The following is a 111,346-nucleotide window of genomic DNA, read 5'->3' as shown; positions in this document are numbered from 1 at the left end:
GGGTGAACTCGGCGTCCTTGTCGGTGATGTCCTGACCGGCCGGCGGGTACTGCTCCAGGACCGTGCCCTCGCCGTACGTCGACTCGTCCACCGGCGTCTGGGTCATGATCTTCCACCCGGCCGCCTGGACGCACGCCTTCACCGACTGGAGGTTCTTGTAGGTGAAGTTGGGCGCCTCGAACTTCTCGGGGTCGTCGCTGGACTCCTCCGGCTGCATGCACTTCTTCGTGTCGATGGTCTTGGTCAGGTCGGGGCCCTTGTGGCCGGGGGCCGCCGTCTGGCTCTGCTGGGTGTCGGTGCCGCCGGTGCCGCCCGCCTGCGGGTCCTTCTCCTCGTCGAGGTTGAGCGCCACGAGGAGGCCGCCGACGGCGAGGAGGGCGACGACGACCGCGCCGACGAGCACCGGGGTGTTCCGCCGGGAGCCGCCGGACGCGACGGGCGAGTGGCCGGACGCGTACGGCGCGGGAGCCGGGCCGGGCGCGTACGGCGCGGGCGTCGGAGCGGCGGAGTACGGCGCGGGCGTCTGCGCGTAGGGCGCCGGCGTCGGGGCCTGCTGGGGGTAGCCGTACGAGGGGCCGGGCGCCGGGGTCGCCGGGCCGTACGGGCCGGGCTGCGGGGTCGGCGGCTGGTACGGCTGCTGCACCCCGTGCGGGGTGGGCGGCGGGGTCTGGCCGATCGGCGGGAAGACCGCCGAGCCGACGCCCGCGCCGCTGCTGACCGGACCGCCCTGGACGATGACCGGGGCGCCGGTCCGGCCCGCCGACAGCACCCGCAGGCACTCGTCGCGCATGGCCGCCGCGCTCGGGAACCGCTCGTTCGGGTTCTTCCGCAGCGCGCGGGCGACGAGCGCGTCCATCGCCGGCGTCACCGCACGGTTGACGGTCGACGGGGCGACCGGCTCCTCCTGCACGTGCGCGTAGGCGATGGCGAGGGGGGAGTCGGCGTCGAAGGGCAGACGTCCCGTCAGCAGCTGGAAGAGCATGATGCCGACCGAATAAAGGTCGGAGCGGGCGTCCACCGCGCGCCCGAGGGCCTGCTCGGGGGAGAGGTACTGAGGGGTGCCGACGACCATGCCGGTCTGCGTCATCGAGGTGACACCGGACTGCATGGCCCGCGCGATGCCGAAGTCCATGACCTTGACCACGCCGCGCTTGGTCTGCATCACGTTGCCGGGCTTGATGTCGCGGTGGACCAGGCCCATCTCGTGGCTGACCTCCAGGGCGGCCAGCACGTCGGCCGTGAACTTGAGCGCCTTGTCGGCCGGCATCGCGCCGTACTGCTGGACGTCGGAGGCGAGGACCGAGCCGAGCGGCTGGCCCTCCACGTACTCCATGACGATGTACGGCATGACGGCGCCGTCGAGGGTGTCCTCGCCGGTGTCGAACACCGAGACGATATTGGTGTGCGACAGCTTCGCGACGGCCTGCGCCTCGCGGCGGAAACGCTCGCGGAACGACTGTTCCCGGCCGAGTTCGGTGTGCAGCGTCTTGATGGCGACCTGCCGGTCCAGCGCGCTGTCGTAGGCCAGGTACACCGACGCCATGCCGCCCTCGCCGAGAAGATCGCGCAGCTGGTACCGGCCGCCCGCGACCGAACCGCCCGCATAGCGGCCCTGTGCGCCGTCCTGGCTCATCTGTGCTTCCCCCTACGCGCGCGTGGCGGCGTTGATCCGGATTTTCTCGGCCAAGTCTGCCCGAGGGCAGTGACACGTCAAGCCGGGTGCCCGTTCCGTGACCCTCCGCACAGGAACCCTCTCCGAAGCGTTTCGGCCACGGCCGGACGATGTCATCGAATTTGCACAGGTGTACGGGGGCGGGGTTGGATGGCCGGTCCATCTCGGACCGTGATGTCGTGCGGAGCCTGTAGCGTGACGACTGGACACGGCACGACAGACGACGGCGAGGACTGATGGCACCCGAATCCGGAGCAGGCGGCGGTGTGCCGGACGCGGCAGCGGAGTCCTGGGGCGTCGGCGGGGTCGTCGGCGACGGACGTTACCGGCTGACGCACCGTCTGGGCCGCGGCGGCATGGCGGAGGTCTTCGCCGCGGAGGACGTACGGCTCGGCCGCACGGTCGCGGTGAAGCTGCTCCGCGCCGACCTCGCCGAGGACCCGGTCTCCAAGGCCCGCTTCACACGCGAGGCGCAGTCGGTCGCCGGTCTCAACCACCATGCCATCGTGGCCGTGTACGACTCCGGCGAGGACCTGGTGGCCGGCCGGCCCGTGCCGTACATCGTGATGGAGCTGGTCGAGGGCCGCACCATCCGCGACCTGCTGCTCAGCGCCGAGGCGCCCGGGCCCGAGCAGGCCCTGATCATCGTCTCCGGAGTCCTGGAGGCACTCGCCTACTCGCACCAGCACGGCATCGTGCACCGCGACATCAAGCCGGCGAACGTCATCATCACCCACGCCGGTGCGGTGAAGGTCATGGACTTCGGCATCGCCCGTGCCCTGCACGGCGCGCAGTCGACGATGACCCAGACCGGCATGGTCATGGGCACCCCGCAGTACCTCTCCCCCGAGCAGGCGCTCGGCAAGGCCGTCGACCACCGCTCCGACCTGTACGCGACGGGCTGCCTCCTCTACGAACTCCTCGCGCTGCGGCCCCCCTTCACCGGCGAGACCCCGCTCTCCGTGGTGTACCAGCACGTGCAGGACGCGCCCGTCCCGCCGTCCGAGGTCACCGCGGGGGTGCCGCCGGAGCTCGACGGCCTGGTGATGCGCTCCCTCGCGAAGGACCCGGACGACCGGTTCCAGAGCGCCGAGGAGATGCGCGGGCTCATCCAGTACGGCCTGCAGATGCTCCACCAGCACGGCGGCCACACCGGCACCTGGAACACCGGCCCGGTCGACATGCACGACGGCGGGCGCACCCCGGCCGGCGGCATGGCCGCGACCACCGCGATGGGCCACCCGATGCACGGGGAGACGGCGCAGCGCCCGATCCTCCCGCCGATGAACCCGGACGACGGCGGATACGGCGGTTACGACGGCGGCACGGGCGGCACCGGCGGCTACGGCCAGGACGGGTCGTACGGCTCGCAGGGCGGCGGCAACGGCGGACGCGGCAAGCTGTGGCTGTTCGTCGCGCTCGCGCTGATCGCGGTCGTCGCCGGTGTCGTGTACGCGGTCGACAAGGCGAAGGACAAGGACGGCGACGTGAAGACGCCGACCTCCGTCAGCAACTCGCCGTCGACGGCCTCCGAGGAGCCCACGCCGTCGGAGGAGCCCACCGACGAGCAGACGCAGGACTCGGGCACCTCGGACGGCGGCGCGACCCAGGAGCCGTGGAACCCGCCGACGACGCACACGCCGACGGAGCCCACGGGCACCCCGTCGACCGAGCCGCCCACCGAGCCGACGACGGAGCCGCCGACCGACCCCACGGGCACGCCGACCGGCACGACCACGCCGCCGACCGACCCCACCACGGACCCGGGCACCGATCCGACCGACGACTCGGGCGGCAACCCCGGCGGCCCGCCGACCACCGGCACACCGTGACCGACTGACCCGACGCGGGGCCCGACGCGGGGCCCGACTGAGCCGACGAGGGGCCCGAAGCCCCCCGCGCCCCGGTCAGCCGGCCCCTAGCCGGCGAACGCGTCACGCACCGCCTCGTACTCGCGGGTCCACCAGACCGCCAGGGCCGACACCGCCGGAAACTGCGGGTCGGCCCTTCGGTCGTGCAGCTGGTAGCGCCAGCGCAGCGTCCAGAAGTCGTTGAGCCGCTCCCACCACACCCGGTGGGCCGCGGCCGCGAGCTCGCCGCCGCAGGCCCCCGTGGCCCGCCGGTACGCGCGCGCGTAGGCCCTCACCTTCTCCAGGGCCAGCTCGCCGCCGGGCCGTACGAAGAAGATCGCGGCGGCCCTGACCGCCTCCTCGGCCCTGGGCCGGACCCCGAGCCGGTCCCAGTCGACGATCGCGGCGGGCTCGGCCCCCCGGTACAGCAGGTTCAGGGGGTGGAAGTCGCCGTGCACCCAGCCGGCGGCCGCGGCCGGCGGGGGACGGTGGTGGGCGTGCTGGGCGAGCAGCCGGCGGCGCTCCCTGAGCCGGTGCTCGGCGAGCGCGTCGAAGCTGTCGCGGGGGCGGTGCGCGCGGACCAGGCCGATCAGTTCGTCGATGGCCCGGAAGGTGTCCTGGAGGTCGGCGCTCGCCCGGTCGTCGGCGCCGTGCGGGCCCTCCGGGCCGGTGGGTTCCATCACCCGGTCGAGGGCGGTGTGGACCTGGCCGAGCAGGGTGCCGAGGCGGCGGGAGCAGCCCGCGGTCAGCTGGGTGCCGTCGCGGTGGCGGCCGTCGATCCAGGGGTGCAGGGCGTAGCAGTGGCCGTCGACGACGGCGACCGTGCGGCCCGTGGCGTCGGCGAGCGGCGGGGCGACGGGCAGGCCGAGGGCGTGCAGGCGCTGGGTGGCGCGGTGCTGCCGGACGATGGTGGCGCGGTCGGCGGTGGGGGCGTCGAGGTGCTGTTTCAGGAAGTACGTGCCGCGGGTGGTGGTGAGCCGGAAGCCGCGGTTGAGCAGGCCCTCGGTGACGGGTTCGCAGGCGAGGGGCTCTCCGGCGTGCCGGTGGCGGCGCAGCAGGGCGCCGACGGGCGGGGCCCCGGACGGACGGGGGTGCCGTCCGGCGGGCGTGGGGAGGGGTTCAGATGAGCGCGGCACCCGCCAGATGTTAGATCACGCTACGTGGTGGAGGTGTCGCCGTACGGAGGGCCCGGCGGGCGCGGTCGCCGGGGTCTCGCTCGCGTAGTCGAGCGCGTGCACCGTCACGAACTGCGGTTCGATGCGCATGAAGACCGGGACGAAGGGCTCGCCGTCCACGAGCTCCGGCTCGGGCCCGAAGGCCGCGAGTTCCGCGGCGGTCGGCTCGACGATCTCCGCGGTGCCGGTGAACTGCACGGACCAGAGGCTCTCCGATCCGGAGTTGAAGTTGTCCGCCCCGTAGGCGACGACGCTGCCGTTGCACGCGCGGTGGTAGCCGAGCCCCTGGTGCATCCGGATCAGGACGCGGCCGTCGGCCACGATGTGCCGGGCGGGGGCGACGAACGGCATCGCCCGCATGCTCGTCGCCACTCGGCCGTAGGACACGCGGTGGAGGAGCTCGATGGCGCGGTTCTCGTCGGTGGACATGGTTCCACTCTCCGCCACCGGCCCCGTGTCGGAAAAGGGGCCCCTGCCCCGGTTTCACGGGGACGTAGGTCCCGAAAGCCACCTGGGGCCCCGGGTCTGGTCCGTACGGGTGAGGCACGGACGGGACCGGGGCCCCGGGGCGTTCGGTGCCGCTCGACGGCCGTCGGATCGGTGGCGCTCTGCGACCGGTGGGCCGGTGGCCGGCGCTCCGCGGCCGTCGGTCAGTGGCGCTCGGCCTGGAGCCGGGCCACGTACGCCGCGGCCTGCGAGCGCCGTTCCATGCCCAGCTTGGACAGCAGGCTGGAGACGTAGTTCTTGATGGTCTTCTCCGCGAGGTGGAGCCGCTCGCCGATCACCCGGTTGGTCAGACCCTCGCCGATCAGATCCAGGATCTTGCGCTCCTGGTCCGTCAGGTTGGCGAGCTTGTCGTCACCCTTCGGGTTGTTGCCGTCGCGCAGCCGCTCCAGGACGCGGGCGGTCGCCACCGGGTCGAGCAGCGACTTGCCGGCCGCCACGTCCCGTACGGCGTTCAGCAGCTCGTTGCCCCGGATGGCCTTGAGGACGTAACCCGACGCCCCGGCCATGATCGCGTCGAAGAGCGCCTCGTCATCGGCGTACGAGGTCAGCATCAGGCATGTGATCGACTCGTCGTGGGAGCGGATCTCGCGGCACACCTCCACGCCGCTGCCGTCCGGCAGCCGGACGTCGAGCACCGCGACGTCCGGGCGGGTCGCGGGGATCCTGACCAGGGCGTCCGCCGCCGTTCCGGCCTCGCCGACCACCTCGATGTCGTCCTCCACGGAGAGCAGCTCGTGGACGCCGCGCCGGACGACTTCGTGGTCGTCCAGCAGAAATACCCGGATTTTTCCATCTTCGCGCACGCAGTCAGTCTCACATATTGGCTCTTCCCGCGCCCGGGGTGCGCGGGATAACGTGCCCGTTGTTCCGGCGGCCTCTCAAGCCGCTGCCGACGCGCTGACCAGCCGCGCTTCCCGCTTTTCTCGATTTACTTGGAAATCCAAGCAAAATCGCAGGTCAAGTGGGGTTTCGCGGGATAGCTGCGCTGTGGGTAACGTGCCTATGAGAGGGGCGCTCGCCGGGGCACCTGTCACGCCCGACCCCGGCCGCGTCGCACCCACCCCGTGCGAAGGGTACGGATAAGGCGGAGAGCCGCACTGGCCTTACCGGCGAACCCGGAGGCCGGACCGACGGAGGAGCACGCACGTGACCGTGGAGAGCACTGCCGCGCGCAAGACGACGCGACGCAGCAGCGGCACCAAGCGCACCGCAAGCGCGAGCACGAGCACCACCAAGAAGACGAGCACGCGCGCCGAGGCGGACGCTGTGGAGCCCGAGCTCGTCCAGCTGCTGACGCCCGAGGGAGAGCGCGTCCAGCACCCCGATTACGACATCGACCTGAGCGCCGAGGAACTGCGCGGTCTGTACCGCGACATGGTCCTCACCCGCCGCTTCGACGCCGAGGCCACCGCCCTGCAGCGGCAGGGCGAGCTGGGCCTGTGGGCCTCGCTGCTCGGCCAAGAGGCCGCCCAGATCGGCTCCGGCCGTGCCCTGCGGGACGACGACTACGTCTTCCCGACCTACCGGGAGCACGGCGTCGCCTGGTGCCGTGGGGTCGACCCCACGAATCTGCTGGGAATGTTCCGTGGTGTGAACCACGGCGGCTGGGATCCGAGCAGCAACAATTTCCACCTGTACACGATCGTCCTCGGCTCGCAGACGCTGCACGCCACCGGTTATGCCATGGGCATCGCCAAGGACGGCGCGGATTCCGCCGTGCTCGCGTACTTCGGTGACGGCGCCTCCAGCCAGGGCGACGTGAACGAGTCGTTCGTGTTCTCCGCGGTGTACAACGCCCCGGTCGTGTTCTTCTGCCAGAACAACCAGTGGGCCATTTCCGAGCCCATCGAGAAGCAGACCCGCGTCCCGCTCTACCAGCGCGCCCGCGGCTTCGGCTTCCCCGGCGTCCGCGTCGACGGCAACGACGTCCTCGCCTGCCTGGCCGTGACCCGGTCGGCCCTGGAGCGCGCCCGCCGCGGTGAGGGCCCGACGCTCATCGAGGCGTTCACCTACCGGATGGCCGCCCACACCACCTCCGACGACCCGACCCGCTACCGCCGCGACGCGGAGCGCGAGGAGTGGGAGGCCAAGGACCCGATCCAGCGCCTCAAGACGTACATGGAGAACGAGGGCCACGCCGACGCCGCCTTCTTCGAGGAGCTGGAGGTGGAGAGCGAGGCCCTCGGCAAGCAGGTCCGCGAGGTCGTGCGCGCCATGCCCGTTCCGGAGCACATGGCGATCTTCGACAACGTGTACGCGGACGGGCACGCGCTCGTCGACGAGGAGCGCGCGCAGTTCGCCGCCTACGAGGCGTCCTTCGCGAACGGAGAGGGCGAGTAATCATGGCCGTTCAGAAGCTTCCCCTCGCGAAGGCGCTCAACGAGTCGCTGCGCAAGGCCCTGGAGACCGACCCCAAGGTCGTCATCATGGGTCTGGACGTCGGCAAGCTCGGCGGAGTCTTCCGGATCACCGACGGTCTGCAGAAGGACTTCGGCGAGGACCGCGTCGTCGACACCCCGCTCGCCGAGTCCGGCATCGTGGGCACCGCGATCGGCCTCGCGCTGCGCGGCTACCGGCCGGTCGTGGAGATCCAGTTCGACGGTTTCGTCTTCCCGGCGTACGACCAGATCGTCACCCAGCTGGCGAAGATCCGGGCCCGTTCGCTCGGCACCGTGAAGATGCCGGTCGTCATCCGCATCCCGTACGGCGGCGGCATCGGCGCGGTCGAGCACCACTCCGAGTCCCCCGAGTCGCTCTTCGCGCACGTCGCGGGCCTCAAGGTCGTCACCCCGGCGAACTCCTCCGACGCCTACTGGATGCTCCAGCAGGCGATCCAGAGCGACGACCCGGTCATCTTCTTCGAGCCCAAGCGCCGCTACTGGGACAAGGGCGAGGTCGACACCGAGGCCATCCCCGGCGAGCTGCACAAGGCGCGGGTCGCCCGCGAGGGCACGGACCTCACCCTGGTGGCCTACGGCCCGATGGTGAAGACCTGCCTGGAGGTGGCCGAGGCCGCCGCCGAGGAGGGCAAGTCGATCGAGGTCGTGGACCTGCGTTCGATCTCCCCGCTGGACTTCGACACCATCCAGGCCTCGGTCGAGAAGACCCGCCGCCTGGTCGTCGTCCACGAGGCGCCGGTGTTCTTCGGCTCCGGCGCGGAGATCGCCGCCCGGATCACCGAGCGCTGCTTCTACCACCTGGAGGCCCCCGTCCTGCGGGTCGGTGGCTACCACGCGCCGTACCCGCCGGCGCGCCTGGAGGAGGAGTACCTGCCGGGCCTGGACCGCGTGCTCGACGCCGTCGACCGCTCGCTGGCGTACTGAGGAGAGCACCGTGACGATCCGCGAATTCAAGATGCCCGACGTGGGCGAGGGCCTCACCGAGGCCGAGATCCTCAAGTGGTACGTCCAGCCCGGTGACACCGTCACCGACGGCCAGGTCGTGATCGAGGTCGAGACGGCCAAGGCCGCCGTCGAGCTGCCGATCCCGTTCGACGGCACGGTCCACGAGCTGCTCTTCCCCGAGGGGACGACGGTCGACGTCGGCCAGGTCATCATCTCGGTGAACGTCGGCGGCGGCGCCGCGCCCGTGGCCGAGGCCCCGGTGGCCGAGGCCGCCCCGGTGGTGGCGGCCCCCGCCGCCCCGGCGGCCGAGGACGACGAGCCCAAGGGCCGCCAGCCGGTCCTCGTCGGCTACGGCGTGGCCGCCAGCTCCACCAAGCGCCGGGCGCGCAAGGCGGTGTCGGACCCGGCGGGTGCGAGCGCCCCCGCACCCGTCGCGGCCCCCGCACCCGTCGCCGTCTCCGTACCGGAGCAGCTCAACGGGCACGGTCCGGCCGGTGACCGGCCGCTGGCCAAGCCGCCGGTCCGGAAGCTCGCGAAGGACCTCGGCGTCGACCTGGCGACGGTCACCCCGACCGGCCCGGACGGCATCATCACCCGTGAGGACGTCCACGCGGCGGCCGCTCCGGTGGCCGCTCCGGCGCCCGCGCCGGTCGTCGAGGCCCCGGCACCCGTGGCGGCCCCGGCGGCGGTGCCCGCCGCGGCGACGGCGGGCGCGTCCGACGCCCGCGAGACCCGTGTGCCCATCAAGGGCGTGCGGAAGGCGACGGCGGCGGCGATGGTCGGTTCGGCCTTCACCGCGCCGCACGTCACCGAGTTCGTGACCTTCGACATCACGCGCACGATGAAGCTGGTCGAGGAGCTCAAGTCCGACAAGGACATGGCGGGCCTGCGGGTCAACCCACTCCTCCTCATCGCCAAGGCCGTGCTCGTCGCGGTCAAGCGCAACCCGGAGATCAACGCGGCCTGGGACGAGGCGGCGCAGGAGATCGTCCTCAAGCACTACGTGAACCTGGGCATCGCCGCGGCCACCCCGCGCGGTCTGATCGTGCCGAACATCAAGGACGCGCACGCCCAGACCCTGCCCGAGCTCTCGAAGTCGCTGAGCGAGCTCGTCGCCACCGCCCGCGAGGGCAAGACCACCCCGGCGGCGATGCAGGGCGGCACCTTCACCATCACCAACGTCGGCGTCTTCGGCGTCGACACCGGTACGCCCATCCTGAACCCCGGCGAGTCCGCGATCCTCGCGGTCGGCGCGATCAAGCTCCAGCCGTGGGTCCACAAGGGCAAGGTGAAGCCGCGCCAGGTCACCACGCTGGCCCTCTCCTTCGACCACCGCCTGGTCGACGGCGAGCTCGGCTCCAAGTTCCTGGCGGACATCGCCGCGGTCCTGGAGCAGCCGAAGCGGCTCATCACCTGGTCGTGACCATCAGGGCGTAACGCCCCGATGTGACCGTTTCACGTGAAACAGGCCCGTCCGTATCGCGGACGGGCCTGTTTGTTGCACCTCTGTTGTATCTATGCTGTGCGCATGCCATCAGCGCCAGCCGGTCCCGTCCCGCTGCCCACCAAGCAGCCACCCGCCGCCGACCGTGTCTACATGCACGTCAAGCAGGCCGTACTCGACCGGCGCTACGAGGGGGGCACCCTCCTCACCGAGGGCGAACTCGCCGACGCCGTCGGGGTGTCGAGGACCCCCGTCCGCGAGGCGCTCCTCAAGCTGGAGATGGAAGGGCTGCTCAAGCTCTACCCCAAGAAGGGCGCCCTCGTCCTCGCCGTCTCCGCCCAGGAGATCGCCGACGTCGTCGAGACCCGGCTGCTCGTCGAGGAGTTCGCCGTCCGCCGGGCCGTGCCCGCGCCCGCCGCGCTGATCGCCCGCCTCGAAGAGCTCCTGGAGGAGCAGAAGCGCCGCGCGGAGGCCGGCGACCTCGCCGAAGTCGCCGTCACCGACCGCTGCTTCCACGCCGAGATCGTCCGCCACGCCGGCAACCAGATCCTCTCCCGCCTCTACGACCAGCTCCGCGACCGCCAACTGCGCATGGGCGTCGCCGTCATGCAGTCCCAGCCCGACCGCGTCGCCAAGAACATCACCGAGCACGCCGAGATCCTCGACCGGATCCGCGCGGGCGACGTCGAGGGCGCTGCCCGCTGCGTCCGCCGGCACCTCAGCTGGGTCAAGGTCCTGGTCCGGGGTGAGGACCGGTGAACAGGTCCTCCGCCGTCACCCTCCCCGGCGACCCGCCCGGCGGCCGCCGGGCCGCGCTCGTCTGGGGCGTCGGCGTCGCCGTCTACTTCGTCGCCGTCATCTTCCGGACGTCCCTGGGCGTCGCGGGCCTGGACGCCGCCGACCGCTTCGACGTCAACGCCTCCGCGCTCTCCACCTTCTCCATACTCCAGCTGCTCGTCTACGCGGGCATGCAGATACCCGTCGGCCTCATGGTCGACCGGCTCGGCACCAAGAAGGTCCTGGCCCTCGGCGTCGTCCTCTTCACCGTCGGCCAGCTCGGCTTCGCGCTCTCCCCCTCGTACGGCACCGCGCTCGCCTCCCGCGCCCTCCTCGGCTGCGGCGACGCCATGACGTTCATCAGCGTCCTGCGGCTCGGCTCCCGCTGGTTCCCGGCCCGCCGCGGCCCGCTCATCGGCCAGGTCGCCGCCCTCTTCGGCATGGCGGGCAACCTCGTCTCCACCGTCTTCATCGCCCGCGCCCTGCACGGCCTCGGCTGGACGACCACCTTCGTCGGCAGCTCGCTCGCGGGCGTCGTCGTCCTCGTCCTGCTGCTGCTGTTCCTCAAGGACCACCCCGAGGGATACGAGCCCCAGCCCGCCACGCACGCGGGCGCCGCCTTCGTACGCCGCCAGATCGCCCGGTCGTGGCGGGAACCCGGCACCCGGCTCGGCATGTGGGTCCACTTCACCACCCAGTTCCCCGCGATGGTGTTCCTGCTGCTCTGGGGGCTGCCGTTCCTCGTCGAGGCGCAAGGCCTGTCCCGGTCCACCGCCGGGGGACTGCTCACCCTGGTGGTGCTCTCGAACATGGTCGTCGGCCTCGCGTACGGGCAGATCATCGCCCGCCACCACACGGCCCGCGCCCCGCTCGCCCTCGGCACCGTCGCGGCCACCGCCCTGCTGTGGGGCACCACGCTCGTGTACCCCGGCGACCACGCCCCGATGTGGCTGCTCGTCACCCTCTGCGCGGTCCTGGGCGCCTGCGGGCCCGCGTCGATGATCGGCTTCGACTTCGCCCGGCCCGCCAACCCGCCCGAGCGTCAGGGCACCGCTTCCGGCATCGTCAACATGGGCGGTTTCGTGGCCTCGATGACCACGCTGCTCGCCGTGGGCGTGCTGCTCGACGCGACCGGCGGCAACTACCGGATCGCGTTCTCGTCGGTCTTCGTCCTGGAGGCGGTCGGCGTGGTGCAGATCCTGCGCCTCAAGGCCCGTACCCACCGCAGGGAACGGGAACGGCTCGTGGCCAGCCGCGTGGAGGCCGTCCACGTGCCCGCGTAGCGACCTACCGGGGCGTCACCGCGAAGTTGTCCAGGATGGCCCGCGCCAGGTCCTCGTCGCCCTCCGCCTTGACCCGGTCGGCCACGTCGGACGGCCGGACCCGGCCGCAGGCGAGACGGACGAACGTCTCCCAGTCCGTCGCCAGCGTCACCGCGGGGCCCAGCGACGGCGCGCCGTCGATCGAACCGCGGCCGTCCGCGTCGACCCGCACCGTCCGCAGGAACTCCACCGGACCGGTCACGTCGAGGACCACCGCCGAGGACGGCGGCGCCCCGGCGTCCTTGGCGACCACCTTGGGCAGCGCCTCCAGGAGCAGGTCCCGGGTGACGTGCGCGCCGGGCGAGTCCAGGTTGCCCGGCGCACCGAGCGCCGTCCGCAGGTCCTGCTCGTGCACCCACACGTCGAAGGCGCGCAGCCGGTAGGCCAGTTCGAGGGACTGCTCGGCACCCAGGGGAGCGCGGATCAGGTGCTCGGGGGAGCGGTTCTCGTTGCGCAGCTGCCGCGCCCGGCGGATCAGGATGTACTCCAGCTCCGAGGTCATCTCCGGCGCGGTGTGGTGCCGCCGCACATCGACCTGTACCTCCATGTAGCGCGCGAAGTCACTGCGTACGTGGTACAGATCGCGGGGCAGGGAGTGGATCGGCCGCGGGTCGCCGAGCATCTCCGTCTCCATGCCGATGACATGGGACACGATGTCGCGCACCGACCAGCCGACGCACGGTGTCGGCCGGTTCCATTCGCCCTCCACGAGCGGCTGCACCAGCTCGGCTATCGCCTCGATGGAATGGGTCCAGGCGTCGGCGTAGTTCTGGAGGCTGGGATGGACGGTCACGGGACCCCTCGGCGGTTCTTCGGTGCGCGGGCTGAAAACACGACTGGGTGGGCGGCTCGGACGCTAAGTTACGCTGCCCGAAGGCACCCCGGCAGTGCTTTCGTGTGACGATCGTAGGCCGGTGTTGACGGCTCGAATGCCAGGACGGTGGTAGTGTGCGCGCCTCGCTGATCCAGATCGCGGTAGACCCGGACGAACCGGTCGACACCCGGCGTGCCCGAGCGGCACGTCTCGTACGGGAGGAATCCGGCCGCGCCGACCTCGTGGTCCTGCCGGAACTGTGGACCGTCGGCGCCTTCGCGTCCGACCTCTTCGCCGCCGAGTCCGAGCCCCTGAACGGGCCCACCCACGCGGCGATGGCGGCCGCCGCCCGCGACGCCGGGGTCTGGCTGCACGCCGGCTCCTTCGTCGAGGCGGAGGGCGGCGCCCTCTACAACACCTCGCTCGTCCTCTCCCCCGACGGCGAACTCGCCGCCTCGTACCGGAAGATCCACCGGTTCGGCTTCGACAAGGGCGAGGCCGTGCTGATGGCCGCCGGCGAGGACCTCGTCACCGTCGACCTGCCGCACCTCACCCTCGGCGTCGGCACCTGCTACGACCTGCGCTTCCCCGAGCTGTTCCGCGGCCTGGTCGACGCCGGCGCCCAGGCCTTCGTCGTCCCGGCCGGCTGGCCAGCCCTCCGCCGCGGCCACTGGACGCTCCTGGCCCGCGCCCGCGCCGTCGAGAACCAGGCCTACGTCCTCGCCTGCGGCACCGCCGGCACCCACGCGGGCGTCGAGCAGGCCGGCCACTCGATCGTCGTCGACCCCTGGGGAGAGGTCCTCGCCGAGGCCGGACCCGACGAGGAGATCCTCCGGGTCGTCCTCGACCCCGCGAAGGTCACGACCACCCGCGAGCAGTTCCCGGCCCTCAAGGACCGCGTCCTCGGCATCGCCGCACCACGCCGGGCCTGAGGTCAGTACTGCGACTCGGCCCAGAAGCCGGTGATCCGGGAGAGGCCCGCGCGCACCGCGCCGCCGCGGGTGAGGGCCGCACGGTCCACCCCCGCGAACACCAGCGCCAGGGACAGATCGGCGGCGCCCGCCCGGCCCGACACCGTGACGTCGAGCCGGCGGCGCTTCCCGCGCCCGGCGCCGCGCACGGCCACGGTGACGCCCGGGTCCTCGTCGTCCGCCTCGCGGGTCAGCACCCAGGAACGCCGGTCCCGCGCCCACAGCCGGTAGCGGTCGCCGCCGTACCGCAGGTGCAGCGCCCGCTGACGGGCCGTCGCGCCGAGGCGGTTGCGGGTCATCGACACGAGGGCGTCGCCGACGCGGAGGGTCGCCCGGTTCAGGGTCGGCAGCCGCGCGACGTCCGTGTGGACGCCCCGCGTCTCGTACGAGGCCGGCGGCAGCAGACCGCCCCGCAGCTCCGTCACGGCCAGCTGCGGCACGCTCTGCCGCAGCGGGGCCTCCACGGTGATCCCGCCGAACTCGGCGGAGTCGCCCCGCCAGCCGGCCCGCCGGTCGTACCCCTTCCCCTCCCGCCACGGGCGGAGCGTGAACGGGGTGACGGTGCGGTGCATGCGGTCTCCTTCCTCGGCCTGCGTGTCGAACCAATCTGCGGGGATTGGACCTGGGAAGGCAAACGGCGCGTCCCGACACTGGGAACATGAGCCACGCAGACCGGGATCACGCCGTCAACTCGCCCTCCGCCGCCGCCCCGTACGCCGCCGCGGACCCGACCTCCGCCGCCCCGCACGCCGCGGACTCGTTCTCCTCCGCCGCCCCGCACGCCGCGGACTCGTTCTCCTCCGCCGACCCGCACGCCACCGACTCGTTCTCCTCCGCCGACCCGCACGCCGCGGACTCGTTCTCCTCCGCCGACCCGCACGCCACCGACTCGTTCTCCTCCGCCGACCCGTCGCCGCGCCCCGAGACGCTCGCCGTCCACCCGCCGCACGTGGAGGTCACGGGCAGCAGGCCGCTCGGCGTCCCGCTCCACCAGGGGCACGTCTTCGCCTTCGACTCGGCCGACGACCTCGCGACCGCCTTCACCTCCACCACCGCCTTCCTCTACAACCGCCACGGCAACCCCACCGTCCGCACCCTGGAGAACGCCGTCGCCCGCCTCGAAGGGGGCACCGCGGGCATCTCCTTCGCGTCCGGGATGGGCGCGATCAACTCACCCTGCTCGCCAGCGGCGGCCACGTCATCGCCCAGACCTGCCTGTACGGCGGCACGTACGCGGTGCTCGGCGACCTCGCCACCCGCTGGGGCGTCGACGTCACGTACGTCTCCGGCACCGACCCGGAGGAGGTGCGGGCGGCGCTGCGGCCCGAGACCCGGCTGCTCTACCTGGAGACCATCGCGAACCCGACCACCCGCGTCTCCGACATCCCCGCGCTCGCCGCCGTCGCCGCCGGGGCCGGGATCCCGGTCGCCGTCGACAACACCTTCGCCTCCCCGCTGCTCTGCCGGCCCTTCGACCACGGCGCGGACATCGTCATCCACTCGGCCACCAAGTACCTGGGCGGGCACGCGGACGTCCTCGGCGGCGTCGCCGTCTTCAAGGACCCGGAGCTCTACGGCCGGGTCCGGAGCCACGCCGTCGAACAGGGCGCGTCCACCGACCCGTTCGCCGCCTGGCTCACCCTGCGGGGCATGCAGACGCTGTCCCTGCGCATGGAGCGGCAGTGCGCGAGCGCCGCCGAGCTCGCCGGCCGGCTCGCCGCGCACCCGGCGGTGGCGGCCGCCCGCCACCCCGCCCTCGCGAGCCACCCGGACCGGGAGATCGCGGCCCGCCTGCTGCCCGGCGGAGGCGGCGGCGTGATCTCGGTCGACCTGGCGGGGGCCGGGACGCGGGCCGCACCTTCGTCGAGTCGGTGCGGCTCGCCTCCCTCAGCGTCTCCCTCGGCGACGTGAAGACGCTGGTCATGCACCCGGCCTCCACCTCCCACCACCAGCTCGACGCGGCGGCCCTCGCGGCGGCCGGCATCGGCCCCGGCACGGTCCGCGTCTCGATCGGCATCGAGCACGTCGAGGACCTGTGGGACGACCTGGACCAGGCGCTGACCAAGGCCGCCGCCCAGGCCGGCTAGTCCTCCCGTTCGCGTTCCGCCATGCGGATCACGCAGACGGCGACGGCGACGAGCAGGGCGGCGTCGGCGTCCTCGCGAACCACGTTGACCGCGTAGGTCTCGCGGACGTGGAACCACTGCCGGGAGATGTGGGCGAGGAGTTCGCCGTCGTACTCGACGGTGAACTCCCGGTCCAGGACGCGCCCGCTGACGTCCAGTTCGGTGCCCTCGACCAGGGTCACCCGGTAGTGGTTGCGCAGCAGGGAGAGCCGTTTGCGGCGGACGGTCGCGAGGGGCCGGTCGTCCCGCTCGATCGTCATCGCGTCCCGCAGGCTGAACATCTTCTGCCGCAGGGTGACGAGGACCTGCCCGTCGGGGTCCTTCAGCTCCAGGGTGTCGCGCAGCCGCATGGCCTTGCCGTCGACGAGGAAGGCGTGGCGGCCCCGCTCGTCCTCGATCCAGTAGTCGTCGCCGATCGCGAAGATCTTGTCCCGCACGAGATATTTCACGGCTCCATGCCTGCCCCGTACGGCGCGCGCCTCACCCGAAGCAGCGGGTGAAGCCTGGGCTGTACGCAGCTGTACGCGGCTGTCCCCGCCCCGCCCGGCCCCCGCGATCCCTCCGTACGGCACTCTTGAACCATGAACGACTCCGCGCCCGCACCCGCGCCCCGACGTGCCCGTGTCCGCGCCCCCGAGCTGATCGGCAAGGGCGGCTGGCTGAACACGGGTGGAGACGACCTGACCCTCGCCGACCTGCGAGGAAAGATCGTTCTGCTCGACTTCTGGACCTTCTGCTGTGTGAACTGCCTGCACGTCCTCGACGAGCTGCGCGACCTGGAGGAGAAGCACCGCGACACCCTCGTGATCGTCGGCGTGCACTCGCCGAAGTTCGTGCACGAGGCCGAGCACCAGGCCGTCGTCGACGCCGTCGAGCGCTACGAGGTGCACCACCCCGTCCTGGACGACCCTGAGCTCGCGACCTGGAAGCAGTACGCCGTACGCGCCTGGCCGACGCTCGTGGTGATCGACCCCGAGGGGTACGTCGTCGCCCAGCACGCCGGCGAGGGGCACGCGAACGCGATCCGCACCCTCGTCGAGGAGCTGGAGGCCGAGCACGAGGCCAAGGGCACGCTCCGGCGCGGCGACGGGCCCTACGTGGCGCCGGAGCCGGTCGCGACCGACCTCCGCTTCCCCGGCAAGGCCGTCCTCCTCGCGGGCGGGAACTTCCTGGTCTCCGACACCACCCGGCACCAGCTCGTCGAGCTGGCGGCGGACGGCGAGACCGTCGTGCGGCGCATCGGCGAGGGCGTGTTCCGCGAGCCGCAGGGCCTCGCGACGCTCCCCGACGGCAAGGTCGTCGTCGCCGACACCGTGAACCACTCGCTGCGCGTCCTCGACCCGGAGACCGGGGCGATCGAGCTGGTCGCCGGCACCGGACGGCAGTGGTGGCAGGGGTCCCCCACGTCCGGGCCGGCCCTCGAGGTCGACCTGTCGTCGCCGTGGGACGTGGCCTGGTGGCAGGGCAAGGTGTGGATCGCGATGGCCGGCGTCCACCAGCTGTGGACGTACGACCCGGAGACCCGGACCGTGGAGGTCGCCGCCGGCACCACCAACGAGGGTCTCGTCGACGGACCCGCCGCCGAGGCGTGGTTCGCGCAGCCGTCCGGCCTCGCCGCCACCGAGGACCGGCTGTGGATCGCCGACTCCGAGACGAGCGCCGTGCGCTGGATCGACACGGACGGCGCCGTGCACACCGCCGTCGGCACCGGCCTCTTCGACTTCGGCCACCGCGACGGCGACGCCGGCCAGGCCCTGCTCCAGCACCCGCTGGGCGTGACCGCGCTGCCCGACGGCTCGGTCGCCGTCAGCGACACGTACAACCACGCCCTGCGCCGCTACGACCCCGCCACCGGCGAGGTCACCACGCTCGCCACCGACCTGCGCGAGCCGAGCGACGCGGTCCTCGTCGACGGCGACATCGTGGTCGTCGAGTCCGCCCGCCACCGGCTGACCCGGCTGCGGCTGCCGGAGGAGGCCGTCCAGGTCGACGCGGTCGCCCACCGCACCCGCCGCGAGGCCACCGAGGTCGCCCCGGGCCGGCTCCGTCTTGACGTCGTCTTCCAGGCCCCGACGGGCCAGAAGCTCGACGACCGCTACGGCCCCTCGACCCGGCTCCTCGTCTCCTCGACCCCGCCGGAACTCCTCCTGGCGGGCGACGGCACCGGCACGGACCTCTTCCGGGAGCTCGACCTGAACCCGGAGGTCACCGAGGGCGTCCTGCACGTCTCCGCCATGGCGGCGTCCTGCGACGACGACCCCGCCAACGAGTACCCGGCCTGCCACGTCCACCAGCAGGACTGGGGCGTCCCGGTGAAGGTCACGGCGGAGGGCGTCGCCCGGCTGCCGCTGATCCTCGCGGGCATGGACGGCTGAAGGACCGCCTGACGCGCGACCCCCCTGGTCAGCCTTCCAGGAAGGCGACCAGGGCGTTCGCGAGGAGGTACGGGTCGTCGGCGCCGCAGAGCTCGCGGGCGCTGTGCATCGACAGGCAGGCGATGCCGATGTCGAACGTGGTGATGCCGTGGCGGGCGGCGGTGATCGGGCCGATCGTCGTGCCGCAGGGCATGTCGTTGTTGGACACGAAGGACTGCCACGGCACGCCGGCCTTCTCGCAGGCGGCGGCGAACGCGGCCCGCCCCGCGCCGTCGGTGGCGTAGCGCTGGTTGACGTTGACCTTGAGGATCGGGCCGCCGTTGGGCCGCGGGTGGTGCGTCGGGTCGTGGCGCTCCGTGTAGTTGGGGTGCACGGCGTGGCCGACGTCGGAGGACAGGCAGACCGAGCCGGCGAGCGAGCGGGCGCGGTCCTCGTAGGCGCCGCCGCGGGCGTACACCGAGCGCTCCAGGACGTTGCCGAGGAGCGGGCCCTGGGCGCCGGTGTCGGCCTCGGAGCCGTTCTCCTCGTGGTCGAAGGCGGCGAGGACGGGGATGTACGCGAGGTCGTCGCGGCCCGCGACGGCGACGAGCGCGGCGACGCCCGCGTGCACCGAGATCAGGTTGTCCATCCGCGGACCGGCGAGGAGCTCGCGGTCGCGGCCCAGGTAGGCGGGCGCCTCGATGGCGCTGACCATCAGGTCCCAGCCGGTCACGTCCTCGGCGTCGACGCCCGCCTCCTCGGCGACGAAGGCGATCAGGTCGCCCTCGTGGACGGGGCCCAGGCCCCAGATCGGCTGCATGTGGCGCTGGCGCTCCAGCTTCATGCCGTCGTTGACCCCGCGGTCCAGGTGGACGGCGAGCTGCGGTACGCGCAGCAGCGGCCGGTCGATGTTCACCAGCGTCTGGGAGCCGTCGCGGAGGGTGAGCCGGCCGGCGAGGCCCAGGTCGCGGTCGAGCCAGCTGTTGAGCAGCGGGCCGCCGTAGATCTCGACGGCGACCTGCCGCCACCCCTGGGTGCCCATGTCGGGCTTCGGCTTCACACGCAGGTTGGGCGAGTCGGTGTGCGCGCCGACGATCCGGTACGGGGTGTGCGGGGCGGCGCCCTCCGGCACGAACCAGGCGATGATCGCACCGCCGCGGATCACGTACTTCCCGCCCGTCGTCCCGTCCCACGCGGCCGTCTCCTCGACGCGGCGGAAGCCGGCCTTGTCCAGCCGCTCCGCGGCGGTCGCCACGGCGTGGTACGGCGTCGGCGAGGCCGTCAGAAAGGCCATCAGGTCGTCGGTGTGGCCGCGGTCGAAGGGGCCGGCGGAAGGACGGGAAGCTGCGCTGCTCATGGGGTCACCTTACGCACGGCCCGGAATACGGGGACGGGGCCCCGGAAAAGGAACGGCCCCGGGGGAGCCGTGCCCCCGCCGGGAAAGGGGGTACGGCCCGCCCCCCTCCCCGGGGACGGGCCGTACCGGAAGGACGAGAGGCGTCGGTCAGAACGCGGCCTCGTCCAGGTCCATCACCGAGCCGTCGACGGCCTCGGCGAGCGCGCGCTCGGCGCCGACGCCCGGCAGGACGTTGGCGGCGAAGAACTTCGCGGCCGCGATCTTGCCCTGGTAGAAGGGGACGTCCTTGCCCGTGGCGCCGGCGGCCAGCTTCTCGGCGGCGACGGCCGCGCCCTTGAGGAGCAGGTAGCCGACGACGACGTCGCCGGAGGCGAGCAGCAGGCGGGTGGTGTTCAGGCCGACCTTGTAGATGTTCTTCACGTCCTCGCCGGTGGCGGTGAGGTCGGTGATCATCGTGCCGACGATGGCCTCCAGGTCGACGGCCGCCTTGGCGAGCGCGTCGCGGGCGCCGGCCAGCTCCTCGCCGCCGGTGCCGACCGCGAGGAACTTCTTGATCTCCTCGGACAGCGCGTTCAGGGAGGCGCCCTGGTCGCGGACGATCTTCCGGAAGAAGAAGTCCTGGCCCTGGATGGCGGTGGTGCCCTCGTAGAGGGTGTCGATCTTGGCGTCCCGGATGTACTGCTCGATCGGGTACTCCTGCAGGAAGCCGGAGCCGCCGAAGGTCTGGAGCGACTGCGCGAGCTGCTCGTAGCCCTTCTCGGAGCCGTAGCCCTTGACGATCGGGAGCAGCAGGTCGTTCAGGCCGTGCAGCGCCTTGGCGTCCTCGCCGGCCGCTTCCTTGATCGCGATCTCGTCCTGCACGGAGGCCGTGTAGAGGACGAGGGAGCGCATGCCCTCGGCGTACGCCTTCTGCGTCATCAGTGAGCGGCGGACGTCGGGGTGGTGCGTGATGGTGACCTTGGGGGCGGCCTTGTCCATGAAGTTCGCCAGGTCGGTGCCCTGGACGCGCTCCTTGGCGTACTCCAGGGCGTTGAGGTAGCCCGTGGAGAGGGTGGAGATCGCCTTCGTGCCGACCATCATGCGGGCGAACTCGATGATGAGGAACATCTGGCGGATGCCCTCGTGCTTGTCGCCGACGAGCCAGCCCTTGGCGGGGTGCTGGTCGCCGAAGGTCATCTCGCACGTGTTGGAGGCCTTGAGGCCCATCTTGTGCTCGACGTTGGTGGCGTAGACGCCGTTGCGGGCGCCGAGCTCGCCGGTCTCCCAGTCGAACTCGTACTTCGGGACGAGGAAGAGGGAGAGGCCCTTGGTGCCGGGGCCGGCACCCTCGGGGCGGGCGAGGACGTAGTGGAGGATGTTCTCCTCCATGTCGTGCTCGCCGGACGTGATGAAGCGCTTCACGCCCTCGATGTGCCAGGAGCCGTCCTCCTGCTGCACGGCCTTGGTGCGGCCGGCGCCGACGTCCGAGCCGGCGTCGGGCTCGGTGAGGACCATGGTGGAGCCCCAGCGCTTCTCGACCGCGATCTGGGCGATCTTCTTCTGCGCCTCGTTGCCCTCGTTGTAGAGGACGCCGGCGAACGCCGGGCCGGAGGAGTACATCCAGATGGCCGGGTTCGAGCCGAGCAGCAGCTCCGCGTAGGCCCAGACGAGGGAGCGCGGGGAGACGGTGCCGCCGATGCCCTCGGGGATGCCGAGGCGCCAGTACTCCGAGTCCATGAAGGCCTTGTAGGACTTCTTGAACGAGGCCGGTACGGGGGCGGTGTTCGTCTCCGGGTCGAAGACCGGCGGGTTGCGGTCGGCGTCCGTGAAGGACTCCGCGAGCTCGTTCTCGGCGAGACGGCGGATCTCGTCGAGGATGCTCTTCGCGGTCTCGACGTCCATCTCCTCGAACGGCCCGGTGCCGTACACCTTGTCGCGGCCGAGCACCTCGAAGAGGTTGAACTCGATGTCGCGGAGATTCGACTTGTAGTGCCCCATGGCGACGGCTCCGTAAGGCTCGGGGAGGCAGGTTCCTCGTACACGTACCAGCGAGTAGCAAACACGCTCTCTCCGATGATGCTACCCACCGGTAATAAGAGCAACCCCTATCCGGTCATCTGTGACGCAGTAGGCTCGTGGCCCATGTACGGCTACGAGCAGAATCCGGGTGCCCAGCAGCAGTACGCGCCGCCGCAGCAGGGGCAGTACGCGCCGCAGGGGGGCATGCAGGCCGGCATGCCGGGGGGTGTGTACGGGCAGCAGCAGGCGCCGCTCTATCCGGAGCCGTCGCCGCCCTCGCTCGCGGACGCCGTACGGGCGTTCACCACCGGCACGCTCGCTCCGGAGGACTTCCAGCAGATCTTCGCGACGTCGAAGGTCTACTGCCCGCGCGGCGACAACCCCGGCTTCCTGGCCCTGCACAACACCCAGCAGCCGGTCATCCCGATGTTCACCTCGCTCAAGGAGCTGCGGCGGTACGCGGGCAAGGAGTCGAAGTACTTCGTGATCACCGGCGCGGAGGTGATCGACCTGCTGCCGACCGGCTACGGCTTCGTCCTCGACATGGAGGGCGACCACCGCATGGTCTTCGACGCGAAGGCCGTGGAGCAGATGGTCGACTTCGCGATGCGGCGGATGTACGGCTGACCGACGCTGGAACCTGCGAGGGCGCCCGGGAGGAATTCCTCCCGGGCGTTCCGCGTTCCGGGTGGCAGGAAGTTCATTGTTCAACTAAAGTGGACGTACAAGGTCGCACCTAGGAGGTCCGGTCATGCCCGCTGTGACTGTCGAGAACCCGCTCACCCTGCCGCGCGTCGCCGCCCCGGCCGACGCCGTCTCCCGCCCCGTGCTCGCCGTCACCACGGCCCCCCAGGGGTTCGAGGGAGAGGGCTTCCCGGTCCGCCGCGCGTTCGCCGGGATCAACTACCAGTACCTCGACCCCTTCATCATGATGGACCAGATGGGCGAGGTGGAGTACGCCCCCGGCGAGCCCAAGGGCACGCCCTGGCACCCCCACCGCGGCTTCGAGACCGTCACCTACATCATCGACGGCACCTTCGACCACCAGGACTCCAACGGCGGCGGCGGCACCATCACCAACGGCGACACCCAGTGGATGACCGCCGGCCAGGGCCTCCTCCACATCGAGGCCCCGCCGGAGTCCCTCGTCGTCAGCGGCGGCCTCTTCCACGGCCTCCAGCTCTGGGTCAACCTCCCCGCCGCCGACAAGATGATGGCCCCCCGCTACCAGGACATCCGCGGCCGCCAGGTCCAGCTCCTCACCTCCCCCGACGGCGGCGCGCTGCTCCGCGTCATCGCCGGCGGGCTCGACGGCCACGAGGGCCCCGGCATCACCCACACCCCCATCACGATGATCCACGCCACCCTCCGCCCCGGCGCCGAGATCAACCTGCCCTGGCGCGAGGACTTCAACGGCCTCGCGTACGTCCTCGCCGGCCGCGGCACCGTCGGCGCCGACCGGCGGCCCGTCCACATGGGCCAGACCGCCGTCTTCGGCAAGGGCGGCGTCCTCACCGTCCGCGCCGACGAGAAGCAGGACGGGCACACCCCCGACCTGGAGGTCGTCCTCCTCGGCGGGCAGCCCATCCGCGAACCCATGGCCCACTACGGCCCGTTCGTCATGAACACCCAGGACGAACTCCGCCAGGCCTTCGAGGACTTCCAGGCCGGCCGCCTCGGCACCATCCCGGCGGTCCACGGCATGGGCGAGTAAGGCCCGCGCACCGCGCCGACGGCCGCTGACGGGGTGTCACCCGTACGGCCGTCAGCGCGCGACGACACGCCGACGGGCGTGGTCCGGTGGACGGGTGCAGACGACCAGAGCGCCGCTCCTCCCCGAACCCGCCCGTCGCTTCGCCGCCTGGTGTGTCGTCCTGCTGCTCGGCGCCGGCGTCGCCGCCCTCGGCATCTGGCTCTGCATCGTCTTCAAGACGGCCGTCACCCCCGTCCTGCTCGCCATCCTCGGCACGGCCCTGCTCGGACCGCTCTACCGGCGCCTCCTGAAGATGAAGGTCCGCAAGGGCCTCGCCGCCGCGCTCACCGTCGTCGCCGTCCTGACGGTCGTCGGCGGCGCCACCTACATCGTCGTCGTCGCCCTCATCGAGACCGGCGACGAGATCATCGCCTCGCTGCGGCAGGCCGCCACCGACATCGCCAAGCACCTCGGCGCGGCCGGCACCTCCCTCGACGACCTCGCCAAGAACGCCAGGACCCTCCTGGAGAGGTTCGGCGGCACCGCCGCCTCCGGGGTCATCAGCGGCCTCAGCGTCGTCGGCCAGACGCTCGCCACCGCCGTCCTCGCCCTGCTCCTCATCTTCTTCTTCCTGAAGGACTCCGACCGGGTCGCCGGCGCCCTGCGCTCCCTCGTCCCCCGCGACACCGGCGACCTCGTCGAGTCCATGGCCCGCCGCGCCTTCGAGGCCGTCGAGGGCTTCATGCGCGGCACCACCCTCGTCGCCCTCGTCGACGCCGTCCTCATCGGCGTCGGCCTCGTCGTCCTCGACGTCCCCGGCGCCGTCGGACTCGCCGCGCTCGTCTTCGTCACCGCCTACATCCCGTACCTCGGGGCCTTCCTCTCCGGCGCCGTCGCCGTCCTCGTCGCCCTCGCCGACCGGGGCTTCGTCATCGCGCTGTGGGTGCTCGGCATCGTCCTCGCCGTCCAGGTCATCGAGGGCAACGTCCTCCAGCCGTTCGTCCAGAGCCGGACCGTGCAGATGCACCCCGCCGTCGTCATGCTCGCGATCACCGCGGGCGCGTCCGTCGCCGGCGTCCTCGGCATGCTCCTCGCCGTCCCCCTGACCGCCGCGGCGACCGGCATCCTCGGCGCACTCCGGACGCGGTACGGGGCTCCGCCCGACCCCGCGGACAAGACCTCCTGACGGGCGTACCGCCGATCAGGCCGGGAGGCCGCCCGGCTCGAACGAGGCCAGGAGCTGCTCAAGGGCCGCCTGGTCCGGGCCCACGAACGGGTCGGCGTCCGGCGCCGCCGCGATCGTCTCCAGCATCCGGTCCGTCATCCGCACGGCCGGCGGCAGATGCGTGCACAGCACGATCTCCGGATTCATCTCCCGCAGCGGCGCGATCGTCGCCCGGTACTTCTCCGCGTCCACCACGTGCACCCACGGGCTGTCGATCGTCGCCCACAGCAGCTGCGCCCGCCGCAGGTCCTCCGGCTTCAGGTCGATCGCATGCCCGCTCTCGGCGATCTCCGCGCTCGGCATCGGCCCGCCGAAGCAGTCCGAGCTGAAGCAGATCCGCGTCCGGTCGTCGTAGAAGCCGACCGTCGACGGGTTGTCGAACAGCGGCGGCCGGAAGGCGTGCAGCGTCCGGTCGCCGACGTCGAGCGACTGCCCCGGATTGAGGAAGTACACCCGGTCCATCGGCAGCGGCCGCTCGGTCGACATGATCCCGACCCCCAGGAACGTCGTGACCACGCGCGCCCGCGGCGCCGCGTCGAGCAGGTCGAAGATCCCGCCCGTGTGGTCCCGGTCGGGATGCGTCAGCCAGATCCAGCGCACGTCCTCCGGCTCCATCACCCCGCCGAGCGCCGCGACGAAGTCGCGGTCCTCCAGCGAGAGTCCGGTGTCCACGACGACCGGCTCGGCGGCCTTGAGCACGTACGCGTTGGCCGGTATGTGCCCGATGCCCGGCACTGCGAGACTGTCGGCGATCACCGTGGTGTCACTGCCGACCTTGTGGGTGTCCATGGCAAGCTCCGTGGTCCCCCCGGCGGCCGTACCCATCCAGTCTGCGCCGCACACGAGGGGGACGCGCGCCATACGGCCGACCAGGACGCCTCCCGGACGGCTCCAGGACGGCGGCCGTACGGCCGACCAGGACGCCCCCCGGACACCTCCCGGACGGCACCAGGGACTCCAGGCCGCGTCAGCCGTTCGGCCGCGTCAGCCGTTCAGCCGCAGCAGCCGTTCTCCGACGGGGGTTCGTTCAGCTCGAACCAGATCGCCTTGCCGTCGCCGCGCGGGTCGACGCCCCACGCGTGCGCCAGCATCTCCATGAGCACCAGGCCGCGGCCGCTGGACGCCATCTCGCCCGGGTGGCGCTTGTGCGGCAGCTCGTCGCTGGTGTCGGAGACCTCGACCCGCAGCCGGCGGGACTTCTCGGCGCAGGCGACCTCGGCGACCAGGAGGGCGTCGCCGTCCGTGTGGACGAGGACGTTGGTGACCATCTCGGAGACCATCAGGACCGCCGAGTCGAGCTGGTCCTCGTCCGCCCAGTCGTGCAGCAGCTGCCGCACCTGCTGGCGCGCCTCGGCGATCCGCTCCGGCTCCGCCTGCGCGATCGTCATCAGGGTGCGGCGCGGGGCCTCCACCACCGGGCCCGCGGGCCGGCGGGACAGCAGCAGGACGGCGATGTCGTCCTCGCGGCGGTCGGCGAGCGGGCCCGTCGTGTGGTGCGAGCCGGGCCCGTGGACGGCCTCCACGAGCGTGTCGGCGAGGTGTTCCAGGTCCTGGCCGTCGTGGCTCTCCAGGAGCGCCCTGACCCGCTCCCAGCCGGTGTCCAGGTCGTGGCCGCCGGTCTCCAGGAGACCGTCGGTGCAGATCATCAGGGTCTCGCCGGGGTCCAGGGTGAGCCGGGTCGTCGGGTAGTCGGTGTCGGGGTCGATGCCGAGGGGCAGGCCGCCGGCCGTCGGCCTCAGCAGAACCGTTCCGTCGTTCATCCGTACCGCCGGATCCGGATGCCCCGCCCGCGCGATGTCGACCGTCCCCGTCTCCAGGTCGACCTCCAGGTAGAGACAGGTCGCGAACCGCGGACCCCCGTTCGCCTCCGCGTCGTCCCCGTCCGTGATCCCGTACAGGAAGCGCGAGGCGCGCGACAGGACCGCGTCCGGCCGGTGCCCCTCGGACGCGTACGCCCGCAGCGCGATCCGCAGCTGCCCCATCAGGCCCGCCGCCCGCACGTCGTGCCCCTGCACGTCGCCGATGACGAGGGCGATCCGACCCGCGCCCCGCCCGCCCGTACGGGAGGTGCCGCCGGGCAGCCGGATCATGTCGTACCAGTCACCGCCGACCTGGAGCCCGCCGCCCGTCGGCACGTACCGGGCCGCCACCCGGATGCCCGGGATCCCCGGCCCCAGCACCGGCATCATCGTCCGCTGGAGGCCCAGCGACAGCTCCCGCTCCGACTCCGCCACGCCCGCGCGTGCGAGCGCCTGCGCCAGCATCCGCGCCACCGTCGTCAGCACCGACCGCTCGTCCGGCGTGAACGCCACCGGATGCTTGAAGGCCGCCATCCAGGCGCCCATCGTCCGCCCCGCCACCACCAGCGGCACGAACGCCCAGGAACGCCGCCCGAAGCGCTGCGCCAGCGGCCACGTCATCGGGAAGCGGCGCAGGTACTCGTCCGGCGACGGCAGATAGATCGCCCGCCCCGTCCGCACGACCTCCGCCGCCGGATAGTCCGTGCCCAGCGACATCGACGTGAACGGACCCTCGTCGCCCTCGCTGTGCCCGTGGTGCCCGATCACCGTCAGCCGGTCGCCCGCCACGCCGAACACCGCGAGCCCGTCCGGCGAGAACCCCGGCATCGACAGCGACGCCGCCACCCGCAGCACCTCGGCCGTCGACCGCGCCTCGGCCAGCGCCCGCCCCGCGTCCAGCAGGAACGCCTCCCGCGAACGGCGCCAGTCACCCGTGATGGGCGTCCGCGCGGCCGTGCCCGGCAGCTGCTCGGCGACCTCCTGGATCGTGCCGACCAGCTGGTAGTCGTTCCCCTCGATCAGCGGCTTCGACCTGCTCCGTACGGTACGGATCACCCGCCCGTGCTCGTCCATGATCCGCAGCCGCGCCTCGGCGAGCGTGCCCTCCGCGACCGCGAGGTTCACCACCCCGTCGATCTCGTTCCAGTCGACCGGATGAAAACGCGACCGCACCGCCGCCTCGGTCAACCGCACCGGCTCCGCGGGCAGCCCGAGCAGCCGGGCGGCCTCACCGTCGAGCGAGACGATCCCGGACGCGTTGTCCCAGCGCCACAGGCCCGTCGCGATCGCGGCCAGGACGTCCTCGGTGCGCATTGCCCCACTTTATGAATATCGGACACCAGGTCGCCACCGAGAGTATTCGAAATCCGATCTTGGCCCGGCCGGTACTCTGGGTGGGTCTGCCCTCGTGTCCTGTGACATCCGTGACAGGGGCCACAGGGCGGCCGCCCTCCACCGAGATCCCGAAGACTGGATGAACGACGATGCATCGGTACAGGTCCCACACCTGCGGCGAGCTCCGCGCCTCTGACGTCGGCACCGACGTCCGGCTGAGCGGCTGGCTGCACAATCGGCGCGACCTGGGCGGCATCCTCTTCATCGATCTGCGCGACCACTACGGCATCACGCAGCTCGTCGCCCGCCCCGGTACCGCCGCCGCCGAGGTCCTCGACAAGCTCACCAAGGAGACCGTCGTCCGGGTGGACGGCAAGGTCGTCTCCCGCAGCGCCGACAACGTCAACCCCGAGCTGTCGACCGGCGAGATCGAGATCGAGGCCGCCGAGGTCGAGGTCCTGGGCGCCGCCAAGCAGATCCCCTTCACCATCAACACCGACGACGGTGTCAACGAGGAGCGGCGCCTGGAGTACCGCTTCCTCGACCTGCGCCGCGAGCGCATGCACCGCAACATCATGCTGCGCTCCGCCGTCATCGCCTCCATCCGCTCCAAGATGGTGGCCCTCGGCTTCAACGAGATGGCGACCCCGATCCTCGCCGCGACCTCCCCCGAGGGCGCCCGCGACTTCGTCGTCCCCTCCCGCCTCAACCCGGGCAAGTTCTACGCGCTCCCGCAGGCGCCGCAGCAGTTCAAGCAGCTGCTCATGATCTCCGGCTTCGACCGGTACTTCCAGATCGCGCCCTGCTTCCGCGACGAGGACGCCCGCGCCGACCGCTCGCCGGGCGAGTTCTACCAGCTCGACGTCGAGATGTCGTTCGTCGAGCAGGAGGACGTCTTCCAGCCCATCGAGAAGCTCATGACCGAGCTCTTCGAGGAGTTCGGCGGCGGCCGCCACGTCACCTCCCCCTTCCCGCGGATCCCGTTCCGCGAGTCGATGCTCAAGTACGGCAACGACAAGCCGGACCTGCGCACCGCCCTCGAACTCGTCGACATCTCCGACGTCTTCGAGGCGTCGGAGTTCAAGGCCTTCGCCGGCAAGCACGTCCGCGCGCTCGCCGTCCCGAACACGGGCGACCAGCCCCGCAAGTTCTTCGACCAGCTCGGCGACTTCGCCGTCTCCCTCGGCGCCAAGGGCCTCGCCTGGGTCCGCGTCGGCGAGGAGAACGCCCTCACCGGCCCCATCGCCAAGTTCCTCACCGAGGAGAACGTCAAGGTCCTGACCGAGCGCCTCGGTCTGGCTCCCGGCCACGCGATCTTCTTCGGCGCCGGCGAGTTCGACGAGGTCTCCAAGATCATGGGCCCGGTCCGGGTCGAGGCCGCCAAGCGCGCCGGCCAGTTCGAGGAGAACGTCTTCCGCTTCGCGTGGATCGTCGACTTCCCGATGTACGAGCGGGACGAGGAGACCGGCAAGATCGACTTCTCGCACAACCCGTTCTCCATGCCCCAGGGCGGCCTCCAGGCCCTGGAGACCCAGGACCCGCTGGACGTCCTCGGCTGGCAGTACGACATCGTCTGCAACGGCATCGAGCTCTCCTCCGGCGCCATCCGGAACCACGAGCCCGAGATCATGTTCAAGGCCTTCGAGATCGCCGGCTACTCCCGCGAGACGGTCGAGCACGAGTTCGCCGGCATGCTCCGCGCCTTCGAGTACGGCGCCCCGCCGCACGGCGGCATCGCCCCCGGCGTCGACCGCATCGTCATGCTCCTCGCCGACGAGCCCAACATCCGCGAGATCATCGCCTTCCCGCTCAACGGCAACGGCCAGGACCTCCTCATGGGCGCCCCCACCGAGCTCGACGAGTCCCGCCTCCGCGAGCTCAACATCCAGCTCCGCAAGCCCGTCGAGAAGAAGACCACCGACATCACGGACGCCGTCCACCCGGACGCCGCCCGCTAGTCGGCCCCGCACTCCCGAAAGGGCCCGGAATCCCCACGGATTCCGGGCCCTTTCGATGTGCGTGCCGCGATGGCTACACGTCGTCCGCCGAGGCGCCGCCCGCACCACCGGCCACACCGCCGCCGGCGGCGGGCGAGCGATCGGATGTCCACGGGGGATCCGGCCGGCAGCGACTGGATGTGGGTCGCGAGTCCGATCGCGGTGAGCGAGAGCGCCTCGTGCTGGGCGAGGTGGTTGCCGACGACCGTGAAGTGAGTGGAGTGAGGCGTGTTCTCGTGCACCACTCCGGTCGAAGTCGCCCGGGAAGGGTGGTTCTTGGCCTCGTCGCGGGACGTGGCGGGCGCCTGGGCGCTAGGGTTTTGGGTATCCATTCGGGAAGGTGCTTCTTCCTCAGTGGTCAGGCCCTCGCACTGGGATGGCCGTCCCGGCGAGGGCCGACGCATGTCTGCGTTCGGCTCTGTTGGGCAGAGCGTAGATCAAACAACCCACCACTTAGCCAGCCGAGTTGGCGTTCTTCACTCGTGTGAGTGAGAGCCCGCTTCCGGGAGGGAAAGGGTGGGGCTTGGTGGGGTTTCTTTCTCTCTCGGGTTACTCATGGAGACCGACCACGGCACCGGTGACCAGCGGCTTGGACCCCGGTGGGCCGGTGACGTCGAACTCGGCCCGCACGCTCTTCTGCGGTGCGGGCCCGAGCCTCACATCCCACCGGTGCGGCTCTTGACCCTCACGTGACGTCAGGCCGCATAGTCGGGGCCGTGGAAGATCACTGGACCGTGGGACGCGTGGCCGACCTGGCCGGCGTGAGCGTCCGCACGCTGCATCACTACGACGAGATCGGGCTCGTGCGTCCGTCGGCGCGGACCGCGGGTGGCTACCGGGCCTACGCGGCGGGCGACGTCGAGCGGCTGCGGGAAGTGCCGGCCTACCGGCGGCTGGGCTTCGGTCTGCGGGAGGTCGCGGAACTCACTGGGGGGACCCGATAGCGGGGCTGCGCGAGATGCGGCGCGTGGCCCGCCGCGTGGTGGTGCTGACGTTCGACGCCGACGAGCCCGGATGGCAGGACCGGTTCTGGCTCACCCGCGACTACCTGCCCGAGTTCGCCACCGTCCTCGCGGAATTTCCCTCACTTGCGGGGATGGCCGACGCGATCGGTGCCCGCACTGAGCCGGTGCCCATCCCGTGGGACTGCACTGACGGCCTGTTCGAGGCGTACTGGCGCAGACCGGGGGCGTATCTGGAGGAACACGTCCGCCGTGCGATGTCGGTGTGGACGAGGGTAGGGCCGGACGCCGAGCAGCGGGCGGTGCGAAGCCTCCGCGACGACCTCGACTCCGGCCGGTGGGCCGAGCGCAACAGCGACCTCGCCCACCTCGACACGGCAGACCTCGGCCTCCGCCTGCTCATCGCCTGAAGGAGCACCGGTCCGAATTTTCGCGCGGGTGGTCACACTTCTCGGCCCCGCTCCGTCAGTGGGGTGTCCGGCTCGGTCGAGGCGGACACGGAGAGGCTGAAGGAGCCGTCGCGATGTTCGCCGAGATGTCCACCACCGCTGTAGTCGTCACCGCCGTCGCCGCGTTCATGGCCGGGTTCTCGGGGGCGTCGATCTTCTTCAAGGCGAAGTTCGTCGTCGAGCCGCTCGCCGAGTACGGGGTGCCCCGGTCGTGGTGGAACCTGCTCGGCGCCGCCAAGGCCGCCGGCGCCGTGGGGCTCGTCGTCGGGTTCTGGGTGCCGGTGATCGGCACTCTGGCCGCGATCGGGCTGGTCCTCTACTTCACCGGGGCCGTGATCACCGTGCTCCGCGCCCGCGCCTACGGCCACGCGGCCTTCCCGCTGATCTACATGGCCCCCGCCGCCGCGGCCCTCGCTCTGACCTGGTGACGGCGGGCACGTACGGCGAAGGCCGCCGCCCCCCTGCGGAAGGGGGACGGCGGCCTTCGCCGTGTACGGACGAGCGGGCTCAGTCCTTCTTCTCCTCAAGGCGCGGGAAGAGGACCGCGCCCTTCGTGACCGTGGCGCCGGCGGGGAGCTTGCCCCACGTGGCGGCGTCCTGGACCGGCTGCGCGGCCAGGGCGCCCAGGGAGGCCTCGGCGCCCAGGGAGTCCCAGAGGGCCTGCGAGGTCTCGGGCATGATCGGGTTGAGGAGGACGGCGACGGCGCGGAGGGACTCGGCGGCCGTGTAGAGGATGGTCGCCAGGCGGGCCCGGCCTTCCTCCGACTCGTCCTTCGCGACCTTCCACGGCTCCTGCTCCGTGATGTAGCCGTTGACCTGCTTCACGAAGTCGAAGATCGCCAGGATGCCGGCCTGGAAGTCCAGCTCCTCGCCGATCTTGGCGTCGGCGGTCGCGACGGCCTTGGCCAGGCCCTCGTGGACCGCCTTCTCCGCGTCGCCGTCGGCCGTCGAGGCCGCCAGCTCGCCGCCGAAGTACTTGCCGACCATGGCGGCCACGCGGGAGGCGAGGTTGCCGTAGTCGTTGGCCAGCTCGGAGGTGTAGCGGGCGGAGAAGTCCTCCCACGAGAACGAGCCGTCGCTGCCGAAGGCGATGGCGCGCAGGAAGTACCAGCGGTACGCGTCCACGCCGAAGTGCGAGGTCAGGTCCTGCGGCTTGATGCCGGTCAGGTTCGACTTCGACATCTTCTCGCCGCCGACCATCAGCCAGCCGTTGGCCGCGACCCGGCCGGGGACCGGCAGGCCCTGCGCCATCAGCATCGCCGGCCAGATCACCGCGTGGAACCGCAGGATGTCCTTGCCGACCAGGTGCACGTTCGCCGGGAACGTCTCCTCGAACTTCGCCGGGTTCTCGTTGTAGCCGACGGCCGTGGCGTAGTTCAGGAGCGCGTCGACCCACACGTAGATGACGTGCTTGTCGTCCCACGGGATCGGGATGCCCCAGTCGAACGTCGAGCGCGAGATGGAGAGGTCCTGCAGGCCCTGCTTGACGAAGTTCACGACCTCGTTGCGGGCCGACTCCGGCTGGATGAAGCCCGGGTTCGCCTCGTAGAACTCCAGCAGCTTCGGGCCGTACTCGCTCAGCTTGAAGAAGTAGTTCTCCTCCTTGAGGATCTCCACCGGCTTCTTGTGGATCGGGCACAGCTTGGTGCCGTCCTCCGCCTCGATGAGGTCCCCGGGGAGCTTGTACTCCTCACAGCCCACGCAGTACGGGCCTTCGTAGCCGCCCTTGTAGATCTCGTCCTTGTCGAACAGGTCCTGCACGAACTCCTGGACGCGGTCCGTGTGACGCTTCTGCGTCGTGCGGATGAAGTCGTCGTTCGCGATGTTCAGGTGCTCCCAGAGGGGCTTCCACGCCTCCTCGACGAGCTTGTCGCACCATGCCTGGGGCGTGACGTCGTTCGCCTCGGCCGTGCGCATGATCTTCTGACCGTGCTCGTCCGTGCCGGTGAGGAACCACACCTTCTCGCCGCGCTGACGGTGCCAGCGCGTGAGCACGTCGCCTGCGACGGTCGTGTAGGCGTGGCCCAGGTGAGGAGCGTCGTTGACGTAGTAGATGGGGGTCGTGACGTAGTACGCCTTCGACCCCTGCTTCTCGGTTCCAGTGGCCGCCATGGCCGAAATCCTAACGGGCCGACGAAGCTCCCCCCACATCGATAAACCCCGGGGGCGGCCCGTGGCGGGCGACGGGGGTGGTGGCGACCCTGCCGGTCACCACCACCCCCGTCACCGCCCGAAGCGCGGGCCTCAGAACTCCAGGCCGGTGAGCAGCCCCCGGTAGAACGCGGCGTGCGCCGTCTCCACCGGGGTCGCGCCCGCGAAGTACACGCCGGTACGGGGAGTGCCGTCGAGCTTCCGCAGGAAGTCGAAGGCCTTGTTGTCCTCCTCGCCCCACACCACGAACCGCCACTGCAGCGGACGGTCCGCCGCCTCGGCCAGCGCCTGGGTGGCCGCCGTCTTCGACTCCGGCGCGCCGTCCGTCTGGAACACCACCAGGGCCGGACGCGTCGGGTCGGCCTTCTCGTGGTGGGCCAGGACCTCCTCCACGGCACGGTGGTAGTTCGTCCGGCCCAGACGGCCCAGGGTGCCGTTGACCTCCTCGACGCGGGTCGGCGTCAGGTCGGCCGGAGCCAGGTCGACGGTCCCGTCGATGTCCGTCGAGAAGAACACCGTCGTGACGGTCGCCGCCTCGTCGAGGTGCGCCGCCAGCGCGACCGTCTGCTCCGCCAGCCGCTGCACCGAGCCGTCCTTGAAGTACCCGCGCATCGACCCGGACCGGTCCACCACCAGGTACACCGCCGCGCGCGCCCCCGTCAGCCCCTCCTTCTTCAGGGCCGCCCCCGCCGCCTTGTACGCCTCCGCAAGCTGCGGCGCCCCGGCCTTCACCTTCCCGAGCGCCACCGCGGGCCCCTCCGAGCCCCCGGCACCCTGCGCCTCGGCCTCCGGCTCCACCGGAGCGTCCTCGGCCTCGGCCGTGACGTCCTCGGGAGCGACGTCGACCGTGACCTCCTCGGGAGCGGCCTCGACCTCCGGCTCTGCCGGGGTGGGCTCGGCGTCGGAGGTGACCTCCGCGGGCGTGGGCTCGGCGTCGGCTTCGACCTCGGCCTCCGGCGCCGGCTCCGTCGCGTTCGCGTCGGCCTCCGTCGTGCCGGCTGCCTCGGCCTCCGGCAGCTCCTCGACCGCACTCGCGGTCGCCTCGGCCGGCTCCTCCGCCTCGTCGGCGGCGGGCGTCTCCGGGGCCGCGTCGGCCGCAGCCGCCTCCGGCTCCGCCTCGTCGGTGGTGCCCTCGGGCTCCGCGTCGGCGTCAGCCGTGGTCACCGCGTCGGCGGCACCCTCGGGCTGGGTCTCTGCCTCGGCCTCTGCCTCGGCCTCCGCCTCCGTAGGCGTGTCGGTCGCGGCCACGGGCGCGTCCGTCGCCTCGGCCTGGCTCGTGGCGTCAGCGGCCACCTCGGCCTCGACTGCTTCCGTCTCGACCGTCTCGACCGTCTCGACCGCCTCGGGCGCCTCGACCGCCTCGGCGTCGACCGTCTCCGGCTCGCTCGCCTCGACGGCAGCGACATCCACCGAGTCACCCGCGTCGGCGGCAGCCGCGTCCGCCGGGGCCGCGTCCGCCACGTCCACCGAGGCCGCGTCCGCCGTGTTCACCGGGGCCGCGTCCGCCGTGTCCGCCGTGTCGTCCGCGGTGCGGGCCTTGGGGATCTGGGGGTTGTCGAAGGCCTCGGCGACGAGTTCGTCGGCTTTGCGCTGGGCGGCGGCTTCGGGGGTGTCGGGGGACGGGGAGGGGGTCTCACGCGTCTGGGACGGGACGGAGGTTGCCGGGGATTCCTCGCGGTCCCGGCCGAACACCTTGCGCAGCATGCTCCGAATACCCATGGGCGAACCCTTTCGCATGAGATGGGGTGCGGTGTGAATGTCCGTACTGGGCGTTTCGGGACGATCATCCCTGGCCAGGGCGGACACGTAAGGTTAGCGGCCAGTTCAAGCCTCCTCGATGACCCGGTCGCCCGAGGTTGCCGCGGATTCATTCGGCGTTCACCCGGCAGCCGTCCGGGTGCAGAGGTCCACACATAGCGTCACGGCCGAAGGATTCCCGACAGCTTGTCGGCGCGGTGTGCGCCGGAGGAGGACGACGTGCGCAAACTGCTGCCGCTGCTGAGCATGAACAACCACGGAGGCGGGCGTTCCGCTCTCACCTGCCGGTACCGCTGTGGGGACGCCTGCTTCCACGAGGTGCCGAACACGAGCGACAACGAGTACGTCGGCGACGTCATAGCCGGGGTGCTGTCGCGGCGTTCGGCGCTGCGGGCGGCGGCGGTCGTGACGGTGGCGTCGGCGGCGGGCGGGGCCGTGGTCCTGGGGAACGCGCCGGTCGCGGAGGCGACGCCGGCCGGGCACGGGAAGCCCGGGGCGGTCGACGGGGCGCGCGGGCTTCGGTTCGCGCCGGTCGCGCCGAACACGGAGGACCGGGTGACGGTCCCGGAGGGGTACGCGCAGAACGTGGTCATCCGCTGGGGCGAGCCCATCCTGCGGGGCGCGCCGGCGTTCGACTCGGAGAAGCAGACGGCGAAGGCGCAGGCCGGGCAGTTCGGTTACAACAACGACTTCCTGTCGCTGCTGCCGCTGCGGGGCGAGCACGGCCGGCAGGTGCTCGTGGCCAACCACGAGTACACCGACGAGGTGCTGATGTTCCGCGGCTACGACGCCGCGAACCCGACGCGCGAGCAGGTGGAGATCGCCTGGGCGGCGCACGGCCTGTCGGTCGTGGTGGTGCAGGAGGAGCACCGCAGCGGGAAGCTCACCCCGGTCACGCGGCACCACCTGAACCGGCGGCTGCACACGACGAGCGAGTTCGAGGTCACCGGTCCGGCCGCGGGCAGCGCCCTGCTGAGGACGTCCGTCGACCCGACCGGCCGCAAGGTGCTCGGCACGCTGAACAACTGCGCGGGCGGCACGACGCCGTGGGGCACGACGTTGCACGGCGAGGAGAACTTCAACCAGTACTTCGCGAACGGCAGCTCGGCGACGGACAAGCGGTACGGCGTCGGCACCGGTGCGACCGAGCGGAAGTGGGAGCGGTTCGACAAGCGCTTCGACCTGAAGCAGGAGCCGAACGAGGTGCACCGCTTCGGGTGGGTCGTCGAGCTCGACCCGTACGACCCGGAGTCGACGCCCCGCAAGCGCACCGCGCTGGGCCGCTTCAAGCACGAGGCGGCGCAGCCCCGGCTCACCGAGGACGGCCGTCCGGTCGTGTACATGGGTGACGACGAGCGGTTCGACTACTTCTACAAGTTCGTGTCGAGCAAGCGGATGAAGAAGGGGAACTCGCGGTCGGCCCGTGAGCACAACCTCACCCTGCTCGACGAGGGCACGCTGTACGTCGCCAAGCTGACCGGCGACTCGCCGGCCGCGGAGATCGACGGCACCGGGAAGCTCCCGAACGACGGCGAGTTCGACGGCTCCGGCGTGTGGATCCCGCTGGCGACCGGCGACGTGTCGCACGTGCCGGGGATGACGGCCGAGGAGGTGTACGTCTTCACGCGTCTGGCGGGCGACAAGGTCGGGGCCACGAAGATGGACCGCCCCGAGGACGTGGAGCCGTCGCCGCGCAGCGGCCGGGTGTACGTGGCGCTGACCAACAACTCGAACCGCGGCAAGGCGGGTTACGCGCCGGCCGACGAGGCCAACCCGCGCAACGCCAACAAGCACGGGCAGATCCTGGAGCTCGCCGAGCACTGGGACGACCCGGCCTCGGACGGTTTCGCGTGGCGGCTGTTCCTGGTGGCGGGCGACCCGAACGACCCGGCGACCTACTTCGCGGGCTTCCCGAAGGAGAAGGTCTCGCCGATCTCCTGCCCGGACAACGTGGCCTTCGACCCGCACGGCAACCTGTGGATCTCCACCGACGGCAACCAGCTCGGCTCGCACGACGGCCTGTTCGGCGTCGCGACGCGCGGCGAGCGGCGCGGTGAGCTCAAGCAGTTCCTGACGGTGCCGCGCGGCGCCGAGACCTGCGGTCCGATCGTCCAGGACCGCCGGGTCCTGGTCGCCGTCCAGCACCCGGGTGAGATCGACGGCGCGTCGGTCGAGAAGCCGGCCTCGGTGTGGCCCGACGGTCCGGGGAAGATCGTCCGGCCGTCGGTCGTCTCCGTCTGGCGTACGGACGGCCGCGACATCGGCGTGTGACGCGGTAAGGGCCCCGGACGGGGCCCCGGAGGGCCCGGGGAGGGTCTGGGGGCGGAGTGTCACGCCACCCCCAGGCCCGCCCTGAACCGTACGAACTGTTCCTCCGGGTCGCCCGTGTACGCCCAGGGCACCCAGGCCGCCCGGGCGCCGAGCAGGGCGAGGACGTCGCGGGCGATCTCGACCTGGCCGGCGTAGCAGGCGGCGTGGGCGAGGAAGTTGAGGTCGGCGACCTCTTCGGGGGCGACGGGGCGCGCGGGGTCGCGGCCGCCGATCCAGCGGGCGTGGGTGCGGCGGAGTTCGGTGACCGCGAGTTCGTGCTTCCAGTGCTGGTCGAAGCCGCGGACGGGCCCCCGGCCGAGTGCCCCGTCGGCGATGTACCGGTACTCCTCGACGCGGGCGACCTGCACGAGGACGGGGAGCGGCGAGCCGGGCGGGGCGACGCCGGCGGCGTCGCGGGCGAAGTCGTACATGCTGCCGTGGGTGCCGTGCCACCGGGCGGACCAGTAGCGCAGCACCTGGATGTGGCCTTCGGTGTTGTACGGGTCGCGGCGGCGCAACTCGTCGAACCAGTGGCGGAGTTCGCGGCGCGGCACGCCACCCTCGTAGAGCCGGGCGACCGAGAGCAGGGACACCCACGGCATGGGGTCGGCGGGGGCGGCCTCGGCGGCGCTCCGGCAGGCGTCGACGGCGGCGTCGACGCGCCCGCGTTCGAGGGCGGCGCCCCGGCCTGCGGCGATGGCCGCGTCGAAGACCCGTACGACCTCGGTCGCGGCGCGCAGGACGGCGGCGTCGGGGTTGCCGGGTTCGGCGGCGCGCCAGGTCTCGACGGTGGAGCTGCCGGCGGCGGCGTGCGAGAGGAGCCGCAGGCGGTGGGTGCGGCGGGCCCAGTCGACACCGGTGCCGGCGAGCAGGTCGCGTACGCCCTGCCAACGGCCGATGACGATGTCGTGGCGCGCCTCGGTCAGGGCCCGGTCCCCGAAGTCCGGGTCGAAGTCGGGCGCGAAGCGCTCCGGTCGGGCCGGGCGCGCGGAGCGGCGGCGTACGGCCATCGGGGGCCTCCTTCGGGTTCGGCTGCCGTCGGAAGTCGCCACGTCCCAGGGGAGCGGGGCGGGGTCTGGGGGGGTCGCCCGCCGCACTCGGCGGGGGCGGGTTCGGGCGTTGCGACCCGGGGTGCGGGGTCTGCGGTCGTGGTGTCCCCGGGGTGCGGGGTCTGCGGTCGTCGTGTCCCCGGGGTGCAGGGCGGGGGGTCAGAAGTCGGTGGCGTAGCTCTTCTCGTGGTCGCCGGTGCGGGCGTGGGGGGTCGCCGGGCCGGAGTCCTGGGTGGCGGCGAGGGCGCGGGCGGCGTCCAGGCGGGCGGGGCGGTAGTAGTCGCTGCCCTTGCGCCAGTAGACGACGAGCGGGACGACGCCGAGGAGCAGTCCGCCGAGGCCGATGACGAGGGCGGTCGAGGAGAGTTCGCCGAGCGATTCGACGAAGGCCCACAGCATGAACCCGGAGCCGAGCAGCGGCCACAGGCCGCCGAGGATCAGGTTGCGTGCGGAGCGCAGCAGCAGCGACTTGTAGGCGACGGCGGCGGCGATGCCCGCGAGCCCGTAGTAGAAGGCGATCTGGAGGCCGATCGCGGCGACGGCGTCGCTGAGGATGCGCTGCACGGAGCCGGCGGCCGCGGCGGCGGCGAACATGACGAGGGCGGCGGCGCCGACGGTGGCGATGGCGACCCACGGGGTGTTCCAGCGGCGGTGCACGGTGCCGAGCGCGGCGGGCAGGGTCCGGTCGCGGCCCATCGCGAAGAGCGAGCGGGTGACCTGGAGGAGGGTGGTCTCCAGGGTGGCGACGGTCGACAGGAGGACGGCCACGACGAGGAGCTTGCCGCCGACGCCGGGCCAGATCTCCTGGCCGAGGACGGCGAGGACGTTGGGTCCGGCGGTGCGGATCTCCTCGGCGCTCAGCAGCACGTTCACGGCGACGGTGAAGGCCTCGAAGAGGACGAACACGAACCCGACGCCGACGAGCGCGGCGAGTCCGGCGGTCCGCCGGCTGTCGCGGGTCTCCTCGCTGAGGTTGCTGGTGACGTCCCAGCCCCAGTAGTAGAACGCGGCGATCAGCGCGCCGGCGGCGAAGCCCTCGGGTCCGTCGAACCGGTCGAGGGCGAACCAGGACCAGTCGAAGGCGGTGGCCCGGCCCCGGTGGGCGACGGCGGCGAGGACGAAGGCGAGCAGGATCAGCATCTCGACGCCGGACATGATCAGTTGCGCCCGTACGGTGAGCCGGGCGCCGCCCAGGACGACGAGCAGCATCATCAGGAACCAGCCGGCGCCGACGGCGGCCGCCAGCGGGGTGTTCGAGGCGAGGTCCGGGTCGATCAGCGAGAGCGTGAGGGAGCCGGCGGGCAGCGAGCCGGCCACCATGAACACGGTGGCGGCGAAGACGAGCGCCCAGCCGGAGAGGAAGCCGAGGAAGGGGTGGAGGGTGCGGCCCACCCACGAGTAGCCTGCGCCGGCGTTGACGTCGATGCGGCCGAGGCGGGCGTAGGCGAGGACGATGCCGAGCATCGGTATCGCGCAGTACAGCAGGGCCGCGGGTCCGGCGTAGCCGACCGCGCCGAAGAGGACGGCGGTCGTCGCGGCGAGCGAGTACGCCGGGGCGCTGCCGGCGACGGCCATGACGATGGTGTCGAAGGTGCCGAGGACGTTGGGCTGGAGCCCTCTGTTCGTGGTGGTGCGCATGGCGGGTCCTCGGGGCGCGGGGGGCAGGGCGAAGTGGCCCGTTCGCCGTGCCGGTTGCCGACGGCGGTGGGCGCGGATCACGGTGAATCGAGCGCATCGTAGTCGCCCGGGTGGCTTCCGGTAACGGCGGTGGGGAAGGTTCCGTTCCGTGACCGCCGGTAAGTCCGCCGGTACGCCCCCTTGGGGAGGTTTACCGCAGGTCGGGACTGGCGATGGCGCGGGCCGCGCGGACTTCCTGACGGAGCGGTTCGAGGACTCCGCTCTCGTCGCCGGGCAGCTCGGAGCGCACCTCGACGAGGGTGTCGGAGGCCCGCAGCCCGTCCGCGAGTTCCCGCAACTCGCCTTCCACGGCGGCGACCTCGGCCGGGTCCGGAGCCGGGGCGCCGTGGTCCACGCGGATCCGGGCCGCCGTCGTCGCGTCCACGATCCGCTCGACGGCCACCACGAGGGGCCACCAGGCCGCGGCCCGGGTGCCGGTGGGCGGCGGCTCGGTCAACGCGCGCTGGAACTCGGAGCGTACGGTCGACAGGTCCCGGTACAGCTTCCGCCGGGCCCGGTGCCGGTCAGCGCGGGCGGTCCCCTCGGCGCTGTCCCCGAAGGCCCGTGCCACGTAGGCGGCGGTGTCGGCGACCGCGTCCGCGAGCCGGTCCCCGATGCGCGTGTGCCAGGACTCCGGCCACAGGAGGTAGCCGGCGACCAGGGCGATGGCGCAGCCGATCAGCGAGTCGTAGAGCCGCGGCATGACCAGGTCGAAACCCTGGTGGTTGAGCGTGTCGGAGAGCAGCAGGATGACCGGGGTGATGGCCGCCGTCTGGAAGGCGTACCCCTTCGCCGAGAACGCCGGGATGAGCGCCCCGAGCACGACCATCACCGGCACGTCCCACCAGCCGCGCGGCACTTCGGACAGCACGAACGCGGCGAGCACGAGACCGGCCGCCGTGCCGGCCGCCCGCAGCACCGCACGCGAGAACACGGACCCGAAGTCCGGCTTCATGACGAACGTGACCGTGAGCGCGACCCAGTACGAGCGGGGTACGGCGATCAGCGACACCAGCGCCTGCGCGAGCCCGATGCACAGCGCCAGCCGCAGCCCGTACCGCCAGGACGCCTCGGAGAACAGCACCGCCCTCGCCGTGCGGCGGGCCCGCACCCGCAGCGCGGCCGGCCGCCCGAGCCGGTCGTCCACGTTGTACGGGTCGGGGTCCGTCTTGTGCACGACGGCCGCCGCGTGCCGCAGCGCGTGGTCCACCGCCCGCTCGGCGGGCCGCTCCGGTACGGGCAGGTCCAGGTCCGTGGCCCCGGTGCGCCCCTCCTCGACGGCGTCCGCCAGTTCGCGTACGGCCGCGGGGATCGCCGCCGGCAGCGGCCCGATCAGCCGCGCCCGCAGATGCGCGGCGGGCGCGGCCTCCAGGAGCGGGATGAGGACGTTCAGCTGGGAGAGCAGCCTGACCAGGTTCGGCGCCCGGCCGTGCTCGCGGGCCCTGCGGGCCAGGATCAGGTCGTAGGACTGGTTCAGGGAGGCCGTGACGTCCTGCCGCCGCTCGTCGTACGCGTCCGTGCCCGTCGCCTCGTACAGCCCGGCCAGGGAGCGGTACGTCGCGGCCACGGCGGCGCGCTCCGGGGCGGCGCGGCGCAGCGGCCAGCCGAGGAGCGTGAGGACGAGGACGAAGAGCCCGCCGAGGGTGAGGAGGAGGGGCGCCTTCCACCAGGGGCCGGGCACGGGGAGTCCGGCGCCGACGACGCAGTTGAGGAGCAGCAGCAGCCCCGACACGGAGGCGACGGCACCGATCGACGAGATCATCCCGGAGACCAGCGCGACGAGCGTGAGCGCGCCGACGGCGACCCACCCGTGGCCGAACACGAGGGTTCCCAGCGTCACGCCCAGCGCGCCGAACAGCTGCGGCACCGCGATGTTGAACACCCGCATCCGGTACGCGTCCGCGGTGTCCCCGATGACCCCCGACAGGGCGCCCATCGACACCAGCGCCCCGTACTCCGGCCGCCCCACGGCCAGCCCCACCGCCAGCGGCGCGGCCAGCGCCACCGCCGCCCGGACCACCGCCGCCCACGGGACCGGGGTCGGTGCCGGCTTCCACCCGGCGGTCAGCCATGCGGGCGGGGCGAGCCGGGCGGAGAGATCGGACCGATCGGGGCGTGCCATGTCCCCTAACGTACGTCGGTCCGGCCGTCGGACCGTTCAGACCGTGTGGTCGACGAGGAAGACGTCGAGGGACTGCGTGACGAGGTCGATCTGGTTGGCGAAGGACCTGGTGAGCACGGTGCTGGACGAGGAGTAGACCATCCCGACCGGGGTCCGGTCCGGAGTGAAGGTCCACACGATCGCGCCGGAGTCTCCCCTCGCGCTGAAGGGAGGCGGGCTGATGGTGCCGGTGGCGTCGATGACGATGTCGCCGGAGAAGTAGGCGTTCTGGTTGCCGTAACGCACCCAGTGGGAGCCGCCGATCTCCTTGACGGTGCCGACCGTCGTCTCCGTCGTGCGGCCGCCCTTGAAGACGATCATTCCGATGGTCGCCGCGGCGGTCGTGGTGCTGATGGGCACCTCCACCGGGCTCAGCACTCCGGTGGTCAGGACGTTGGGGCTGACACGCTTCGGGACGGCCCAGGCGGTCGCGCAGTCGACCGAGTTGATGAAGCCTCCGAACTCGATCCGGGTGAACCGTTCGAGCACGGCGATCAGGTCGTTCGGACAGGAGCCCGAGTCGAATTGCCCTGGCTGGGAGATGCACGTTCCCAGCGTCGCCGTGTTGGAGTCCGCGATGACGTGGTTGCAGCTGATGAGGAGCGTTCTCAGGTCGCGCGGGAACGACCGGCCCGTCGCCAGGCAGCCCAGCGTGCCGGCGGACGCCGGCGTGACGGGCGTGCTGATCGAGATGCCGCCCGGTGCGGGTCTGCTCTTGAAGGTGTATCCCGTGGCCTCGATCTCCCCGGTGACGACCGGGATGACCGGAACGTTCGGGGAGGCGGCGACCCGCACGCCCAGTTGCTCGACGAGCACTTCCTCGACGGCGTCCGCGCTCCTCGGGCGGGTCAGGTAGACGCTCAGCGTGGGCTGACCCGGTTCGATGTGGCTGCTGCGGAGACCGTATTCGGAGGGGAGGGCCCGTCCGATGCCGACGCCCTGGATGTTCAGTTCCTCGGTGAGGCCTTCCAGGGTCTGGACTCCGCTGCGCAGCTCGCCCTGACCGCTCAGGATCCCTTCGATCGCGGCTCGCGCGTCGACGAGTTCCGTGGGGAATTCGTCGGGGTCGAATCCGAGGTGATCGGACGTCACCTCCGGTTGCCGGAATTCCACGTCCTCGCCGGAGGACGCGAAGTCATCGGGTGGTGGTTCGTTGATTCTGGGCACGACAGCCTCCTGGAAGGTTCTGGAGTGAATCAGTCGTGTGAATCGAGCGCCGTGAACCGTGCGCCATGAATCAAGCGTAGATCCGCGCAGGAGAAGATCGCACGTCAGTTGCGGTAGGACTCGACTTCGGAGGCGGGGCGGACGGCGGCGGTGTCGGGGTCCTCGCCGAACTCGGACTTGGCGCGGCGCTGGCGGAGCAGGTCCCAGCACTGGTCGAGGCGTACCTCGAGGTCGGCGAGGCGGGCGCGTTCCTCGGGGAGGAGGCCGCCGGTGCGCTGCCGGAGGGTGCGTTCCTCTTCGACGAGGGCGCCGATGTCGTCAAGGATCTCCTCGTTGTCCATGCCTTCCAGGGTGGCGGATCAGGGCGGGGTGCGCAGGTCGAGCGTGGCGATGACGGCGCGGTGGTCGGAGCCGGCGACGTCGGCGAAGCGGACGGACCGGACGTGGAAGGCGTCGCTGACCAGGACGTGGTCGATCTGGACGATCGGGGGGAGGGGGCCTTTCAGGGGCCAGGTGGGGGTGCGGCCGGCGCCCGCCGTCCGGGCCGCGTCGCGGAGGCGGCCCGTGTCGAGGACGGCGCGGAAGGCGGCGTGGTCCTGGGAGGCGTTGAAGTCGCCGGCGACGACGGTGGGGCCCGTCTGCCGGGCGGCGGTGTCGGCGATCCGGCCGAGTTCACGCGTCCACAGGGGTACCTGGTGGGCGAGCGGCGGCATGGGGTGGGCGAGCTGGAGGCGTACGGGTACGCCGGCGATGTCGGCGGTGGCGCCGGGCATGCCCATGGTGGCGGGGATCGTCGCGCGGTCGGCGAGCGGGTAGGCGCTGAGGAGTACGGAGCCGGCGGAGCCGTCGGCTCCGACGGTGGCGTGGTGGGGGAGCTCGGCGGCGAAGGCCGTGGTCAGGGTCTGTCCGCAGGCGCGGTCGCATTCGGACACGAACACGAGCTGGGGGTGTTCCCGACGGACGATGCCGGTCAACGCGTCGGTGCCCAGGCCGACTTCGACGTTGGAGGCGATGACCTTGACCCGTGCGAGGGGTCGGCCCGGGGGGTCGGTGGTCCGCGGGGGGTAGGGCAGGGAGGCCCAGGCGGTGGCGGCGAGGACCACGGCGGCGAGGAGGCAGAGGCCGCGGCGGTCGGCCGCGGCGGCGAGGAGCGCGGCGAGTGCGGCGGGGACGGTGAGCCAGGGGAGGACGGCGAGGAGTTGGGGGACGGGGGTGACGGCGTCCGTGTCGAGGAGCCGGCATCCGGTGACCAGGGCGGGGGCGGCGAGGAGCAGCACCGCGGCCCAGGCGGCGTGACGGCGCCTGGGCGGGTGCGGCGCGGCGTCCGCCGGCGGGACGCCGTTCAGTGGCGGAGCGCCTGCGCGATGTCGGCCTTGGTGGCGCCGGTGAGGGTGCGGTTGCTGCGGGCGGTGCCGGATTTCGACGCGCCGGGTTCGACCCCGTTGATGGCGACCACGACGGCGTCGAGGAGGTTTCCTTCGTCGTCGCGGAAGTTGACCAGGATCGTGTAGTCGGCGCTCTGGTCCTTGGGGTTGGTCGCCGTGATCTCGGCGACGGTGCGGTCCCCGTCGGTGCCGGTGGCGCCGGCTTTGACGTCGCCTCCGGCGTTGACGCCGTCCTTGACCTCGTTCATCTTCTCCTGGGCCGCCGAGGCGACGGCCGCGGTGGCGGAGGAGATGGCGTTGCCGGCGGCGTCCTTGGCGGCGTCGCAGCCGGTGAGGGCGAGGGCCGTGGTGGCGGCGAGGGCGAGGGCGAGTCCTGTGGTGCGTCGGGTGGTGGTCATCGGGCGCGGCCTCAGAACGTCTCGTCGGTGCCGTACGCGTCGTCCGTGGCCAGGGCCCAGATCACGAAGATCGAGACGGCCATGGAGAAGAGCGCCCACCAGGGCTGGTACGGGAGGAAGAGGAACTGGAAGAGGATGTTGAGCGAGGCGAGGGAGATACCGGCGATCCGGCCCCACTCGGCGCCCTTGAGGATCGCGGCGCCGGTGATGGCGATGATGACGCCGAGGATGAGGTGGATCCAGCCCCAGGTGGTGAGGTCGAACTTGAAGACGTAGTCGCCGACGCGGGTGTAGATGTCGTCCTCGGCGATGCCTGCGATGCCCTGGAAGACGTCCATGAAGCCGGTGACCAGCATGAGGACGCCGGCGAAGAGGGTGCCTCCGGACGCCCAGGCGCCGGCGGAGCTCTGCTTGCGGGGTGCGGTGTTCTGGCTCATGGCCCCATCGTGCGAGCGTTCGTACGATCGCGAACTTTCAGCTGGGCCGAACGAGTGAGCGGAGGAAGGCGTCGAGCGCCGCGTCGAACTCCTCGGGCCGTTCGAGGTTGGGCAGGTGGGCGGCCCGTTCGACGACGACGAGGGTGGAGTGGGGCAGCAGGGCGTGCATGTCCTCCGCGTCCGTGACCGGGGTGTACGTGTCGTCCCGGCCGACCACGACGAGCGCGGGGACGGTCGCGGCGGCGAGGGTCTCCCGGTAGTCGGGGCGTTCGGCCCGGCCGCGGAGCGCGGCGGCCGCGGCGACCGGGTCGGTGGCGCACATCATGCGGTGGACGTGGGGCGCGGCGTGGGTGTTGTACGGGGCGACCATCCGGTCGAGGACCTCGTCGGCGTATCCGCGCATGCCTTCCTCCAGGAGGCGGTCGGCCATGGCGTTCCTGGCCCGCTTGCCGTCCTCGGTCTCGGCGGCGGGGAAGGTGTCGGCGAGGACGAGGCCGCGGACGCGTCCGGGGTGGCGGCGGTAGAGCTCCATGGCGATCTGGCCGCCCATGGACAGGCCGGCGAGGACGCACTCCTCGATGCCGAGCTCGTCGAGGAGTTCGACGAGGTCCTCGGCGAACTCGCCGAGGTCGGTGGAGGCGGTCATGGCGCCGAGCGGGGTGTCCCCGTAGCCGCGCAGATCGGGGGCGATCACGCGGTGGGTGCGGGAGAAGCGCTCGATCTGGGGCTGCCACATGGTGTGGTCGAAGGGGTGGCCGTGGACGAGGAGGAGGGCGGGGCCGGTGCCCCGGTCCTCGTAGAAGACGCGGGTGGCGAGGTTGTCGAAGACGGGCATGTCCGCAGGCTAGGCAGCCCCGCGGACTCGGTGCAATAAGATCTTTGCTCTCGGTGCAATGGGCCGGGAGCGTGAGGGCTCCCGCTGTCCGGGGAAGGGGTTCCGGGTGGACGAGTACCGGCGGATCGCCGACCGGGTCGAGGCGGCCGTACGGGAGGGCCGGCTGCGGCCCGGCGACCGGCTGCCGCCGCAGCGGGTGTTCGCCCGCCGCCACGGGATCGCGAACTCGACCGCGATCCGGGTGTACGGGGAGCTCGCGCGCCGGGGCCTGGTCGTCGGGGAGGTCGGGCGCGGCACGTTCGTCCGGTCCGCGCCGCCGCTGCCCGGTCCCGCGCTCGCCGAGGCGACCGGGATCGCGCCCGTCGACCTCCAACTCAACTACCCCGTCGCGGAAGGCCAGTCGGAGCTGATGGCCCGCGCGCTCGCCGCGCTCGCCCGGCCCGACGTGCTCACCGAGGCCGTCTCGGGTCCGGCCGCCGCGACCGGCACCCCGGAGGCCAGGGAGGCGGCGGCCGCCGTACTCGCCCGGCCCGGCTGGGCGCCCGACCCCGAGCGGGTCCTCTTCGCCGGGAACGGCCGGCAGGCCATCGCCGCCGCGCTCTCCGCGCTCGTCCCGCCCGGCGGTCGCCTGGGCGTCGAAGCGCTCACGTACCCCCTGGTCAAGGCGGTCGCCGAGCGGCTCGGCATCCGCCTCGTACCGCTCGCCCTCGACGAGGAGGGCGTACGCCCCGAGGCGCTCGCGGCGGCCCACCGGGCGGCGCCGCTCGCCGCCGTCTACCTCCAGCCGACCCTGCACAACCCGCTGTCCGCGACCGCCGGCGAAGGGCGGCGGGCCGAACTGGCCGAGCTGCTGCGGAGCCTGGACCTGACGGCCGTCGAGGACACCACCTGGGCCTTCCTCGTGCCGGACGCGCCCGCGCCGCTCGCGGCCCACGCGCCCGAGCGGGTCCTGCTCGTGGACAGCCTCTCCAAGCGGCTCGCCCCGGGACTGACCGTCGGCTACCTCGTGGTGCCCGGCCGGCTGCGGGCCGCCGTCGCCGACGCCCTGCGCTCCGGCGCCTGGACGGCGGGCGGTCTGGCACTCGCGGCCGCCACCCGCTGGGCAGGGGACGGCACGGTCGCCGAGGCGGTCGCGGCGAAGCGGGCCGAGACGGAGGCCCGACACGCCCTGGTCCTCCGCCGACTCGACGGTTTCGCCCTCCGCACCTCCCCGCACGCGTACTTCTGCTGGTGGGAACTGCCCCCGTCCTGGCGGGCCGAGACCTTCACGGCCGCCGCCGCCGACCGCGCGGGCGTGGCCGTCACCCCGGGCAGCGCCTTCGCGGTCGGCGCCGGCACCGCTCCCGACGCCGTCCGCGTCGGCCTCGCCTCACCGCCCCGCGCGGTCCTCGACGGGGCGCTGACCCGCCTCGCGGAGCTCGCGGCGAAGCCGGGATGAGCACCGGGCCCGGCGGCGGCTTCCGGTGGCGGGGTGGGTGCCGGGCCTGACGGCGGCTTCCGGCCGGGCGCGAGCCGCGCCCGGCGGCGGCTCCGGACGGGCGCCTGCCGGGCGGTCCGTCGGCTGATCCACTTGCGGCCCGTCGGGCGCGGGTGTGCTCTGGAGGGTGCGGGAACCAGGGGGGCCAGAGACGAAGGAGCTCCTGCCATGGCCGCACACGCAGCGGTGCCCGCCGGGCGCCGGATCAGCACCCACGGCTGGGGAGGCCCGGTCGCCATCGGCGTCCTGTACGGCCTCTACGCGGCCACCGTCGCACGCCACGGCGGCCCGACCACGCTCGGACAGCTGTGGCTCGGCCTGATCTCCGCGGTCGTCCTCGCGGTGTCGATCCGCACGCTCCATCGACACGGCCGCGCCCTCCCCCGCGAACTGCACGCCGCCGCGTGGGGCTCCCTGTCCGGCATCGCGGTCGGGTTCCTCTTCAGCCTCTCCGACGCCAGCATCCTGTCCTCCAGCGGCCTCGGCCTCGCCTTCGGCGCGGTCAACGCGGCCGGTGCCTACTACATGTACTACACGCACGAGGACGCCCAGGGCCGCCCCGCGCCGTACTGACCTCCGCTCCCGCCTCCGGGGCGCCGGACCCACGGGCCCGGCGCCCCGCCGTGCCCGCGGGTCCGGCCTGGCGGGACCGCACGGGCCGACGGAGACTGGGAGGAGCGGCCTGAGGGAGGAGACGGGATGACCGACCTCGCCATCGAGACCGAGGGCCTGGTCAAGGTCTTCGGTACGAACCGCGCCGTCGACGGCGTCGACCTGCGGGTCCCCGCCGGAACCGTCTACGGGGTCCTCGGGCCCAACGGCGCCGGCAAGACCACCGCGGTGAAGATGCTCGCGACCCTGCTCCGCCCCGACGAAGGCAGGGCCAGGGTCTTCGGCAAGGACGTCGTCGAGGACGCCGACGCCGTGCGCGGCCGTGTCAGCCTCACCGGGCAGTACGCCTCCGTCGACGAGGACCTGACCGGCACCGAGAACCTCGTCCTGCTGGGCCGCCTCCTCGGCCACGCCCGCCCCGCCGCCCGCGAGCGCTCGGCGCAGCTGCTCACCGCCTTCGGTCTGGAGGAGGCCGCCGACCGGCAGGTCAAGAACTACTCGGGCGGCATGCGGCGGCGCATCGACATCGCCGCGTCCATCCTCAACACCCCCGACCTGCTCTTCCTCGACGAGCCGACGACCGGACTCGACCCGCGCAGCCGCAACCAGGTCTGGGACATCGTCCGCGCGGTGGTCGCCCAGGGCACCACCGTCATGCTCACCACCCAGTACCTGGACGAGGCGGACCGGCTGGCCTCCCGCATCGCCGTCATCGACCACGGGAAGGTGATCGCGGAGGGCACCAAGGGCGAGCTGAAGGCATCCGTCGGCTCCGGCTCGGTGCACGTGCGGCTCCGGGACCCCGGGCAGCGGCCGGCGGCCGAGCGGGTCCTCGGGGAGGCCCTGAGGGCGGGCGTCCAGCTCGACCCCGACCCGGTCGCGCTCACCGCCACCGTCGACGGCCACGGCACGGACCTCGGCGCCGCCGAGCAGGCCGCGCGGGCGCTCGCGGAGCTGGCGGGGGCCGGGATCGCCGTCGACGACTTCTCGCTCGGACAGCCCAGCCTCGACGAGGTGTTCCTGGCGCTCACGGACAGGAAGGGAACGACGGCATGACCACCGTCACCACCGGCAAGGACAAGCGGGCCGCCGACACCGCGGACTTCGTCGCCCCCCGGGCCGACGAGCTCGCGGCCCTGCTCGTGGGACGCTCCCGCCCGCCGCGCCCGAGCGCCCTCTCCGCCTCGATGACCTTCGGCTGGCGGGCCATGCTCAAGATCAAGCACGTGCCGGAGCAGCTCTTCGACGTGACGGCGTTCCCGATCATGATGGTGGTGATGTACACGTACCTCTTCGGGGGCGCGCTGGCCGGTTCGGTCTCCTCGTACATCCAGTTCCTGCTGCCGGGCATCCTCGTGATGAGCGTCGTGATGATCACGATGTACACCGGGGTGTCCGTCAACACCGACATCGAGAAGGGCGTCTTCGACCGCTTCCGCACGCTGCCGATCTGGCGGCCCGCGCCGATGGTCGGCTATCTCCTCGGCGACGTCGTGCGCTATCTGATCGCCTCCGCCGTGATGCTGACGGTCGGCATGCTCATCGGCTACCGGCCGGACGGCGGGGCCGTCGGCGTGGCGCTCGGGGTCGTGCTGCTGCTGGTGTTCTCGTTCGCGTTCTCGTGGATCTGGACCATGTTCGGGCTGCTGCTGCGCAGCGAGAAGTCCGTCATGGGCGTCTCGATGATGGTGATCTTCCCGCTGACGTTCCTGTCCAACGTCTTCGTCGACCCGAGCACGATGCCGGGCTGGCTCCAGGCCTTCGTCAACAACAGCCCGGTGACCCATCTGGCCACGTCGGTGCGGGAACTGATGGCGGGCGAGTGGCCGGGCGCCGACATCGCGTGGACGCTGGGGTGGTCGGCGCTGTTCGTGGTCGTCTTCGGCGCGGTGACGATGCGCCTCTACAACCGCACGTAGGACGCGGGCCGGCCGCGGGCGGACCTCCCCCGGTCACTTGCCCCGCGGGGTGGTCTGCTGGACCGCCCAGCGGTTGCCGTCCGGGTCGGCGAAGTGGACGAACGAGCCCCAGGGCTGATCGTCGATGGCGCCGACCTCGACGCCCCGGGCGGTGAGGTCGGCGTGCGCCTCCTCGATGTCCGCGACGACGACCTGCATGTTGTCGAGGGAGCCCGGGGCCATCTCCGTGATGCCCTTGCCGAAGGCGATCGAGCAGGCCGAGCCCGGCGGGGTCATCTGCACGAAGCGGATGTCCTCGCTCACCGGGATGTCGTGGTCGGTGTGGAACCCGACCCGCTCGTAGAAGGCCTTGGCCCGGTCGATGTCGGTGACGGGCACGCCGATCAGTTCCAGCTTGATGTCCATGAGGGCATCATGCGCCCGGCGCTGGACCGGCGCACGGCGTGCCGGAGCTAGCCGGGATCAATCCAGGCGAAGGTCGGCCAGCTGCCGCTCGAAGGGGACGACTTCCTCCTCGTCGGCCTGTCGGGACGGCCGCGCCGCGACCGCGTCGGCGAGCTCCTGACCCGCCCGGGTGATCCGGGACGGCAGCCCGTCGGTGTACTCGTCGCCGCCCGAGCCCCAGTCCTCCGAGGCCGCGTAGACGGCGGTCGGGATCGTGGCGGCGCGCAGGTAGGCGAAGAGCGGCCGCAGCGCGTGGTCCAGGACCAGCGAGTGGCGGGCGGTGCCGCCGGTCGCCCCGACGAGCACGGGGGTTCCGGTCAGCGCGGTCGGGTCGATCAGGTCGAAGAACGACTTGAACAGACCGCTGTACGAGGCCGTGAAGACCGGGGTCACCGCGATGACGCCGTCCGCGCCGGTCACCGTGTCGATCGCCTCCTGGAGCCGCTCCGAGGGGAAGCCGGTGACGAAGTTCTTCGCGATGTCGACGGCCAGGTCGCGCAGTTCGACGACCTGGACGTCGACGGCGTACTCCTGCTCGGCGAGCCGGTAGCGGGCCGCCTGGAGGAGCCGGTCGGCGAGCAGTCGGGTGGATGAGGGGGCGCTGAGTCCGGCGGACACGGCGACCAGCTTCAACGTCTGCACGGGGGTCAGACCTCCTCGGTGGTGCGGGTGACGGCGGGGTGGAGCGGGGCGGTCTCCGGCACTCCGGCCGGGCGCAGGTTCGCGAACTCCTTGCGCAGCACCGGGACGACCTCCTCGCCGAGGAGGTCGAGCTGCTCCAGGACGGTCTTGAGGGGCAGCCCGGCGTGGTCGACCAGGAACAGCTGGCGCTGGTAGTCGCCCACGTAGTCGCGGAAGGACAGGGTGCGTTCGATGACCTCCTGCGGCGAGCCGACGGTCAGCGGGGTCTCCCGGGAGAACTCCTCCAGGGACGGGCCGTGGCCGTAGACCGGCGCGTTGTCGAAGTACGGGCGGAACTCCCGTACCGCGTCCTGCGAGTTCTTGCGCAGGAAGACCTGGCCGCCGAGGCCGACGATCGCCTGCTCGGGGGTGCCGTGGCCGTAGTGCGCGTACCGCTGCCGGTAGAGGCGGACCATCTTCTCGGTGTGCTGCTTGGGCCAGAAGATGTGGTTCGCGAAGAACCCGTCGCCGTAGTACGCCGCCTGCTCGGCGATCTCGGGGGAGCGGATGGAGCCGTGCCAGACGAACGGCGGGACGCCGTCGAGCGGACGCGGGGTGGACGTGAAGCCCTGGAGGGCGGTGCGGAACTTGCCCTCCCAGTCGACCACGTCCTCCCTCCACAGCTTGTGGAGGAGCGCGTAGTTCTCGATGGCGAGCGGGATGCCCTGGCGGATGTCCTGGCCGAACCACGGGTAGACCGGGCCGGTGTTGCCGCGGCCCATCATCAGGTCGACGCGGCCGTCGGCGAGGTGCTGGAGGGTCGCGTAGTCCTCGGCGATCTTCACCGGGTCGTTGGTGGTGATCAGCGTCGTGGACGTGGACAGGATCAGGTTCTCGGTGCGGGCCGCGATGTGCCCGAGGAGGGTGGTGGGGGAGGACGGCACGAACGGCGGGTTGTGGTGCTCGCCGGTCGCGAAGACATCGAGCCCGACCTCCTCGGCCTTGAGCGCGATGGCGACGGTGTTCTTGATCCGCTCGTGCTCCGTGGGGGTACGGCCGGTGGTGGGGTCGGTCGTCACGTCGCCGACGGTGAAGATCCCGAACTGCATCGTGCTCACCTCTCGCGGGATGGTGCCTCGCGGCTATTGGTTGAATCTTAAACTGTCACGTCCAACGGCGCGACCCCCCGGCCTATTCCCGGCCGTACCCTGGACGCCATGACCGAGAAGACGTACGACAACGAACGCTGGAAGGAGCGGGGCGTCATGCTCCGCGTCTTCGTCTACGTCTTCGCGACCCACGCCTTCGCCGGCTTCGTATGGCTCCTCTTCTACGTGGGACAGAACGCCCAGAAGTGACCGACCGGTAAGGGTCCGGCGAGGCCCCGCGCGCGCTCACGTAAAGTCCCGGACGTGAACGCTGCGATATCGGTGGTGTCGGTCGTCGGGATCGGCGCGGACGGCTGGGACGGGCTCCCCGGGAACTCCCGCGAGGTCCTGCGCGACGCCGAGGTCCTCATCGGAGGCCCCCGCCAGCTCGATCTCCTCGACCCCGCCGAGTGCGGCGGCGAGCGGATCGCCTGGCCCACGCCCCTCCGCCCCGCCGTCCCCGGACTGCTCGCGGCCCACGAGGGCCGCGCGGTCGCCGTCCTCGCCAGCGGCGACCCGTCGTTCTACGGCATCGCCCGCACCCTCGCGGAGACCGTCGGAGCCGACCGCCTGCGCGTCCACCCGCACCCGTCCTCCGTGTCGTACGCCTGCGCCCGGCTCGGCTGGGCCCTGGAGGCCGTCGAGACCGTGTCGCTGGTGGCCAGGCCCCTCGCCGCGCTCGCCGCCGCCCTCCACCCGGGCCGCCGGCTCCTCGTCCTCGGCGAAGGCCCCGGCACCCCCGCCGAGGTCGCCGCACACCTCCGCGCGACCGGCTGGGGCGGCACCCGCATCCGGGTCCTCGAACAGCTCGGCGGGCCCCGCGAGCGGATCCTCGACGCCACCGCCGCCGCCTGGCCGCACGCACGCACCGACGCCCTGCACGTGCTCGCGCTGGACTGCTCCCGCGACCCCGGCACGCTGCGGCTCGGCGCGACGCCCGGCCTCCCCGACGAGGCGTACGAACACGACGGGCAGCTCACCAAGCGGTACGTGCGCGCCGCCACGCTCGCCGCGCTCGCACCCGCCCCCGGCGAACTCCTCTGGGACATCGGCGGCGGCTCCGGCTCCATCGGCATCGAATGGATGCGGACCCACCGCTCCTGCCGGGCGCTCGCCGTCGAGAAGTCCCCGGAACGCGCCGCGCGCATCACCCGCAACGCCGACGCGCTCGGCGTCCCCGCCCTGCGCGTCGTCACCGGCCCCGCCCCCGCCGCCCTCGCGGGGCTCCCCACACCCGACGCCGTCTTCATCGGCGGCGGCCTCACCGCGCCCGGGCTCCTCGACGCCTGCTGGGACGCGCTCCCCGCCGGCGGGAGGCTCGTCGCCAACACCGTGACCCTGGAGTCCGAGGCGCTGCTCGCCGACCGCTACCGCCGCCACGGCGGCGAACTGATCCGGCTCGCGGTCTCCGCCGCCGTCCCCGTCGGCGGCTTCACCGGCTGGCGCCAGGCGATGCCCGTCACCCAGTGGTCCGTGACCAAGGGCTCCGGGACCCCGGGCTCCGTCACCGACGGCTCCGGGACCCAGGACTCCGTCACCGATGGCTCCGTCACCGACGGCTCCGCAACCAAGGAAGAGGAAGCATGACCGTCTACTTCATCGGAGCGGGCCCCGGCGCGGCCGATCTCATCACCGTGCGCGGTGCGCGGACCCTGGCGAAGTGCGGCACGTGCCTCTACGCCGGCTCGCTCGTCCCCACCGAGCTGCTCGCCGAGTGCCCGCCGGACGCCACCCTGATCGACACCGCCCAGCTGGACCTGGACCGGATCGTCGCCGAGATCGCCCGCGCCCACGAGGCCGGCCACGACGTGGCCCGGCTGCACTCCGGCGACCCGTCCGTCTTCAGCGCGGTCGCCGAGCAGATGCGCCGCCTTGACGCGCTCGACATCCCGTACGAGGTCGTGCCCGGCGTCCCGGCGTTCGCGGCGGCCGCCGCCGCGCTCAAGCGGGAACTGACCGTGCCGACCGTCGGCCAGACCGTCATCCTCACCCGCATCGCCCAGCAGGCCACCCCGATGCCCGAGGGCGAGGACCTCGCCACCCTCGGCCGCAGCGGCGCCCTGCTCGTCCTCCATCTGGGTGCCCGCTACGTCGACCGGATCGTCTCCGAGCTCGTCCCCCACTACGGCGCCGACTGCCCGGCCGCCGTCGTCGCGATGGCCAGCCGCCCCGACGAGCTCGTCCTGCGCGGCACCCTGGAGGACATCGCGGACCAGGTGCAGGCCTCGGGCATCACCAAGACGGCCGTCATCCTCGTCGGCCGCACCCTCGCCGCCTCCGAGTTCCGCGACAGCCACCTGTACGACCCGGCCCGCGACCGCCACACCTGCTGACGCGCCCGGCGGCACCGCCAGGGCCCCGGCACGACGACCGCGGACACGACGACCGCGGACACGACGACCGCGGACACGACGGCGGCTGATACGACGACCGCGGACATGACGACGGCCGGACCCCCACACGGGTCCGGCCTACGTCACTACGTCACCGCCACGACTCAGGCATTGGGCCGCTTGCCGTGGTTCGCCTTCTTCTTCTTGCGGGCCCGCTTCTTGTTGCCGCGCTTGGCCATGGGGATGCCTCCCTTCCGATGGGGGTTCCTGCGCTGTCGAGCCTAGGTTCGGGGCCGGGGGCCCGCACGTCGGTGCCAGGGTCTTGAATGGACCCGTGACCGTCTACGACGTCGCCCGGGCGCTGCCGGGCATCGAGGAACTGCGCGACCACAGCCGAGGGCTCGCGATGCTGGAGGCCGTGCTCTGCCCGGAGTGGGAGAGCCGGTACTACTCCTTCGACGCGCACTGGTCGGAGCACGAGCAGCTGGCGTCGATGAAGGACGGCCAGGGCGACGAGTACACCGTCGTCCTCTCCCCCGCCGGGGCGTTCGCCCGCGTCTTCGCCCACGAGTCGCCGCTGAGCCCCTTCGGGGCGCTCGCGGACGGCCGGACGTGGCCCGGCGTCGTCGACGGGGTCCCGGACGCCTTCCGCGAGTACCTGACGGAACCCGCGTTCACCGACGAGGACGGGGTCCACGTGACCACCGCCTGCCTGTGGCGCGAGACCGGGGACACCGCCTGGCACACCGGCCCGGTCGAGTTCCCCGACCTTGACGGCCACGAGGACCCGGACGGCTCCGGCGGCCTCCTCCACCTGCTCGTGGACCGTTCGGCCGAGGCCTACGCCACCTGGGCGTCCGACTACTACGCGACCCCGGTCGACCTGGAGGCCGTACGCCACGTCCTCGCCCTGCGCCCCCTCACGCCCGAGGTCGTCGCCGCCCTCAACCCGGACGTGGAGCCCGCCGACCTGGCCGACGACATCGCGGAGATCGGCTACCCGGTCGCGGAAGGCCCCGAGGGCCTCACGACGGGCTGACACCCCGCTCCGGCGCCAGGACCGACAGCACCGTCGCGTCCACCCGCGCGCCCTCCCACGATCCGGGGATCGTCGGCGCCCGCCCCGCCCGCTGCCGTCCGGATTACGGCCCCGCCACGGAGGACCGGCCCACGACCGTGCCCGCGCGGTCGATGCAGACGACGTCGACCGCGACGGGGGCGCCGCGCAGCACGGCGAGGGCCTCGTCGCGGGCGCGGGCGGCGACGAGGTCGCCGAGGGGGACGGCGGCGGCCTCGCAGAGGCGGAGGGCCGCGAGGCCGGTGTTGGCGCCGGCGATCTCGGCGGCGAGGGCCTCGGACGCGCCGCCGGTGCGGGCGAGGTCGGCGAGGAAGCCCTTGTCCACCTGGGAACGGGCGGAGTGCAGGTCGAGGTGGCCGGCGGCCAGCTTGGAGAGCTTGGCGAAACCGCCGCAGAGGGTCAGCCGGTCGACGGGGTGACGGCGGATGTACTTGAGGACGGCGCCCGCGAAGTCGCCCATGTCGAGGAGGGCGATCTCCGGCAGGTCGTAGAGCGTCGTGACCGTGCGCTCGGAGGTGGAGCCGGTGCAGCCGGCGACATGGGTGAGGCCGCCCGCGCGGGCCACGTCCACGCCCCGGCGGATGGAGTCGATCCAGGCCGAGCAGGAGTACGGGACGACGACCCCCGTCGTGCCGAGGATCGACAGGCCGCCGAGGATGCCGATCCGGGGGTTCCAGGTCGAGCGGGCGATCTCGGCGCCGTTGTCCACGGACACGGTGATCTCCACGTCGCCCCCGCCGCCGTGCCGTGCCGCGACCTCCGCGACGTGCTCGCGCATCAGCTGCCGGGGCACCGGGTTGATCGCGGGCTCCCCGACCTCCAGGGGCAGGCCCGGCAGGGTGACGGTGCCGACGCCGTCGCCCGCCCGGAAGACCACGCCGGAGCCCGGCGGCAGGAGCCGTACCGTCGAGCGGATCACCGCCCCGTGGGTGACGTCCGGGTCGTCGCCGGCGTCCTTCACGACGGCGGCCATGGCGGAACCGGCCGTCAGGGACTCGGCGGCCAGCGCGAACGCCGGCGTCTGCCCCTTCGGCAGCGTGATCGTCACCGGGTCGGGGAAGTCCCCGGTCAGCAGGGCCGTGTACGCGGCGGTCGTCGCCGCCGTCGCACAGGCACCGGTCGTCCAGCCCGGGCGCAGTCCGGTGTGCTTGAGTTGGGCCTCACGCCCGCCGCCTGAAGTCACGAAGGGGCTCCTGTGCACGTACTCATTCTCGGCGGGACCACCGAGGCCCGCGCGCTCGCCGGACTGCTGCACGGCTCCGCAGGCCTCCGCGTCACTAGCTCCCTCGCGGGACGGGTGGCGAGCCCCCGGCTGCCGGCCGGCGAGGTCCGCATCGGCGGCTTCGGCGGCGTCGACGGGCTCGTCGACTGGATACGGGCGCACGCCGTGGACGCGGTCATCGACGCCACCCATCCCTTCGCCGAGCACATCAGCTTCCACGCGGCCGCGGCGGCCGCCACCGCCCATGTTCCCCTGCTCGCCCTCCGCCGCCCCGGCTGGGTCCCCGAGGACGGCGACGACTGGCGTTCCGTGGCCTCCCTGGAGCAGGCGGCCCACGCCCTCGACGGCCTCGGCGACCGTGTCTTCCTCACCACCGGCCGCCTCGGCCTCGCCTCCTTCGCGGCCTGCCCCCAGTGGTTCCTCGTCCGCTCGGTCGACGCCCCGGACACCCCCATGCCGGCCCGCACGGAGATCCTCCTCGACCGGGGCCCCTTCACCCTCGACGCCGAGCGGAAGATCCTCGCCCACCACCGCATCGACGTCCTCGTCACGAAGGACAGCGGCGGCGCCGCGACCGCCCCCAAACTGACGGCCGCCCGAGAAGCCGGCGTCCCGGTCGTCGTCGTCCGCCGTCCTCCCGTGCCGGAGGGCGTACCGAGGGCGGCGACCCCCGAGGAGGCCGCCGCCTGGGTGTTCGGGTCGGGAGGGTCTCAGACCCGGTCCTCGTAGACCGTGTCCCACGTGTACGTGCCGGCCACGCTGCCGTCGGCCCGCAGGGCCTCGAGAACGTAGAAGTACGTGTTCCCCGGCGTGGCCGCGGTGTCGGTCCACTGCGCGGCCGTCCCGGCGACGGGAAGCGGGAGCAGCCCGGTGTGCTGTGGTTCGTACGTCTTCGTGGCCTCGCTCCAGCGGCTCATCCGATAGCCCGCGACCGTCTCGCACGGAGCGGTGGTGGTGCAGACCCAGCGGATGCTCGGTTGGCTGGGGGCGCCGGTCCGCAGGCTGTGGCTCTGGACGGCGATCTGCCCGTCGGAGGTGACCTGTACGGACGGCCGGAGGTCGAGCTCGGTGGCCGTGACCTTGGCGACGGCCGGGTCGGACGGCGGCAGTTCATTGCCCCAGCGGTCCTGTGCGACGACCGCGTACACATACGTCTCACCATCCGGCATGGCACCGCAGAGGTCCATGAGCGGCTCGCTCTCGCCCCCGTCGCATGCGGTCGAGGTGAGCCACTTGACGCTGCCGTCGACCTGCGGGGCACCCCTCCAGACGCGGTACGCGTGGGGGTGGTCGTCCAGGTCGTCTGCGGTCGAGGCGTCCCAGCGCACCAGTACACCGTCGGCGCGCGGCGTGGCCGTCACGCCCGTGACCGGGCCGGGCGCGACCCGGTCGCCGGTGCGGACGGTGAGAGGGGCGGAGAGTGCCGACTCGTTGCCGACCCGGTCGACCGCAGCGACGGCGTATGTGTAGTACGCGCCGGCGGACATGCCGAGGTCGCGGCAATGACTCTTGCTTCCGGTGAAGTTGCTGCCCTCAGCACAGGTCACGGGAGTGAGCGCGGCCCGGTCGAGGGTGGTGCCGGGCGAGCGGTAGAGGCGGTAGGAGCCGCCGTTGTTGAAGTCCTCCCAGAAGAGGGCGGGTGCTGTCCAGTAGAGGTTGGTCGCGTCGACCTGGACGTAGGAGTCCAGCTGGGCCGGGGACTGCGGCGGTGTCCGGTCGACTCCGTCGCCGATGACGGTGGCGGAGTACGCCGACGCGTTGCCGGCCGCGTCGAAGGCCTGGAGGCGGTAGTACTGCGGGGCGTTCTCCGGCGCGACGGTCCGATAGGTGGTCGCGCCGACCCTGGCGAGCAGTTCGAACGGGCCGGTGGGTGTAGAGGCCTTCGACACCTCGTAGGCCACGGTGTCGGGGACCGCGGGCCAGTTCAGCGTCGCCCTCCAGGCGTCCTGGGTCACGTTGATGCCGGCCGGGGCCGCCGGGGCGGTGCGGTCGACGGTGGCGACCGTGAGGTCGGCGCCGCCCCAGGACTCGTTGCCGGCCCGGTCGACGGCGCGGAGTTCGTAGAGGTACGACTGGCCGGTCGGGGGCGGGTAGTTGAGGTAGGAGGTGCCGGTGATCAGGGCGGTGGAGCTGCTGATCCTGGCCCAGGCGGTGGTGGGCAGGCGCCGGTAGAGGCGGTAGCCGGCGAGGTCCATCTCCTTGTTGGGCGCCCACTTCACGGTGGCCTTGTTCAGGGCGGGGTCGTAGGCGACGGACGCGCCGGTCGGGGGGAGGGGGCGGATCTTGTCGACGGTGGGTGAAGTGTTCGGGGTGTAGGTGAACTTGACGTTGGCGGCGCCGGTCCAGGTGGCGTAGTCGACGCGGAGGGTGTGGCGGCCGGCGGGGACGGTGAGGGCGACGGTCTTCTTCTGGGTGGTGGTGACGTTGCGCCAGAGGTCGATCCGGCGGACGCCGTCGAGGTGGACGCGGATGCCGTCCTGGGCTTCGGCGGTGAAGGCGAAGGGGCCGCCGGAGCCGAAGTCGCGGGTGAGGGACCAGCGGACGGAGAAGTTGTCCGTGGGGAGGGTGACGCCGGCGGGGTCGCCCCAGCCGTAGTTCTCGGCGATGGCACTGTCGCAGACGGTCAGTTTCGGGGTGCCGGTGAGGGTGGTGTTGGCGAAGTACTCCGCCTTCCACACGGGGGAGGCGCAACTGACGGCCGCGGCGGCCGGGATGGCGGTGAGGAGGCCGCCGGATGCGGCGAGGGCGGCCGTGGCGGCCAGCGCGCTCAGCCGGTTACGAGTCATCACAGAGGGAGGGCCCTTTCCGGACCTACGGGACACAGGTGATGTGGGGGGAACGGGCGGTGCGGGTGGGACCGGTCCACCGCCGGGACGGGACTCTACCGGCCGGTTACTCGACGCGACAGCGCGTTCCGGCGGGCGTTCAATGAAGGGGTGGGTACCGTCCGGTGGCTGGCCACTGCGGGGCTCGTGGCGCTGATGAGCGCTGCTCCGAGCCCCTCTCCCTCGCCGTCGCCCGAACCGCCCCCCGCACAGCCGCCGCCGGTGCTCGACCGGGCGGATGTGGACCGGGCCGTCGGGCGGCTGGACGCGGACGTCGCGGCGATGATGAAGCGGACCGGGGTGCCGGGCGTCTCCGTCGCGGTGGTGTACCAGGGCAAGGTGGTGCACCTGGAGGGGTACGGGGTTCGGGAGGTGGGCAAGTCGGCGCGGGTGGACGCGGACACCGTGTTCCAGCTGGCGTCCGTCTCGAAGCCGATCGCGTCGACGATCGTGTCGGGCGCGGTCGGGGTGGAGGGCTGGCAGAAGCCGGTCGCCCCCGAGCTGCCGGAGTTCCGGGTGAAGGACCCGTGGGTGACGTCGCACATGACGGTGGCGGACCTGTTCTCGCACCGCAGCGGGCTGCCGGACCACGCGGGGGACCTGCTGGAGGACCTGGGGTTCGACCAGGAGTACATCCTGGCGCACCTGCGGTACGAGCCGTTGGCGCCGTTCCGGGCGAGTTACGCGTACACGAACTTCGGTCTGACGGGCGCGGCGGAGGCCGTCGCCGCGGAGAAGGGCGTGGCGTGGGACAAGCTCGCGGAGGACACGCTGTACCGGCCGGCGGGGATGAACGACACCAGTTCCAGCTTCCGGGACTTCGAGGAGAACCCCGACCGGGCCGTGGGGCACGTGAAGGATCCGGACGGGACGTGGAAGGCGCGGTACGTGCGGGATCCGGACGCGCAGTCGCCGGCGGGCGGGGTGAGTTCGTCGGCGCGGGACATGGCGAAGTGGCTGCGGCTGCAGTTGGGGAACGGGACGCTGGACGGCCGGCGGATCGTCGACGCGGAGGCGCTCGAACTCACCCACCACCCGGAGTCGGTGGCGTCACCGGCGCGGGCGCCGGCGGCCAGGACCGGGTTCTACGGCCTCGGCTGGAACGTGTCGTACGACGACGAGGGAAGGCTGCGGCTCTCGCACACCGGCGCGTTCGCGGAGGGCGCGCACACCAACGTGACGATGCTGCCGGGTGAGGAGCTGGGGATCGTCGTCCTCACGAACGGGGCGCCGGTCGGCGTCGCGGACGCGGTCGCCCTGGACTTCTTCGACACCGCGCAGGAGGGGAAGCCCAGCCGGGACTGGATGCCGCTCGTCAACGCGCTCTACGAGCAGGAGGCGGAAGCGGGCCGGTCCGACACGGACTACGCGCGTCCGCCGGCCGACGCGGCCGCCGCGAAGCCCGCCGCCGCCTACACCGGCACGTACACCAGCGACTACTACGGCCGGCTCACCGTGGCCGAGGCCGACGGCGGCCTGGTGCTGCGGCTGGGGCCGGAGCCCCAGACGTACCGGCTGACGCACTACGCCGGTGACACGTTCAGCTTCCCGACGCGGGGGGAGAACGCCGTCGGCCTCACCGGCGTGACGTTCTCCCCGGACGGCAAGACCGTCCGCGTCGAGTACCTGGACCAGGAGGGGCTGGGGACCTTCACCCGTACCTCTTCCTAGGGCGACAGGCCCTGGCTGCGGTCGGCTCAGCCGTACCGGCGCGGGGTCCAGGCGATGGTGCGGCCGTCGGCGCGTTCGACGGCGCGGGTCTGCGAGGAGCCGACGAGGAGCAGGGTGCGCATGTCGACCTCGGACGGTTCCAGGGTCTTGAGGGTGACGACGCGGACGGACTGCTCGGGGCCGCCGACGTCGCGGGCGACGACGACGGGCGTCTCGGGGGACCGCAGTTCGAGGAGGAGGTCGCGGGCGGCGGCCACCTGGTGGGTGCGGGACCTGGAGCCCGGGTTGTAGAGGGCGACGACCAGGTCGGCGGAGGCGGCGGCGCGCAGCCGGGCCTCGATGACGTCCCAGGGCTTGAGCCGGTCGGAGAGGGAGATCGTGGCGTAGTCGTGGCCGAGGGGGGCGCCCGCGGCGGCGGCGGCCGCGTTGGCGGCGGTCACCCCGGGGAGGACCCGTACGGGCACGTCGGCGTACTCCGGTTCGCAGGCGACCTCCAGGACGGCGGTGGCCATGGCGAAGACGCCGGGGTCGCCGCCGGAGACGACCGCGACCTTGCGGCCGCGCCGGGCCAGGTCGAGGGCGAACTCGGCGCGCTCGGACTCGACCTTGTTGTCGGAGCCGTGGCGGATCTGGCCGGGGCGGAGCACCGGCACCCGGTCGAGGTAGGTGGTGTAGCCGACGAGGACGTCGGCGTTGACGAGCGCGCCGCGCGACTCGGGCGTCAACCAGGGCGCGCCGGCCGGGCCGGTGCCGACGACGACGACCTCGCCCCGGTCCCGTACGGGGGGCTGCTGGTCGACGCGGGAGGGCAGGACGGCGACCGAGAAGTAGGGGACGGTGGACGGGTCCACGTCCGTCAGGCGCTCGGTCCGCTCGCCGGCCATGAACGCCCGCTCCACGTAACGGGCGTCGTCGAGGCGCCCGGCCCGCTCCAGGGCCCGCTTCACGGTGGGGAAGGTGCGGCCGAGCTTCATCACGACCGCCGAGTCGGTGCCGGCGAGACGGGCCGTCAGCTCGTCCTCGGGCAGCGTGCCGGGGATGATCGTGAGGACTTCCTCCGCCTCGCACAGCGGCTCGCCGAGGCGGGCGGCGGCGGCGCTCACGGAGGTGACGCCGGGGATGACGGTGGTGTCGTAGCGGTCGGCGAGCCGCTTGTGCATGTGCTGGTAGGAGCCGTAGAACAGCGGGTCGCCCTCGGCGAGGACGGCGACGGTGCGGCCGGCGTCGAGGTGGGCGGCGAGGCGGGCCGCGGCCTCCTCGTAGAAGTCGTCCAGGGCGCCCCGGTAGCCGCCGGGGTGGTCCGTGGTCTCCACCGTGAGCGGGTACATCAGCCGCTCCTCGACGTGGTCGTCGCGGAGGTGTTCGGCGGCGATGGAGCGGGCGATGGAGCGGCCGTGGCGGGCCGAGTGGTACGCGACGACGTCGGCGGCGGCGATGGCCTTGACCGCGGCGACCGTCATCAGGTTCGGGTCGCCGGGCCCGAGGCCGACGCCGTACAGCTTGCCCTTCACCGGTGCGTCCTCGGTGCCGCTCATGCCTGGATCTCCGCTTCGTGGGCGATGGCGTTGATCGCGGCGGCCGTCATGGCGCTGCCGCCGCGTCGGCCGCGTACGACGAGGTAGTCGAGGCCGAGTTCGTGGGCGCGGTCGGCGAGCGCGTCCTTGGATTCGGCGGCGCCGATGAAGCCGACCGGTATGCCGAGGACGGCGGCGGGCCGGCCGGCGCCCTTGGCGACCATCTCCAGGAGGTGGAAGAGGGCGGTGGGGGCGTTGCCGATGGCGACGACGGAGCCTTCGAGGCGGTCCCGCCAGAGTTCGAGGGCGGCGGCGGAGCGGGTGGTGCCGAGTTCGGCGGCGAGGGCGGGCACGGCCGGGTCGGACAGCGCGCAGACCACCTCGTTGTCGGCGGGCAGCCGCTTGCGGGTGACGCCGCTGGCGACCATCTGCGCGTCGCACAGGATCGGGGCGCCGGCGCGGAGGGCCGCGCGGCCCCGGGAGACGACCTGCGGCGAGTAGGCGATATCGCGTACGAGGTCGGTCATGCCGCAGGCGTGGATCATCCGGACCGCCACCTGGGCGACGTCGGCGGGCAGGCCCGCCAGATCCGCCTCGGCGCGGATCGTGGCAAAGGACTGGCGGTAGATCTCCGCCCCGTCCTTCTCGTAGTCGAACATCGTGTCGCTCTCGCTCATCTCGTCGTCGTGCGGGCCGTGGTGACAGCTTCGGTCAGGGCGGTACGGGAGGTGGGGGCGCCGTCCACCAGGTAGGCGCCGTCGGCGGTGGCGACGACGTCGACCCAGGTGCCGTGCGGGTGACCGCAGCGGCGCTCGCACCCGGAGTAGTGGACGGGAAGGACCGGGAGGCCGGCGGCTCGGGCGGGACCGGGCCGCTCGGGGGCCGCGTCGGCGCGGACGTCCGCGAGGGACTTGGCGCAGCCGGGCCGCCCCGTGCAGGCGGTGACGCCCGCCCCGGGGGAGTCGGGGCAGGTGATCAGCCCGTGCGCGGCGAGGCCGGCGAGCCGGTCGGCCGCGGCCCCGACCACGACGGCGCCGCGCCACGGCGTCAGCCGGACCTCGTCGGCGGGCAGCAGCGCGCGCAGCTGGGCGGCGGTGAGGCGGCCGAGGGGCGCGAGGACGTACAGGGCGCCGGTGCCGAGCGGCCCGGGGGCGGGCGGCGTGCCGAGGACGAGGAGCGACCGCGCCGGCGGTACGGGCTCCGCCGCGATCCCGGCCCGGCCGAGGGCGCCCGGCACGTCCGGGGCGGACCCCTCCGGTAGTTCCCGCACCCGCCAGGCGCCGTTCCCGGCCTCGCGGGCGGCGTCGAGGAAGGCTCCGGCGGCGGCGAGGGCGGCGCGGGGCGCGTCGGCTCCGGCGATCCGGAAGGCCCTCCCGCCGACGTACATGACGACTGTCCCCGGCTCCGCTGCGACCAAGGTCACATCGCCGCCGAGGCCCGCCACGTCTCCGCGGCCGTCGTCGAGGACGAAGAGGAAGCGGCCCGAGAGCGCCGCCGCCCAGGGCTCCGCGCAGAGCAGGGAGTCGAGCGCGCGGGCCCACAACTGGACCTCGGGGCCGCCGAGTCCGTCGAGTCCGGCGGTCGGCGAGGCGACGATGTTGCGGACGCGTTCGTGGGTGGGGGAGGGGAGCAGGCCCGCGTCGGCGAGCAGTTCCGCGAGGGTCGCGCCGCAGTCGTCCGCGAGGCCGCGGAGTTCCGCGTTGCCCCGCGAGGTGACGCTGATCCGCCCGTCGCCGAGGGTCTCCGCCGCGTGCGCCAGGATCTCGACCTGACGTGCCGTCAAGCGCCCTGCGGGCAGGCGCAGTCGGGCCAGCCGACCGTCGTCGGCCGCGTGCAGGCGCAACGCCCCTGGGCAGGCGTCTCCGCGGTCCCGAATGCGAGGTTCGCCCGGTTCGGGAGCCGGGGGTGGGGTGGGCGGCATGGCGGCGAGCATACCCACGGGCCACCGGCCGACCACCGGGTGTGATCCGGCCGACTCCCCGGCACGCCCCGCCCCGCCGACGGCACGATCTACTATGCACACGGCATGGGGTCGCAGGACCCCGGGGAGGAAGCCCGGTGAGAATCCGGCGCGGTCCCGCCACTGTGAACCCGTACCAGCGATGGCACGGGTGAGTCAGGAACTCCCCGCCATCCACACGACCACCCGGGGCGCGGACAACCCCGAGGAAGGCCTGAGCTCGCCATGCTTCTGCTGCTGTCGCACTCCGACACCGACCTGCTCAGCGCCCGTGCGGCGAACGCCGGCTCCGCCGGCGGCCCGGTCGAGTACCGCTTCGCCAACCCCTCCCGCCTCCCCCTCGCCGACCTGCCCGGCCTCCTCGACGACGCCGAACTCGTCGTCGTCCGCCTCCTCGGCGGCCTCCGCTCCTGGCAGGAAGGCCTCGACGCGATCCGCGCGGCCGGAAAGCCGGTCGTCGTCCTCAGCGGAGAACAGGCCCCCGACGCCCAGCTGATGGAGGCCTCCACCGTCCCCGTCGGCGTCGCCACCGAGGCCCACGCCTACCTGGCGCACGGCGGCCCGGAGAACCTGGAGCAGCTGGCCCGGTTCCTCTCCGACACCGTCCTGCTCACCGGCCACGGCTTCGAGGCCCCGGCCGCCGCCCCCACCTGGGGCCCGCTGGAGCGCACCCCGAAGCCCACCGACGGCCCGACCATCGCCGTGCTCTACTACCGCGCCCACCACATGAGCGGGAACACCGCCTTCGTCGGCGCCCTCTGCGACGCCATCGAGGACGCCGGAGCCCGGGCGCTGCCGCTGTACGTGGCCTCCCTGCGCGCCCCCGAGGCGGAACTCGTCTCCGTCCTGCGGGGAGCCGACGCCATCGTCACCACCGTCCTCGCGGCCGGCGGCACCAAGCCGGCCGAGGCGCAGGCCGGCGGCGACGAGGAGGCCTGGGACGCGGGCGCGCTCGCCGCGCTCGACGTGCCGATCCTCCAGGCGCTGTGCCTGACCGGCTCGCGGTCCGCGTGGGAGGAGAACGACGAGGGCCTCTCGCCGCTGGACGCCGCCAGCCAGGTCGCCGTGCCCGAGTTCGACGGCCGGCTCATCACCGTCCCGTTCTCCTTCAAGGAGATCGACGAGGACGGCCTGCCCGCGTACGTCGCCGACGCCGAGCGCGCTGCCCGCGTGGCCGGGATCGCCGTCCGGCACGCCCGGCTCCGCCACATCCCGAACGCCGAGAAGAAGCTGGCGCTCGTCCTCTCCGCGTACCCGACCAAGCACTCCCGCATCGGCAACGCGGTCGGCCTCGACACCCCCGCCTCCGCCGTCGCCCTGCTCCGCCGCCTCCGCGAGGAGGGCTACGACTTCGGACCGGAGGAGGACCTCCCCGGCCTGGTCTCCGGCGACGGCGACGAGCTGATCTACGCCCTCATCGAGGCCGGCGGCCACGACCAGGACTGGCTCACCGAGGAGCAGCTCGCCCGCATCCCGGTCCGCATCCCGGCCGCCGACTACAAGCGCTGGTACGCGACGCTGCCCGCCGAACTCCGCGAGCGGGTCGAGGAGCACTGGGGCCCGGCGCCCGGCGAGATGTTCCTCGACCGGTCCCGCAACCCGGAGGGCGACATCGTCCTCGCCGCCCTGCGGCGCGGGAACCTGCTGATCCTCATCCAGCCGCCGCGCGGCTTCGGCGAGAACCCGATCGCGATCTACCACGACCCCGATCTCCCGCCGTCCCACCACTACCTGGCCGCCTACCGTTGGATCGCCGCCCGCGCCGAGGACGGCGGCTTCGGCGCCGACGCCATGGTCCACCTGGGCAAGCACGGCAACCTGGAGTGGCTGCCCGGCAAGAACGCCGGCCTGTCCGCCGCCTGCGGCCCGGACGCGGCGCTCGGCGACATCCCGCTGGTCTACCCGTTCCTCGTCAACGACCCGGGCGAGGGCACCCAGGCCAAGCGGCGCGTCCACGCCACCCTCGTCGACCACCTGGTCCCGCCGATGGCCCGCGCCGACTCGTACGGCGACATCGCGCGCCTGGAGCAGCTCCTCGACGAGTACGCGCAGATCTCCTCCATGGACCCGGCGAAGCTGCCCGCGATCCGCGCCCAGATCTGGACGCTGATCCAGGCCGCCAAGCTCGACCACGACCTGGGCCTCCAGGAGCGCCCGGAGGACGACGGCTTCGACGACTTCCTGCTGCACGTCGACGGCTGGCTGTGCGAGGTCAAGGACGCCCAGATCCGCGACGGTCTGCACGTCCTCGGCGGCGCCCCGGAGGGCGAGGCCCGCGTCAACCTGGTCCTCTCCATCCTGCGCGCCCGCCAGATCTGGGGCGGCACGCAGGCGCTGCCCGGCCTGCGCGAGGCCCTCGGCCTCGACGAGTCGGCCGCGACCCGCACCACCGCCGACGAGGCGGAGGAGAAGGCCCGCGCGCTCGTCGAGGGCATGGAGGCCGCCGGCTGGTCCGTGGCCGCGATCGACACCGTCGCCGCCGCGTACGGCCCCGAGGTGCACGCCGTGCTGCGGTTCGCCTGCGAGCAGGTCGTGCCGCGCCTCGCCGCCACCACCGACGAGCTGACGCACGCCGTGCACGCCCTGAACGGCGGCTTCGTCCCGGCGGGCCCGTCCGGCTCCCCGCTGCGCGGCCTGGTCAACGTCCTGCCGACCGGCCGGAACTTCTACTCGGTCGACCCGAAGGCCGTGCCGTCCCGGCTCGCCTGGGAGACCGGCCAGGCCCTCGCCGACTCCCTCCTGGAGCGCTACCGCACCGACAACGGCACGTGGCCGACCTCGGTGGGCCTCTCCCTGTGGGGTACGAGCGCGATGCGCACCGCCGGCGACGACGTCGCCGAGGCGCTCGCCCTGCTCGGCGTCCGTCCGCTGTGGGACGAGGCCTCCCGCCGCGTCAACGGTCTGGAGCCGATCCCGCTCGCCGAGCTCGGCCGCCCGCGCGTGGACGTCACCCTGCGCATCTCCGGCTTCTTCCGTGACGCGTTCCCGCACGTCATCGGTCTCCTCGACGACGCCGTGCGGCTCGTGGCGGGCCTGGAGGACGAGTCCGCCGAGGACAACTACGTCCGGGCGCACGCGCAGGCCGACCTCGCCGAGCACGGCGACGAGCGGCGCGCCACCACCCGCATCTTCGGCTCGCGCCCCGGCACGTACGGCGCGGGCATCCTCCAGCTGATCGACTCGCGCGACTGGCGCACGGACGCCGACCTCGCCGAGGTGTACACGGTGTGGGGCGGGTACGCGTACGGGCGCGGGCTCGAAGGCCGCCCGGCGCGCGCCGAGATGGAGACCGCGTACAAGCGGATCGCGGTCGCCGCGAAGAACACGGACACCCGCGAGCACGACATCGCCGACTCCGACGACTACTTCCAGTACCACGGCGGCATGGTCGCGACCGTGCGCGCGCTCAAGGGCACCGCGCCCGAGGCGTACATCGGCGACTCCACCCGCCCGGAGACCGTCCGCACCCGCACCCTCGTCGAGGAGACCTCCCGGGTATTCCGCGCCCGCGTGGTCAACCCGCGCTGGATCGAGGCGATGCGCCGCCACGGCTACAAGGGCGCGTTCGAGCTGGCGGCGACCGTCGACTACCTCTTCGGCTACGACGCCACGACCGGCGTCGTCGCCGACTGGATGTACGACAAGCTGACGCAGGAGTACGTCCTCGACCCCGCGAACCAGGCCTTCCTGAAGGAGGCCAACCCCTGGGCCCTGCACGGCATCGCCGAGCGGCTCCTCGAAGCCGAGTCCCGCGGCATGTGGGAGAAGCCGGACCCGGAGACCCTCGCCGCCCTGCGCCAGGTGTTCCTGGAGACGGAGGGCGACCTGGAGGGGGCGGCGGACGAGGACTAGTCCTCGCGCGCCTCACCACAGCGGGAGTCGGCCCCGCTCACCGTACGGGGGTCGGTGGGCGGGGCCGGCTCCTTGCGCACACTCAAGACGATACGTCTCGTATCGTGGGAGTCTTGGAGCCGCGGGGCCTCGGAGTCTTGGTGCCTCGGGGTCTCGGAGCCTCGGAGGGTCAGGCGGAGGCTATGCGCAGGACCAGCGCGGCCGCCGAGATCAGGGTGAGCACCGCCGCCGGCGCCAGCTCGTAGTCCTTCACCCGCAGGTGGGCGATGACGGCGCCGGCGAAGTAGAGCACCAGGCCGACGGCCGCGGCCTCGCCGAGCAGCGGGACGAAGAGGCCCGCCAGCAGGCCGAGCGCCCCCGCCGCCTTCGCGGTCGCCAGCAGCGGCAGCCGGCTCTCCGGCACGCCCACCTTGGTCATGTTGCCGACGACCTGCGGGTTCCTGGTGAAGGTCATGAAGGCGGAGCCGGTCGCCGCGAGGGCGAGCAGGGTCGCGACGACGGCGTAGGCGATGAACATGGAGGTGCTCCAACGGTCCGGGGACGAAAACCGTTGAAGACTAACAACGATTTCTCTCGCTCCACAATCGCGTTGTTGTTACGGTGGACGGCATGGCAGCTCACCCGACCGACCGCCTCGGCTTCCTCCTCTCCTTCCGTGGCGAACTCACCGGTGCGCGCATCCGCGCCGCCCTGGGCGTCGCCGGGCTGCACCCGCGCAACGCGATGACCCTGATGCAGCTCGCCCCCGGCGCCACGAGCCAGCGCGAACTCGCCCTTGCGATGGAGGTCGACCCGAGCCAACTGGTCTCGATCCTCAACGAGTTGGAGACCGCCGGGCTCGCCGAGCGCCGCCGCGACCCCGCCGACCGGCGCCGCCACATCGTCGAGATCACCTCGGCGGGCACCGAGGCCCTGGAGCGCATCGACCAGGCCGTGAGCGACGCCGAACGCGAACTCTTCGGCGACCTCACCGAAGCCGAACAGACCCTCCTGCGCGGCCTGTTGGACCGCGTCGTCGTCGACCCCGCCGACCACGACTGCGGCGCGGAGTGACAGGCGCGAAGTGACAGGCGCGGAGTAGCTTCCGCCCCACCCCGACCCCCCGGTTCACCAGGAGAGGCGCACCACGTCCGCGACCTCGACCGCCCCGCCCAGCCACACCACCGGGCCCGACGGTCCGGGCCGTGCGGACGCGGTGATCGTGGAGGGGCTGCCGAGCGAGTCGCCCATGTCGACGGCGAGCTCGACCCCGTGCCCGCCGTCGCCGTCCGCGCCGCCCCCACTGCCGCCGTCCCCGCCGCCGTGCCTGCCGTCGCCGTCCGCGCCGCCGTCCGCCAGGTGCGCGGCGAGGCAGCCCGTGCTGTTGGCGTTGGCGATGTCCTCCGGGACGCCGATCGAGGGGGCGAACATGCGGGCGGCGCGGCGGCCCGCGGGTGTCGGCCCGGAGTGGACGTAGCAGCCGAGGAGCCCGAGCCGGTCGCACGCGGCGCGCAACCGCCCGCTGTCCGGCGCGAGGCCGGCGAGCACCGCGGGCGAGCGCACCGGGACCAGCAGCCGCGGCCGCCCCGTCGAGGCGACCCGCAGCCCGGGGCCCAGCGCCCCCGCGGGCACGCCGAGCGCCGGCACCACGAGGTCCCGCTCCGCCGCGGTCGGCTCCCGCAGCGAGACGGCACCGGCCTCGAACGACGCCCTGACCCGCCCGCCCTCCCGCACGCACCGGCCCTCGAAAACCCGTCCCGCCGTGCGCAGTTCGACCCGGTGGGTGCCGCTCCCGGCGCTCCCCGCGCTCCCGGCGCTCACGGTCGCGCACGCCAGCGCGGCGAGCGTGCCGTGGCCGCACGCGGGCAGCTCGCCCTCGGCGGTGAAGAAGCGCAGGGACACCGCGGGGATCCCGGACCGGCCTTCCGCCACCGACACGAACACCGCGTGCGAGGTGCCCGCCGCCACCGGCACCCGCCGCCGTCGCTCGTCGCTCAGCGGCGCCTCGCGGAGCACCGCGGTCGGGCTCCCGCTCTCACCGCCCGCGCCGTCGCGCACGCACGCGCGCACGATCGTGACGTCGCTGTGCGGCATGCGCGCTCCTCTGCTTCGCGTTTCACGGCGCGGTCGCAGTCAGCACTATGCCAAGAACGGGCGCCGTCAGCCGCCCTTCGCGGACTTCACCGCCGCGTCCGCGCTGCCGTGGCCGTTGAGGCCCTCCTCGTTGTTCTAGTAGAGTGCAAACAATGGAGGTTTTCATGAACCGTGCCACACCTCGTCTCCGCGCGCTCGCCGCGCTCCCCTTCGTCCTCGCCCTCGCCGTCCACCTACTGCTCTTCGTCCGCTGGCGGGACGCCCTGCCCACCGAACTCGCCACCCACTACTCCCTCGGAGACGGTGGCGAGGCCGACGGCTGGACGAGCCGGACCGGCTACGTCCTCATCAGCACGGCCCTGATCGCCGGCCTCGCCGCCACCTGGACCGCGAGCGTCCGACGCCGGGTCCTGTGGGGCGCCTGGGCCACCGCGGGCTTCACCGGCGGACTGCTCGTCCGGATCCTCCGCGACAACCTCGTCGACGCGTCCGGGACGCCGGTCTCCGACCCCGTCGCCGACCTCGCCGTGGCCGGAACGGCGGCGGTCGCCGCCGGCCTCGCCGGCTGGGCCCTCACCTCGCTCGTCCCCGCCGAGGAGCCGACCGGCCGGTCGGGGACACCCGACGGGCCGCGGCTCGCGCTCGGCGCGAGCGAGGTCGCCGGCTGGTCCCGCTCCACCGGTTCCCGGACGCTGACCGCCCTCGCGGTCCTCGCCCTCGCCGCCACCCCGGTCCTCCTCCTCGTCCTCGACTGGCCGGACGCGCTCTTCGGCCTGCTCGGCCTCGTCATCGGCGTGCCCGGGCTCGCACTCGCCCGGGTCCGGGTCACCGTCGACCGGCACGGCCTCACCGTCCGCTCCGGCGTCTTCCCCAAGCCCCGCGTCCGGATCCCGCTCGACGAGATCGCGGGCGCGGACACCCGGGACGTCCACGCCGTCGCCGACTTCGGCGGCTGGGGCTACCGCGTCCGGGCACACCGTACGGGCGTGGTGCTGCGCTCCGGCGAGGCGCTCGTCGTACGGCGGAACGGCGGCCGGGAGTTCGCGGTCACCGTGCCCGACGCGGGGACCGCGGCCGCCCTCCTCAACACGCTCGCCGAACGGCATGGGAAGGTCTGACCGTGCTCTTCCGTGTCGACCCGGCCTCCCCCGTCCCCCTCGGCGACCAGATCGCCGCCTGCGTCCGGGGCGCCCTCTCCGACGGCTCCGCCGCCCCCGGGGAACGCCTCCCGGCCGCCCGGGAGCTCGCCGACTCCCTCGGCGTCAACGTCCACACCGTGCTCCGCGGCTACCAGCGCCTGCGCGAGGAGGGCCTCATCGAACTCCGCCGCGGCCGGGGCGCCCTCATCGTCCCCGGCGCCACCGCCCCCGACCGCGCCCGCCTCGTCTCCCGGCTGCGCGAGGCGGCGGCCGAGGCCCGCGAACTCGGCCTCAGCGACGACGAGTTCGTCGAGCTCGCCCGCACCAGCCTGGGGTAGCGGCCGCCGGTGCGCGTCAGGGCGCCCCGCGCACCGGCATGCTCGTGCGCGTCAGGGCCACACGCGTACCGGCATGCTCGTGCGCGTCAGGGCAGCTAGCGCACCGGCGTCCCCGCGCGCGTCAGGGCAGTTCGCGTACCGGCGTGCCCGCCAGGAAGGCCTCGATGTCCTCGACGGCCTCGCCGAAGTACTGGGCGTAGTTGGCCTCCGTCACATAGCCGAGGTGGGGGAGGGCCAGCACGTTCGGCAGGGTGCGGAGCGGGTCGTCGGCCGGCAGGGGTTCGGTGTCGTACACGTCGAGGCCGGCGCCCGCGATCCGGCCCTCGCGCAGGGCCCGGACGAGCGCCTCGCCGTCGACCAGGCCGGCCCGCGAGGTGTTGACGAGGTACGCGGAGGGGCGCATCGCCCGCAGCTCGGGCTCCCCGACCAGGCCCCGGGTGCGGTCGGAGAGGACCAGGTGGAGCGAGACGAAGTCGCTGCTCGCGAAGAGGTCCAGCTTGTCCTTGGCGAGCCGTGCCCCGTGTTCGGCGGCCCGCTCCTCCGTCAGGTTCCGGCTCCAGGCGACGACGTCCATGCCGAAGGCGCGGCCGACCGCGGCGACCCGGGCGCCGATCTTGCCGAGGCCCACGAGCCCCAGGGTGCGGCCGGCCAGGTCGCTGCCGACGGTGGACTGCCAGGGGCCGCCCTCGCGCAGGGCCTGCGCCTCGGTCCGTACGTGACGGGCGAGGCCGAGTAGCAGGGCCCAGGTCAGTTCGGTGGGCGGCTCGGGGCTGCTTGCGGTGCCGCAGACGACGACCCCGCGGGCGCGGGCGGCGGCGATGTCGATGGAGGCGTTGCGCGGCCCGGACGTGACGAGGAGCCGGAGTCGGGGGAGGCGGGCGAGGAGTTCCGCGTCGAACGGGGTCCGCTCCCGCATGATCACGACGATCTCGCAGTCCTCGACGGCGGCGACGACCGCGTCCCGGTCGGCGAGGTGCTCGCGGGACACCCGGACGTCGACGCGGTCGGCGAGCGGGCTCCAGTCGGCGGAGGTGAGGGCGACGCCCTGGTAGTCGTCGAGTACGGCGCAGCGCAGCTTCATGGCTCCATGATCGCTTACCCCGGATGCTCCTCCCAGGGCGACAGCGTGGCCCCCCTCTCGGAGAATTGCCCTGTCTTGTCCCGTTGTGAGGAGTGGATGCCATGGCTTCCGGTGACAGTGCCGACGAACTAGCCGCCCTCCGGGCCAGGGTGGCCGCGCTCGAAGCCGAGAAGACGGTGGCCCGTCCGCCCCACCACCGCGTCCGCTCCTTCTTCTCCGCGCTGCTCATCGTCATCGGCTGCGTGCTCGTCCCGCTGGGCATCGTCGCCTCCTGGACCGCGGACATCGTCGGCGACACCGACCGCTACGTGCAGACGGTCGCCCCGCTCGCCTCCGACCCGGACGTCCAGGCCGCCGTCGCGACCCGGGTGACGAACGCCCTCATGGAGCACATCGACCTGCCCAAGCTCCTGGAGGGCGTCGCGCCCGCGGACCGGCCCCTGGCGGAGAAGGCCCTCGGCAAGCTGGGCGGCTCCCTGGAGAGCGCGGTCAGCAGCTTCGTCCACGACCGCGCGCAGGACTTCGTGGCCTCGCCCGCCTTCGAGACCATCTGGACCGACGCCAACCGGGCCATCCACACCTCCCTCGACCGCGCCCTGACCGGCAGCGACGAAGGCGCGGTGAAGATCGAGACGGACACGGTCACCATCGACCTGGCGCCGGTGATCGAGCGGGTGAAGGAGCGGCTCGTCGCGTCCGGTCTCGACGTCGCGGCCAAGATCCCCGAGATCCACACCGACTTCACCGTGGTCAGGTCCGACGACATCGGCAAGGTGAAGACGGCGTTCGGGCTGCTCCAGGCGATGGGCGCGTGGCTGCCGGTGATCGCCGTCCTGCTCGTCGTAGGAGGTGTGCTCCTCGCCGTGAAGCGCCGCCGCACGCTGGTCGCCGCCGCCCTCGGCGTCGCCTTCGCGGCGATCGTCCTCGGCGTCGCCCTCACCGTCTTCCGCACGGTCTACCTGAACGCCCTTCCGGCCACCGTCTCCCCGGCCGCCGCGGGCTCCGTCTACGACACGCTGATCCGCTTCCTGCGCACCTCGGTCCGGGTGTTCGCGACCCTCGGCATCCTGATCGCCCTCGCCGCCTGGCTCTCCGGGCCGAGCCGCCCCGCCGTCCTCGTCCGGGGCCTCTGGCACTCCGGCATCACCGCGACCCGGTCCACCGCCGACCACGCGGGCATGCGGCTCGGCCCGGTGGGCCCGTTCGTCCGCCGCCACCGCACCTGGATCACCTGGATCCTCGTCGCCGGCGCGGCCGCCGCCGTCGTCTTCTGGCCCCACCCCACCGGCGCGGTCATCCTGGGCGTCGCCCTCGTCCTCCTCTTCGTCCTGGCCATCACCGCCTTCCTCGCCGAGGAACCCGCCGAACGCCCCCCGGCCGCACACCCCCCCACCGAACAACCCCCCAAGAACCCACCTCCCACCGGCGGAAGCACCCCCACCCCGCAGCTCTAGCCCGACCACGCGGCGGCCGGCCCCCTTCACGGGACCGGCCGCCCCGTCCTTGCGGAACGGCAGGCACGCCTCGACGATCGCCTCGTTCTCGTCGTCGCACACCCCGTGGAAGCGGACGAAAGCGGGCCCGGTGAACGTGAGCGGGAGTCAAGCCTTCTCGGCGCGGGACGGTACGAGCGCCGCGCCCGCGAGGAGGCCGACGGCGATGGTGGTGACGATCGTGACGAAGTCCATCAGGTCGTGGAAGCCGTGCAGGACGTGACCGCCCGCCAGGGAGGTCAGCGCCCGCAGGCCGAGGGAGCCGACGGTGAGGGTGAAGAAGCCGCCGAGGAAGAGGACGAGCCGGGGCGGGCGCCCGGCCGGCCGGGCGAGCAGGTCCGCGGCGACCGCGAGCGCCATGGCGGCGACGAAGGTGCCGGCGACCTCGCCGACCAGCGCCGTGCCCGCCGCCTGCGTGCCGAGCGACAGGTAGACGAGCCCCGTCACCCAGCCCGCGGTCCGCCACGGCACCTCGAAGGCCAGGATCAGGCCCACCGTGAACACCGCCCAGCTCCCGACGATCACCCACCGGGACAGGTCGGCGTCCTGCGCGGTGTCGAAGAGGGCGTCCCCGGGGGTGCCGGTGACGGCCACGCCGACGAGCACGCCCACGTACAGCTGGAGGAGCAGGACGACGGCGTAGACGAGCCGGACGGCGCCCGTCGACAGGAACCCGCCGACGAGTTCCGCGGTGGCCGCGCTGAGCAGGTCGCCGGGCACGAAGAAGAACAGCGCCGGAAGCATGATCAGTACGGGTCCGCCGTGGCCGTGGCCCGGCTGGAGCAGCCCCAGGGTCACCAGGGAGACCAGGACGGCGGCGAGCAGCGGCAGCACCCGGGCCAGCCGTGGCCGCCGCCCCGCCAGCACGGTCAGCACCGCCACCGGCGTCGCGAGGAGCGCGGTGGTGCCGATCTCGTACCAGGTCGGCTGGACGGCGGGCGCGAAGCCGACGGAGAACAGCACGATGCCGGCGCCGCGCGCCCAGCCCGGCACCGTGGACGGCAGGTTCTCGACCCGCCGCAGCCCGGCCGCCGCCTCGGACAGCGGCGGCCGGGTGTCCCGTACGCGCTCGACGAACTCCTTCAGGGCAACCACCCGGTCGAGCCGCGCGAGGTCGGGGAAGGCGCGGACGGTCGAGGTGAGGGTGCGGCCGCCGGCGGTCACAGAGAGCACGGCGCCGTCCGCGACGAGCACGGTCTCGGCCCGCCCGCCGTACGCCCGGGCCAGCGCGCGGACGACCCGGTCGACGCCCTCGGCGCCCTCCCCGCTGGACTCCAGCATGAACCGGGTGAGTTCGCGGAGGAAGGCGTGGAGGGCGTCGGGGTCGGGGGCGGGATCGGGATGGGCGTCGGGATCGGGGTCGGGATCGCCGTTGGGATCGGGGTGGGGATCAGCGTCGGGGTGGGGATCGGGATCGGGATCGGCGTCGGGGGCGGGGCCGGTGGGGGGAGCGGTCACGCCTCCCTCACCGGCGGACCGTGTCGTCGGTGTCCAGCTCCGCCACCGCCTCGTCGAACTCGTCGACCTGGTCCGGGCAGTAGACCTGGAGGACGATCCGCTCGGCGCCGACGGCCTTGGAGTCGGAGATGACGGGCCGCATGCCGGGGCCGGTCGCGCCGTTGGCCTGCTGGATCTTCCACAGCGCCGTCTTCAGGGCGTCGCCCGGGTCCTCGCAGACCTGGCCGCCGTCGGTGCCCAGCAGCCGCTCGATGGTGTCGGTGTCGGGGGAGGGGTAGCCGGCCTTGACCAGTTCCTCCTGGAGCTGGTTGGCCTTGGAGAGCGTCTGGTTGCTCGTCTTCACGCTCTCGTAGCGGATGAGACCGGTGACGACGAGGCCGACGAGGATGACGATCGTGCCCCAGTAGATGACCTTGTGCTCCGAGGCGAAGCGGGTGGGACTCATGCCCGGTCTCCCTCGCTCTGCAGGGTGGCGCCCGGGGTGCGCCAGCCCGGCTTGCGGAACTTCAGGAACAGCCACGGGATCAGCAGGCCCAGCGCGAGCAGGCCGCAGGCGATGAAGAGGACGTACGAGAGGACGCTGCCGCCGCTGAACTGGGAGGGCGGCACGAAGCCGATCGCGAGCGCCGCCAGCGACGACAGCAGCCCCACCGTGCACACCAGGCCGAGAGCGGGGACCCGGTAGCCGCGGGGATGGTCGGGCTGGGTCTTCCGGAGGCGCATCGCGGCGGCGAACATCAGCAGGTACACGATCAGGTACACCTGCGTGGTGATCGTGGAGAAGATCCAGTAGACGCTCGACACGTTCGGGATCAGCGCGTACATCAGGGCGATGATCGAGGTCACCACACCCTGGGTGACCAGGATGTTCTGCTGGACCCCGAACTTGTTCAGCTTCTGCAGGAACGGCGGCAGGTAGCCCTCGGCGCGCGAGATCTCCAGGAGGCCCTTGGACGGCCCCGCGAGCCAGGTCAGCATGCCGCCGAGCGAGGCGGAGATCAGCATGACGGCGGCGATCGGGGTCATCCACTGGACGCCGAAGTACGCGAAGAAGGCGTCGAAGGCCTGCATGACACCGGCGGTGAGGCTGAGCTGATCGGCCGGCACGACCCAGCTGATGGCCAGGGCGGGCAGGATGAAGATCAGCAGGACGAGGCCCATCGCCAGGAACATCGACTTCGGGTACTCCTTCGCCGGGTCCTTCAGCGAGGAGACGTGCACCGCGTTCATCTCCATGCCGGAGTACGACAGGAAGTTGTTGACGATCAGCACCAGGCTCGCCAGACCGGTCCACTGCGGCAGCAGATGGCTGCTGTTCATCGGCGCGGCCGACGGGTTGCCCTGGCCCAGGAACACCATGCCGAGGACGACGAGGACCGTGCCCGGCACGAGCGTGCCGATGATCAGGCCCCAACTGGACAGTCCGGCCAGGGCCTTGGTTCCCCGCGAGGACACCCACACACCGGTCCAGTACAGGACCATGATGACGATCGCCGTGTACACGCCGTTGGAGGCCAGCGAGGGGTCGATGACGTACGCGATGGTCGACGCCACGAAGGCCAGCAGGCTCGGGTAGTAGAAGATCGTCATCGCGAACTGGCACCACACCGCGAGGAATCCCAGCGGCTTCGACAGCCCCTCCGCGACCCACCGGTACACGCCCCCGTTCCAGCCGGACGCGAGCTCGGCCGAGACCAGCGCGGTCGGCAGCAGGAACACGATCGCCGGCACCAGGTACAGGAACACACACGCCAGGCCGTAGACGGCCATCGTGGGTGCGGCCCGCAGGCTCGCCACCGACGCCGTCGTCATCAGCGCCAGCGTCACCCACGTCATCGTGCTGGGCGCGGCCGTCTGCGCCGCCGCACGCGGTCTGGGCACTTCGGCCGGCGTATCGAGACTGCTCATGGGCCCTCCCTGTGGTCGCGCGATCCCCCCACGCTCGGCGGCCCCCCGATACCGGGCAACCGGAGGAGGCCGTACGGGTGAGGGCACGGCGACTTCCCGAGGGCGTACGGGCGAGGGGGCGCGGGGCGGTCTGCTCCGGGCGTCCGGGAGGGGGTGCGCGGCCGCGAGCAGCCCGCGTCGGGGCGTCGGCCTCAGGGCGTCCGCGTCCAGGCGTCCGGGTCAGGGCGTCGGCCTCAGGGCGACCGCGTCGAGGCGTCCCCGTCAGAGCGTCCCCGTCAGAGCGTCCCCGTCAGGGCGTCCGTGTGAAGGAGCGCCGGTACGCGCGCGGGGGCACGCCCCGGCGGCGTACGAACTGGGCACGGAGCACCGCCGCGCTGCCGAAACCCACCGAGCGGGCCACCTCCTCGACGGGGAGGTCCGTCGTCTCCAGGAGCTCCTCGGCGCGGCTCAGGCGCAGCCCGAGCAGCCAGGCGTGCGGGGTGGTGCCGGTCGAGGCGGCGAAACGGCGGGCGAAGGACCGGCGGCTCATCAGCGCCCTGCGGGCCAACTCCGCGACCGGCAGCGGCTCGTCGAGGTGCTCCCGGGCCCAGGCGAGCACCTCCGTGAGTCGCTCGTCCCGGCTGTCCTCGGGGACGGGGGTGGCCAGGTACTGGGCCTGCCCGCCGTCGCGGTGGGACGGGAGCACCAGGTCCCGGGCGATGGCGTTGGCCGTGGTCGCCCCGTACTCCCGCCGCAGGAGGTGCAGGCACAGGTCGAAGCCGGCGGCGGCGCCCGCGCCGGTGACGATCCGGCCCTGGTCGACGTAGAGCGCGTCGGGTTCCACGGCGACGTCCGGGTGGCGCTCGGCGAGCAGGCCGGCGAACCGCCAGTGCGTCGTGGCGCGCCGCCCGTCGAGCAGTCCGGCCGCGGCGAGCGCGAACGCGCCGACGCAATGCGCCGCGACCAGCGCGCCCCGCGCGTGCGCGGCGGCCAGCGCGTCGAGGACGGCGGGGGCCGGGGGCGTGCGGAAGTCGGCCCAGGGCAGGGCGATCACCAGCTCGGCGGCGGCCAGCCGGTCGAGACCGTGCTCGACGACCAGCGGCAGCCCGACGTCCGTACGGACCCGCCCCGGTCGGTCCGTGCACAGCGCGAAGTCGAAACGGGGCAGGCCCTCGCCGCGCGCGTCGAACACCTCGGAGACGATGCCCGCACCGAGCATGCCGACACCGGTCGGGGCGTACGCGGCGACGGTCGTGAACGGCGGCATGCGGGGAGTCTGGCACGCGGCGCGGCGGCAGCGGCCCGGGCGGTGGCACGATTCCCGCGATCAGTGGCAGTACGGCCACTCGTACAGGAACCCGCCCCGCAGAAGACTGGGGGGCATGACGACGACGAAGAGCAGCACCGACGCCCCCCGCGGCCGTACCGCCGCCTACACGATCCTGACCACCGGCTACACCCTCTCCACCGGCCCCGGCGTCGCCGCCACCGTGTCGTACGTCCACGACGGCGACCGGCACGTGATCGTCGACCCCGGCATGGTGGCCGGCCGCGACCGCATCCTCGGCCCGCTGGCCGCACTCGGGCTCGGCCCGGACGACATCACCGACGTGGTCCTCAGCCACCACCACCCCGACAACACCATGAACGTCGGCCTCTTCGGCCACGCCCGCGTCCACGACCACAAGGCGATCTACGAGAACGACCAGTGGACCGACCGCGACGCCGAGGGCCACGAACTCACCCCGTCGCTGCGCCTCATCCGCACCCCCGGCCACAGCGCCGAGGACATCACCCTGCTCGCCGGCACCGACTCCGGCGTCGTCGCCTTCGTCGGCGACCTCTGGTGGCGGCCCAACGGCCCGGTGGAGGACCCGGTCGCCCCGGACCACGGCATCCTGCGCGACTCCCGCCTCCGCGTCCTCGACACCGCCGACGTCATCGTCCCCGGCCACGGCCCGGCCTTCCCCGCCGACGACACGGCACCGCGCTAGGGGTGTGCCGTGTCGATCAGGCCGGATCAGGCCGGGATCGCACGCACCTGCGCACACGGCCACCGCTCGCTCTAGAATCGGCTTCCATGTCGAAGCCTGACGAGCTGCTCGTAGACATCGCCGCCACGGTGGAGTCCGGGCGGAGTAATCAGATGTCCCTCACCGTGGTCACGGGGGGTGCGGTCCTCACGGGGCGACTGGCCCCGGAAGCCCTGTGGAGACAGCGGGTGTCGGAGGTCCTCACGGACTCCGCCCGCCTGGGGGAGTTCTCCCGTGTCTTCCGCCCCATCGAGCGCAAGGGCGATCCGCCCACGCACCTCCACTTCCACCTCGCCCGCATCCTCCAGGGCACCGTCGGCATCCCGGAGACCGGCGGCATGTACCGGGTCGCCATCGCGGACGTGAGCGCCTGGACCGTGGGAGACGTCAGCTACATCGACAACTGACCGACGGGGCCAGAGACACAGCCAGATACAGAGTCAGATACAGAAACAGATACAGAGACGGATACGGGGACAGGGGGGACGGTCCGCGCTCTGCGCGGCCCGCCCTTGTGCGCCGTCCGGCCCTGCGCGATGATCTGGGCTTTCCATCGGACGGGGGCGATGACGGTGAACTTGTTGATCACCTTTGCGGCACTGGCGGCACTGATCGTCTTCGGGGTCTCCCTGGGCGTCTACGTCCACGCGGGCCCGCTCCTGAGGCGGGGCGTGCGCACCTCGGCGCTCTGCGTCGACGTGGGCCAGGTCGCGGCCGGTTCCATGCTGCTCCTGGAGTACACCCCGCGGGGCGGTCCTGCCCGGCGGCACACCGTCGGGCCCTTCGTCTTCCCGCCCGTGAAGGTCGGCGGTCGTCTCGACGTGATCTACGACCCGAAGCGCCCGCAGGAGGTCAGCCTCCCGGATCGGCTCCCCAGGGGAACCCGCGGACTGGTCATCGCCATGGCCGTGTCCGGCGCGGTCCTCGTGGCGGGCGTGATCCGCGTCGTGATCGCGGTACGCGGCTGAGGACCGCTTGCTTCCGTCCTCAGGCCGCCAGGGCGCTCACTGCCGGCCGGCGGAGTCCGTGCCGGTGGTGGGGCCGTCGGCGGTCCGCGATCGTCACCCGACGGTGTTCCCCCGCGGCCCGGCCCCAGGGGGTTCCTTGACCGGCCCCAGGTCCTCGACCTGGGGCTTTCCGTACGGCCGGAGATCGAGTTGAGGCCTCGCTTCACCGGCGTAGCGTAAGGAGAGCCGAGCCGACTGAGCGCGTGGCGGGGTACCCGCACGAGGAGCGATTCGCTATGGGCAAGCTCTCGATCGAGCAGTTGCGTGAAGGGGTCCGCGGGACGGTCACCACCCCGGGCGACGCCGGCTACGACGAGTCCCGCACCGTCCACAACGCCATGATCGACAGACGGCCGGCCGCCGTCGTCCACTGCGTCAACGCGGGCGACGTCATGGCCGCGGTCGGCTTCGCGCGGGAGAACGGGCTCGACCTGGCGGTGCGCGGCGGAGGCCACAGCGTGCCCGGCTTCGGCACCTGCGACGGCGGTGTCGTGGCCGACCTCTCCGGCATGCGCGGGGTGCGGGTCGACCCCGAGCGCCGGACGGCTCGTGCCGAAGGCGGCGCGACCTGGGGCGACTTCAACGCGGCGACGCACGCCTTCGGTCTGGCGACGACCGGGGGCATCATCTCGACCACGGGTGTCGGCGGACTCACCCTCGGCGGCGGCATCGGCTATCTCGCCCGCGGGCTCGGGCTGAGCTGCGACAACCTGATCTCCGCCGACGTCGTCACCGCGGACGGCCGGTTCCTCGTCGCGAACGAGGACGAGCACGCCGACCTCTTCTGGGCCCTCCGCGGCGGCGGAGGCAACTTCGGCGCGGTGACCTCCTTCGAGTTCCGGCTCAGCCCCGTCGACACCATCTACGGCGGGCCGATCCTCTACGAGACGCGGGACGCCGCCACCGTCCTGCGCTCCTTCGCCGACCACATCGCCGGCGCCCCGGAGCAGCTCGGCGGCTTCCCGGCCTTCCAGCTGGCCCCGCCGCTCCCCTTCATCCCCGAGGACCGGCACGGCGACCCCTTCGTCCTGATCGTGGCCTGCTGGGCCGGCCCCGTGGACGAGGGCCCGAGCGCCCTCAAGGCCTTCCACGACTTCGCGCCGGTGGTCGCCGAGCACGTGGGCCCCATGCCGTATCCCGCGCTGAACAGCGCGTTCGACGCCCTCGTTCCGCCCGGCCTCCAGCACTACTGGAAGGCCAACTTCGTCACCGACCTCAGCGACGCCGCGATCACGGCCCACCTGGAGTACGGTCCCCGGCTCCCCGCCGTGAACTCGACCGTGCACATCTACCCGATCGACGGCGCCTGCCACCGCGTCGCCCCCGACGCCACCGCCTTCGCCTACCGCGACGCCTCGTTCGCCACCGTCATCGCCGGCATGTGGCCCGACCCCGCCGCCAACGACGACAACATCGCCTGGGTGCGTGACTACTACGCCGCCACCGCCCCCCACTCGGAGGAAGGCGGCTACATCAACTTCATGGCCGACGACGACCAGAGCCGTATCCAGGCCAACTACAAGGCCAACTACGACCGCCTCGTCGCCGTCAAGCGCACCTACGACCCCGACAACCTCTTCCACCTGAACCAGAACATCAAGCCCTGACCCCCCGCACCACACGAAGAAGCCCCAGGTCGCAGACCTGGGGCTTCGTGGGATAGGGGGAACGGCGAGGTCACGTCGACGAGACTGCGGTCCTACAGCTTGCTCATCTTCGCGAACGGACTCAGGATCCGCTGCTGGGTCGAGCCGAAATCCACGAGCGCCGCGATCCCGTCCTCGACGCCGACGACCCGGCCGAGGCCGTGCACGTCGTGGGTGACCTGGTCGCCTACGGCGAACTGCTGCGGCGGCAGCGTGACCGGGGCCTTGAAGGGACTGGTGGGCAGATAGCGCTTCGGTGCACTTGGCTTTGTCATTCCTGCCAGTATGCGCCCGGGCGCATGATCGACGGACTTCCGGCAGCAGAGAATACGCTGCACGCTCACACCGCTACTCTCCGTGTCCACCGAATTCGCCCCCCTCGCCCCACCCCGACACGCGATGCGACACCGCCCGATTCCGGTCCGAGCCCCCCCCGCTGCCCGGACCGGCGGACCCGACCCGGTCCAGGGCGCGGCGGCCAGGCTCTCGGCGTCCTTCGATCGGAGTACGCGGCTCCTCCGGCGTGATCCAGTACACATCGCCACGAGCGATGACTCTGCTCCTGGCCGTCGGTCATACGGGCGACAACCCTGACGTGAGGAAGGCCCCGCCGTGACCGACATGCTGACCGCGCCCCGCCAAGCCCTTTCCGCCGCGCCCACCTCGCGCTCCGCGGCGCGGTGGACCCTGGCCGGCGGCATGGTCGCGGGCCCCCTGTTCCTGGCGGCCGGACTCGCCCAGGGCTTCGCGCGCGACGGCTTCGACTTCACCCGGAACGCGATCAGTCAGCTCGCCCTCGGTGAGTCGGGCTGGATCCAGACGGCGAGCTTCCTGATCACCGGCGCGCTGCTGACAGCGGGCGCGGCGGGACTGCGGCGGGCACTGCGCGGCGCACCGGGCCGAATGTGGGGGCCCGTTCTGGTCGGCGTCTTCGGCGTCTCGTTCTGGGCCGCGGCGGCCTTCCCCGCCGACGCCGGGGCGGGCTTTCCCGCCGGAGCGCCCGAGGCGACCGTCATGAGCGGACACGGCGCTGCCCACATGGTCGGCGGAATGATCGGCTACCTCGCCCTGTGCGCCGCGTTCGTCGTCCTGGCCCGTCCGCTCGCCGCCCGGGGCCTCCGGGGCTGGGCCGTCGCGTCCCGCATCGTGCCCGTGGCGGTCCTCGCCGGCTTCATGGCCTCGGCCGCCTCCGTCCTGGCGTTCACCGTGGGCGCCGGCCTCGGCCTTCTGTGGCTGACCGCGGTGACGGCGCGGCTGGCGGGCGTTCCGGCCGGGGACCGTGACAAGTGATCAGGCCGGGACGCCGAGGTCGGCGTTCTCGCTCAGGCGGTCCGGCAGGTGGAACAGCGGGAAGAGACGCGCGGTGTCGCGGAAGGCCGTGATGTTCGCGATGCGGTCGCCGGAGAATTCGACGACCTGGAGCGCCCAGGGCTCGTAGCCGGTGCCGTCCGTTCGGGGGCGGTACTGGCCGAAGGCGGGGGAGCCGTTGGCCACGGTCGGGACGAGCCGCGATCCGCGGCAGCCGATGGCCGGGCCGGTCAGCCACGCCTGGATGTCGGCCACTCCCCGCATCCACTTCGCGTACGGCGGTAGGGACATGGTCGCGTCGACATGAAGCAGCATGTTCAGCTCTTCCATGTCGTACCGGGAGAACGCCGTGGCGTACCGCTCGGCCAGGACCCGGCGGACGCCCTCGGGCGCGGGAGTCCGCGCGCTGCCGCCCTCCTGCCGGCGGTCGGTCAGCGTGGCACGGGCGCGCTGCAAGGCGCTGTTGACCGAGGCGACGGTGGAGCCGTGCAGGTCGGCGACCTCGCGAGCCGAGAAGCCCAGGACATCCCGCAGGACCAGCGTGGCCCGCTGCTTGGCCGGCAGGTGCTGGAGCGCGGCGACGAAGGCCAGACGCACGGATTCGGAGACCGTCACCGCCGTCCCGGGATCACCGCCCGGCAGAGGGTCGATCCACAGCGCGTCGTCCGACGGAGCGCCCGGCGCCGTGGCGCCGTCCTGCGGTCCTGACAAGTCCATCGGCAACGCCCGTCGCTTCCTGGAAGCGAGGGCGTCGAGGCACACGTTGGTGGCGATCCGATACATCCACGAACGCGCCGACGATCTGCCCTCGAACCGATCGGCACTCCGCCAAGCCCGGACCAGCGCCTCCTGGACCGCGTCCTCGGCCTCCGCGTACGAACCCAGCATCCGGTAGCAGTACCCGGTCAAATCCCCTCGGTACTCCTCCAGTTCCTCCGCCGTCACACGTGCCCCGCCGTCCCCCATGCCGTACCCCTTCTCGCCATGCCGAGAGCGCCCCGACGCACCACAGTCTGGACGACGTGATGGCCGCGGTGGTCGGTTTAAGCCTCGTGGCCCGGTGCCCCCAGGACATGCGTCCCGGGGGCGCGACGGCATGCGCGACACCGCGGCGGCCGAACTGCTTCTCGGCCCGGACGACCTCGCCGTCCTGGACGCCGCCCTGTCGACTTGAGTAGCGGCCCGACACCGGGTGCGTGGGCCCTGCGCGCGGATGCGCGCTTGGGGTTCTCCGTGGAGTACACCGGCGGAAGCGATGACGGGTGACCTCGCCTCAGTCCGAGGCCGGTGGCGGGGCTGATTCCGCGGCGCGGCGGTACTCGGCGTTGATGCGCTGGGCTTCTTCGAGTTGGTCTTCGAGGATGATGATGCGGCAGGCGGCTTCGATGGGGGTGCCCTGATCGACGAGTTCCCGGGCGCGTGCGGCGATGCGCAACTGGTAGCGGGAGTAGCGGCGGTGGCCGCCCTCGGAGCGGAGCGGGGTGATGAGGCGGGCTTCGCCGATGGCGCGGAGGAAACCCTGGGTGGTGCCGAGCATTTCGGCGGCCCTGCCCATGGTGTAGGCGGGGTAGTCGTCGTCGTCGAGACGCCCGTACGAGTCGTCTGCTGTCATTTGCACCTCTCTGTGAAACGCGTAGAGGGGCCCTGGTGCCGTACGGCACCAGGGCCCCGAAGGAACTACTACACCACCTGCCGGCCCTGAGACTGCGCCGGCCTTCTGTGTCCGCTGATCCGACCCAGTGACTGTCGGGATCGCGGGGATCGCGGTTGCTTGACCGGAGACCACCTCACTATCGATGTCCTGCGGTACCCGGACCGAGACTTCCGGCCGGGCGATCCTGATGGCGCTGCGTTCCTCCGTTCTTCCCTCGGTGATCATCTTTCTGGGTACTGCTGTACTGCCGGTACTGCTGTACTGCGGGTTGTCGAACTGCTCAGTGGCGGCCCCTGATCACTGCGGGCCACCCGGTCCAGCCGTCAGTTCCGTCGCCGTCCTGCGAAAGCCCTGGCTTCGAAACTCCACTGCCGCACCGTCCTGCTCACTGCGACTTGCTGTCCTACTGATGCTGCTTGCCGGCAGTTCGTGTCTGCCAGGCCGTACTGTCTCTCTGGGCTACGAGAGAAACCATAACCAGGCCACGACTCAATGTCTACTCCGGCCGACATAGATTTTCGTGTGTCCTGTGGGCAGGTAGTCGACACCGACGGCCGGCGCGGAGAGTCGCGGACCGTCGCGGAGCGTTCACCGCCAGGTTGACCACCGCGCATCCGCGCACACGGCGCGGTCAGGCGCGCGACACGCGAAAGGGCCCGACCGGCGTGTGCCGGTCGGGCCCTCTCGGCTGACGGGAGTCAGCCCACGTTCGCTCGCGCGTTACGGTCAGGCCGCCGCCGAAGCGCCGGGCCCGCGGAGCCGTACGGCCCGCTCGGCCGTGAGGAAGACCGAGGTGAGCGGCTCGCCGTCGCCGGAGAGGTCGCGCAGCCGAAGCCGGTCCGTGTAGGCAGAGCTCTCGCGGACGGCGGTGAGGCGGGCCAGTGTGACGAGGCCGGCGGCGAGGCCGTCGGCGTCGCAGACGAGCAGGCGGCCGGTCCGGGCGCCGGCCATGACGGCCAGCGCCACCTCGACGGTCATGTCATCGCAGACCTGGAGTTCTGCCGGGTCCGCGGCGGCCCGGTCCCGCACCGTCCTGAGCGCGGGGCTGGTCTGGGCCGAGCGGGTCTGCATCTGGACCGACGTCACAACGTGCCTCCTGAAGGGATGGGGCGGCTTCCGCATGACGTGGCGCTCAGGCTGCCCTGTCGACGGCGGACCGTCGCGTGCTCACGTGCCGGGCAGCCGAAGCGGCACCGCGCCGACCGCGGGAGGGCGCGCCGCGCTTACGACGCTCGGCCGGCGGCGCGGTGATCGTCACGGGCACGCCCGACGGGGCCTGGGCGCCGGTGATCCTGCGGAGCGCTTCCTCGCCGGAGCGGACCTGCGTGGTCTTCGGCACGATGCCGGCGTCCTGCATGAGGCGGGTCATCCCGCGACGCTGGTTGGAGGTGACCAGGGTGACGACGGTGCCGGACTCGCCGGCTCGCGCGGTACGGCCGCCGCGGTGGAGGTAGTCCTTGTGGTCCGTCGGCGGGTCCACGTTGACGACGAGGTCGAGGTTGTCGACGTGGATGCCGCGCGCGGCGACGTTCGTCGCCACCAGGACGGTGACGTGCCCCGTCTTGAACTGGGCGAGGGTGCGGGTGCGCTGCGGCTGCGACTTCCCGCCGTGCAGGGCGGCGGCCCGGACACCGCTGTCGAGGAGGTCCTGGGTGAGGCGGTCCACGGCGTGCTTGGTGTCCAGGAACATGATCACCCGACCGTCGCGTGCCGCGATCTCCGTCGTCAGCCGGTGCTTGTCGGCGCCGTGCACGTGCAGGACGTGGTGCTCCATCGTGGTGACCGCGCCCTGGGAGGGGTCGACGGAGTGGACGACGGGGTCGGTGAGGTAGCGGCGGACCAGCAGGTCGACGTTGCGGTCCAGGGTCGCGGAGAACAGCATCCGCTGGCCCTCGGGGCGGACCTGGTCCAGGAGCGCGGTGACCTGCGGCATGAAGCCCATGTCGGCCATCTGGTCGGCCTCGTCGAGGACGGTGATCGCGACCTGGTCCAGTCGGCAGTCACCGCGGTCGATGAGGTCCTTGAGGCGACCGGGGGTGGCCACGACGACCTCGGCGCCACCGCGCAGCGCGTTCGCCTGCCGGCCGATCGGCATTCCGCCGACGACGGTGGCCAGGCGCAGCTTCACGGCGCGGGCGTACGGGGTCAGGGCGTCGGTGACCTGCTGGGCGAGTTCCCGGGTGGGGACAAGCACCAGGGCCAGCGGCTGACGGGGCTCGGCGAGCCGGCCGGCGATGCGGGCCAGCAGGGCCAGACCGAAGGCGAGCGTCTTGCCGGAGCCGGTCCGGCCGCGGCCCAGGACGTCACGGCCGGCCAGCGAGTTCGGCAGCGTCGCGCCCTGGATGGGGAACGGGACCGCCACTCCCTGCGCGGTGAGCGCGGCCAGGAGGCGCCGGTCCAGAGCCAGGTCCGCGAAGGTCTCGACGGCGGGCAGCGCCGGAGTGATCGTCTTCGGCGGTGCGAACTCCCCCTGTACGGCGGCGGGTCGCCTGCCGTATCCGCCCGACCGGCTCGGACCTCCCGATCGGCTCGCGGCGGACGAACCGGGGCGACCGCCCCGCACCGTTCCGGCGGAGGAGTCGTACGTGTGACCGCCGTTGCGGCGGGTGCGGGAGGTACGGCCGTTCGTGCGTGTGGGGTTCATTCAGAACCTTCCTGGATACGGCACGTATCGAAGAATTCCGACAGCGAATGAACAGCTTTTGGAATCACAGGAACGGCCGAATGGAATGAGAAAGTGAGCGGCTCGGCAAGGCGGGGAATGGTCGACACGCCAGCGGGCCGTCGAAACAAATGAGGGTGACGCATGCGCGCGTGAGAACCCTGCGAAATGCATACAGCTGGGGCCCGCACCCCGAGGGATGCGGGCCCCAGCTCTGTATTACGCGTCAGCGTCAGGCGGGAACGATGTTCTCGGCCGTCGGGCCCTTCTGGCCCTGCGCGATGTCGAAGGAGACCTTCTGGCCCTCCTGCAGCTCGCGGAAGCCCTGGGCGGCGATGTTCGAGTAGTGGGCGAACACGTCAGGGCCGCCACCATCCTGCTCGATGAAGCCGAAGCCCTTTTCCGCGTTGAACCACTTCACGGTGCCAGTAGCCATGTCATTTCTCCTCTGGGCAATTACGACGGAGTCCGTACCGTACGAACCCCGTGTCGCCGCGATGATGCCCTGCCCGGAAATGACCGGAAATACAAAGCGCTTCCATACGGCACACGGCCGACGTCAGACGCTTGAAGTTTTTGGGTACCAAAACTGCAACTGACTTCGACAGTAGCACGTCGCCGCAGCCCATGTGCCGCGAACATTTCTCCCTGTGTGTCGCCGCTAAAAACTCTGTCCGCGATGACGGCCAAAATCTCAGACCGCGAACACAGGTATTCGTGCACCCCGAATGCGGCCTCTCGGAAGCACAGCGGTCGACCCGCGGCGAGCGGCGGCGGCGCAAGACGCTCGAAGAGGCCCGGACAACGACGTCGACCTGGGCGGCCGGGAAGTCGCGGGCGGCGAGCGCCGTGAGGGTGTCGTCGAGGGCCCAGGTCACGTACGTGCCGGGCCAGTCGGTCGTGCGGTAGCCGACGTTCAGGTCGACGTGGTGCGTTTCGAGCTCGCGCCAGCAGCGGTGGAGGGTGTACCAGGCCGGGTGCTGCCAGCCCGCGAGTGCCGTGACCAGGGAGCCCCGACGTTCCACGGGCATCGATGTGGCGTCTTCGGCCAGGCGGGCAAGGCGGCTGCGTGGCCGCGGGTCCAGCCTGGCAAGGCCGAGGGGGCACGCGTTCCCTCGTCGGTCAGCGCGTCGATGGCGGCGGTGATCCGGGCGGTGGAGCGGGTGACTTCCTCGCCTGGCCGGCGGCGCCCGCCCATGACCCACCCAACGGGCACGGTCTTCCACGAACCGAACAGGAGCTCACATGACCAGCACCCCCATGACGGTGGCCGTCCTACGGGCCGCGGCCACGCACAGGATCGAGCCCCCGATGACCGCACGCCTCGTCGCGGAGCCGGCCTCCACGGCGAGCGAGGTCTCGGCACCATCGGTGCCGTCGTCGACGGGCTTCTCTTCCTGCTCTTCATCGGCATCATGCTGTTCGTGGCTGACCTCATCCATGCCGCCATGCGCATGCGCCGCTCACCGCCGCCTCGTCTGGTGACGCATCAGAGTCCGGGCCCGCACGGAGCCGGTCGGCGCACGCCGTAGATGGAGACGGAAACGGATACGCCTCGTCGCCCGACGCCGAAGCCGTCGTCACGGGTGGGGGCTAGCCTGCCTCGCGTCGAGCCGCACTCGTGCCAGAGGCGGACACTTGCGCGTCCTCGTCAAACAAGAAGGCTTCGATCTCCCCGAAGTCGGGCGCCTGGAAGAGATGTGTGGTGGGGTGCGGCGATGCTGTGGCGGCGCAGGGGGACGTCTCTACCGGAGCGGAGAACGGCGAGGTCAGGTCGATGACAGGGGTCCTCTTCATTGGGGTCCGTGAACGGATCTGGTGTGCTGTGACCGGGCGCGGTGGTCCTACAACTTGCTCATCTTGGCGTACGGACTCGGGATCCGCTCTTGCACTGAGCCGAAATCCACGACCGCCGCTATCCCGACCTCGATGCCGGTGACCCGGCCGAGGCCGTGCACGTCGTGTGTGACCTGGTCGCCTACGGCGAACTGCTTGGGGGGCGGCGTAACCGGGGCTTTGAAGGGGCTGGTGGGCAAGAAGCGCTTCGGTGCACTGGGCTTTGTCATCGCTGCCAGTATGCGCCCACGCGTATCAGTTATGGCTGTTCATGTCCCACGGGCCCAGTCCTTTGCAGGCAGCCAGGACCGGAATCGCGACGCGACCGAACAGACCATGTGCGATGAGGTGGGCCCCTGGTAGCCCCTTCGGGCCGATTCCTAGCATGTGCCCATGGTTGCGAGAGAAACTCAGCGGTCCGTTTCAGGACGGGATGCAGTGTCCCGAGAAGGCGCCGACGTCACCTGTCCTGCCTCCCCGCTGACGGGAGAAGGAAGAGAGTCCGTGGTGGAGCGGGCGGCCGACCTGGTGGAACCGATCAAGCCGAGACTACGGGGCTGGCTCCACGCCGGCATGGTGCCCGCGTCGCTGGCAGCGGGCATCGTCCTCATCTGCCTGGCAGGAACACCGCAGGCCGTGCTCGCGTGCACCGTGTACTCCGTCACGGCCTGGCTGCTGTTCGGGACCAGCGCCGTCTACCATCTCGGCACCTGGGGAACACTCGGTGAGGCCATTCTGCGCCGCCTCGACCACGCCAACATCTTCCTGATCATCGCCGGCACGTGCACCCCGCTGGCCGTGCTCCTGCTCGCCCGCGACCAGTGGTCCTTCCTGCTGTGGATCGTGTGGACGGGCGCTCTGGTCGGTATCGCCTTCCGCGTCCTGTGGGTCGGAGCGCCCCGCTGGCTGTACACCCCCTGCTACCTGGCCCTGGGCTGGGCACCCGTGCGCTACCTGCCCGACTTCCTCCACAACGGCGGGGTGGCCGTCGTCTCCCTGATCGTGGCCGGCGGACTTCTCTACAGCGCGGGGGCGGTCGTCTACGCCCTCCAGCGCCCCGACCCCTCGCCCCGCTGGTTCGGCTTCCACGAGGTCTTCCACGCACTGACCGTCGCAGCCTTCACCGCCCACTACACCGCGATCTTCCTTGCCGCCTACTGACCACGATGAGCGGGGCGTCATGGTTGAGTGATCCGAGGCCCTCGCGGTATGAGCGACCCTCTGTCTGCCGGGAAATAGATGGCAGGCCCTGCCTGCCCCGGTCACGCTCGCGGTGTGCCTCACTCCTGAAGACCGACCAACTCGTCCTGGGGGTGTTCACGGCGCCGGCGCATCGTCGGCCGGTGTCGACGGCAGTCGAACCCCCTCAAGCCACGGCCGATGGGTGGGCCGTTTCGGTGGCGCGGCGGTGTTCGGCGTTGATGCGCTGGGCTTCTTCGAGCTGGTCTTCCAGGACGATGATGCGGCAGGCGGCTTCGATCGGGGTTCCCTGGTCGACGAGTTCCCGGGTGCGGGCGGCGATGCGCAGCTGGTAGCGCGAGTAGCGGCGGTGGCCGCCCTCGGAGCGCAGCGGGGTGATCAGACGGTGCTCACCCAGGGCCCGCAGGAAGGCGGGGGTGGTGCCGAGCATCTCGGCGGCCCGGCCCATCGTGTAGGCGGGATAGTCGTCGTCGTCGAGACGGCCGTACGAGTCGTCTGCTGTCATCTGCACCTCTCTCCGGAACGCGTGGAGGGGCCCTGGTGCCGTACTGGCACCAGGGCCCCGAAGGAACTTCTACACCACATGCCGACCCTGATACCGCGCCGGCCTTCTGTGTCCGCGTACCCGACCCAGTTGCTGTCGGGAGTGCGGGGATCGCGGTTGCCTGACCGGAGACCACCTCACTAACGATGTCCTGCGGTACCCGGACTCAAGTCTTCCGTCCGGGCGATCCTGATGGTGCTTCGTTCCTCCGTTCTTCCCTCGGTGATCAACTACCTACCACTGGGGTACTACGTACTGCTGGTACTGCTCTACTGCGGGTACTGCTGGTGATGCGAACTGCTCAGTGGCCTGTGACAGCGCCACTCTTCGGTAGCCAGCCCCGTTGCCCGTCCTGCGTCTGCTCTGGCTTGGAACCCCACTGCCGAACTTCCCGGTGCGCGCGCCCGCAGCCGACGCCTTCACCAGGGGTACCACTCCAATTACTTCACTGCTGTGAACTGCGCACTCACGGGTACCGCACATGTCATGACCACGGTCCCGCGCGGCGGCCCCTGATCACTGCGGGCCACCCGGTCCGGCCGCCAGTCCCGTCGCCGTCCTGCAACAACCCTGGCTTCGAAACTCCGCCGCCGCACCGTCATGCGAACTGCAACTACCTGTACTGCTGGTACTGCTTGCCGGCAGTTCGTCTCTGCCAGGCCCTGCTGTCCTTCTTGGCTACGGAAGAAACCATAGCTACGCCACTGCCCAATGTCTACTCTGGCCAATGCAGATTTTCGTGTGCCTGACGGTGAGGTAATCAGCTTCGGGCGATGACGCGGGCGGGGCGCAGGGCGGTCGCACCTGGTTGATCGCCGCTTCTCGGGGCAGATGCGGCGGGCGGGGAGGAACGGGCATGAGTGATCCGCAGACCAGGGGGATCCGATGGAAACGATGAGCGTCGACATCGCGATCGACCACCCTGCGGGTTCCATCGCCTGGGCGCGTGACAGGGCCCGGTCCTTTCTCGACGGGCTCATGCCGGCGCTCGCGTCCGAGGCCGCCGACACCGTGGTCCTGGGGGTCTCGGAACTCGTCACCAATGCCCTGCGGCACGGCGGCGGCATCTGCGTCCTGGACTTGGCCGCCCGTCCGGACGGCATCGAGGTGGCCGTGCACGACCCCGGCCCCCATGCCCCGCGCATGCGTACCCCCGACCTCGACGGCGGAACTGGAGGCTTCGGGTGGCCCATGGTCAATCGGCTCGCCACAGCGACGTCGGTGACTTCCCGGGCCTCTGGAGGAAAGACCGTAAGCGCCTCCTTCCCGCGGTAGACCGCCCCCTCTCTTCTGGTCTGGTGCAGCCTGGTGCAGGGACCAGCGTCAGTGCGGCGCAGCCGGAGAGGGCGGCGAAGGTGTCGGGGCCGGAGACGGACGGGGGAACCGTCGCGGGCACGGGGCGCAGGTCAGGAGCCTGAAGGCCATGACGTCCGTGCGTCGTCCCGGGACGGAGTGCATCAGGGACGGCCGCTGTCGTGCCGAGGCGGCAGCGTTCAGGAGACGCTGTACGGGCCGGGAGCGTTCGACGGACCTGAGCCTGCGTCCCTGCCTGGGCACCGGTCGCGGAGGGCGAGGAAGCCGGAGTCGCAGAAGACGACCTGGGTGGTTTCCAGGACGGAGCCGGTGCAGCTGTCGCCGGCAGCCGGGTCCCGTAGAGCTGCCTCTGAAGGGAAAGCGGTGGCGGCCCTTCTCTCCGGAAGGCATGACCCGTTGAGAGGACGGGACGAGCCGTGAATCGTATCGGCTCTCATGGCGAAGCTTGACGAGCTGCTCGTGGACGTTGCCACCCTGGTGGAGTCCGGGCAGAGCAATCAGATGTCCTTGACGGTGGTCGCCGGTGGCACGGTCATCACCGGCCGACTGGCGCCCGAAGCGGTATGGAGGCAGCGGGTCTCGGAGGTCCTGGCGGACTCCGCCCGCCTGGGAGAGTTCTCCGCCGTCTTCACCGCACCCACCCGGAAGGACGGACCGCCCACCCATCTGCACTTCCACCTGGCGCGGATCCTTCAGGGCACGGTGGGGATCCCGGAGACGGGCGGGATGTACCGCGTCTCGATCGCGGACGTGAGCGCCTGGACCATGGGCGACTTCAGCTACTCCGATCACTGACCCCGTACCGCGTCACGAACCACCTGCCGGGATCTGGCGAGCGCTGTTCCTGGAGCGCCGGCTCACCCGGCTCGACGCGCTCGACCCCCGAACCATTTCTGAAACCCCATGCCACGAGGGAGGGGCCTGACCGGCGCATGCGCCGGTCAGGCCCCTCCCTCGTCAAGCCGGTGCCGGCACCCGCTGATCCCCGGTCAGACGGCCGGGGAGCCGAGCATCGCGGAAGCATGCTGGAGGGGGTCGAGGCTGCGGGCGGGCGCGGTGTTCTGGGGGAGGCTGCGGCAGGTGAAGCCGAGTTTGGCCATGGCGCGGAGGATCTCACCGGCGGTGAAGTCGCGGCGGTCCTGGCGGGTGATGACCTGGCCGACCTGCTTGGCGGGGTAGGTGCGACGGCCGATGATCACGGACTCGCCGACGGCAGGCTCGGGCTTGACACCCCGCATGGACTGCAGGACGCCGCTCTTGGTGAGGTCGAAGGGGAACCGGGCGATGACACAGCGCATGATGCCTCACAGGAAGAAGGAGGGGCGGTTCAGCCGTGGCGAGGCGGTTCAGCGAGCCAGGGCGAGGACGCCCAGGACGCAGCCTTGTTCGTCGATGACGGGCAGCGCGTCGAGCCGGCGGTGGCGCATCGCGTGTTCGGCTTCGGCCGTCGGGGTCAGGGGCGAGGTGAACAGCTCCCGGTCGACGGGTACGGCGCGCAACCGGAACCGGTCGTCGTAGGCGGCGCTGTCGCGGACGGCGATGAGCTGGGCCCGGGTGACCAGCCCGGTGCACAGGCCGTCCTCGTCGCAGACGAGGAGATGCTCGGTGCGCGCGCCGGCCATCACGGCCAGGGCCACTTCGACCGTCATGTCGTCGCAGACCTGTGGTCCGGCCACCTCCATGACCTCGTTGACCGTCTGAGGTCCGCAACTGGTGCTCGACGAGCCGGGCTGCATTCGGATCAGCGTCACAATATGCCTCCTGCGGAGATGGGCGAATTTCCGGATCACATGCTTCTCAGGCCGCCGCGGGGGAGGCGGGCCGACGGGTGCCGGCCCGCCGGGCGGCCGAGGCGGAGCCACGCCGACCACGGGATGAGGATGTGCTGCGCTTGGGGTGCTCGGGCGCCGGTGCCGTGATGGTGACCGGGATGCCGGAGGGGGCTTGGGCGCCGGTGATCCGGACCAGCTCCGCCTCACCCGAGCGGACCTGGTTGGTCTCGGGCACGATGCCCGCGTCCTGCATGAGGCGGTTCATGCCACGGCGCTGCTGGGGCGTGACGAGGGTGACGACGCTGCCGGACTCGCCGGCCCGGGCGGTGCGGCCGCCGCGGTGGAGGTAGTCCTTGTGGTCGGTCGGCGGGTCCACGTTGACGACGAGGTCGAGCTGGTCGACGTGGATGCCGCGGGCCGCGACGTTCGTGGCGACCAGCACGGTGACGTGTCCGGCCTTGAACCAGGCCAGGGTGCGGGTGCGCTGCGACTGCGTCTTCCCGCCGTGCAGGGCGGCGGCCCGCACGCCGCTGCGGAGGAGGTCCTCGGTGAGCCGGTCCACGGCGTGCTTGGTGTCCAGGAACATGATCACCCGGCCGTCACGCGCCGCGATCTCGGTGGTCAGCCGCTGCTTGTCGGCGCCCTGCACGTGCAGGACGTGGTGCTCCATCGTGGTGACCGCGCCCTGGGAGGGGTCGACGGAGTGGACGACGGGGTCGGTGAGGTAGCGGCGGACCAGCAGGTCGACGTTGCGGTCCAGGGTCGCGGAGAACAGCATCCGCTGGCCCTCCGGGCGGACCTGGTTCAGCAGCGCGGTGACTTGGGGCATGAAGCCCATGTCGGCCATCTGGTCGGCTTCGTCCAGGACGGTGATCCCGACCTGGTTCAGCCGGCAGTCGCCGCGGTCGATGAGGTCCTTGAGGCGGCCGGGGGTGGCCACGACGACCTCGACGCCGCTCCGCAGCGCGTTCGCCTGCCGGCCGATCGGCATCCCGCCGACGACCGTGGCCAGGCGCAGCTTCACGGCGCGGGCGTACGGGGTGAGGGCGTCGGTGACCTGCTGGGCGAGCTCCCGGGTGGGGACCAGCACCAGCGCGAGCGGCTGACGAGACTCGGCGAGCTGCCCGGCGGTGCGGGCCAGCAGGGCCAGGCCGAAGGCGAGGGTCTTGCCGGAGCCGGTCCGGCCGCGGCCGAGGACGTCACGGCCGGCCAGGGAGTTCGGCAGCGTCGCGCCCTGGATGGGGAAGGGGACGGAGACGCCCTGCGCGGTGAGCGCGGCCAGCAGGTTCTTCGGCATGTCGAGATCGGCGAACGCCTCGACGGCGGGCAGCGCCGGAGTGATCGTCTTCGGCAGGGCGAACTCCCCCTGTACCGGGGCGGGCCGCCGGCCCTGACCTCCCGAGCGGCGGGGAGCACTCGAACGGCTCGGGGCGGACGACGCACCGAAGCGGCTGCCCCGGGTCGAACCGGAGGTGGAGCCGAACGCGGGACCGCCGGTGCGGCGGGTGCGGGAAGAGCGGTTGTTCGTACGTGTGGGGTTCATTCAGAACCTTCCTTGATACGGCACGCATCAAGGAGTTCCGCAGCGTAAGGGCAGCACGCGGAATCACAGGTACGGACCGAATGTAATTCGAGAAGCGAAAGCGAACGTGGCGCACGGAAAACTCGTGGCGACGCGGCTGAAAAGGGGAGGCGCGCGGAACTTTGTTCGGGGCGTCGAGGGTACGGCTCTGAAGAGCGGGTCACGTACCTTGAGGTGGCTTTCCGGCAGGAGGAATCACTGCGGAAATGCATGCAGCTGGGGCCCGCACCCCGAGGGATGCGGGCCCCAGCTGCAAGATGCGCGTCAGCGTCAGACGGTGACGATGTTCTCGGCCGTCGGGCCCTTCTGGCCCTGCGCGATGTCGAAGGTGACCTTCTGGCCCTCCTGCAGCTCGCGGAAGCCCTGGGCGGCGATGTTCGAGAAGTGGGCGAACACGTCAGCGCCGCCACCGTCCTGCTCGATGAAGCCGAAACCCTTTTCCGCGTTGAACCACTTCACGGTGCCAGCAGCCATGTCGTATCTCCTTGGGGCAATACAGCGGCACCCGTACCCTACGGACGCCGTGTCGCCGCGATGATGCCCTGCCCGGGAAATACCGGAAATATAAAGCGCTTCCGAGCGGCGCGCGGCCGTCGGGAGCACTCGAAGTTTTTGGGTACCAAAACTGCAACTGAGATAGACAGTAACACGTCCTCGTAGTCTTTGGGCGTCGAATATTTCTCCCGGGCGTCGCTGGGAAAAACCCTCTCCGCGAGGGACGTTAAAATCTCAGGCCGCGAACACAGGTATTCGTGTACTCCGAGTACGGCGTTTCGGAAGAGAGGCGGCCGGCGGGCCACGAGTCCACGTGATGGTGGTGTTCCAGCATCAGTTCGCGCAGCGCGGTCACGGGGTCGATGACGCAGTGCCCCGCCCGCTGGTCGGCGGGGACGGTGTGGAACGCGCTGACGTCGATGACGGCGGTGATGGCCACTCGGCGGCCGTGCACGTCGACGACACGAAGCCGGTCGAACAGCGGTTGTCCGGTGGCGTCGTCGAGAGTGTTGGCGCAGACCATCATCTCGCGCAGGCCGGGCTCGAAGCAGTGGGGCCAGCCGTGGTTGCCGGGCGCCAGCACGTCGTACAGCGTCGTGAGGATCTCCCGCTCGATGGCGCGCGGCCTGATGGGGCCCGGGTGGCGTGGCCTCCTTAGGCGACATTCGAACGCCAATGGGGCACGCGGAGGGCACGGCAGCCCCCGGCAGGTCTAGACAACAACGAAGCCCCAGGTCGCTGACCTGGGGCTTCGTTCAAGAGCGGATGACGGGAATCGAACCCGCGCTATAAGCTTGGGAAGCTCATGTTCTACCATTAAACTACATCCGCGTAGCGGCCGGATGAACCGTGCCGCATCGTTGCACACTGTACCCCATGGGCCACTTGAGGCGAAGTTCCCGCGGCGGGGGGTCGGAGTGCCGCGTGGAGGGTGTCCTGTTGATCCCCTAATGTGGCTGTCTCGTCCACCGCATGGGTAGGGGAAGGGACTTGATGGGTTCCATGGAGCGCACTGTCGTCCGCTGTGCCGAGGGGCACGTGTTCAGTACTGCGACGTTTCCGCTTCAGCAGCTCGGGGCGGCGCGGATCGGGCCCGGACGGCTGATCCGGTGTCCGCGGTGTGCGCGGTTGCGGCATGCGGTGCCCGTGGAGACCGGGCGGCGCTGAAGAAGGGACACCCTAGGGGGGTGTCTTGCCGATCAGGCCGGGCTCGCGGGCCTGGCACGCACGCTCGCCGCGTTGTCGTCGGTCCACAACGCTCCGCGTTGCCTCCCTCCTCCGCCTTGCGATCGCACGCACCAGGCCCCGCTCCCTGATCCGGCCTGATCGACAAGACACCCCCAGGGGACAGGGCGCGGGTGGCTGCCGATTGGGGCAGGTCCGCGCCCTCTGCGTATCGTGGGGGCGTGCTTCTCTCAGACAAGGACATCCGGGCCGAGATCGATGCCGGACGGGTGCGGATCGACCCGTACGACGAATCCATGGTGCAGCCCTCGAGCATCGACGTGAGGCTTGACCGCTTCTTCCGGGTGTTCGAGAACCACCGCTACCCGCACATCGACCCCGCCGTCGAGCAGCTGGACCTGACGCGCGAGGTCGAGCCCGAGGGCGACGAGGCGTTCATCCTGCACCCGGGCGAGTTCGTGCTCGCCTCGACCTACGAGGTCATCACCCTCCCGGACGACATCGCGTCGCGCCTGGAGGGGAAGAGTTCTCTGGGGCGGCTGGGGCTCGTGACGCACTCGACCGCCGGGTTCATCGACCCCGGTTTCTCGGGTCACGTGACGCTGGAGCTGTCCAACCTCGCCACCCTGCCGATCAAGCTCTGGCCGGGGATGAAGATCGGGCAGCTGTGCATGTTCCGGCTGAGCTCGCCCGCGGAGTTCCCGTACGGGAGCGAGCGGTACGGCTCGCGGTACCAGGGACAGCGGGGGCCGACGGCCTCCCGTTCGTTCATGAACTTCCATCGGACCCAGGTGTGAGGCGGTCGCAGGCATGAGTGAGGTACGCGAGAACCTGACGTACGAGGGCTTCGGGACCGCGGTCCGCGAGCTGGCGCAGACCATCGCCGACGACGGCTACGAGCCCGACATCGTCCTCTCCATCGCCCGCGGCGGCGTCTTCGTCGCCGGCGGTCTGGCGTACGCGCTCGACTGCAAGAACATCCACCTCGTGAACGTGGAGTTCTACACCGGTGTGGGCACCACCCTGGAGATGCCGGTCATGCTGGCGCCCGTGCCGGACGCGATCGACTTCTCCGACAAGAAGGTCCTGATCACCGACGACGTCGCCGACACCGGCAAGACGCTCAAGCTGGTCCACGACTTCTGCGTCGACCACGTCGCCGAGGTCCGTTCCGCGGTCATCTACGAGAAGTCGCACTCCCTGGTGAAGTGCGAGTACGTGTGGAAGAAGACCGACGAGTGGATCAACTTCCCCTGGTCGGTCGAGCCGCCCGTCGTGAAGCGCGAGGGGCAGGTCCTCGACGCCTGACGTCGGAACCCGCCCCCGCCCCCTCCCGGAACCTGGTCACCTGGTCACCTGAGTCGGCTCAGGTGACCAGGTTGTTCAGTGCCGCGTACGTGTTCGACCCCGGCACCCCGTCCAGCGGGCCCGCGTAGCCGCCCAGCTGCGCCAGGCGCTGGAGCGCGATGTACGTACCCGGGCCGGGGACGCCGTCGATCAGGCCCGAGTAGCCCCAGCCGCGCAGGCATGCCTGGATCCCGGCCCAGCTGAACGAGCCGAGGACGCCGTCGGCCGGGCCCGTGTAGCCGCCGACCGCTGCCATCCGCTGCATCGCCGCGTACGTGTTCGTCCCCGGGGCGCCGTCGATCGGACCGGAGTAGCCGAAGCGGCGCATCACGGTCTGGACGCCCTTCCAGCTGTTCACGCCCATGACGCCGTCGATCACGCCCGTGTAGCCGCCCGCCGTCGCGAGGGTCTGGAGGCCCTTGTACGTGTTCGTGCCCGGCGCCCCGTCGAGCGGGCCCGTGTACCCGTAGCCCCGGACGACCGTCTGGACGCCCTTCCAGGAGTTCCCGCCCATCACGCCGTCGACGGGGCCCGAGTAGCCGCCGCCCTGGGCGAGCTTCTGGAGGATGGTGGCGTCGGCCGCCGAGATCGGGCCGGGGCCGCTGCTCGTCACGCTCAGGTACGTGCGGAGGCCCGCGTACGTGTTCGGGCCGGGGACGCCGTCGATCGGGCCCGTGTAGCCGTAGTCGGCGGCCAGGCGCTGGAGGCCCTTGTACGTCTCCGGGCCCGGGACCCCGTCGACGGGACCGCTGTAGTAGCCCCGCGCCAGGACCGTCTGGACGCCCTTCCAGGAGTTGGTGCCCAGCACGCCGTCGACCGGCCCCGTGTAGCCGCCGCGCTGCGCCACCTGCTGGAGCGTCTTCGCGTCCGCCGTGGCGATCGACACGGTCCCGGTGCCGCTCGCCTGCGCGAGGTAGGCGCGCAGACCGGTGTACGTGTTCGGGCCCATGATCCCGTCGACCGGACCCGTGTAGCCGCCCCGCTGGGCGAGCTGCTGGAGGCCCTTGTACGTGTTCGTGCCGGGCACGCCGTCGACCGGACCGCTGTAGAGGCCCAGCCGCGTGAGCAGGGTCTGGACGCCCTTCCACGAGTTCACGCCGAGGACGCCGTCGATCGGGCCCGTGTAGCCGCCGAGTTCAGCGATCCGCTGGAGGGTCACGCCGTCGGCCAGCGAGATGGCCGGGCCCGAGTCGGGGACCGGGTTGGCGCCCGGGGGCGGCAGGACCGCCGTCCCGAAGGCGTCCGGCTTGGCGTGGTTCAGGTCGACGGTGACGCCCTTCACGGACCCCGTGTCACTGAACTGGTGGATCGCCCAGCTCGGATACGCCGTGCCGATCCGCGGGCTGCCCGCCGCGGCCACGTAGTCCGCGACCCACAGCTTCGCGCCCGTCGCGATGGTCAGCGGCCAGGACCGGGACTGGAGCAGCGAGGAGTACGTGTAGAGGAACGGGGTCGTGCCCAGGCGGGCCTTCACGATGTCGATGAACTGCGCCGTCTGCGCGTCCGTCCACACCGGGCTCTGGTCGACGCCCTCGACGTCGACCATCAGCGGCTCGCCGGCGCGGTAGTCCCGCAGGTGGGCGAGGAAGTACTCGGCGTCGGTGGACGCCGCTCCCCAGCCCGTCATCCAGTAGTGGCCGACCAGGAACCCGGCGGCCCGCGCCGCGTCGACCTGCCGGACGTAGTACGGCGAGGTGTACGGCAGGTGGGTGCCGTCGTTCGAGCCGCCCGACTTCACCACGCAGAAGCGGAACCCGGCGCTGCGCGCGGCCAGGAAGTCCAGGTTCGCCTGGCTGGTGCCGACGTCGAGCCCGTACACCACGTCCGTGGGCGACGGGGTCGGTGCCGGGCCGGGCGCCGGCGGGGTGGTGGTCGGCGGGTGAGAGCCGAGCCAGGCCGAGACGCCGATGATCGTGTTCGGGCCGAGGAGGCCGTCGATCGGCCCCTGGTAGCCGCCGTCCCTGGCGAGGGACTGGATGGCCTTGTACGTGTTCGTCCCCGGCACGCCGTCGATCGGGCCCGTGTAGCCGTACCCCTTGACGGCGGTCTGGACGCCCTTCCAGGAGTTGACGCCCATGATGCCGTCGACGAGGCCCGTGTAGCCGCCGCGCTGGGCGAGCGTCTGGAGGACCTTCTGGTCGGCGGCGGTCAGGGTGTACGAGGTTCCGCCGGGGCCCGCCTGGCCGACGTCGGCCATCGTCGCGCCGCAGTTGTCCAGCGTCCAGCCCAGATAGGTGAGGCCGGAGAGGGAGTTGTAGCGGGAGACGGCCTGGGTGCCGATGTGGAATCCGCCGGGGGCGAAGTCCTCGCCGCCCGACAGGTGACCCGTCGCCATCAGGCAGCGGGAGCCGCCGCCGTCCAGGTCGAGGGCCACGTGGCCGGGCGTGAGCGAGCCCGGGTTCTCCCACCAGTGGAAGGCCCCGCGGGGGGCCGACGACCAGTCGGGGTGGCCCGCTCCGGACGCCACCCACGCGTCGTACGCCGTGCCGCGCGAGCTGGTCAGGTCGCAGGCCCGGAACATCAGGGACTGGCACATGTTGGCCCAGTCGTAGCCGTTGTCGAAGCCGGACGCACCGCCGTCGGTGGTGTGCTGGCGGGCCCACGTCTCGGCCCCGGCGACCGTTCTCGTCATCGCGTGCCCTCCTCGGCCCGGACGGACAGGCGGCTCGTGGCCAGGATCGTCTCCGTACCGACCAGCTGCGCCCGCAGCACGGGCTCGGCCGCGCCGGTCGTGGGGACGTCCCCGTGCCGCAGCCACGGGTCGAGGAGGACCGCGCCGTCCGCGTCGGTGTCGAGGTCCAGATAGCCGTACCGGTCCGGGGTCTTGCGGCCCTCGGACACCTCGAACCAGAGGCTCGTGCGGACCGTGTGGAACGAGCTCAGGGAGAAGCGGACGCGTCGACCCGGCAGCGGAAGACCGTCGGGGCCGGTGAGCGTGAACAGCACGCCGGAGGCCGGAGCGCCTGAGGCCGCCCAGGCGTACTCGGGGGAGGAGAAGGCCCCTTGAGGGGCGCCCTTCGTCCGGGGCGCGCCCACCGCCGAGGCCGTACCGGCCGCGCCGCCGACCCCCAGGACCAGGGCCGGCAGCAGCGCGCCGGCCGTCCTGAGGAGGGACCGCCGGGACGGCCCTCGCGCTTCGTCGTCGACCCGCTCGCGTTCGGACACCTGACCGACCTCCTGCCCCTCGCCTGACCTCGGACGGGACAGGATCACCGCACGCTCCGGCGCCCGGCAACCCAACGAAAGCGCGGAACCGGAAGCGCGACTCCGCGCTTTCGTTGGGTTGTCGCACGGCGGGCGGGTCGGTGGGATGAGCGGGTCGTGATCTTCCCGAACACACCGAACAGCTCAGGGAGAAGCGTTGACCGAGAACGAGGCACGGCCGCACCGCTGCGGCGGCCATGACGTCCCCCAGGCCCCGGCGGGCGTCAGTCGGCGCACGCTGCTGCGCGGCGCGGTGGTGGGAGGCGGCGCCCTGACCGTCGGCGGGCTCGTGCTGCCCACGAGCGCCTACGCCGTCCCCGCCCTCTACAACCCGTTCGGCGCGTACGCCATCACCGGCCCGTGGGACCCGCCGTACCACAACGGCGTCGACTACGGCATGTCCGTGGGCACCGCGCTGCCCGCCTGCGGCGCCGGAACGATCCAGAACATCTACGACAACGGCACCGGCGGCCACACCGTCACCATCTACCACGCCGAGGGCTACCGCAGTCAGTACATGCACCTGTCGCAGTTCCGGCTGAACAACGGCGACAGCGTGGCCGCCGGGACGGTCGTCGGATACTCCGGCGGCGCCCAGGGCGCCCCCGGCGCGGGCAACTCGACCGGCCCGCACCTGCACTGGCACGTCATCAACCCCAACGGTGACCGGGTCAACCCACTCTCCGTCGTCGGCGGCCCCACGGCCCCTCCCGGCGGCGAGGGCCTGACCCTCCAGAAGATCGCCGGCGCCGGCGGCTACACCGGAGCCCTGGACGGCGTGCCCGGCACGAACACCTGGAAGGGCGTGCAGACCGTCGTCACCGGCTACGCCTACACCGGCCCCATCGACGGCGTGCCCGGCACGAACACGTACAAGGGGCTCCAGCGCCTCGCCGCGAAGGGCGGCTACGGCGGCGTCGTCGACGGCATCATGGGCGTCAACTCGTGGAAGGGCGTGCAGACCGTCTGCCGCCGCTTCGGCTACGGCGGCATCATCGACGGCATCCCGGGCACGAACACGTACGCGGCCATGCAGCGGATCGCCAAGCTCGGCGGCTACACCGGCCCGGCCGACGGCGCCCTCGGCGTGAACTCCTGGATGGGTCTCCAGCGGCTGTTCACCGGCTTCGAGTACACCGGCCCGATCGACGGGGTGCCCGGCACGAACACGTACAAGGGACTCCAGCGCATGGCCAAGCTCGGCGGCTACGGCGGTGTGGTCGACGGCATCCCGGGGAGCTACACCTGGGCGGCGCTGGCCAAGCTCGTCTGAGGTCGTCCGAGGCCGTCCGCGGTCGTCCGCGGTCGGCGGGGACGATCTTCCCGGTGACCTTCCCGGTGATCTTCCCGACTCTTCGGGACCTTCGGGTTCCGTGAACGGCAGGGCCTCTCTCCGAGGCCCTGCCGTTTGCCGTGCCGCTCAACTATCTTCGGCGTTGCGTGGCAGCGGGCATTTCCCGGAGCGCCGAGGAGGACCATGAGAGGCCGTAGCGTGCTGTGGCGGGTCGCGGAACTTCCCACGACCAGCGCCGGCGTCGAACGGGCCTTCTCCTACTTCACCGCCGGGGTCCGGCTCGGGACCGTCGCGCAGATGGTCCCCGCCGTGCAGCTCGGCGCGGCGCGGGCGCCGCACGAGGCCGCCTACCTCGCGTGCTGGGGCGCCGCCGCGCTCGCGGCGGTCGCGGTCAGCGTGGTCACGCTCGTACGCCGCAGGCCCCTGGGGACGGCCGTCGCGGTGCTCGACTTCGGTCTCGCCTGCGCGCTGCTCGTCCTGGGCCCCCTGGTGCTCGCGCCCTGGGACCGCTTCGGCACGTGGACCGCGTTCCAGCCGGGGTACGCGCTGTCCGTCATCATCACCGCCGGCGGGGTCCGGGGCGTCGCCGTCTGGGCGCTCAGCCTGCTCGCCGTGTCGGTCTGCTACGTGGTCTACCTCGGCGGCGACGTCGGCAGCGAGATGACCTCGACCGCCGTCGGCAACGTCCTCACCTACGTCGTGTACGCGCTCGTCGCCCGCATGTTCTTCGGCTACACCCGGCGCATCGCGCGCGACGCCGACGGCTCCCGCGCGCGTGCCGCCGAGCTGGCGCGGCGTGAGGAGGAGCGGCGGGCGAGGGTGACGATGCACAACGGTGTCGCCGTGATGCGCCTGCTGACCGAGCAGGGCGACGACGTCTCGCGGGCCCGGCTCGTCGGCCAGGCCGAGGTGGAACTGCGGCGGATGCGCTCCTATCTGCGCGGCACGGAGGCGTGCGCCGCCGACGGCGACGGGCCGTCGGCCGGGCTCGTCCCGGTGGTCGGGAGGGTGTGCGAGCGGTTCGCCGACCTGAACGTCGTCGCCTCGCTCGACCTGGGCACCGGGCTGCGGATACCCGCCGCGCAGGCGGAGGCACTGGAGCGCGCGCTCGGGAGCCTGCTGCTGAACGTCCGCGTGCACGCGCGCGCGTACGAGGTCGTCGTCCACCTCGACGCGACGGAGCCGGCGGGGGCCTGGACGCTGACCGTGCACGACGACGGCGTCGGATTCGACCCGGAGTCGGTGACCGCCGGGCTCGGGCTGCGCGAGGTGGTCGTCGGCGAGCTGCGGCGGCGGGGACTCATCGTCGGGATCGTGTCCGCGGTGGGGGAGGGGACGACCGTGACGATCCGGTCGTGCCCGGGGGCCGAGGCGGGTCCGCCGGGCCCCGCGCGGCCGACCGTGCGGGCCGCGTTCGCGGACGCGCCGTGAGACCGGCCGCGAAGCAGGCGGTGGCGCGGCCGACGGTCGCGGTCGTCGACGACGCCTCACTGATCCGCGAGTCGATCGGCCCGCTCATGCCCGGTCTCGACGTCGTCGCGGCGGTCGCGACGGTGGAGGAGCTGGTGCGCCGCCGGCCGGTGGTGGACGTCGTCCTGCTCGACCTGCACCTGGCCAACCTGGAACAGCAGCCCGACGTGCGCCAGGGCGTCGCCGCGATCCGTACGCTCACGGGCCAGGGCTACCGCGTCTGCGTCTACAGCCAGGAGGAGCGCCGGTTCGTGCTGGCGGCGTGCCTCGCGGCGGGTGCGAGCGGCATCGTCTCCAAGGCGATGCCGCGCGCGCGGACCGAGGAGCTGTTCCTGGAGGTCGCCGCGGGCGGCACCGTCGTCCCGCAAGCCGTCGTCGGCATCCTCGAAGTGCTCGTCCGGCGCGACTGCATCACCCTGCTGAGCGAGCGTCAGCGGCAGATCCTGCACGGCCGGGCCCGCGGGCTGAGCTACGCCCGGATGGCGCGGGAGCTCTTCGTCGGCGAGTCGACGCTGCGCGGCTACTGGCTGGAGCTGACCAGGTCGCTGTCGGAGTCACTGCGCGGCCTGACACCCGGCGAGATCGAGCGCGCCCTCGGGCTCGCGCCGGGCGACCTGCTGGAGTTCTGGGCGGACGGGCCGACGGAGCGCGAGGAGTGGTGGCGCATCGGGCGGCGGTCGCTCGGCTAGGGCGTGCGGAAGGTGGGAAGGCCCCCCACCGGCGTGCGGTGAGGGGCCTTCGCGGGTGCGTGCGGTGGCACGCCGGGCAGGGCGTGTGCCGTCAGAGCGTGCCCAGCTTGATGAGGCTCAGGAGGGCGATCAGCTGGATGGCCGACGCGCCGAGGGCCTTGGGCCACGGGAGGTCGTGGGAGCGGCTCACCATGAGGGTGAAGAGGGCGCCGGCGGCCAGCCAGGTGAGCCAGCCGACGACCTGGACGAGGCCGTTCTCGCCGCCGAGGAAGAGGGCGAGGACGAGGCGGGGCGCATCCGTGATCGACATGATCAGCATGGAGAGGCCGACGGTCGGCTGCCAGGCGCCGTCGCCGCCGAGCTGGCGGGCGAGGGTGTGGGTGACCGCGCCGAGGATGAGTCCGCCGACGACGAAGCCGGTGGCGGTCATCAGGACGTACGGGATCGCCGTCGACAGGGTCGCGTTGATCGCCTCGTCGCGGGCCTTGTCGAACCCGAAGATGGCGAGCAGCCCGTAGAGGAAGGTGACGATCAGCGCCGGGCCCCAGACGGCGTGGTCCCGCATCCGGAGGAAGGTGTCCGCCGGGCGGAGCACGATGCCGCCGAGGAGCGGCTTCCAGGGCAGGCGGGGGCCTACGGGGGCGGGGGGCGCCTGCGGTCCTGCGGCCTGGCCGTACGGGTCGTCGACGCTGAACATCTGGGTGTGGCCCGGGCTGTTCGCCGCCGAGTACTGCTGCTGGTGCTGCTGGGGGTCGCCGAAGTACTCCGGCTCCCCGTACGGCTGTTGCTGCCGCTGCCCTTGCTGCCCCTGGTGTCCGTACGACTGGCCCTGCGGTGGCTGCTGCCACTGCTGCTGCGGGTACGGCGGAGGGGCCGCGTTGTACCCGTAGGGCGCCTGCTGCGGTTGTTGGTGCTGCGGGGGGCGGTTGTCCCGGCCGCGTCCGTTCCTGAATCCAGCCACGTCATTGAACGTACCCGCTCCGGCTGTGGGCTCGCTCCTTTGCGGCTGACCTGTGACATCCCCTAGGGGACGGGCCGGGGCGTACGAGGTGCGCGGGGACCTCGTCGCGCGGCACCGCCGAGGGGCATGCGAAAGGGGCCGCTCCGCGCTGTCACGCGGGGCGGCCCCTTCGGTGCGTCCGGGATCAGACGGCCGGCTCGGGCTCCTCGGCCGGCTCCGGCTCCGGGTCGACCGGGGTCTTCACCGAATCGAGGAGCAGCTGGGCCACGTCCACGACGGTGACGGACTCCTTGGCCTTGCCGTCGTTCTTCTTGCCGTTGACCGAGTCGGTCAGCATGACGAGGCAGAACGGGCAGGCGGTGGAGACGATGTCCGGGTTGAGCGAGAGGGCCTCGTCGACGCGCTCGTTGTTGATGCGCTTGCCGATCCGCTCCTCCATCCACATCCGGGCACCACCGGCGCCGCAGCAGAAGCCGCGCTCCTTGTGGCGGTGCATCTCCTGCTGGCGGAGGCCCGGGACGGCGGACATGATCTCGCGCGGCGGCGTGTAGACCTTGTTGTGCCGGCCCAGGTAGCAGGGGTCGTGGTAGGTGATGAGGCCCTCGACCGGGGTCACCGGGACCAGCTTGCCCTCGTCGATGAGGTGCTGGAGCAGCTGGGTGTGGTGGATGACCTCGTACTCGCCGCCGAGCTGCGGGTACTCGTTGGCGATGGTGTTGAAGCAGTGCGGGCAGGTCGAGACGATCTTCTTGGCCGACTTCGGCTTCTTCGTCGCCTCGTCCTCGTCGTCCTCGCCGAACGCCATGTTCAGCATGGCGACGTTCTCCTGGGCGAGCTGCTGGAAGAGCGGCTCGTTGCCGAGGCGGCGGGGGGAGTCACCGGTGCACTTCTCGTCGCCGCCCATGATCGCGAACTTGACGCCCGCGATGTTCAGGAGCTCCGCGAAGGCCTTGGTGGTCTTCTTGGCCCGGTCCTCCAGGGCGCCGGCGCAGCCGACCCAGTAGAGGTAGTCGAACTCGGAGAGGTCCTCCGCGTCCTTCCCGATGATCGGGACCTCGAAGTCGACCTCCTTGGTCCACTCGACGCGCTGCTTCTTGGCCAGGCCCCAGGGGTTGCCCTTCTTCTCCAGGTTCTTGAGCATCGTGCCCGCCTCGGACGGGAACGCGGACTCGATCATCACCTGGTAGCGGCGCATGTCGACGATGTGGTCGATGTGCTCGATGTCGACCGGGCACTGCTCGACGCAGGCGCCGCAGGTGGTGCAGGACCACAGGACGTCGGGGTCGATGACGCCGTTCTCCTCGGCGGTGCCGATGAGGGGGCGCTCGGCCTCGGCGAGGGCGGAGGCGGGGACGTCCTTGAGCTGCTCCTCGGTCGCCTTCTCGTTGCCCTCCATGTCCTTGCCGCCGCCGGCGAGCAGGTACGGGGCCTTGGCGTGCGCGTGGTCGCGCAGCGACATGATGAGGAGCTTCGGGGAGAGCGGCTTGCCGGTGTTCCAGGCGGGGCACTGCGACTGGCAGCGGCCGCACTCGGTGCAGGTGGAGAAGTCGAGGATGCCCTTCCAGGAGAACTGCTCGACCTGGGAGACGCCGAAGACGGCGTCCTCGGCCGGGTCCTCCCAGTCGATCTCCTTGCCGGCCGTCGTCATCGGCTGGAGCGCGCCGAGGGCGGTGGAGCCGTCGGCGTTGCGCTTGAACCAGATGTTCGGGAAGCCGAGGAAGCGGTGCCAGGCGACGCCCATGTTGGTGTTGAGCGAGACCGTGATCATCCAGGTGAAGGACGTGACGATCTTGAGGCAGGCGAAGAAGTAGGTGAGGTACTGGATCGTGCTCAGGTCCAGGCCGTCGAGCAGCGCGATCAGCGGGTACGAGGCGAAGAAGCCGGGCTCCCAGCTCGTCACGTGGTGCTGGACGCCTTCGAGGGCGCGGAGCGTCATGATGCAGACGCCGACGATCAGGATGACCGCCTCGACGAAGTACGCCTGGCCGGTCTTGGAGCCGGCGAAGCGGGACTTGCGGCCCGCCTTGGTCGGCTTGCTCAGCTGGCGGATGACGATGAGGGTCACGATGCCGAGGACCGTCATGAGGCCGAGGAACTCGGTGAAGATCTCGTACGGCAGCCAGTCACCGATGATCGGGATCAGCCAGTCGGCCTGGAAGAGCTGGCCGAAGGCGTTCACGATGGTGAGGAGCAGCGAGAAGAAGCCCACCGCGACGAACCAGTGCGCGAAGCCGACGATGCCCCAGCGGTTCATGCGCGTGTGGCCGAGGAACTCCTTGACCAGCGTGATGGTGCGCTGCTTGGGGTCACCGGTGCGTGTACCGGCGGGCACCGGCTGACCGAGCCGCACGAAGCGGTAGATCTGCACGGTGGCGCGGCCGAACAGCGCGACGGCCACCACCGTGATGGCGATCGACACGATGATCGCGGCGAGTTGCATGACGGGCTCCTCGGGCGGGCCTACTAAGCGGTAACTTATTGAGTTCCTGCTGAGATTACCCGGTCGCGGCGCCGCGCTGTAGCGGCGCTCGCGGTGATATGTGTCGCTCAGGCAAACCTTGCCGCGCGACGCCTGCGGACTGCTGGAAGCGTACGCGCCAGGATGGTGAGGTCCATCCCCAGCCAATGATGGTCCACGTAGTGGAGGTCGAGCAGCTCCCGCTCCTCCCACGGCAGCTCCGAGCGCCCGCTGATCTGCCACGGGCCGGTGAGCCCGGGGCGCACCGAGAGCCGGCGCCGTCCGTCGCCCGCGCACTCGCGGTGGGCGGGGGTCAGCGGGCACGGTCCGACGAGCGACATCCGGCCGGTGATCACGTGCAGCAGCAGCGGCAGCGCGGCCAGCGGGCTCTTCGTGCGGAAGGTCAGCATCGTGAAGGGCCGGCCGTGCAGGCCCGCCACCGTCCGGCGGCGCAGTACGGCGCCGCTGCCGCTGAGGGTGACGGACACGGCGGTGCCGGCGATCAGCGGCGAGAGGGCGAGCAGTAGGAGGATCCCGCCCGCCACGTCGAAGGAGCGCTTCGCCGTCATCGCGCGCGTCGCCGTCATGCGGTCACACCCTCCGGCGGTAATCCTGGGATATGTCCGGACTCTCTCATGTGAATCCGGGCAAGTTCGGGAGCGACGCGCCCCTTTGAGCGTCCGGGCGGGCGAAGAGTTGAGTCGACACGACTCAGGTCTGTTGACGCACGCGACCTCCTCGTGCATCCTTGAGTCAGTTCCACTCAAGTCAGTCAGCTGGAGGAATCGAAATGGCACGTGCGGTCGGCATCGACCTGGGCACGACTAACTCCGTCGTCAGCGTTCTGGAAGGCGGCGAGCCCACCGTCATCACCAACGCCGAGGGCGCCAGGACCACGCCGTCCGTCGTCGCCTTCGCGAAGAACGGCGAGGTGCTCGTCGGCGAGGTGGCCAAGCGTCAGGCCGTCACCAACGTCGACAGGACCATCCGGTCGGTCAAGCGCCACATGGGCACCGACTGGAAGATCGAGATCGACGGCAA

The 111,346-nt window shown here is 71.9% G+C and carries 101 protein-coding genes, 1 tRNA gene, 3 pseudogenes and 1 riboswitch (2 of these 106 running past the window's edge); of the genes and pseudogenes, 46 read left to right on the top strand and 59 right to left on the bottom strand.

Annotated elements, in window-relative coordinates:
* Nucleotides 1-1,633, bottom strand: the 5' portion of a protein-coding gene (locus MRBLMG1_RS12455) for a protein kinase domain-containing protein (RefSeq protein WP_367823607.1). Its footprint begins 32 nt before the window's first position; 1,633 of the gene's 1,665 nt are visible here — the first part of the coding sequence; its start codon is at nt 1,631-1,633; the stop codon falls past the left edge of the window.
* A 275-nt stretch (nt 1,634-1,908) separates the two neighbouring features.
* On the opposite strand from MRBLMG1_RS12455, the gene MRBLMG1_RS12450 reads away from it, so the two are divergent.
* Nucleotides 1,909-3,504, top strand: a complete 1,596-nt coding sequence (locus MRBLMG1_RS12450) for a protein kinase domain-containing protein (protein ID WP_367823605.1) — start codon at nt 1,909-1,911, stop codon at nt 3,502-3,504.
* 86 nt (nt 3,505-3,590) lie between these two features.
* Here MRBLMG1_RS12450 and MRBLMG1_RS12445 read toward each other — a convergent pair whose 3' ends face one another.
* The 3 genes from MRBLMG1_RS12445 to MRBLMG1_RS12435 all read right to left on the bottom strand — a co-directional run bounded on the left by MRBLMG1_RS12445 (nt 3,591) and on the right by MRBLMG1_RS12435 (nt 6,007).
* On the bottom strand, nt 3,591-4,658 hold the full coding sequence (locus MRBLMG1_RS12445) for a phosphotransferase (protein ID WP_367823604.1): 1,068 nt from the start codon (nt 4,656-4,658) through the stop codon (nt 3,591-3,593).
* 15 nt (nt 4,659-4,673) lie between these two features.
* Nucleotides 4,674-5,126, bottom strand: a complete 453-nt coding sequence (locus tag MRBLMG1_RS12440; RefSeq protein WP_367823602.1) for a pyridoxamine 5'-phosphate oxidase family protein — start codon at nt 5,124-5,126, stop codon at nt 4,674-4,676.
* A gap of 221 nt (nt 5,127-5,347) precedes the next feature.
* Entirely contained in the window at nt 5,348-6,007 is a 660-nt protein-coding gene (locus MRBLMG1_RS12435; protein ID WP_367823600.1) for a response regulator, read from the bottom strand.
* A gap of 343 nt (nt 6,008-6,350) precedes the next feature.
* On the opposite strand from MRBLMG1_RS12435, the gene pdhA reads away from it, so the two are divergent.
* The 5 genes from pdhA (at nt 6,351) to MRBLMG1_RS12410 (ending at nt 12,052) form a co-directional block, all read left to right on the top strand.
* Nucleotides 6,351-7,544 carry a pyruvate dehydrogenase (acetyl-transferring) E1 component subunit alpha gene (pdhA, locus tag MRBLMG1_RS12430; protein ID WP_367823599.1) on the top strand — a complete coding sequence of 398 codons (1,194 nt, stop codon included), beginning with the start codon at nt 6,351-6,353 and terminating at the stop codon, nt 7,542-7,544.
* 2 nt (nt 7,545-7,546) lie between these two features.
* Nucleotides 7,547-8,527, top strand: coding sequence for an alpha-ketoacid dehydrogenase subunit beta (locus MRBLMG1_RS12425; RefSeq protein WP_367823597.1), 981 nt, complete (start codon nt 7,547-7,549; stop codon nt 8,525-8,527).
* A 31-nt stretch (nt 8,528-8,558) separates the two neighbouring features.
* Nucleotides 8,559-9,971 (top strand): dihydrolipoamide acetyltransferase family protein, encoded by a 1,413-nt coding sequence (locus MRBLMG1_RS12420; RefSeq protein ID WP_367823706.1) that lies wholly within the window; start codon nt 8,559-8,561, stop codon nt 9,969-9,971.
* Between the two features lie 105 nt (nt 9,972-10,076).
* Entirely contained in the window at nt 10,077-10,751 is a 675-nt protein-coding gene (locus tag MRBLMG1_RS12415) for a GntR family transcriptional regulator (protein WP_367823596.1), read from the top strand.
* Nucleotides 10,748-12,052, top strand: coding sequence for an MFS transporter (locus MRBLMG1_RS12410; RefSeq protein WP_367823594.1), 1,305 nt, complete (start codon nt 10,748-10,750; stop codon nt 12,050-12,052). The genes MRBLMG1_RS12415 and MRBLMG1_RS12410 overlap by 4 nt, the downstream gene beginning before the upstream one ends.
* Nucleotides 12,053-12,056: 4 nt before the next feature.
* On the opposite strand, the gene MRBLMG1_RS12405 is transcribed toward MRBLMG1_RS12410, so the two are convergent.
* The gene (locus MRBLMG1_RS12405; RefSeq protein ID WP_367823592.1) at nt 12,057-12,884 is read right to left on the bottom strand and encodes a maleylpyruvate isomerase family mycothiol-dependent enzyme; all 828 of its coding nucleotides are present in this window, start codon (nt 12,882-12,884) and stop codon (nt 12,057-12,059) included.
* A gap of 155 nt (nt 12,885-13,039) precedes the next feature.
* Between MRBLMG1_RS12405 and MRBLMG1_RS12400 the strand changes: the two genes are divergently transcribed.
* Nucleotides 13,040-13,837 carry a carbon-nitrogen family hydrolase gene (locus MRBLMG1_RS12400; RefSeq protein WP_367823590.1) on the top strand — a complete coding sequence of 266 codons (798 nt, stop codon included), beginning with the start codon at nt 13,040-13,042 and terminating at the stop codon, nt 13,835-13,837.
* A gap of 2 nt (nt 13,838-13,839) precedes the next feature.
* Here MRBLMG1_RS12400 and MRBLMG1_RS12395 read toward each other — a convergent pair whose 3' ends face one another.
* Entirely contained in the window at nt 13,840-14,448 is a 609-nt protein-coding gene (locus tag MRBLMG1_RS12395) for a hypothetical protein (RefSeq protein ID WP_367823588.1), read from the bottom strand.
* 106 nt (nt 14,449-14,554) lie between these two features.
* On the bottom strand, nt 14,555-14,929 hold the full coding sequence (locus MRBLMG1_RS12390) for a hypothetical protein (protein ID WP_367823716.1): 375 nt from the start codon (nt 14,927-14,929) through the stop codon (nt 14,555-14,557).
* On the opposite strand from MRBLMG1_RS12390, the pseudogene MRBLMG1_RS12385 reads away from it, so the two are divergent.
* Together MRBLMG1_RS12385 and MRBLMG1_RS37305 are read left to right on the top strand one after the other, a co-directional pair.
* Nucleotides 14,826-15,787: pseudogene (locus MRBLMG1_RS12385) on the top strand (trans-sulfuration enzyme family protein). The gene MRBLMG1_RS12390 and the pseudogene MRBLMG1_RS12385 overlap by 104 nt on opposite strands.
* Entirely contained in the window at nt 15,748-15,963 is a 216-nt protein-coding gene (locus MRBLMG1_RS37305) for a PLP-dependent transferase (RefSeq protein WP_414721566.1), read from the top strand. Before MRBLMG1_RS12385 ends, MRBLMG1_RS37305 begins: the two are co-directional and overlap by 40 nt.
* On the opposite strand, the gene MRBLMG1_RS12380 is transcribed toward MRBLMG1_RS37305, so the two are convergent.
* Nucleotides 15,960-16,451 carry an LURP-one-related/scramblase family protein gene (locus MRBLMG1_RS12380; RefSeq protein WP_367823586.1) on the bottom strand — a complete coding sequence of 164 codons (492 nt, stop codon included), beginning with the start codon at nt 16,449-16,451 and terminating at the stop codon, nt 15,960-15,962. The two genes, MRBLMG1_RS37305 and MRBLMG1_RS12380, sit on opposite strands and share 4 nt — an antisense overlap.
* Nucleotides 16,452-16,583: 132 nt before the next feature.
* Between MRBLMG1_RS12380 and MRBLMG1_RS12375 the strand changes: the two genes are divergently transcribed.
* Nucleotides 16,584-18,377, top strand: a complete 1,794-nt coding sequence (locus MRBLMG1_RS12375; protein WP_367823584.1) for an NHL domain-containing thioredoxin family protein — start codon at nt 16,584-16,586, stop codon at nt 18,375-18,377.
* A 28-nt stretch (nt 18,378-18,405) separates the two neighbouring features.
* Here MRBLMG1_RS12375 and MRBLMG1_RS12370 read toward each other — a convergent pair whose 3' ends face one another.
* Together MRBLMG1_RS12370 and MRBLMG1_RS12365 are read right to left on the bottom strand one after the other, a co-directional pair.
* Complete coding sequence (locus MRBLMG1_RS12370) at nt 18,406-19,713, bottom strand: M18 family aminopeptidase (protein WP_367823582.1); 1,308 nt, start codon at nt 19,711-19,713, stop codon at nt 18,406-18,408.
* 147 nt (nt 19,714-19,860) lie between these two features.
* The gene (locus MRBLMG1_RS12365) at nt 19,861-21,690 is read right to left on the bottom strand and encodes an acyl-CoA dehydrogenase (RefSeq protein WP_367823581.1); all 1,830 of its coding nucleotides are present in this window, start codon (nt 21,688-21,690) and stop codon (nt 19,861-19,863) included.
* Between the two features lie 144 nt (nt 21,691-21,834).
* On the opposite strand from MRBLMG1_RS12365, the gene MRBLMG1_RS12360 reads away from it, so the two are divergent.
* The 3 genes from MRBLMG1_RS12360 to MRBLMG1_RS12350 all read left to right on the top strand — a co-directional run bounded on the left by MRBLMG1_RS12360 (nt 21,835) and on the right by MRBLMG1_RS12350 (nt 24,590).
* On the top strand, nt 21,835-22,338 hold the full coding sequence (locus MRBLMG1_RS12360) for an SseB family protein (RefSeq protein WP_367823579.1): 504 nt from the start codon (nt 21,835-21,837) through the stop codon (nt 22,336-22,338).
* A 124-nt stretch (nt 22,339-22,462) separates the two neighbouring features.
* A complete protein-coding gene (locus MRBLMG1_RS12355; protein ID WP_367823577.1) occupies nt 22,463-23,425 on the top strand; it encodes a pirin family protein in 963 nt (320 codons plus the stop codon).
* 94 nt (nt 23,426-23,519) lie between these two features.
* The gene (locus tag MRBLMG1_RS12350) at nt 23,520-24,590 is read left to right on the top strand and encodes an AI-2E family transporter (protein ID WP_367823575.1); all 1,071 of its coding nucleotides are present in this window, start codon (nt 23,520-23,522) and stop codon (nt 24,588-24,590) included.
* A gap of 15 nt (nt 24,591-24,605) precedes the next feature.
* Here MRBLMG1_RS12350 and MRBLMG1_RS12345 read toward each other — a convergent pair whose 3' ends face one another.
* Nucleotides 24,606-25,418: an MBL fold metallo-hydrolase gene (locus MRBLMG1_RS12345; RefSeq protein WP_367823573.1), complete on the bottom strand. Its 813-nt coding sequence runs from the start codon at nt 25,416-25,418 to the stop codon at nt 24,606-24,608.
* Between the two features lie 203 nt (nt 25,419-25,621).
* Nucleotides 25,622-27,742 (bottom strand): SpoIIE family protein phosphatase, encoded by a 2,121-nt coding sequence (locus MRBLMG1_RS12340; RefSeq protein ID WP_367823571.1) that lies wholly within the window; start codon nt 27,740-27,742, stop codon nt 25,622-25,624.
* 170 nt (nt 27,743-27,912) lie between these two features.
* On the opposite strand from MRBLMG1_RS12340, the gene aspS reads away from it, so the two are divergent.
* From aspS to MRBLMG1_RS12320, 3 genes and pseudogenes are all read left to right on the top strand, one after another.
* Nucleotides 27,913-29,721: an aspartate--tRNA ligase gene (aspS, locus tag MRBLMG1_RS12335; protein WP_367823569.1), complete on the top strand. Its 1,809-nt coding sequence runs from the start codon at nt 27,913-27,915 to the stop codon at nt 29,719-29,721.
* 773 nt (nt 29,722-30,494) lie between these two features.
* A pseudogene (locus tag MRBLMG1_RS12325) lies at nt 30,495-31,132 on the top strand (MerR family transcriptional regulator).
* A 113-nt stretch (nt 31,133-31,245) separates the two neighbouring features.
* Nucleotides 31,246-31,599 carry a DoxX family protein gene (locus MRBLMG1_RS12320; RefSeq protein ID WP_367823567.1) on the top strand — a complete coding sequence of 118 codons (354 nt, stop codon included), beginning with the start codon at nt 31,246-31,248 and terminating at the stop codon, nt 31,597-31,599.
* Nucleotides 31,600-31,678: 79 nt separating this feature from the next.
* On the opposite strand, the gene metG is transcribed toward MRBLMG1_RS12320, so the two are convergent.
* Complete coding sequence (gene metG, locus MRBLMG1_RS12315) at nt 31,679-33,283, bottom strand: methionine--tRNA ligase (protein ID WP_367823565.1); 1,605 nt, start codon at nt 33,281-33,283, stop codon at nt 31,679-31,681.
* 132 nt (nt 33,284-33,415) lie between these two features.
* Complete coding sequence (locus tag MRBLMG1_RS12310) at nt 33,416-35,041, bottom strand: VWA domain-containing protein (RefSeq protein ID WP_367823563.1); 1,626 nt, start codon at nt 35,039-35,041, stop codon at nt 33,416-33,418.
* Nucleotides 35,042-35,299: 258 nt separating this feature from the next.
* Here MRBLMG1_RS12310 and MRBLMG1_RS12305 point away from each other — a divergent pair, with 258 nt between their 5' ends.
* Entirely contained in the window at nt 35,300-37,351 is a 2,052-nt protein-coding gene (locus tag MRBLMG1_RS12305; RefSeq protein WP_367823561.1) for a PhoX family protein, read from the top strand.
* 59 nt (nt 37,352-37,410) lie between these two features.
* Here the strand turns inward: MRBLMG1_RS12305 and MRBLMG1_RS12300 are convergent, their stop codons facing one another.
* The 9 genes from MRBLMG1_RS12300 to MRBLMG1_RS12260 form a co-directional block, all read right to left on the bottom strand.
* The gene (locus tag MRBLMG1_RS12300; protein WP_367823559.1) at nt 37,411-38,400 is read right to left on the bottom strand and encodes a hypothetical protein; all 990 of its coding nucleotides are present in this window, start codon (nt 38,398-38,400) and stop codon (nt 37,411-37,413) included.
* Between the two features lie 198 nt (nt 38,401-38,598).
* Complete coding sequence (locus MRBLMG1_RS12295; RefSeq protein WP_367823558.1) at nt 38,599-40,077, bottom strand: APC family permease; 1,479 nt, start codon at nt 40,075-40,077, stop codon at nt 38,599-38,601.
* A gap of 190 nt (nt 40,078-40,267) precedes the next feature.
* Nucleotides 40,268-42,238, bottom strand: coding sequence for an FUSC family protein (locus tag MRBLMG1_RS12290; RefSeq protein ID WP_367823556.1), 1,971 nt, complete (start codon nt 42,236-42,238; stop codon nt 40,268-40,270).
* Nucleotides 42,239-42,274: 36 nt separating this feature from the next.
* Nucleotides 42,275-43,444 (bottom strand): hypothetical protein, encoded by a 1,170-nt coding sequence (locus tag MRBLMG1_RS12285; protein WP_367823554.1) that lies wholly within the window; start codon nt 43,442-43,444, stop codon nt 42,275-42,277.
* 104 nt (nt 43,445-43,548) lie between these two features.
* Nucleotides 43,549-43,785, bottom strand: a complete 237-nt coding sequence (locus MRBLMG1_RS12280) for a DUF2630 family protein (protein ID WP_367823553.1) — start codon at nt 43,783-43,785, stop codon at nt 43,549-43,551.
* Nucleotides 43,786-43,803: 18 nt separating this feature from the next.
* The gene (locus tag MRBLMG1_RS12275; protein ID WP_367823551.1) at nt 43,804-44,721 is read right to left on the bottom strand and encodes an endonuclease/exonuclease/phosphatase family protein; all 918 of its coding nucleotides are present in this window, start codon (nt 44,719-44,721) and stop codon (nt 43,804-43,806) included.
* 65 nt (nt 44,722-44,786) lie between these two features.
* The gene (locus tag MRBLMG1_RS12270) at nt 44,787-45,227 is read right to left on the bottom strand and encodes a hypothetical protein (RefSeq protein WP_367823549.1); all 441 of its coding nucleotides are present in this window, start codon (nt 45,225-45,227) and stop codon (nt 44,787-44,789) included.
* An 11-nt stretch (nt 45,228-45,238) separates the two neighbouring features.
* Nucleotides 45,239-45,664: a DUF7144 family membrane protein gene (locus MRBLMG1_RS12265; RefSeq protein WP_367823547.1), complete on the bottom strand. Its 426-nt coding sequence runs from the start codon at nt 45,662-45,664 to the stop codon at nt 45,239-45,241.
* Nucleotides 45,665-45,701: 37 nt separating this feature from the next.
* Nucleotides 45,702-46,499, bottom strand: coding sequence for an alpha/beta fold hydrolase (locus tag MRBLMG1_RS12260; RefSeq protein ID WP_367823545.1), 798 nt, complete (start codon nt 46,497-46,499; stop codon nt 45,702-45,704).
* 106 nt (nt 46,500-46,605) lie between these two features.
* Here MRBLMG1_RS12260 and MRBLMG1_RS12255 point away from each other — a divergent pair, with 106 nt between their 5' ends.
* The 4 genes from MRBLMG1_RS12255 to MRBLMG1_RS12240 all read left to right on the top strand — a co-directional run bounded on the left by MRBLMG1_RS12255 (nt 46,606) and on the right by MRBLMG1_RS12240 (nt 50,507).
* Entirely contained in the window at nt 46,606-47,937 is a 1,332-nt protein-coding gene (locus tag MRBLMG1_RS12255) for a PLP-dependent aminotransferase family protein (RefSeq protein ID WP_367823543.1), read from the top strand.
* Nucleotides 47,938-48,144: 207 nt separating this feature from the next.
* On the top strand, nt 48,145-48,549 hold the full coding sequence (locus tag MRBLMG1_RS12250) for a hypothetical protein (protein ID WP_367823541.1): 405 nt from the start codon (nt 48,145-48,147) through the stop codon (nt 48,547-48,549).
* A 126-nt stretch (nt 48,550-48,675) separates the two neighbouring features.
* Nucleotides 48,676-49,644, top strand: a complete 969-nt coding sequence (locus MRBLMG1_RS12245; protein WP_367823540.1) for an ATP-binding cassette domain-containing protein — start codon at nt 48,676-48,678, stop codon at nt 49,642-49,644.
* On the top strand, nt 49,641-50,507 hold the full coding sequence (locus MRBLMG1_RS12240) for an ABC transporter permease (protein ID WP_367823538.1): 867 nt from the start codon (nt 49,641-49,643) through the stop codon (nt 50,505-50,507). The genes MRBLMG1_RS12245 and MRBLMG1_RS12240 overlap by 4 nt, the downstream gene beginning before the upstream one ends.
* A 33-nt stretch (nt 50,508-50,540) precedes the next feature.
* On the opposite strand, the gene MRBLMG1_RS12235 is transcribed toward MRBLMG1_RS12240, so the two are convergent.
* From MRBLMG1_RS12235 to MRBLMG1_RS12225, 3 genes are read right to left on the bottom strand one after another with little or no spacing between them, the layout of a single operon-like run.
* Nucleotides 50,541-50,912, bottom strand: a complete 372-nt coding sequence (locus tag MRBLMG1_RS12235; RefSeq protein WP_367823536.1) for a VOC family protein — start codon at nt 50,910-50,912, stop codon at nt 50,541-50,543.
* A gap of 57 nt (nt 50,913-50,969) precedes the next feature.
* A complete protein-coding gene (locus tag MRBLMG1_RS12230; RefSeq protein WP_414721571.1) occupies nt 50,970-51,602 on the bottom strand; it encodes an FMN reductase in 633 nt (210 codons plus the stop codon).
* Nucleotides 51,599-52,681: an LLM class flavin-dependent oxidoreductase gene (locus MRBLMG1_RS12225; RefSeq protein WP_367823532.1), complete on the bottom strand. Its 1,083-nt coding sequence runs from the start codon at nt 52,679-52,681 to the stop codon at nt 51,599-51,601. Before MRBLMG1_RS12225 ends, MRBLMG1_RS12230 begins: the two co-directional genes overlap by 4 nt.
* Nucleotides 52,682-52,789: 108 nt before the next feature.
* Here MRBLMG1_RS12225 and MRBLMG1_RS12220 point away from each other — a divergent pair, with 108 nt between their 5' ends.
* Genes MRBLMG1_RS12220 through cobM form a run of 3 tightly spaced genes read left to right on the top strand, consistent with a single transcriptional unit; the run spans nt 52,790 to nt 55,053 of the window.
* Nucleotides 52,790-52,930, top strand: coding sequence for a DUF6126 family protein (locus MRBLMG1_RS12220; protein WP_367823530.1), 141 nt, complete (start codon nt 52,790-52,792; stop codon nt 52,928-52,930).
* 54 nt (nt 52,931-52,984) lie between these two features.
* Nucleotides 52,985-54,307, top strand: coding sequence for a precorrin-6y C5,15-methyltransferase (decarboxylating) subunit CbiE (gene cbiE, locus MRBLMG1_RS12215; RefSeq protein ID WP_367823528.1), 1,323 nt, complete (start codon nt 52,985-52,987; stop codon nt 54,305-54,307).
* On the top strand, nt 54,304-55,053 hold the full coding sequence (cobM, locus tag MRBLMG1_RS12210; protein ID WP_367823526.1) for a precorrin-4 C(11)-methyltransferase: 750 nt from the start codon (nt 54,304-54,306) through the stop codon (nt 55,051-55,053). The genes cbiE and cobM overlap by 4 nt, the downstream gene beginning before the upstream one ends.
* A 164-nt stretch (nt 55,054-55,217) precedes the next feature.
* Here cobM and MRBLMG1_RS37300 read toward each other — a convergent pair whose 3' ends face one another.
* Nucleotides 55,218-55,292, bottom strand: a complete 75-nt coding sequence (locus tag MRBLMG1_RS37300; protein WP_099895366.1) for a 50S ribosomal protein bL37 — start codon at nt 55,290-55,292, stop codon at nt 55,218-55,220.
* A gap of 95 nt (nt 55,293-55,387) precedes the next feature.
* Between MRBLMG1_RS37300 and MRBLMG1_RS12205 the strand changes: the two genes are divergently transcribed.
* The gene (locus MRBLMG1_RS12205) at nt 55,388-56,092 is read left to right on the top strand and encodes a hypothetical protein (protein WP_367823524.1); all 705 of its coding nucleotides are present in this window, start codon (nt 55,388-55,390) and stop codon (nt 56,090-56,092) included.
* A 103-nt stretch (nt 56,093-56,195) separates the two neighbouring features.
* Here MRBLMG1_RS12205 and MRBLMG1_RS12200 read toward each other — a convergent pair whose 3' ends face one another.
* A complete protein-coding gene (locus MRBLMG1_RS12200; protein ID WP_367823522.1) occupies nt 56,196-57,314 on the bottom strand; it encodes a cobalt-precorrin-5B (C(1))-methyltransferase in 1,119 nt (372 codons plus the stop codon).
* Nucleotides 57,315-57,326: 12 nt separating this feature from the next.
* Between MRBLMG1_RS12200 and MRBLMG1_RS12195 the strand changes: the two genes are divergently transcribed.
* Complete coding sequence (locus MRBLMG1_RS12195) at nt 57,327-58,082, top strand: cobalt-precorrin-6A reductase (RefSeq protein WP_367823520.1); 756 nt, start codon at nt 57,327-57,329, stop codon at nt 58,080-58,082.
* On the opposite strand, the gene MRBLMG1_RS12190 is transcribed toward MRBLMG1_RS12195, so the two are convergent.
* Entirely contained in the window at nt 58,064-60,139 is a 2,076-nt protein-coding gene (locus MRBLMG1_RS12190) for a fibronectin type III domain-containing protein (protein ID WP_367823518.1), read from the bottom strand. The two genes, MRBLMG1_RS12195 and MRBLMG1_RS12190, sit on opposite strands and share 19 nt — an antisense overlap.
* 150 nt (nt 60,140-60,289) lie before the next feature.
* Here MRBLMG1_RS12190 and MRBLMG1_RS12185 point away from each other — a divergent pair, with 150 nt between their 5' ends.
* On the top strand, nt 60,290-61,849 hold the full coding sequence (locus tag MRBLMG1_RS12185) for a serine hydrolase (protein ID WP_414721565.1): 1,560 nt from the start codon (nt 60,290-60,292) through the stop codon (nt 61,847-61,849).
* A 26-nt stretch (nt 61,850-61,875) separates the two neighbouring features.
* Here MRBLMG1_RS12185 and MRBLMG1_RS12180 read toward each other — a convergent pair whose 3' ends face one another.
* The 3 genes from MRBLMG1_RS12180 to MRBLMG1_RS12170 are packed head-to-tail and all read right to left on the bottom strand — an operon-like array spanning nt 61,876 to nt 65,296.
* Entirely contained in the window at nt 61,876-63,384 is a 1,509-nt protein-coding gene (locus MRBLMG1_RS12180) for a precorrin-2 C(20)-methyltransferase (protein ID WP_367823517.1), read from the bottom strand.
* On the bottom strand, nt 63,381-64,040 hold the full coding sequence (locus tag MRBLMG1_RS12175) for a precorrin-8X methylmutase (protein ID WP_414721564.1): 660 nt from the start codon (nt 64,038-64,040) through the stop codon (nt 63,381-63,383). Before MRBLMG1_RS12175 ends, MRBLMG1_RS12180 begins: the two co-directional genes overlap by 4 nt.
* Nucleotides 64,037-65,296: a cobalamin biosynthesis protein CobG gene (locus tag MRBLMG1_RS12170; RefSeq protein WP_367823700.1), complete on the bottom strand. Its 1,260-nt coding sequence runs from the start codon at nt 65,294-65,296 to the stop codon at nt 64,037-64,039. The genes MRBLMG1_RS12175 and MRBLMG1_RS12170 overlap by 4 nt, the downstream gene beginning before the upstream one ends.
* 75 nt (nt 65,297-65,371) lie before the next feature.
* Nucleotides 65,372-65,509: riboswitch (cobalamin riboswitch) on the top strand.
* A 39-nt stretch (nt 65,510-65,548) separates the two neighbouring features.
* On the opposite strand from MRBLMG1_RS12170, the gene cobN reads away from it, so the two are divergent.
* On the top strand, nt 65,549-69,175 hold the full coding sequence (cobN, locus tag MRBLMG1_RS12165; protein WP_367823515.1) for a cobaltochelatase subunit CobN: 3,627 nt from the start codon (nt 65,549-65,551) through the stop codon (nt 69,173-69,175).
* A 169-nt stretch (nt 69,176-69,344) separates the two neighbouring features.
* Here cobN and MRBLMG1_RS12160 read toward each other — a convergent pair whose 3' ends face one another.
* Nucleotides 69,345-69,692: a DoxX family protein gene (locus MRBLMG1_RS12160; protein ID WP_367823514.1), complete on the bottom strand. Its 348-nt coding sequence runs from the start codon at nt 69,690-69,692 to the stop codon at nt 69,345-69,347.
* A gap of 92 nt (nt 69,693-69,784) precedes the next feature.
* On the opposite strand from MRBLMG1_RS12160, the gene MRBLMG1_RS12155 reads away from it, so the two are divergent.
* Nucleotides 69,785-70,228, top strand: a complete 444-nt coding sequence (locus MRBLMG1_RS12155; protein ID WP_367823513.1) for a MarR family winged helix-turn-helix transcriptional regulator — start codon at nt 69,785-69,787, stop codon at nt 70,226-70,228.
* Nucleotides 70,229-70,282: 54 nt separating this feature from the next.
* On the opposite strand, the gene MRBLMG1_RS12150 is transcribed toward MRBLMG1_RS12155, so the two are convergent.
* A complete protein-coding gene (locus MRBLMG1_RS12150) occupies nt 70,283-71,248 on the bottom strand; it encodes a PhzF family phenazine biosynthesis protein (RefSeq protein WP_367823512.1) in 966 nt (321 codons plus the stop codon).
* A 164-nt stretch (nt 71,249-71,412) separates the two neighbouring features.
* On the opposite strand from MRBLMG1_RS12150, the gene MRBLMG1_RS12145 reads away from it, so the two are divergent.
* Nucleotides 71,413-72,366, top strand: a complete 954-nt coding sequence (locus tag MRBLMG1_RS12145) for a hypothetical protein (RefSeq protein WP_367823510.1) — start codon at nt 71,413-71,415, stop codon at nt 72,364-72,366.
* A 2-nt stretch (nt 72,367-72,368) separates the two neighbouring features.
* The gene (locus MRBLMG1_RS12140; RefSeq protein ID WP_367823509.1) at nt 72,369-72,725 is read left to right on the top strand and encodes a GntR family transcriptional regulator; all 357 of its coding nucleotides are present in this window, start codon (nt 72,369-72,371) and stop codon (nt 72,723-72,725) included.
* A gap of 121 nt (nt 72,726-72,846) precedes the next feature.
* Here MRBLMG1_RS12140 and MRBLMG1_RS12135 read toward each other — a convergent pair whose 3' ends face one another.
* Nucleotides 72,847-73,806, bottom strand: a complete 960-nt coding sequence (locus MRBLMG1_RS12135; protein ID WP_367823507.1) for a D-2-hydroxyacid dehydrogenase family protein — start codon at nt 73,804-73,806, stop codon at nt 72,847-72,849.
* Between the two features lie 101 nt (nt 73,807-73,907).
* On the opposite strand from MRBLMG1_RS12135, the gene MRBLMG1_RS12130 reads away from it, so the two are divergent.
* Nucleotides 73,908-75,260 (top strand): hypothetical protein, encoded by a 1,353-nt coding sequence (locus tag MRBLMG1_RS12130; protein ID WP_367823505.1) that lies wholly within the window; start codon nt 73,908-73,910, stop codon nt 75,258-75,260.
* 147 nt (nt 75,261-75,407) lie between these two features.
* Here MRBLMG1_RS12130 and MRBLMG1_RS12125 read toward each other — a convergent pair whose 3' ends face one another.
* From MRBLMG1_RS12125 to MRBLMG1_RS12110, 4 genes are all read right to left on the bottom strand, one after another.
* Nucleotides 75,408-76,757, bottom strand: a complete 1,350-nt coding sequence (locus tag MRBLMG1_RS12125) for a threonine/serine ThrE exporter family protein (protein WP_367823504.1) — start codon at nt 76,755-76,757, stop codon at nt 75,408-75,410.
* Nucleotides 76,758-76,764: 7 nt separating this feature from the next.
* On the bottom strand, nt 76,765-77,202 hold the full coding sequence (locus MRBLMG1_RS12120; protein WP_367823503.1) for a hypothetical protein: 438 nt from the start codon (nt 77,200-77,202) through the stop codon (nt 76,765-76,767).
* The gene (locus MRBLMG1_RS12115; protein WP_367823502.1) at nt 77,199-78,665 is read right to left on the bottom strand and encodes an APC family permease; all 1,467 of its coding nucleotides are present in this window, start codon (nt 78,663-78,665) and stop codon (nt 77,199-77,201) included. The genes MRBLMG1_RS12120 and MRBLMG1_RS12115 overlap by 4 nt, the downstream gene beginning before the upstream one ends.
* A gap of 289 nt (nt 78,666-78,954) precedes the next feature.
* On the bottom strand, nt 78,955-79,911 hold the full coding sequence (locus MRBLMG1_RS12110) for a GlxA family transcriptional regulator (protein WP_367823500.1): 957 nt from the start codon (nt 79,909-79,911) through the stop codon (nt 78,955-78,957).
* A 115-nt stretch (nt 79,912-80,026) separates the two neighbouring features.
* Between MRBLMG1_RS12110 and MRBLMG1_RS12105 the strand changes: the two genes are divergently transcribed.
* The 4 genes from MRBLMG1_RS12105 to MRBLMG1_RS12090 all read left to right on the top strand — a co-directional run bounded on the left by MRBLMG1_RS12105 (nt 80,027) and on the right by MRBLMG1_RS12090 (nt 83,291).
* Nucleotides 80,027-80,638 (top strand): MBL fold metallo-hydrolase, encoded by a 612-nt coding sequence (locus MRBLMG1_RS12105; protein WP_367823498.1) that lies wholly within the window; start codon nt 80,027-80,029, stop codon nt 80,636-80,638.
* A gap of 86 nt (nt 80,639-80,724) precedes the next feature.
* On the top strand, nt 80,725-81,084 hold the full coding sequence (locus tag MRBLMG1_RS12100) for a hypothetical protein (protein WP_367823497.1): 360 nt from the start codon (nt 80,725-80,727) through the stop codon (nt 81,082-81,084).
* A gap of 174 nt (nt 81,085-81,258) precedes the next feature.
* On the top strand, nt 81,259-81,645 hold the full coding sequence (locus MRBLMG1_RS12095) for a DUF3592 domain-containing protein (RefSeq protein WP_367823495.1): 387 nt from the start codon (nt 81,259-81,261) through the stop codon (nt 81,643-81,645).
* Nucleotides 81,646-81,920: 275 nt separating this feature from the next.
* Complete coding sequence (locus MRBLMG1_RS12090) at nt 81,921-83,291, top strand: FAD-binding oxidoreductase (RefSeq protein WP_367823493.1); 1,371 nt, start codon at nt 81,921-81,923, stop codon at nt 83,289-83,291.
* A gap of 92 nt (nt 83,292-83,383) precedes the next feature.
* Here MRBLMG1_RS12090 and MRBLMG1_RS12085 read toward each other — a convergent pair whose 3' ends face one another.
* Complete coding sequence (locus MRBLMG1_RS12085) at nt 83,384-83,605, bottom strand: hypothetical protein (RefSeq protein WP_367823491.1); 222 nt, start codon at nt 83,603-83,605, stop codon at nt 83,384-83,386.
* A 346-nt stretch (nt 83,606-83,951) separates the two neighbouring features.
* Here MRBLMG1_RS12085 and MRBLMG1_RS12080 point away from each other — a divergent pair, with 346 nt between their 5' ends.
* Nucleotides 83,952-84,620, top strand: a complete 669-nt coding sequence (locus tag MRBLMG1_RS12080) for a DUF998 domain-containing protein (RefSeq protein ID WP_367823698.1) — start codon at nt 83,952-83,954, stop codon at nt 84,618-84,620.
* On the opposite strand, the gene MRBLMG1_RS12075 is transcribed toward MRBLMG1_RS12080, so the two are convergent.
* The 7 genes from MRBLMG1_RS12075 to MRBLMG1_RS12045 all read right to left on the bottom strand — a co-directional run bounded on the left by MRBLMG1_RS12075 (nt 84,621) and on the right by MRBLMG1_RS12045 (nt 91,020).
* Nucleotides 84,621-85,604 (bottom strand): sigma-70 family RNA polymerase sigma factor, encoded by a 984-nt coding sequence (locus MRBLMG1_RS12075; protein WP_367823489.1) that lies wholly within the window; start codon nt 85,602-85,604, stop codon nt 84,621-84,623. It abuts the gene before it with no gap.
* A gap of 307 nt (nt 85,605-85,911) precedes the next feature.
* Nucleotides 85,912-86,250 carry a MerR family transcriptional regulator gene (locus tag MRBLMG1_RS12070; RefSeq protein WP_367823487.1) on the bottom strand — a complete coding sequence of 113 codons (339 nt, stop codon included), beginning with the start codon at nt 86,248-86,250 and terminating at the stop codon, nt 85,912-85,914.
* Between the two features lie 768 nt (nt 86,251-87,018).
* The gene (locus MRBLMG1_RS12065; RefSeq protein ID WP_367823485.1) at nt 87,019-87,378 is read right to left on the bottom strand and encodes a hypothetical protein; all 360 of its coding nucleotides are present in this window, start codon (nt 87,376-87,378) and stop codon (nt 87,019-87,021) included.
* A gap of 46 nt (nt 87,379-87,424) precedes the next feature.
* Nucleotides 87,425-88,936 (bottom strand): DEAD/DEAH box helicase, encoded by a 1,512-nt coding sequence (locus MRBLMG1_RS12060; RefSeq protein WP_367823483.1) that lies wholly within the window; start codon nt 88,934-88,936, stop codon nt 87,425-87,427.
* Nucleotides 88,937-89,186: 250 nt separating this feature from the next.
* Nucleotides 89,187-89,390 carry a cold-shock protein gene (locus MRBLMG1_RS12055; protein ID WP_030939356.1) on the bottom strand — a complete coding sequence of 68 codons (204 nt, stop codon included), beginning with the start codon at nt 89,388-89,390 and terminating at the stop codon, nt 89,187-89,189.
* Nucleotides 89,391-90,195: 805 nt separating this feature from the next.
* Nucleotides 90,196-90,396, bottom strand: coding sequence for a hypothetical protein (locus MRBLMG1_RS12050; protein WP_367823481.1), 201 nt, complete (start codon nt 90,394-90,396; stop codon nt 90,196-90,198).
* A gap of 402 nt (nt 90,397-90,798) precedes the next feature.
* Complete coding sequence (locus MRBLMG1_RS12045; RefSeq protein WP_046910309.1) at nt 90,799-91,020, bottom strand: ATP-binding protein; 222 nt, start codon at nt 91,018-91,020, stop codon at nt 90,799-90,801.
* A gap of 163 nt (nt 91,021-91,183) precedes the next feature.
* Here MRBLMG1_RS12045 and trhA point away from each other — a divergent pair, with 163 nt between their 5' ends.
* The gene (gene trhA / locus MRBLMG1_RS12040) at nt 91,184-91,951 is read left to right on the top strand and encodes a PAQR family membrane homeostasis protein TrhA (protein WP_414721563.1); all 768 of its coding nucleotides are present in this window, start codon (nt 91,184-91,186) and stop codon (nt 91,949-91,951) included.
* Nucleotides 91,952-92,156: 205 nt separating this feature from the next.
* Here trhA and MRBLMG1_RS12035 read toward each other — a convergent pair whose 3' ends face one another.
* The gene (locus MRBLMG1_RS12035; RefSeq protein ID WP_367823479.1) at nt 92,157-92,495 is read right to left on the bottom strand and encodes a MerR family transcriptional regulator; all 339 of its coding nucleotides are present in this window, start codon (nt 92,493-92,495) and stop codon (nt 92,157-92,159) included.
* Nucleotides 92,496-93,419: 924 nt separating this feature from the next.
* Between MRBLMG1_RS12035 and MRBLMG1_RS12030 the strand changes: the two genes are divergently transcribed.
* Entirely contained in the window at nt 93,420-93,809 is a 390-nt protein-coding gene (locus tag MRBLMG1_RS12030) for an ATP-binding protein (protein ID WP_367823477.1), read from the top strand.
* 474 nt (nt 93,810-94,283) lie between these two features.
* Nucleotides 94,284-94,643 carry a hypothetical protein gene (locus MRBLMG1_RS12025; RefSeq protein ID WP_367823475.1) on the top strand — a complete coding sequence of 120 codons (360 nt, stop codon included), beginning with the start codon at nt 94,284-94,286 and terminating at the stop codon, nt 94,641-94,643.
* A 194-nt stretch (nt 94,644-94,837) separates the two neighbouring features.
* On the opposite strand, the gene MRBLMG1_RS12020 is transcribed toward MRBLMG1_RS12025, so the two are convergent.
* The 6 genes and pseudogenes from MRBLMG1_RS12020 to MRBLMG1_RS11995 all read right to left on the bottom strand — a co-directional run bounded on the left by MRBLMG1_RS12020 (nt 94,838) and on the right by MRBLMG1_RS11995 (nt 98,528).
* A complete protein-coding gene (locus MRBLMG1_RS12020) occupies nt 94,838-95,146 on the bottom strand; it encodes an SCO5918 family protein (RefSeq protein WP_367823474.1) in 309 nt (102 codons plus the stop codon).
* A 48-nt stretch (nt 95,147-95,194) separates the two neighbouring features.
* On the bottom strand, nt 95,195-95,599 hold the full coding sequence (locus MRBLMG1_RS12015; protein WP_367823473.1) for a CBS domain-containing protein: 405 nt from the start codon (nt 95,597-95,599) through the stop codon (nt 95,195-95,197).
* Nucleotides 95,600-95,645: 46 nt separating this feature from the next.
* Nucleotides 95,646-97,163 (bottom strand): DEAD/DEAH box helicase, encoded by a 1,518-nt coding sequence (locus MRBLMG1_RS12010; protein WP_367823471.1) that lies wholly within the window; start codon nt 97,161-97,163, stop codon nt 95,646-95,648.
* Between the two features lie 309 nt (nt 97,164-97,472).
* A complete protein-coding gene (locus MRBLMG1_RS12005; protein WP_200430022.1) occupies nt 97,473-97,676 on the bottom strand; it encodes a cold-shock protein in 204 nt (67 codons plus the stop codon).
* Nucleotides 97,677-97,998: 322 nt separating this feature from the next.
* Nucleotides 97,999-98,316: pseudogene (locus MRBLMG1_RS12000) on the bottom strand (bifunctional metallophosphatase/5'-nucleotidase); the annotation flags it as partial.
* A gap of 141 nt (nt 98,317-98,457) precedes the next feature.
* Nucleotides 98,458-98,528: transfer RNA gene (locus MRBLMG1_RS11995), tRNA-Gly, on the bottom strand.
* 575 nt (nt 98,529-99,103) lie between these two features.
* On the opposite strand from MRBLMG1_RS11995, the gene dcd reads away from it, so the two are divergent.
* On the top strand, nt 99,104-99,679 hold the full coding sequence (gene dcd, locus MRBLMG1_RS11990) for a dCTP deaminase (RefSeq protein ID WP_017240230.1): 576 nt from the start codon (nt 99,104-99,106) through the stop codon (nt 99,677-99,679).
* A gap of 13 nt (nt 99,680-99,692) precedes the next feature.
* A complete protein-coding gene (locus MRBLMG1_RS11985) occupies nt 99,693-100,190 on the top strand; it encodes a phosphoribosyltransferase (protein ID WP_024755952.1) in 498 nt (165 codons plus the stop codon).
* Between the two features lie 58 nt (nt 100,191-100,248).
* On the opposite strand, the gene MRBLMG1_RS11980 is transcribed toward MRBLMG1_RS11985, so the two are convergent.
* Together MRBLMG1_RS11980 and MRBLMG1_RS11975 are read right to left on the bottom strand one after the other, a co-directional pair.
* Nucleotides 100,249-102,861 (bottom strand): GH25 family lysozyme, encoded by a 2,613-nt coding sequence (locus MRBLMG1_RS11980; RefSeq protein ID WP_367823469.1) that lies wholly within the window; start codon nt 102,859-102,861, stop codon nt 100,249-100,251.
* A complete protein-coding gene (locus tag MRBLMG1_RS11975) occupies nt 102,858-103,394 on the bottom strand; it encodes a hypothetical protein (protein WP_367823467.1) in 537 nt (178 codons plus the stop codon). The genes MRBLMG1_RS11980 and MRBLMG1_RS11975 overlap by 4 nt, the downstream gene beginning before the upstream one ends.
* A 196-nt stretch (nt 103,395-103,590) precedes the next feature.
* Between MRBLMG1_RS11975 and MRBLMG1_RS11970 the strand changes: the two genes are divergently transcribed.
* The 3 genes from MRBLMG1_RS11970 to MRBLMG1_RS11960 all read left to right on the top strand — a co-directional run bounded on the left by MRBLMG1_RS11970 (nt 103,591) and on the right by MRBLMG1_RS11960 (nt 106,886).
* On the top strand, nt 103,591-104,706 hold the full coding sequence (locus MRBLMG1_RS11970; RefSeq protein WP_367823465.1) for a peptidoglycan DD-metalloendopeptidase family protein: 1,116 nt from the start codon (nt 103,591-103,593) through the stop codon (nt 104,704-104,706).
* A gap of 204 nt (nt 104,707-104,910) precedes the next feature.
* The gene (locus MRBLMG1_RS11965) at nt 104,911-106,158 is read left to right on the top strand and encodes a sensor histidine kinase (RefSeq protein ID WP_367823463.1); all 1,248 of its coding nucleotides are present in this window, start codon (nt 104,911-104,913) and stop codon (nt 106,156-106,158) included.
* Nucleotides 106,155-106,886: a DNA-binding response regulator gene (locus tag MRBLMG1_RS11960; RefSeq protein WP_367823462.1), complete on the top strand. Its 732-nt coding sequence runs from the start codon at nt 106,155-106,157 to the stop codon at nt 106,884-106,886. Before MRBLMG1_RS11965 ends, MRBLMG1_RS11960 begins: the two co-directional genes overlap by 4 nt.
* 91 nt (nt 106,887-106,977) lie before the next feature.
* Here MRBLMG1_RS11960 and MRBLMG1_RS11955 read toward each other — a convergent pair whose 3' ends face one another.
* From MRBLMG1_RS11955 to MRBLMG1_RS11945, 3 genes are all read right to left on the bottom strand, one after another.
* Nucleotides 106,978-107,847 (bottom strand): Yip1 family protein, encoded by an 870-nt coding sequence (locus MRBLMG1_RS11955; protein ID WP_367823460.1) that lies wholly within the window; start codon nt 107,845-107,847, stop codon nt 106,978-106,980.
* Nucleotides 107,848-108,031: 184 nt separating this feature from the next.
* On the bottom strand, nt 108,032-110,287 hold the full coding sequence (locus MRBLMG1_RS11950; protein ID WP_367823458.1) for a (Fe-S)-binding protein: 2,256 nt from the start codon (nt 110,285-110,287) through the stop codon (nt 108,032-108,034).
* A gap of 107 nt (nt 110,288-110,394) precedes the next feature.
* Nucleotides 110,395-110,892, bottom strand: a complete 498-nt coding sequence (locus MRBLMG1_RS11945; RefSeq protein WP_367823457.1) for a sugar transferase — start codon at nt 110,890-110,892, stop codon at nt 110,395-110,397.
* Between the two features lie 203 nt (nt 110,893-111,095).
* Between MRBLMG1_RS11945 and dnaK the strand changes: the two genes are divergently transcribed.
* Nucleotides 111,096-111,346, top strand: the start of a protein-coding gene (gene dnaK / locus MRBLMG1_RS11940; RefSeq protein ID WP_367823456.1) for a molecular chaperone DnaK. 1,588 nt of this gene lie beyond the right edge of the window; the window shows 251 of its 1,839 coding nt (coding positions 1-251); it begins with the start codon at nt 111,096-111,098; its stop codon lies beyond the right edge, outside the window.

It is taken from the genome of Streptomyces sp. LMG1-1-1.1 (genome assembly GCF_040815545.1).
In the GTDB taxonomy this organism is placed as follows: domain Bacteria; phylum Actinomycetota; class Actinomycetes; order Streptomycetales; family Streptomycetaceae; genus Streptomyces.
The sequence above is the reverse complement of the archived record's forward strand: the minus strand, read 5'-3'. Positions and strand labels throughout refer to the sequence as shown.

Bases quoted from the DNA above. Each gene is read 5' to 3' on its own strand.
- MRBLMG1_RS12450 (WP_367823605.1), top strand. From the start codon at position 1,909: ATGGCACCCGAATCCGGAGCAGGCGGCGGTGTGCCGGACGCGGCAGCG.
- MRBLMG1_RS12440 (WP_367823602.1), bottom strand. From the start codon at position 5,126: ATGTCCACCGACGAGAACCGCGCCATCGAGCTCCTCCACCGCGTGTCC.
- MRBLMG1_RS12425 (WP_367823597.1), top strand. From the start codon at position 7,547: ATGGCCGTTCAGAAGCTTCCCCTCGCGAAGGCGCTCAACGAGTCGCTG.
- MRBLMG1_RS12420 (WP_367823706.1), top strand. From the start codon at position 8,559: ATGCCCGACGTGGGCGAGGGCCTCACCGAGGCCGAGATCCTCAAGTGG.
- MRBLMG1_RS12415 (WP_367823596.1), top strand. From the start codon at position 10,077: ATGCCATCAGCGCCAGCCGGTCCCGTCCCGCTGCCCACCAAGCAGCCA.
- MRBLMG1_RS12395 (WP_367823588.1), bottom strand. From the start codon at position 14,448: ATGCACCGCACCGTCACCCCGTTCACGCTCCGCCCGTGGCGGGAGGGG.
- MRBLMG1_RS12375 (WP_367823584.1), top strand. From the start codon at position 16,584: ATGAACGACTCCGCGCCCGCACCCGCGCCCCGACGTGCCCGTGTCCGC.
- MRBLMG1_RS12370 (WP_367823582.1), bottom strand. From the start codon at position 19,713: ATGAGCAGCGCAGCTTCCCGTCCTTCCGCCGGCCCCTTCGACCGCGGC.
- MRBLMG1_RS12365 (WP_367823581.1), bottom strand. From the start codon at position 21,690: ATGGGGCACTACAAGTCGAATCTCCGCGACATCGAGTTCAACCTCTTC.
- MRBLMG1_RS12360 (WP_367823579.1), top strand. From the start codon at position 21,835: ATGTACGGCTACGAGCAGAATCCGGGTGCCCAGCAGCAGTACGCGCCG.
- MRBLMG1_RS12355 (WP_367823577.1), top strand. From the start codon at position 22,463: ATGCCCGCTGTGACTGTCGAGAACCCGCTCACCCTGCCGCGCGTCGCC.
- MRBLMG1_RS12345 (WP_367823573.1), bottom strand. From the start codon at position 25,418: ATGGACACCCACAAGGTCGGCAGTGACACCACGGTGATCGCCGACAGT.
- MRBLMG1_RS12340 (WP_367823571.1), bottom strand. From the start codon at position 27,742: ATGCGCACCGAGGACGTCCTGGCCGCGATCGCGACGGGCCTGTGGCGC.
- aspS (WP_367823569.1), top strand. From the start codon at position 27,913: ATGCATCGGTACAGGTCCCACACCTGCGGCGAGCTCCGCGCCTCTGAC.
- MRBLMG1_RS12320 (WP_367823567.1), top strand. From the start codon at position 31,246: ATGTTCGCCGAGATGTCCACCACCGCTGTAGTCGTCACCGCCGTCGCC.
- metG (WP_367823565.1), bottom strand. From the start codon at position 33,283: ATGGCGGCCACTGGAACCGAGAAGCAGGGGTCGAAGGCGTACTACGTC.
- MRBLMG1_RS12310 (WP_367823563.1), bottom strand. From the start codon at position 35,041: ATGGGTATTCGGAGCATGCTGCGCAAGGTGTTCGGCCGGGACCGCGAG.
- MRBLMG1_RS12300 (WP_367823559.1), bottom strand. From the start codon at position 38,400: ATGGCCGTACGCCGCCGCTCCGCGCGCCCGGCCCGACCGGAGCGCTTC.
- MRBLMG1_RS12295 (WP_367823558.1), bottom strand. From the start codon at position 40,077: ATGCGCACCACCACGAACAGAGGGCTCCAGCCCAACGTCCTCGGCACC.
- MRBLMG1_RS12290 (WP_367823556.1), bottom strand. From the start codon at position 42,238: ATGGCACGCCCCGATCGGTCCGATCTCTCCGCCCGGCTCGCCCCGCCC.
- MRBLMG1_RS12280 (WP_367823553.1), bottom strand. From the start codon at position 43,785: ATGGACAACGAGGAGATCCTTGACGACATCGGCGCCCTCGTCGAAGAG.
- MRBLMG1_RS12270 (WP_367823549.1), bottom strand. From the start codon at position 45,227: ATGACCACCACCCGACGCACCACAGGACTCGCCCTCGCCCTCGCCGCC.
- MRBLMG1_RS12265 (WP_367823547.1), bottom strand. From the start codon at position 45,664: ATGAGCCAGAACACCGCACCCCGCAAGCAGAGCTCCGCCGGCGCCTGG.
- MRBLMG1_RS12260 (WP_367823545.1), bottom strand. From the start codon at position 46,499: ATGCCCGTCTTCGACAACCTCGCCACCCGCGTCTTCTACGAGGACCGG.
- MRBLMG1_RS12250 (WP_367823541.1), top strand. From the start codon at position 48,145: ATGGCCGCACACGCAGCGGTGCCCGCCGGGCGCCGGATCAGCACCCAC.
- MRBLMG1_RS12245 (WP_367823540.1), top strand. From the start codon at position 48,676: ATGACCGACCTCGCCATCGAGACCGAGGGCCTGGTCAAGGTCTTCGGT.
- MRBLMG1_RS12240 (WP_367823538.1), top strand. From the start codon at position 49,641: ATGACCACCGTCACCACCGGCAAGGACAAGCGGGCCGCCGACACCGCG.
- MRBLMG1_RS12235 (WP_367823536.1), bottom strand. From the start codon at position 50,912: ATGGACATCAAGCTGGAACTGATCGGCGTGCCCGTCACCGACATCGAC.
- MRBLMG1_RS12225 (WP_367823532.1), bottom strand. From the start codon at position 52,681: ATGCAGTTCGGGATCTTCACCGTCGGCGACGTGACGACCGACCCCACC.
- MRBLMG1_RS12220 (WP_367823530.1), top strand. From the start codon at position 52,790: ATGACCGAGAAGACGTACGACAACGAACGCTGGAAGGAGCGGGGCGTC.
- cobM (WP_367823526.1), top strand. From the start codon at position 54,304: ATGACCGTCTACTTCATCGGAGCGGGCCCCGGCGCGGCCGATCTCATC.
- MRBLMG1_RS12190 (WP_367823518.1), bottom strand. From the start codon at position 60,139: ATGACTCGTAACCGGCTGAGCGCGCTGGCCGCCACGGCCGCCCTCGCC.
- MRBLMG1_RS12180 (WP_367823517.1), bottom strand. From the start codon at position 63,384: ATGAGCGGCACCGAGGACGCACCGGTGAAGGGCAAGCTGTACGGCGTC.
- MRBLMG1_RS12175 (WP_414721564.1), bottom strand. From the start codon at position 64,040: ATGAGCGAGAGCGACACGATGTTCGACTACGAGAAGGACGGGGCGGAG.
- MRBLMG1_RS12170 (WP_367823700.1), bottom strand. From the start codon at position 65,296: ATGCTCGCCGCCATGCCGCCCACCCCACCCCCGGCTCCCGAACCGGGC.
- cobN (WP_367823515.1), top strand. From the start codon at position 65,549: ATGCTTCTGCTGCTGTCGCACTCCGACACCGACCTGCTCAGCGCCCGT.
- MRBLMG1_RS12160 (WP_367823514.1), bottom strand. From the start codon at position 69,692: ATGTTCATCGCCTACGCCGTCGTCGCGACCCTGCTCGCCCTCGCGGCG.
- MRBLMG1_RS12155 (WP_367823513.1), top strand. From the start codon at position 69,785: ATGGCAGCTCACCCGACCGACCGCCTCGGCTTCCTCCTCTCCTTCCGT.
- MRBLMG1_RS12150 (WP_367823512.1), bottom strand. From the start codon at position 71,248: ATGCCGCACAGCGACGTCACGATCGTGCGCGCGTGCGTGCGCGACGGC.
- MRBLMG1_RS12145 (WP_367823510.1), top strand. From the start codon at position 71,413: ATGAACCGTGCCACACCTCGTCTCCGCGCGCTCGCCGCGCTCCCCTTC.
- MRBLMG1_RS12135 (WP_367823507.1), bottom strand. From the start codon at position 73,806: ATGAAGCTGCGCTGCGCCGTACTCGACGACTACCAGGGCGTCGCCCTC.
- MRBLMG1_RS12130 (WP_367823505.1), top strand. From the start codon at position 73,908: ATGGCTTCCGGTGACAGTGCCGACGAACTAGCCGCCCTCCGGGCCAGG.
- MRBLMG1_RS12120 (WP_367823503.1), bottom strand. From the start codon at position 77,202: ATGAGTCCCACCCGCTTCGCCTCGGAGCACAAGGTCATCTACTGGGGC.
- MRBLMG1_RS12115 (WP_367823502.1), bottom strand. From the start codon at position 78,665: ATGAGCAGTCTCGATACGCCGGCCGAAGTGCCCAGACCGCGTGCGGCG.
- MRBLMG1_RS12110 (WP_367823500.1), bottom strand. From the start codon at position 79,911: ATGCCGCCGTTCACGACCGTCGCCGCGTACGCCCCGACCGGTGTCGGC.
- MRBLMG1_RS12105 (WP_367823498.1), top strand. From the start codon at position 80,027: ATGACGACGACGAAGAGCAGCACCGACGCCCCCCGCGGCCGTACCGCC.
- MRBLMG1_RS12100 (WP_367823497.1), top strand. From the start codon at position 80,725: ATGTCGAAGCCTGACGAGCTGCTCGTAGACATCGCCGCCACGGTGGAG.
- MRBLMG1_RS12090 (WP_367823493.1), top strand. From the start codon at position 81,921: ATGGGCAAGCTCTCGATCGAGCAGTTGCGTGAAGGGGTCCGCGGGACG.
- MRBLMG1_RS12085 (WP_367823491.1), bottom strand. From the start codon at position 83,605: ATGACAAAGCCAAGTGCACCGAAGCGCTATCTGCCCACCAGTCCCTTC.
- MRBLMG1_RS12080 (WP_367823698.1), top strand. From the start codon at position 83,952: ATGCTGACCGCGCCCCGCCAAGCCCTTTCCGCCGCGCCCACCTCGCGC.
- MRBLMG1_RS12075 (WP_367823489.1), bottom strand. From the start codon at position 85,604: ATGGGGGACGGCGGGGCACGTGTGACGGCGGAGGAACTGGAGGAGTAC.
- MRBLMG1_RS12070 (WP_367823487.1), bottom strand. From the start codon at position 86,250: ATGACAGCAGACGACTCGTACGGGCGTCTCGACGACGACGACTACCCC.
- MRBLMG1_RS12060 (WP_367823483.1), bottom strand. From the start codon at position 88,936: ATGAACCCCACACGCACGAACGGCCGTACCTCCCGCACCCGCCGCAAC.
- MRBLMG1_RS12055 (WP_030939356.1), bottom strand. From the start codon at position 89,390: ATGGCTACTGGCACCGTGAAGTGGTTCAACGCGGAAAAGGGCTTCGGC.
- MRBLMG1_RS12050 (WP_367823481.1), bottom strand. From the start codon at position 90,396: ATGGATGAGGTCAGCCACGAACAGCATGATGCCGATGAAGAGCAGGAA.
- MRBLMG1_RS12045 (WP_046910309.1), bottom strand. From the start codon at position 91,020: ATGACAAAGCCCAGTGCACCGAAGCGCTTCTTGCCCACCAGCCCCTTC.
- trhA (WP_414721563.1), top strand. From the start codon at position 91,184: ATGGTTGCGAGAGAAACTCAGCGGTCCGTTTCAGGACGGGATGCAGTG.
- MRBLMG1_RS12035 (WP_367823479.1), bottom strand. From the start codon at position 92,495: ATGACAGCAGACGACTCGTACGGCCGTCTCGACGACGACGACTATCCC.
- MRBLMG1_RS12030 (WP_367823477.1), top strand. From the start codon at position 93,420: ATGGAAACGATGAGCGTCGACATCGCGATCGACCACCCTGCGGGTTCC.
- MRBLMG1_RS12025 (WP_367823475.1), top strand. From the start codon at position 94,284: ATGGCGAAGCTTGACGAGCTGCTCGTGGACGTTGCCACCCTGGTGGAG.
- MRBLMG1_RS12020 (WP_367823474.1), bottom strand. From the start codon at position 95,146: ATGCGCTGTGTCATCGCCCGGTTCCCCTTCGACCTCACCAAGAGCGGC.
- MRBLMG1_RS12010 (WP_367823471.1), bottom strand. From the start codon at position 97,163: ATGAACCCCACACGTACGAACAACCGCTCTTCCCGCACCCGCCGCACC.
- MRBLMG1_RS12005 (WP_200430022.1), bottom strand. From the start codon at position 97,676: ATGGCTGCTGGCACCGTGAAGTGGTTCAACGCGGAAAAGGGTTTCGGC.
- MRBLMG1_RS11985 (WP_024755952.1), top strand. From the start codon at position 99,693: ATGAGTGAGGTACGCGAGAACCTGACGTACGAGGGCTTCGGGACCGCG.
- MRBLMG1_RS11980 (WP_367823469.1), bottom strand. From the start codon at position 102,861: ATGACGAGAACGGTCGCCGGGGCCGAGACGTGGGCCCGCCAGCACACC.
- MRBLMG1_RS11965 (WP_367823463.1), top strand. From the start codon at position 104,911: ATGAGAGGCCGTAGCGTGCTGTGGCGGGTCGCGGAACTTCCCACGACC.
- MRBLMG1_RS11950 (WP_367823458.1), bottom strand. From the start codon at position 110,287: ATGCAACTCGCCGCGATCATCGTGTCGATCGCCATCACGGTGGTGGCC.
- MRBLMG1_RS11945 (WP_367823457.1), bottom strand. From the start codon at position 110,892: ATGACGGCGACGCGCGCGATGACGGCGAAGCGCTCCTTCGACGTGGCG.